This window comes from Bifidobacterium callitrichidarum, from assembly GCF_003129905.1.
Classification (GTDB): Bacteria; Actinomycetota; Actinomycetes; order Actinomycetales; family Bifidobacteriaceae; genus Bifidobacterium; species Bifidobacterium callitrichidarum.
In genome coordinates this window covers 1-115343 of sequence record NZ_QFFM01000009.1, presented here as the reverse complement: position 1 = coordinate 115343, position 115343 = coordinate 1, and the positions used below count along the sequence as shown (strand labels likewise).

74 protein-coding genes, 3 pseudogenes and 1 riboswitch (1 of these 78 running past the window's edge) are annotated in these 115343 nt (G+C 62.8%); of the genes and pseudogenes, 21 read left to right on the top strand and 56 right to left on the bottom strand.

The genetic code is table 11. The features are described from left to right. The 8 genes from DF196_RS05520 to DF196_RS05485 form a co-directional block, all read right to left on the bottom strand. Positions 1–456, bottom strand: the 5' portion of a protein-coding gene (locus DF196_RS05520) for a hypothetical protein (protein ID WP_109056882.1). Its footprint begins 300 nt before the window's first position; the window shows 456 of its 756 coding nt (coding positions 1–456); its start codon is at positions 454–456; the stop codon falls past the left edge of the window. 245 nt (positions 457–701) lie between these two features. Continuing rightward, positions 702–3311: a phenylalanine--tRNA ligase subunit beta gene (gene pheT / locus DF196_RS05515; RefSeq protein WP_109056881.1), complete on the bottom strand. Its 2610-nt coding sequence runs from the start codon at positions 3309–3311 to the stop codon at positions 702–704. 7 nt (positions 3312–3318) lie between these two features. Further along, positions 3319–4386, bottom strand: coding sequence for a phenylalanine--tRNA ligase subunit alpha (gene pheS / locus DF196_RS05510; RefSeq protein WP_109056880.1), 1068 nt, complete (start codon positions 4384–4386; stop codon positions 3319–3321). Between the two features lie 65 nt (positions 4387–4451). Beyond that, positions 4452–5426 carry a TrmH family RNA methyltransferase gene (locus DF196_RS05505; protein WP_109056879.1) on the bottom strand — a complete coding sequence of 325 codons (975 nt, stop codon included), beginning with the start codon at positions 5424–5426 and terminating at the stop codon, positions 4452–4454. A gap of 169 nt (positions 5427–5595) precedes the next feature. Next, positions 5596–6501 carry an energy-coupling factor transporter transmembrane component T family protein gene (locus DF196_RS05500; protein ID WP_109056878.1) on the bottom strand — a complete coding sequence of 302 codons (906 nt, stop codon included), beginning with the start codon at positions 6499–6501 and terminating at the stop codon, positions 5596–5598. Then, entirely contained in the window at positions 6498–8108 is a 1611-nt protein-coding gene (locus DF196_RS05495; protein ID WP_109056877.1) for an ABC transporter ATP-binding protein, read from the bottom strand. The genes DF196_RS05500 and DF196_RS05495 overlap by 4 nt, the downstream gene beginning before the upstream one ends. Then, positions 8108–8707 (bottom strand): ECF transporter S component, encoded by a 600-nt coding sequence (locus DF196_RS05490; protein ID WP_109056876.1) that lies wholly within the window; start codon positions 8705–8707, stop codon positions 8108–8110. Before DF196_RS05490 ends, DF196_RS05495 begins: the two co-directional genes overlap by 1 nt. Positions 8708–9005: 298 nt before the next feature. After that, positions 9006–10388: a dipeptidase gene (locus tag DF196_RS05485; protein ID WP_109056875.1), complete on the bottom strand. Its 1383-nt coding sequence runs from the start codon at positions 10386–10388 to the stop codon at positions 9006–9008. Positions 10389–10481: 93 nt separating this feature from the next. Between DF196_RS05485 and DF196_RS05480 the strand changes: the two genes are divergently transcribed. From DF196_RS05480 to glnA, 4 genes are all read left to right on the top strand, one after another. Further along, entirely contained in the window at positions 10482–11111 is a 630-nt protein-coding gene (locus tag DF196_RS05480; protein ID WP_109056874.1) for a DUF3043 domain-containing protein, read from the top strand. Between the two features lie 141 nt (positions 11112–11252). Continuing rightward, positions 11253–12749: a dihydrolipoyl dehydrogenase family protein gene (locus DF196_RS05475; protein ID WP_109056873.1), complete on the top strand. Its 1497-nt coding sequence runs from the start codon at positions 11253–11255 to the stop codon at positions 12747–12749. Positions 12750–12844: 95 nt separating this feature from the next. Continuing rightward, the gene (locus tag DF196_RS05470) at positions 12845–13627 is read left to right on the top strand and encodes a DUF4191 domain-containing protein (RefSeq protein ID WP_109056872.1); all 783 of its coding nucleotides are present in this window, start codon (positions 12845–12847) and stop codon (positions 13625–13627) included. 339 nt (positions 13628–13966) lie between these two features. Continuing rightward, positions 13967–15403, top strand: coding sequence for a type I glutamate--ammonia ligase (gene glnA, locus DF196_RS05465; RefSeq protein ID WP_109056871.1), 1437 nt, complete (start codon positions 13967–13969; stop codon positions 15401–15403). Between the two features lie 344 nt (positions 15404–15747). Here glnA and DF196_RS05460 read toward each other — a convergent pair whose 3' ends face one another. From DF196_RS05460 to DF196_RS05435, 6 genes are all read right to left on the bottom strand, one after another. Continuing rightward, complete coding sequence (locus DF196_RS05460) at positions 15748–17820, bottom strand: beta-N-acetylhexosaminidase (RefSeq protein WP_241519603.1); 2073 nt, start codon at positions 17818–17820, stop codon at positions 15748–15750. Between the two features lie 39 nt (positions 17821–17859). Continuing rightward, positions 17860–18225 (bottom strand): hypothetical protein, encoded by a 366-nt coding sequence (locus DF196_RS05455; RefSeq protein WP_109056869.1) that lies wholly within the window; start codon positions 18223–18225, stop codon positions 17860–17862. A gap of 96 nt (positions 18226–18321) precedes the next feature. Continuing rightward, a complete protein-coding gene (locus DF196_RS05450; protein WP_109056868.1) occupies positions 18322–19314 on the bottom strand; it encodes a cation diffusion facilitator family transporter in 993 nt (330 codons plus the stop codon). 178 nt (positions 19315–19492) lie between these two features. Next, positions 19493–20602, bottom strand: coding sequence for an Mrp/NBP35 family ATP-binding protein (locus tag DF196_RS05445; protein WP_109056867.1), 1110 nt, complete (start codon positions 20600–20602; stop codon positions 19493–19495). A gap of 103 nt (positions 20603–20705) precedes the next feature. Further along, on the bottom strand, positions 20706–23456 hold the full coding sequence (gene ligA, locus DF196_RS05440; RefSeq protein WP_109056866.1) for an NAD-dependent DNA ligase LigA: 2751 nt from the start codon (positions 23454–23456) through the stop codon (positions 20706–20708). Positions 23457–23571: 115 nt separating this feature from the next. Beyond that, a complete protein-coding gene (locus DF196_RS05435) occupies positions 23572–27129 on the bottom strand; it encodes a tetratricopeptide repeat protein (protein ID WP_109056865.1) in 3558 nt (1185 codons plus the stop codon). A gap of 214 nt (positions 27130–27343) precedes the next feature. Here DF196_RS05435 and DF196_RS05430 point away from each other — a divergent pair, with 214 nt between their 5' ends. Together DF196_RS05430 and DF196_RS05425 are read left to right on the top strand one after the other, a co-directional pair. Beyond that, positions 27344–29626, top strand: a complete 2283-nt coding sequence (locus DF196_RS05430) for a hypothetical protein (protein ID WP_109056889.1) — start codon at positions 27344–27346, stop codon at positions 29624–29626. A gap of 476 nt (positions 29627–30102) precedes the next feature. After that, positions 30103–31803 carry an aryl-sulfate sulfotransferase gene (locus DF196_RS05425; RefSeq protein ID WP_109056888.1) on the top strand — a complete coding sequence of 567 codons (1701 nt, stop codon included), beginning with the start codon at positions 30103–30105 and terminating at the stop codon, positions 31801–31803. 345 nt (positions 31804–32148) lie between these two features. On the opposite strand, the gene DF196_RS05420 is transcribed toward DF196_RS05425, so the two are convergent. From DF196_RS05420 to ppgK, 4 genes and pseudogenes are all read right to left on the bottom strand, one after another. Next, positions 32149–32943, bottom strand: coding sequence for an ATP-binding cassette domain-containing protein (locus DF196_RS05420; protein ID WP_170114987.1), 795 nt, complete (start codon positions 32941–32943; stop codon positions 32149–32151). A 249-nt stretch (positions 32944–33192) separates the two neighbouring features. Next, positions 33193–34128 (bottom strand): annotated as a pseudogene (locus DF196_RS05415) (pyridoxal phosphate-dependent aminotransferase); the annotation flags it as partial. Between the two features lie 83 nt (positions 34129–34211). Then, a pseudogene (locus DF196_RS14185) lies at positions 34212–34497 on the bottom strand (pyridoxal phosphate-dependent aminotransferase); the annotation flags it as partial. 185 nt (positions 34498–34682) lie between these two features. Beyond that, a complete protein-coding gene (gene ppgK, locus DF196_RS05410; RefSeq protein WP_109056863.1) occupies positions 34683–35450 on the bottom strand; it encodes a polyphosphate--glucose phosphotransferase in 768 nt (255 codons plus the stop codon). Positions 35451–35691: 241 nt separating this feature from the next. Between ppgK and DF196_RS05405 the strand changes: the two genes are divergently transcribed. Beyond that, positions 35692–36477 (top strand): nitroreductase family protein, encoded by a 786-nt coding sequence (locus tag DF196_RS05405; RefSeq protein ID WP_109056862.1) that lies wholly within the window; start codon positions 35692–35694, stop codon positions 36475–36477. A gap of 45 nt (positions 36478–36522) precedes the next feature. Here the strand turns inward: DF196_RS05405 and DF196_RS05400 are convergent, their stop codons facing one another. From DF196_RS05400 to DF196_RS05380, 5 genes are all read right to left on the bottom strand, one after another. Further along, entirely contained in the window at positions 36523–37536 is a 1014-nt protein-coding gene (locus DF196_RS05400; protein WP_476537632.1) for a glycosyltransferase, read from the bottom strand. Between the two features lie 90 nt (positions 37537–37626). Further along, positions 37627–38631: an isopeptide-forming domain-containing protein gene (locus DF196_RS13435; protein ID WP_158276275.1), complete on the bottom strand. Its 1005-nt coding sequence runs from the start codon at positions 38629–38631 to the stop codon at positions 37627–37629. Further along, positions 38615–39700 (bottom strand): class C sortase, encoded by a 1086-nt coding sequence (locus DF196_RS05390; protein WP_109056859.1) that lies wholly within the window; start codon positions 39698–39700, stop codon positions 38615–38617. Before DF196_RS05390 ends, DF196_RS13435 begins: the two co-directional genes overlap by 17 nt. Positions 39701–39877: 177 nt before the next feature. Next, positions 39878–41491: a SpaH/EbpB family LPXTG-anchored major pilin gene (locus tag DF196_RS05385; protein WP_109056858.1), complete on the bottom strand. Its 1614-nt coding sequence runs from the start codon at positions 41489–41491 to the stop codon at positions 39878–39880. Positions 41492–41619: 128 nt separating this feature from the next. Further along, positions 41620–49776 (bottom strand): cell surface protein, encoded by an 8157-nt coding sequence (locus DF196_RS05380; RefSeq protein ID WP_421728447.1) that lies wholly within the window; start codon positions 49774–49776, stop codon positions 41620–41622. A 639-nt stretch (positions 49777–50415) separates the two neighbouring features. Continuing rightward, a riboswitch (FMN riboswitch) is annotated at positions 50416–50568 on the top strand. Positions 50569–50574: 6 nt separating this feature from the next. On the opposite strand from DF196_RS05380, the gene DF196_RS05375 reads away from it, so the two are divergent. From DF196_RS05375 to DF196_RS05355, 5 genes are all read left to right on the top strand, one after another. Next, the gene (locus DF196_RS05375) at positions 50575–51246 is read left to right on the top strand and encodes an ECF transporter S component (protein WP_109056856.1); all 672 of its coding nucleotides are present in this window, start codon (positions 50575–50577) and stop codon (positions 51244–51246) included. Between the two features lie 286 nt (positions 51247–51532). Continuing rightward, on the top strand, positions 51533–54001 hold the full coding sequence (locus tag DF196_RS05370; RefSeq protein ID WP_109056855.1) for an energy-coupling factor transporter ATPase: 2469 nt from the start codon (positions 51533–51535) through the stop codon (positions 53999–54001). A gap of 189 nt (positions 54002–54190) precedes the next feature. After that, the gene (locus DF196_RS05365; protein ID WP_109056854.1) at positions 54191–54496 is read left to right on the top strand and encodes a YhbY family RNA-binding protein; all 306 of its coding nucleotides are present in this window, start codon (positions 54191–54193) and stop codon (positions 54494–54496) included. 86 nt (positions 54497–54582) lie between these two features. After that, the gene (locus DF196_RS05360) at positions 54583–55395 is read left to right on the top strand and encodes a TM2 domain-containing protein (protein WP_421728446.1); all 813 of its coding nucleotides are present in this window, start codon (positions 54583–54585) and stop codon (positions 55393–55395) included. Positions 55396–55863: 468 nt separating this feature from the next. Further along, entirely contained in the window at positions 55864–56283 is a 420-nt protein-coding gene (locus DF196_RS05355) for a glycerophosphodiester phosphodiesterase (protein ID WP_109056852.1), read from the top strand. Between the two features lie 224 nt (positions 56284–56507). Here the strand turns inward: DF196_RS05355 and DF196_RS05350 are convergent, their stop codons facing one another. The 6 genes from DF196_RS05350 to fruE form a co-directional block, all read right to left on the bottom strand. Next, positions 56508–57494, bottom strand: a complete 987-nt coding sequence (locus DF196_RS05350) for a D-2-hydroxyacid dehydrogenase (protein WP_170114985.1) — start codon at positions 57492–57494, stop codon at positions 56508–56510. A 93-nt stretch (positions 57495–57587) separates the two neighbouring features. Beyond that, positions 57588–59075 carry an MFS transporter gene (locus DF196_RS05345; RefSeq protein WP_241519600.1) on the bottom strand — a complete coding sequence of 496 codons (1488 nt, stop codon included), beginning with the start codon at positions 59073–59075 and terminating at the stop codon, positions 57588–57590. Between the two features lie 524 nt (positions 59076–59599). After that, a complete protein-coding gene (gene fruG, locus DF196_RS05340) occupies positions 59600–60619 on the bottom strand; it encodes a fructose ABC transporter permease FruG (RefSeq protein WP_109056850.1) in 1020 nt (339 codons plus the stop codon). Then, on the bottom strand, positions 60616–61686 hold the full coding sequence (gene fruF, locus DF196_RS05335) for a fructose ABC transporter permease FruF (protein WP_109056849.1): 1071 nt from the start codon (positions 61684–61686) through the stop codon (positions 60616–60618). Before fruF ends, fruG begins: the two co-directional genes overlap by 4 nt. A gap of 1 nt (position 61687) precedes the next feature. Continuing rightward, complete coding sequence (fruK, locus tag DF196_RS05330) at positions 61688–63229, bottom strand: fructose ABC transporter ATP-binding protein FruK (protein ID WP_109056848.1); 1542 nt, start codon at positions 63227–63229, stop codon at positions 61688–61690. Positions 63230–63379: 150 nt separating this feature from the next. Further along, a complete protein-coding gene (gene fruE / locus DF196_RS05325; protein WP_109056847.1) occupies positions 63380–64369 on the bottom strand; it encodes a fructose ABC transporter ATP-binding protein FruE in 990 nt (329 codons plus the stop codon). Positions 64370–64694: 325 nt separating this feature from the next. Here fruE and DF196_RS05320 point away from each other — a divergent pair, with 325 nt between their 5' ends. Further along, on the top strand, positions 64695–64964 hold the full coding sequence (locus DF196_RS05320; protein WP_109056846.1) for a hypothetical protein: 270 nt from the start codon (positions 64695–64697) through the stop codon (positions 64962–64964). A 385-nt stretch (positions 64965–65349) separates the two neighbouring features. On the opposite strand, the gene DF196_RS05315 is transcribed toward DF196_RS05320, so the two are convergent. The 14 genes and pseudogenes from DF196_RS05315 to DF196_RS05250 form a co-directional block, all read right to left on the bottom strand. Continuing rightward, complete coding sequence (locus DF196_RS05315) at positions 65350–67083, bottom strand: LpqB family beta-propeller domain-containing protein (RefSeq protein ID WP_109056845.1); 1734 nt, start codon at positions 67081–67083, stop codon at positions 65350–65352. A gap of 155 nt (positions 67084–67238) precedes the next feature. Next, positions 67239–68951: pseudogene (mtrB, locus tag DF196_RS05310) on the bottom strand (MtrAB system histidine kinase MtrB); the annotation flags it as partial. Next, positions 68951–69685: an MtrAB system response regulator MtrA gene (gene mtrA / locus DF196_RS05305; protein ID WP_109056844.1), complete on the bottom strand. Its 735-nt coding sequence runs from the start codon at positions 69683–69685 to the stop codon at positions 68951–68953. The pseudogene mtrB and the gene mtrA, both read right to left, overlap by 1 nt. Before the next feature lie 120 nt (positions 69686–69805). Next, entirely contained in the window at positions 69806–71242 is a 1437-nt protein-coding gene (locus tag DF196_RS05300) for a replication-associated recombination protein A (RefSeq protein WP_241519598.1), read from the bottom strand. Between the two features lie 274 nt (positions 71243–71516). Further along, positions 71517–74087, bottom strand: a complete 2571-nt coding sequence (locus DF196_RS05295; RefSeq protein ID WP_109056843.1) for a DEAD/DEAH box helicase — start codon at positions 74085–74087, stop codon at positions 71517–71519. 34 nt (positions 74088–74121) lie between these two features. Next, the gene (locus DF196_RS05290; RefSeq protein ID WP_109056842.1) at positions 74122–75150 is read right to left on the bottom strand and encodes a PPK2 family polyphosphate kinase; all 1029 of its coding nucleotides are present in this window, start codon (positions 75148–75150) and stop codon (positions 74122–74124) included. A 95-nt stretch (positions 75151–75245) separates the two neighbouring features. Continuing rightward, positions 75246–76808, bottom strand: coding sequence for an acid phosphatase (locus DF196_RS05285; RefSeq protein ID WP_170114984.1), 1563 nt, complete (start codon positions 76806–76808; stop codon positions 75246–75248). A 108-nt stretch (positions 76809–76916) separates the two neighbouring features. Beyond that, positions 76917–78161 (bottom strand): amino acid ABC transporter permease, encoded by a 1245-nt coding sequence (locus DF196_RS05280; RefSeq protein WP_109056840.1) that lies wholly within the window; start codon positions 78159–78161, stop codon positions 76917–76919. Between the two features lie 4 nt (positions 78162–78165). Next, positions 78166–78843 (bottom strand): amino acid ABC transporter permease, encoded by a 678-nt coding sequence (locus tag DF196_RS05275; RefSeq protein ID WP_109056839.1) that lies wholly within the window; start codon positions 78841–78843, stop codon positions 78166–78168. After that, complete coding sequence (locus DF196_RS05270) at positions 78843–79682, bottom strand: glutamate ABC transporter substrate-binding protein (RefSeq protein ID WP_109056838.1); 840 nt, start codon at positions 79680–79682, stop codon at positions 78843–78845. Before DF196_RS05270 ends, DF196_RS05275 begins: the two co-directional genes overlap by 1 nt. Before the next feature lie 63 nt (positions 79683–79745). Further along, positions 79746–80597 (bottom strand): amino acid ABC transporter ATP-binding protein, encoded by an 852-nt coding sequence (locus tag DF196_RS05265; protein ID WP_338323318.1) that lies wholly within the window; start codon positions 80595–80597, stop codon positions 79746–79748. 232 nt (positions 80598–80829) lie between these two features. Next, on the bottom strand, positions 80830–81798 hold the full coding sequence (locus DF196_RS05260; RefSeq protein ID WP_109056836.1) for an AraC family transcriptional regulator: 969 nt from the start codon (positions 81796–81798) through the stop codon (positions 80830–80832). A gap of 365 nt (positions 81799–82163) precedes the next feature. After that, positions 82164–82715, bottom strand: a complete 552-nt coding sequence (locus DF196_RS05255) for a YbaK/EbsC family protein (RefSeq protein ID WP_109056835.1) — start codon at positions 82713–82715, stop codon at positions 82164–82166. A gap of 605 nt (positions 82716–83320) precedes the next feature. After that, positions 83321–85072, bottom strand: a complete 1752-nt coding sequence (locus tag DF196_RS05250) for an ATP-binding cassette domain-containing protein (RefSeq protein WP_158276274.1) — start codon at positions 85070–85072, stop codon at positions 83321–83323. A 479-nt stretch (positions 85073–85551) separates the two neighbouring features. Here DF196_RS05250 and DF196_RS13830 point away from each other — a divergent pair, with 479 nt between their 5' ends. The 3 genes from DF196_RS13830 to DF196_RS13820 all read left to right on the top strand — a co-directional run bounded on the left by DF196_RS13830 (position 85552) and on the right by DF196_RS13820 (position 88001). Further along, positions 85552–86073: a hypothetical protein gene (locus tag DF196_RS13830; RefSeq protein WP_241519597.1), complete on the top strand. Its 522-nt coding sequence runs from the start codon at positions 85552–85554 to the stop codon at positions 86071–86073. Positions 86074–86130: 57 nt separating this feature from the next. Continuing rightward, positions 86131–86508: a DUF559 domain-containing protein gene (locus tag DF196_RS13825; protein ID WP_277745382.1), complete on the top strand. Its 378-nt coding sequence runs from the start codon at positions 86131–86133 to the stop codon at positions 86506–86508. Between the two features lie 182 nt (positions 86509–86690). Next, positions 86691–88001: a sensor histidine kinase gene (locus DF196_RS13820; protein ID WP_158276273.1), complete on the top strand. Its 1311-nt coding sequence runs from the start codon at positions 86691–86693 to the stop codon at positions 87999–88001. A 312-nt stretch (positions 88002–88313) separates the two neighbouring features. On the opposite strand, the gene DF196_RS05235 is transcribed toward DF196_RS13820, so the two are convergent. From DF196_RS05235 to hisS, 3 genes are all read right to left on the bottom strand, one after another. Next, the gene (locus DF196_RS05235) at positions 88314–88964 is read right to left on the bottom strand and encodes a response regulator transcription factor (RefSeq protein WP_241519595.1); all 651 of its coding nucleotides are present in this window, start codon (positions 88962–88964) and stop codon (positions 88314–88316) included. 392 nt (positions 88965–89356) lie between these two features. Beyond that, on the bottom strand, positions 89357–91156 hold the full coding sequence (gene aspS / locus DF196_RS05230) for an aspartate--tRNA ligase (protein ID WP_109056832.1): 1800 nt from the start codon (positions 91154–91156) through the stop codon (positions 89357–89359). Between the two features lie 33 nt (positions 91157–91189). Then, complete coding sequence (gene hisS / locus DF196_RS05225; protein WP_109056831.1) at positions 91190–92596, bottom strand: histidine--tRNA ligase; 1407 nt, start codon at positions 92594–92596, stop codon at positions 91190–91192. A gap of 100 nt (positions 92597–92696) precedes the next feature. Here hisS and DF196_RS05220 point away from each other — a divergent pair, with 100 nt between their 5' ends. Continuing rightward, entirely contained in the window at positions 92697–94148 is a 1452-nt protein-coding gene (locus DF196_RS05220; RefSeq protein ID WP_109056830.1) for a DUF349 domain-containing protein, read from the top strand. A gap of 410 nt (positions 94149–94558) precedes the next feature. Here the strand turns inward: DF196_RS05220 and DF196_RS05215 are convergent, their stop codons facing one another. The 4 genes from DF196_RS05215 to DF196_RS05200 all read right to left on the bottom strand — a co-directional run bounded on the left by DF196_RS05215 (position 94559) and on the right by DF196_RS05200 (position 100559). Beyond that, positions 94559–96409 (bottom strand): bifunctional metallophosphatase/5'-nucleotidase, encoded by a 1851-nt coding sequence (locus DF196_RS05215; protein ID WP_109056829.1) that lies wholly within the window; start codon positions 96407–96409, stop codon positions 94559–94561. 126 nt (positions 96410–96535) lie between these two features. After that, on the bottom strand, positions 96536–97291 hold the full coding sequence (locus tag DF196_RS05210) for a creatininase (protein WP_109056828.1): 756 nt from the start codon (positions 97289–97291) through the stop codon (positions 96536–96538). A gap of 141 nt (positions 97292–97432) precedes the next feature. Next, positions 97433–98806: an MFS transporter gene (locus DF196_RS05205; RefSeq protein ID WP_109056827.1), complete on the bottom strand. Its 1374-nt coding sequence runs from the start codon at positions 98804–98806 to the stop codon at positions 97433–97435. 253 nt (positions 98807–99059) lie between these two features. Next, positions 99060–100559, bottom strand: coding sequence for a PucR family transcriptional regulator (locus tag DF196_RS05200; RefSeq protein ID WP_109056826.1), 1500 nt, complete (start codon positions 100557–100559; stop codon positions 99060–99062). Positions 100560–100713: 154 nt separating this feature from the next. On the opposite strand from DF196_RS05200, the gene DF196_RS05195 reads away from it, so the two are divergent. Beyond that, on the top strand, positions 100714–102036 hold the full coding sequence (locus DF196_RS05195; protein WP_109056825.1) for an amidohydrolase family protein: 1323 nt from the start codon (positions 100714–100716) through the stop codon (positions 102034–102036). Positions 102037–102320: 284 nt separating this feature from the next. Continuing rightward, positions 102321–104009, top strand: a complete 1689-nt coding sequence (locus tag DF196_RS05190) for an acetolactate synthase large subunit (RefSeq protein ID WP_241519594.1) — start codon at positions 102321–102323, stop codon at positions 104007–104009. A 334-nt stretch (positions 104010–104343) separates the two neighbouring features. On the opposite strand, the gene DF196_RS05185 is transcribed toward DF196_RS05190, so the two are convergent. Next, the gene (locus tag DF196_RS05185; protein WP_109056823.1) at positions 104344–106962 is read right to left on the bottom strand and encodes an ATP-dependent Clp protease ATP-binding subunit; all 2619 of its coding nucleotides are present in this window, start codon (positions 106960–106962) and stop codon (positions 104344–104346) included. 265 nt (positions 106963–107227) lie between these two features. Here DF196_RS05185 and DF196_RS05180 point away from each other — a divergent pair, with 265 nt between their 5' ends. Further along, positions 107228–108199, top strand: a complete 972-nt coding sequence (locus DF196_RS05180) for a universal stress protein (RefSeq protein WP_109056822.1) — start codon at positions 107228–107230, stop codon at positions 108197–108199. 183 nt (positions 108200–108382) lie between these two features. On the opposite strand, the gene DF196_RS05175 is transcribed toward DF196_RS05180, so the two are convergent. From DF196_RS05175 to DF196_RS05155, 5 genes are all read right to left on the bottom strand, one after another. Continuing rightward, positions 108383–109879, bottom strand: coding sequence for a hypothetical protein (locus DF196_RS05175; RefSeq protein ID WP_146194707.1), 1497 nt, complete (start codon positions 109877–109879; stop codon positions 108383–108385). A gap of 52 nt (positions 109880–109931) precedes the next feature. Continuing rightward, positions 109932–110441: a hypothetical protein gene (locus tag DF196_RS05170; RefSeq protein WP_476537590.1), complete on the bottom strand. Its 510-nt coding sequence runs from the start codon at positions 110439–110441 to the stop codon at positions 109932–109934. 86 nt (positions 110442–110527) lie between these two features. After that, a complete protein-coding gene (locus tag DF196_RS13815; RefSeq protein WP_241519593.1) occupies positions 110528–111232 on the bottom strand; it encodes a TFIIB-type zinc finger domain-containing protein in 705 nt (234 codons plus the stop codon). A gap of 26 nt (positions 111233–111258) precedes the next feature. Continuing rightward, on the bottom strand, positions 111259–113364 hold the full coding sequence (locus tag DF196_RS05160; RefSeq protein WP_158276272.1) for a zinc ribbon domain-containing protein: 2106 nt from the start codon (positions 113362–113364) through the stop codon (positions 111259–111261). Between the two features lie 166 nt (positions 113365–113530). Further along, entirely contained in the window at positions 113531–114721 is a 1191-nt protein-coding gene (locus tag DF196_RS05155; protein WP_109056818.1) for an IS30 family transposase, read from the bottom strand. A 27-nt stretch (positions 114722–114748) separates the two neighbouring features. Between DF196_RS05155 and DF196_RS05150 the strand changes: the two genes are divergently transcribed. Beyond that, positions 114749–115343, top strand: a 595-nt coding sequence (locus tag DF196_RS05150; protein ID WP_146194706.1) for an integrase core domain-containing protein, incomplete at its 3' end; no start/stop codon positions are given.

Here is a 115343-nt window from a genome sequence, read left to right as displayed (position 1 = left end):
GTTCTGGGAGGGGTCGTCGAGATTGATGCCGTTGTAGAAACGGGGCGAACGATGCTGGCCCTGCGGACCGGCCTGGCCGTTGCCGTTCGCGCCCTGCCGGGGGACGGGGTACGGCTGGCCCTGGATGCCGGGGTAGCCGCCCGGATAGTAGCCCGGTCCGGACTGCTGGCCAGACTGCCCCGGCTGCGGACCGGACTGGCCCGACTGCCAGTTCTGCCCGGCCTGACCGTACGGTCCGGCTGCGGGCTGCTGCCAGCCAATCGGTGGCTGCTGGGCTCCGGCGGTGCCGGGAGTACTCGTGCCATCGTTGGCACCGGTCGCGGATTGGCTGGTGGTGGTATCGGGAGCGCCATAGATATACGGATTGTAATTCGGGCCGTACTGGCTCCTCATCGCACCGTATTCGGGCTGTTGGTACTGCCCGTATTCCGGTTGATTGTTCTCCGGCTGGCTCATGGCGCTCCTTGTGAGATATGAATCGGCTCTGTTCTGCCACGATTGGTGGAAACATCCTCGGCTCCCCTTGTCAGGACATTGCCGTAAAGCAAACAGCGGAGCTGTTTGTAGGCAATGTGCGAGACGACAGTCGAGCCAATTGAACACGAACGAAGTTCGTCCTCAATTGCAGGACGAGCTGTCACCGAAGGTGACTGAGGGGTAGTCTCATGGAATCGTGGCAGAACAGAGCCTCCGTGTTGCGGTCAGGCTCGCAGCTGGGCGCCAAGTTCGGCGGCCTTGGCCACGATGGCCTGACGGATGGCGTCGCTGTCCTCGGCGGACAGGGTCTTGTCCGGGGAACGGAACACCACGGCGTAGGCCAGGGACTTCTTGCCCTCGCCCACCTGCTCGCCGGTGAAGACGTCGAACAGTTCGATGGATTCGAGGTTCGCGCCGGCGGCCTCACGAATCGCGGCCTCAAGCTGGGCGGCGGACACCGTGGAGTCCACGGTGAAGGCCAGATCCTGCTTGACGGGCGGGAACGTGGAAATCGGCTTGGCCTGCACAGGCTTGCCGCTCAGGGTGGCGAACAGCGCGGTGAGGTTGAGCTCGAACGCGGCGGAGTGGCACGGGAAGCCTAGAGCCTCGTTGACGCGCGGGTGCAGCTCGCCGACCCAGCCGACGAACGTCTCGCCCACCATCACGCGGGCGGCGCGGCCGGGGTGCCACTGCACGGGCACGTCCTCGGCGGCGGGCTGGTCGAGCTCGATGGGGGCACCGATACGGCCGGCGATGCGGCGAATGGCCTCGACGGCGTCGGACCAGTCGACCGGGCGCTTGCCGCCCAGCCAGCCCTCGTCCTCGGCCAGGCCGGTCAGGATGCCGGCCACATGGTCGGGCTGATCCGGCAGGCCGGCGTCGAGCGCGGCAAGCTGTTCGGCGGTCGGACGCACGCCGCCGGGCAGGGCCGGGATGGCGGGCGCGTTCGGATCCCACAGGTAGACGTGGCCCAGCTCGTAGAGGGACACGTTCTCGATGCCGCGGCGGATGTTGCGCTGCACGGTGGTGGCCAGGGTGGGCAGAATCTCGCGACGCAGGTACGGACGGTCGCCGTACAGCGGGTTGGCGATCTCCACGCTCACCTTCTTGGTGGCGGCGGGATCGTAGTCGAAGGACTTGTAGTCCTCGTCACCCACGAACGGGTAGCTGAGCGCCTCGACCATGCCGTACTCGGCCAGCTCGTCCGCCACGCGGCGGCGACGCAGCTGGTTCGGGGTCAGGCCCACAAGGCCCTCGACCGGGGCCGGCGGCACGCTGACCGGAATCTGGTCGTAGCCCACCAGACGCGCGATCTCCTCGACCAGGTCGCACGGCTCGTTCAGGTCCGGACGCCAGGTCGGCGCGGTCACGGAGAATTCGCCGTTGCCGCCGCCGGCCACGGTGCAGCCGATGTCGGTGAGGATGTCGGAGATGCGGTTGATGTCCACGTCGAGGCCGGCCACGCGGGCCACTTCGGTGGCCTTGAAGTGGATGGTCTTCGGGCGGGGCGTGTTGTTCACGTCGTTCGGGAAGTCGCTGGGCTCACCGTTGCCGTAGCGGGCCAGCAGTTCGGCGGCCATCTCGGTGGCGGCCGGCTGCAGCGCGGTGTCCACGCCGCGCTCGAAGCGGCGGGAGGCCTCGGACGGGATCTTGTGGCGGCGGGCCGAACGGGCGATGGTCACCTGGTCGAAGTGCGCGGCCTCCAGCAGGATGTTCTTGGTCTCGGAGGTCACTTCGCCATACAGGCCACCCATCACGCCGGCCAGGCCGAGGATGCGGGAGCCACGCTCGCCGTTCGGGGAATCGGTGATGAGCAGGTCCTCGGTGCTGAGCTCGTGCTCCTTGCCGTCGAGCGTGGTGAGCTTCTCGCCGGCGTTCGCGCGGCGCACCACGATCGGGCCCTCGATCTTGTCGAGGTCGTAGGCGTGCATGGGTTGGCCCAGGTCGAGCATCACGTAGTTGGTCACGTCCACGGCCAGGGACAGGGAGCGCATGCCGGCGCGGGTCAGGCGGCGGCGCATCCAGTTCGGCGTCTTGGCGGTGGGGTCGAAGTTCTTCACCACGCGGGCGTAGTAACGGTCGCAACCGGGCACGCCGTGGATCGGGTTGTTGTCATCGATCTCGATGTCGATGTCGACCTTGGTGCCGGGCTGGTAGTCGGACGGTTCCGGGGCCTTCTCGTTGAGTGCCACGGCCGGATCAGTGTACGGCTGGCCGGTGGAGTGGTGGTATTCGCGGGCCACGCCACGGTAGGACAGCGTGTAGCCGCGGTCCGGGGTGATGTTGATCTCCAGCAGTGGCTGGTCGAGGTGCAGCAGGTGCATCGCGTCCTGGCCGGGCTTGAGCGCGTCATACTCGGCCTTGGAGAAGCCGTATTCGCGCAGCAGGATGATGCCGTTGTGGTTGTCGCCCAGGCCCAGCTCGCGCTCGGAGGCGCACATGCCGTTGGAGATGTGGCCGTAGGTCTTGCGCGGCTCGATCTTGAAGTCGCCGGGCAGCACGGCGCCGGGCAGGGTCACGACGACCTTCTCGCCGGCCTTCATGTTGGGCGCGCCGCAGATGATGCCACGCGGCACCTTGTTGCCGTTCTCGTCGGTCTCGTTCCATTCGTCGCCGCAGTCGACGTGGCACCAGTTGATGATCTTGCCGTTCTTCTGCGGTTCGGGGGTGGCGTCCACCACGTAGCCCACCACGATCGGGCCGGTCACCTGGGAGGAGTGGATCTCCTCTTCCTCAAGGCCCACCTTGACCAGGTCCTTGGCGAGCTGTTCGTAGGTCAGGCCCTCGGGAACCTCGACGTGGTCCTTGAGCCAATCGATATCGATCATAGGCATGGGTAACTCACTCCCCCATCACAAACTGTTCGGCGAAACGGACGTCGCCTTCGACCAGGTCATGCATATCGTTGATGTCGCTGCGCAGCAGGAGCGTGCGCTCCATGCCCACGCCGAACGCGAAGCCGGTGTAGACCTCCGGGTCGATGCCGGCGGACTTGAGCACGTTCGGGTTGACCATGCCGCAGCCACCCCATTCGAGCCAGCCGGGGCCGCCCTTCTTGTCCGGGAACCACAGGTCGAGCTCGGCGCTCGGCTCCGTGAACGGGAAGTAGCTCGGGCGCAGGCGGGTCTTGGCCTCCGGGCCGAACATGGCCACGGCGAGCTTGTCCAGCACGCCCTTCAGATCGGCCATGGTCAGGTGCTTGTCCACGGCGAGGGCCTCGCACTGGTGGAACACCGGGGTGTGGGTGGCGTCCAGCTCGTCGGTGCGGAACACGCGGCCCGGGCTGGCGATGTACAGCGGCACGCCACGGGTGAGCAGCGCACGGACCTGATCGGAGGAGGTCTGCGTGCGCACGACCATGTTGGAGCCCACGAAGCCGGCGGCGTCCTTGGCCTGGTTGCCCTTGACGTAGAAGGTGTCCTGCATCTGGCGGGCCGGGTGGTCCGGGCCGAAGTTCAGGGAGTCGAAGTTGTACCACTCCGCCTCAACCTCCGGGCCGGAGGAGATCTGCCAGCCCATGGAGATGAAGAAGTCCTCGACGTCCTCCATCAGCTTGGCCAGCGGGTGGCGGGCGCCCAGCGGCTTGCGGTTGATTGGCAGCGTCATGTCCACGGTTTCGGCGGCGAGCGCGGCCTTCTCGGCGGCTTCCTTGAGCTCGGCCTCCTTGGGGCCGTACGCGCGGCCGAAGTCGGCGCGCAGCTTGCCCATGAGCTTGCCGGCTTCCTTCTTCTGGGCCGCGGGCAGGGATCCGATGGCCTTGCTGGCCTGGGTCATCGCCGAATCGGCGCCTGCATACTGTGTCTTGATGGCCTTGAGCTCCTCCAGAGTGGAGGCTCCTTGGATTTTCTCGATGCCCTCGGCGACCGCTGCGGTCACCTGGTCGGCGTCGAACACCAGTTGTTCTGCCACGAGAACCCTTTCGTCCGATGATTTCTCAACGCGGTTTTCTAATGTTTGCAGCGTATTTTCCAAACTCACATTGTTTCAATATGACGCGACATAGCCAGGCTCATCAGCATCACCGCGGCCGAGGTGCCGAGGTTGAGCGATTCGGCCTTGCCGTAGAGCGGGATGGAGACGATACGGTCGCACTTGCGCAGGATCTCGGTCTCCAGTCCGCGTGCCTCGTTGCCGAACAGCACGGCGCGGGAGCCCTGAGATGCGGGCGATTCCACAGCGATCGCGTGGTCCGCCGCATCGGTTCTATCGGTTGTATCATCCACTTCCGTCAGCCCCGCCAGCACCGTGGGCAGGCTTTCCGGCTTGCGGTCGGGGGTGCCGTACACGTCGGCGGCCCAAACGTCCATATGCTGGGCGGCGGCCCATGTGAAGAACTCGTCGGTGCCCATGGTCAGGACCGGCAGGTGGAACAGGGAGCCCGCGGTGGAACGGATCACCTTGGGATTGAGCACGTCCACGCAGTCGTCCACGAACACCACGGCGTCGCATCCGGCAGCGTCGGCCGCGCGGATCACGGTGCCGGCGTTGCCTGGGTCGCGCACCTGCCAGAAGGCGGCGATGTTGAGGGTCTTACCGGAGTCGGCGGAATCGTCGGAATCACCGGACTTGCCGCCGTCGATTTCGAAGTCGGCGACGTCCACGCGCATGGCGCGCGCATTGCCCACGGCCAGGATGCCCTGCGCGTCCGGGCTGATGCGGCGGATCACCTCGCCGGTGCACTGATGCACATAGATGGTGGCGTCCTGTGATTTCTCGACGATTTTGGCAAGCGTGGACGAGACGATGCGCGGATGGTCGAGCGCCTGGCTCACCTCCACATACAGATCCTGCACCACGTCCGGCCGCCAGGTGACGGCCTCACGCACCGACTGCGGTCCCTCGATGAGGAACCGGCCCGACCGCTCGCGCCCCTTGGAGCGCGTCAGGTCCGCGATGCGGCGCACACGGTCGGATTTGGGATTATCAAGAATCTGGGCGTTAATCGGCATACGCCACAGCCTACCCCAACCATAGGTAACGTCGCAGATTCGGGCCACCGTCTTCAGATGCTCAGATGCCGAACCGGTCGGTATATAAAAAAGTGACCGGGCAGTGGAGCCCAGTCACCTGGAAGCCTTATGGCCTTGCGATATACGTTCCGTGCGGCGATACCGCCAATCAGGCGCCACCGGTGAAGGCGAGACGCCAATGGCCTGTGGCGATGGCCACGCCGAGGGAGATCAGCGGCACGGACAGGCAGATGGCATAGAACAGCCAATCGACGGCCTTGAGCCGGGAGATGCGAGCCTGGGAGCGCGGAGCGTCGGAACCGAAACCACGAGCCTCCATGGCCGTAGCAAGCTTGGTGGCCCGGCGGATGGAAAGCACCAGCAGGCCGAACGCCTGGGAGAGGGCGCGAGAGACGGCGTTGCCGTCGCCAAGGCCGCGGGAGCGCTGGGACAGGCCGAGCGCACGCCAATCGTCCTGCAGCAGCGTGAACATACGCATGCCAGCCAGGCCCCCGTAGACGAATCGCGGCGAGAAATGCAGGATCTCCACCAGTCCGTCGGCCAGATCGGTGGGGTCAAGGCCAAGCGCCAGAATCACGCCGGGCACGGCTATGGCCGCGACACGAATCGCAGTGGCCAGAGCCAGCGGGAACGAGCCCTCGCTGATCACGATCCAGCCCACGGACCAGAGAATCCGGCCGGATACCTTGGCATACAGGAATACGGAGATGAAGCTGCCGAGCGCGGCGATCCACACCGGCCATGTGCGCCGGCACACGGTCCATGGAGCCACGCCGCCGATCCACAGCAACACGAATTCAATGCCAAGCGCCGTGGTGGCGGAGACCAAATCAAGGCTGAAGAACATCGGGATGCACAGCAGCAGCGCGCCGATGATGCGGCTCACCGGATTGACCTTCGCCACGAACCATGAGGGTGAAGCCGGCTTCAGCGGATCCTCGCGCGTATCCTGCGCGCTGACGGTCACCACATCGGAGACGGCCGGCTTCACCGCGGCATCGGATGCCGAATCACGCCCGGCACCCGCAATACGAATGCTCACGCTCTCGCTCATGCCTCGCTTCCCTCCTGGAACATCACGCGACGCGCACCCAGCGCATCCACCAGCGCCTCGTCGTGCGTCACCATGATCACGCACGAACCATGATCACGGATAGCAGCGATCAACCGGACCATTTCGGTCCATGTACGGAAGTCCTGGCCGAATGTCGGCTCATCCATAACCAGAATCCTCGGTGCGGCGGCCAGCATGGAAGCCACGGACAGGCGGCGTTTCTCTCCGCCGGACAAGGTGTATGGGTTGGCCTTGGCGAAGCGCGTCAGGTTCATGCGCTCCAGCATGCGATCCGCCGTCCGATACGCCTCGTCCTGGCTCTGTCCCATGGATTTGGGGCCGATGGACACCTCGTCGCGGACGAAATTCGCGGCGAACTGATGCTCGGGCTCCTGGAACACCATACCGATGCGCCCCAGCAGCTCCCGGCTCTTCCAGTGGATCGGCTCACGACGGTTCGGGCTCGGCGCCAGTTCCTCAGCGACCAGTACCTGTCCGTCGATGGGCCGGAGCAGACCGGCCAACGTCAAAGCGAATGTAGATTTGCCGGCACCGTTCGGCCCCATCAACGCCGTTACCTCGCCCGCGTGGAAGTCAAGATCGATGCCGGTGCCCAGCGCGGTGCCACGACCGAAGCTCAGATCACGACAGCTCAGCACGGGATGTCCGGCGGTTTTGGCGGCAACCGTCTTCACGTCATTGCCGAAACCGTCTATATCAGACTGATCACCGGCAGAAGCCGATTCCTTATTACTGTCCACGTTACTGTCCGCAGGCAAGGCCTCCGTATCGTCGGCTTCCACGATGACGCGCGTGCCCGGACGATAATCGGGGATCGCACGCCCCGGCACCCACGCGCCGCCCTCGGCGAGCAAGTCGCCCATCGAGGCGAACACCTCGGCTGGCGTGCCGTCCGCGATAACACCGCCGGATAACGAATCGGCATCCGGACGGCCGAGCACGATCACACGATCGACCAGATCCAGCCACACGTCGATGTGATGCTCGACTACCACCATGGTCTGGCCAGTGGTCTCGATGACCTGTCGAACCGCGTCATGCACTTCCTGCACGCCCGCGGGATCGAGGTTCGCGGTCGGCTCGTCAAGCAGCAGCAGACCCGGCTTCATGGCCAGAACGCCGGCCAATGCCAGGCGCTGACGCTGTCCGCCGGAAAGATGTCGGGTGGAACGGCGCAAATCCAACGCTCCCAACCCCACCAGATCAAGCGATTCACGCACGCGCTCCCAGATTTCGGAGCGCGGCACGTTGAGGTTCTCGCAACCGAAGGCCGCGTCATCGCCCAATCGTTCAAGAATGATCTGCGAGTCCGGGTCCTGGAGCACCAGGCCCACGCGGCCTCGTGCCTCGCGAGCGTCCACGCCGTCGATGGTCAGGGAGCCTTCCTGCTCGCCTTCCTCATCGCCGCCGAGCACGCCGGCGAGACCGGCCATCAGCGTGCTCTTGCCCGCACCGGAGGCACCGAGCAGCAGCACACGTTCGCCTGGCCGGATGGCGAAATCGACGGCACGCAACGCGAAATCTTTGCGCGTCGCGTGCCGCCAGCCCCAGCCGCTGGCCTTGACCGCAGCCGGTTCGACCCTCATCAGACGCGGGCCTCGGCGCGACCGGACTCGAAGCGGTCGAGCACACCCGTGGCGGCAAGGGCACGGGAGAGGAACCAGACCACCACGCCGGCAATCACCAGGCCGGAGATGATGGAGCAGATCAGGTACATGCTCACGCGCATGGCGTTCCAGCTCGGGTTGGTGGCCCAGTAGTAGGCCCAGCAGCCCACGCCGGCAAGCGCGCCGGACAGCAGGGTGGTGCCGATGTTCCACTTCTTGTAGGCGAACACGGCGAACGCGATCTCGGCGCCCAGACCCTGGATGATGCCGATGATCAGGGAGCCGCCCACACCCCACTGGTTGCCCAGGGTGAGCTCTAGGAACGCGGCGAGCGTCTCGGCGAACAGCGCAGCGCCCGGCTTGCGCACGATGATGGCGGCCAGCGGGCCGCCGAACAGCCAAAATCCGTTAAGCAGACCCTCGAAACCGGGGGTCACGCCTTCGAAGATGGCCAGCGGGACGGTGCAGACGATGTCCCAGCCCCAGAAAATGACGCCGGATGCAACGGCGATGATTGCGGCCACGACGATATCGACGACGCGCCACTTGTAGTTGGCTTTGGCAACAGCTTGTGCCATGTGAGTGCCCTCTCTTCTCTCTTCGCGCGGGTCATGACGAGTAACCCCACGCGGATTGGTTCAGGCACGGGTAAATAAGAGCGACAATTCCGTGCACCGGCATTACCCGGTCACGTTCCATCGGTCGAGACTTCCGTCTCCTCTCAGCCGCCCTACGGCAGCTCCCGTGTCAACTCCCCGACTATAAGGCAAGTCGCCGTCAAAGGCAATAGCGACTTTGACGACGGCTTGAAATGCGGAATGTCAGGGACATGCCGATACCCTGCATTCCCCTGGCATTCACCTTCGCTTCCGTTGATTACTTGCCGAGCTTGTCGAGCAGCAGGGCCTCGGTGATGACGTTGTCCTTCAGGCCGGGCAGCGAGATGGACTCGTTGGGGCTGTGCGCGTTGGCCTTCGGGTCCTCCGGGCCGGTGACGAGCACCTGGGCGTCCGGGAAGAGGCGCTGCAGTTCGGGAATGAACGGGATGGAACCGCCCTGGCCCTGGTTGATCGGGGCCACGCCGAACGCCTCCTCCATGGCCTCCAGCGCATCCTTGGTGGCCTCCGCGTTCGGGTCCATGGCCCAGCCCATGCCGTTCTCGCCGGCCTCGACCTCCACTTCGGCGCCGAACGGCGCGGAGTGCTTCAGATAATCCATCAGTGCGGCCTGCGCCTCCTCGGGGCGCTGGCTCGGCGCGGTGCGCAGGGACAGGCGGAATCGCGTCTCCGGGCTGATCACGTTGAACGAGCCTTCGACCGGTTGGGCGTCGAAGCCGATCACCGCGAGCGCGGGCTTGGTCCACAGGCGGGAGGCCAGCGAACCGGTGCCGGCGAGCACGTAGGAGTCGACCACGCCCGCGTCGGCGCGCACGCCGTCCTCGTCCACGTCCTGCTGCAGGCCGCCCACCGGCTCCTCGGAGGCGATGCCCGGTACGGCCAGTTCGCCGTTCTCGTCATACAGGGAGGAGATGAGCATCGCGGCGAGCGTGTTGGAGTCCAGGATCGGGCCGCCGTACTGACCGGAATGCACCGGGTGCTTCAGGCCATGCACGGTGACGTCCACGGTGGTGTTGCCCCTGAGCGAGGTGGTCAGGGAGGGGATGTCCGCCGCCCAGTTGCCCGAATCGGCCACGATGATCACGTCCGCGGCGAACTCGTCCCTGTGGGCGGAGATGAACGGGATGAAGCTCGGCGAGCCCATCTCCTCCTCGCCTTCGATGAACACCTTGATGTTCACCTTGAGATCATCGCCCAGCGCCTTCAACGCACCGGAGTGGATGGCGATGCCGCCGCCGTCGTCCGCCGAACCGCGGCCGTAGAGGCGGCCGTCGATCTCGGTGGCGACGAACGGGTCGGTGTCCCAGGCGGAGGCGTCCGGCACGGGCTGCACGTCATGGTGCGCGTACAGCAGTACGGTCGGTGCGGCCGGGTCCACGATGCGCGAGCCGATGACCTCCCAGGCGCCTGGCGTGCCGTCCTCGTTCGCGGCCTGGACCACCTTGGCGTCCACGCCCACCAGCCTGAGTTCCTCGGCCACGAACTCGGCCGAACGCTTCATATGTTCGGCGGTGATGCCCTTGGCGGAGACCGACTGCAGCGCGATCTTGCGTGAAAGCAGCTCCACGATGCGGTTCCAGTCGGATTCCACGCGCGAACGGATCAGCTCGGCGTCCAGCGTGCCGGCGTTGGGTGCGGCCATATGCCCTCCTCTATATATAACGGCGTCATTGCAGCGGTTGCAGTCCGCAAACACCGCTTGAACAGTGTCTGAACGTCACCGTAACCTCAAAGCATGACATGGAATCCGTTCAAGAAGAAGGAAGAGGCCCAGGCTCCCGTTGAGCAGAGCGCCAAGGCCGTCAAGAAGACCGACCCCAACGGACCGAAGGGCCGCCCGACTCCGAAGATGAAGCAGGCCCAGGCCGCCGGCATCCGCCCGCTGGTCCCCGCCGACCGTAAGGCCAGCGCCAAGGCCGCCAAGGCCCGCATGCGTGAGCGCGAGAACGCCGAGTACGAGGCCATGCAGAAGGGCGACCTCAACCACATGCCCAAGTCCGAGCGTCTGCCGTGGCGCATCTATATCCGTGATTACGTGGATGCCCGCTTCAACATCGGCGAATGGTTCATCCCGGTGGCCTTCGCGATCCTGATCGTTTCGATGGTGGTCACGTCCGTGTATGCGAACGCATGGTCCTCCATCATCATGATGGTGCTCATGTACGGCTATCTGATCGCCGTGATCATCGATGTGTGGCTGATGTGGCGCAAGCTCAAGGCCAAGCTCATCGCCAAGTACGGTGAGGCTTCCGTGGCCAAGGGTTCCCGTTCGTTCTCCTACGCCTGGAGCCGCGCGATCCAGATGCGCCGCTGGCGTCTGCCCAAGCCGCGTTACGACAAGCGCGGTCACTGGCCGGAGGACTAGTCCTAATATTCCGGCTCCCTCAAAGAGGGGAGCCAGATCGGCGTCGGCTGCCGGCATAACGTGTTGTGGCTCCCTATGATGGGAGCCACAACTGTTTTTGAGCGGAAAACGAATGCCGGCACTTCGATGCGAGGAGGATTCATGAGCGGACAGAGCGAACAGTTTGACGTGGCGATCATCGGAGCCGGCCCCGGCGGTTACTCGACGGCCCTGCGCGCCGCCGAACTCGGCATGAAGGTGGCCCTTATCGAACGCGACGCCACCGTGGGCGGCACGTGCCTCAACCGCGGCTGCATCCCCTCCAAGGCGCTCATCACCGCCACCCACACCATCGACACCGTGCACCGTGCGGCCGAGCTCGGCGTCAACGCCTCCGTGGACGGCATCGACTTCGGCACCCTGCGCGACTACCGCCTGCGCATGGTGGATACCATGGTCCGCGGGCTCGCCGGACTGCTCGCCCACCGCGGCATCACCGTGCTGCGCGCCGCCGCATCCTTCAATGCCGACCAGACGGATGCGGACGGACGGCACATCGTCCATCTGCTCTCCTCCCCCGGCCAAACCGAAATCCAGGCTTTCCACAAGGCGGACGTTCCCGAACCGGCCGGTACCTCGCTGGACGTCATCGCGCCGAACGTGGTGCTCGCCACCGGCGCCGAGCCCCGTCCGCTGCCCGGCAACCCGTTCGCCGGCGCGCTCATCGATTCCACGCAGGCCCTCGAACTCAACGAATTCCCGTCCTCGGCCGTCATCATCGGTGCCGGTGCCATCGCTCTCGAATTCGCTTCGATGTGGAACGCGGCCGGCTCGAGCGTGACCCTGCTCATCCGCAAGGACCGCGTGCTTTCCGCCTGGGACCGTCGCTCCGGCATGACCTTGACCCGCGAGCTCAAGCGTCACGGCGTCAACGTCATCACCCGCACCGCCGTTACCCATGTGGACGTGGGCGCGAACCTCGGCGCCACCGTGCACTACACCCGCGAGGGGCAGGACGGCGAGCAGAGCGTCTGGGGCGAAATCGCGCTGGCCGCCATCGGCCGCACCCCGCTCACCGACCCGGCGTGGGGCGTGGACCTTACGGACGGCGGCTACGTGACCACCGATGCGTACGGCCACACCAGCAAGCCCGGGGTCTGGGCCGTGGGCGACGTGACCGTGGGCCATGCGCTGGCCCATCGCGCCTTCGAACAGGGCATCGTCATCGCGGAGACCCTGGCCGGGCTGCACGTCAAGCCGGTGGACGAGGACACCGTACCGCAGATCGTCTTCTCCTCCCCCGAGGCGGCCTCGGTGGGCCTGACCATCGAACAGGCGCAGGCACGCGAGGATCTGGTGGAGGTCAAGGAGACCGTCTACCCGATGATGGCCAACGCACGCATGCTCATGCGTGGCACGGCCGGCTCGCTGACCGTCGTCTCCGGCTGCGACGCCGCCGATCCGGACACCCCGCGCGTGCTCGGCGTGCACATGATCTCCCCCATCGCCTCGGACATCATCGCCGAGGCCGAGCAGCTGGTGGGCAACCGGGTGCCGCTTTCGGATGCGGCCCGACTCATCCATCCCCACCCCACGTTCAGCGAGACGCTCGGCGAGGCGCTGCTCAAGGCGGACGGGCGACCGCTGCACACGCGCTGAGACGCGCATCGTGCACGGCGCAGCGGAAGCACACGGACCAGCGCACCTGATACAGTTGATGCTCAGTGTGTTTCGTTCCAACAAAGGAAGAAGTGATGGCGGAAAAGGACGCTAAGCCCAAGAAGCAGAGCACGATCAAGCAGATCATCCAGATCTACAAGTACACGGCCAAGGAAGACAAGTCCCTGCCGTGGCTTGAGGCCGGTTCGTTCCTGCTGCCCGTGGTGGTGGCCGTGATCATCGGCCTGATTTTCAAGTGGACCTGGCTGACCTGGATCTTCCTGATGATCACCGCCGTGATGCTCGGCATGCTGCTGGCCACCATGATGCTCACCCGCCGCGCCGACGCCGTCGGCTACAAGCAGATCGACGGCAAGCCCGGTGCCGCCATCGGCGTGCTCAGCAACATGAACAAGGCCGGCTTCAACTTCCCGCAGGAACCGGTGTGGATCGACCCGCGCACCAAGGACGCCATCTGGCGCGGCACCTCGCTCAACGGCATCTACCTGATCGGTGAGGGCGAGTACGGCCGCGTGATGAAGGCCATGGACCGTCAGGAGCGCGAGATCAAGGGCGTCACCGCCGGTTCCGCCATCCCGGTCTACCGCATCTGCGTGGGCCACGGTCCCAAGCAGGTGGCCCTGAAGGACGTGCGCAAGGCCGTGACCAAGGCCAAGAGCTACGAGCCCACCAGCCACAAGAACGCGCTGATCGCCAAGATCCACCCGCGTCGTCGCTTCCTGCTGACCAAGGCCGAGGTGGAGACGCTCAACGACCGTCTGCGCACGCTGCAGGCCAAGTCCGGCTACGGCATCCCCAAGGGCATCGACCCGAACCACCGTCAGAAGATCTCCCGTCGCGCGATGCGCGGCCGCTGAGTCTGATCCGCTGACTCTGACGGTCGCCGGCATTGGTCGGCAACGATGATCCTTTCAGTAGGGCCCGGAATCTCACCACGAGGTTCCGGGCCCTACTGTATTTCCTGTGATTCCGGCTTCGTCTCCTTTCCCTGAACGCCCTGATACACCAGCTGTCCACTTTACGGACGCACCGAACAGGTACCGTCTCGAAGCGTCACATTGTGTTTCCCCGGAATACCGGGGTTTCGCGAACCCAGTCAACCGAGCCGAAACATTCTCGTAACCCAAGTTACGACCTTGCGAAACGCGCGATTTTACGATAGAGACCGTTACATTCCATATGAAAGGAGCGGTCCCGTGACCGAACTCAAGACCAAGGAAGACGCCGAGGCCCTTATCAACAAGGAAGGCATCGAGTATGTCTCCGTTCGTTTCACCGATCTGATCGGCGTTCAGCAGCACTTCACTGTGCCGGCTAGCGAGTTCCTGAAGGACGCCTTCACCGACGGCATGCCGTTCGATGGCTCCTCCGTTCAGGGCTTCCAGGCCATCAACGAGTCCGACATGAAGCTGGTGCCGGATGTGGCCACCGCCTTCGTGGATCCGTTCCGCAAGCACAAGACCCTCGACGTGGCCTTCTCCATCGTCGACCCGCTGACCGACGAGCCGTACTCCCGCGATCCTCGTCAGGTCGCTGGCAAAGCCGAGGCCTACCTGAAGTCCACCGGCATCGCCGACACCGCCTCCTTCGCTCCTGAGGCCGAGTTCTTCATCTTCGACAAGGTTCGCTTCGAGAACGGCATGAACCGCTCCTTCTACGAGGTGGACTCCATCGAGGCCCCGTGGAACTCCGGCGTCGACGTTGAGGAAGACGGCACCCCGAACATCGGCTTCAAGAACCGCGTCAAGAAGGGCTACTTCCCGGTTCCGCCGATCGACCACACCCAGGACCTGCGCGACGACATGGTCGCCAACCTGCAGAAGGTCGGCCTGATCCTCGAGCGTTCCCACCACGAGGTGGCCGGTGCCGGTCAGCAGGAGATCAACTACCGCTTCAACACCCTGCAGCACGCTGGCGATGACCTGATGAAGTACAAGTACGTCGTCCACGAGACCGCTGCCTTGGCCGGCAAGTCCGCCACCTTCATGCCGAAGCCGATCGCCGGCGACAACGGCACCGGCATGCACTGCCACCAGTCCCTGTGGAAGGACGGCAAGCCGCTGTTCTACGATGAGAAGGGCTACGCCGGCCTGTCCGACATCGCCCGCTGGTACATCGGCGGCCTGATCAAGCACTCCTCCTCCGTGCTGGCCTTCACCAACCCGTCCCTGAACTCCTACCACCGTCTGGTTCCGGGCTTCGAGGCTCCGGTCAACCTGGTGTACTCCGCTCGTAACCGTTCCGCCGCCATCCGTATCCCGCTGGCCGGCACCTCCCCGGCTGCCAAGCGCATCGAGTTCCGCGCTCCGGATCCGTCCTGCAACCCGTTCCTGGCCTTCTCCGCCCAGCTGATGGCTGGCCTGGACGGCATCCTGAACCACATCGAGCCCCCGGAGCCGGTCGACAAGGATCTCTACGAGCTGCCGCCGGAAGAGCACGCTGGCATCAAGCAGGTGCCGAGCTCCCTGGCCGAGGCCATGGACGCTCTGGAAGAGGATCACGACTTCCTCACCGCCGGCGACGTGTTCACCGATGACCTCATCGAGACCTGGATTGGCCTCAAGCGCGACGAGATCGATCAGGCTCGCCTGACCCCGACCCCGCTCGAGTACGAGCTCTACTACCACATCTGATAGGTCGCTCAGGAAAACGTTGGGATTCCGGCGTTTTCTGACCTGAGGGTAGCTGAAAGGGTGTTCAACCGCATTGCCGGTTGGACACCCTTTCTGCGTTTGCGGTATGGAGCCGCCGCATACTCTCCGTCAATGGCCGGATTGCTCAACAGAGAGCAGCTCCATCGGTCTTTTCAGTACAGAAGAGCTGCCCTACTGTACTGAAAAGACCGGTAAAAAGGCCTTTTGCGGTCTTTTGAGTACAGAAGCAGACTCCTTCTGGATTCGAAAGACCGCTGGAAGCGTGATTTGCGGTCTTTTGAGGTCAGGAGGGATCCACTTCTGGATTCAAAGGACCGCTAACTCTATAACTCGCCGGCTCGTAGGATGTCGGCATGGCTCCAAATCACATGAGCGATGCGGTCCAGTTCAGCGGGGCGGCCGATTTCCAGCCACGACCGGCGATACCGCTCGAACCAGAGTTCCAGCTGCGCAGCGAGCTGGTAGCGGCGTTCGGTCCATGAAGCGGTGTCGGCGCTCCGCTCCGCCATCGTCAGCAGTTCCACGCCCAAATCGTTGAGCAAACGTTGGCCTTCAACCATGACCTGAATCAGCACGGAGGTCCTATCGCCGTTCAACGCCGCACGAATGGCGCGCTCACCTTCATCGAGCCTCCGATTGCAGGCATCGCGCTTCAGAATCATGTCCCGGTTCGCAATCAGCAGACGGCGACGGGCATCGGCACACCCCTGCACACGGTCGAAGGCCAGTACTCCCCTGTCATACATCCGCTCCACGCGCGCGGCCACCTGGGTATTGAGCGAGCCGTCGCCAGCATCCAGCTCCAGCACCTGCACCGCCAAATCCCAGGTGAATGACGTGGTAGAACCGGCAAGCAAAGCCAGTTCGCCCATCACGCGGCCGGACGGATCGTCATACACCAGTCGGGAGATACGCGCGTTCATCGCCTCGAACCCACTGGCTCCCACGGCTTCCATGGTCCCATCCGTATCGCCGCCACGGTTCTCCCCGGTACCGAGTTCTCCCGGATTCCACGACTGCTGCGCGCCGTAGCACAGCCCCGGCAGACTCAGCCGCGGATCGTTGACATTCCCGTAATCGCCCCAATCGGTGACGAGCATGCCTTCAGCGCCATACTTGCGCCCGGCTTCGGCCATGTGCGTGATGTTCGCCCACGCGCCCGCGAAATCCGGGAACAGTCGGTTCCATGTGCGCACGGCGGGGCAGACGAACTGTCGACGCCCCTGCTCGGCAAGAGCCCGTACCTTGGATTCGTCGATATCCGGCTCGTACATCCAGTTGAGCATGATGATGTCGCGCGGCAGCAGGGCCATGGTTTCGGGTGATTCGAGGGCGATGTCCGCCCAGAGCATCGGCATGCGGCCGTGCTCGGACAGGGTGCGGCACAGTCCGGTGACGAATCCGGCGTACAGTTCGCTGCGGCTCATGCCCGGCGCATCCTTCGCCGATTGCCCGCGACCGAGGTCGAAGGTCTCATCGCCGCCGATGTTGAAGCAGCGGGAGCGGAACAGCGGGATGTACTGGTCGATGAGTCCCTGCGCGAACCGCAAGGCCCGCGGGTCGGCGGCGTTGAGCGTGTGATGCTCTTGCCGTTCCACGAAGCTGAACGGCCGGTCCGCCTCTTCGGGGAATTCGCCGAGTGCGCGGTAGGAGCGGGTGCGCAGGTTCATGTACATGTGGCCGAACGTGGCGAGCGAGGGCACGAGTTCGATGCCACGAGCCGCGCAGTAGCGGTCCAGCTGCGTGATGTCCTCGGCGGTCAACGGGTCGGTTCCGCGCCATGATTCACTTAAGCCCTTGAACGCGAAGGCGTGCTCCACGTAGAGTTGGAATTGGTTGTATTTGTAGAAGGCAAGCTGGTCTGCGAACCATTGCAGGAAGCGCAGGGTGGGTACGCGGCCGCGCGTGACGTCGAGGCTGTAGGCGCGCGTGGCAAACGTCGGTTTGTCCTGGACATGCAGGCATGGCAACGTATGCGGGGATTGCCGTATGATCTGGCGGAACGTCTGGATGCCATAGCGCAGGCCTGCCTCGCCGCCGGCGGCGATGGCAATAGAGGCCGACACCGGCGCTGCGGGACCGCTGCCTACCCCATTATCCCTGGCCTCGGGTTCGCCGTCACCGTCCATGCCGTCGATATGGTGGATGTCAATCGTGTACTCGTCGTCGGCAAGTCGGCGGTCGGCGGTCAGAACGACCACGTCGGACGATTGCGCTGATGAGCTGCCGCAATCGCACCGGAGCTCGTCGGCGAGCTGCCGAATCGGCACATCCAATGCCCAGTCCGTCGGGAATTGATTCGCGATTCCCGTCTGCGGGCCGAGCCGGACTTCGCCGTCCAGGTACCGTACCGACGACGGATATGGGATGAAATCGAGACGCTTCGTTGCGTTCACGTTTGGTTCCTTTCCGATTGGCTCTGCTTAGCTCTCGCTTCAGAACAGCGGCTCCATGCCTTCGCCGGGCTGGGGTTTGGGGCGGCCCACATGACGCGCATACACCAGCCAGCGGCCGTCGTGGTTCTCCATGCGCGCCTCGAATTTGCCACTTTCGAAACCCCGGCGCTCGCCGTTGCGAATCTTCAGTACCGCCTTGTTCGCCGCGGTGCGATTGACGGACTCCCCCACCTCATACCAGCCGGGATGCGATTTGAGCCATGCCGCGAGCGCCGGACCGTTGCGTTTGACCTGCGGGCGCGAATCCTCCAGCTCCGCGTCGAGCCCCTTCCGGCGGCACTGCTGAAGGAAATGCGCCGCATCCAACGGGTCATCGAACTGGACCCTGATCGTCGTCTTTCCCATAACCATTCATTGTATCGAGTGGACCCGCTGCAATCGGGATGCGACATCGGGAAACCTACGGCCGGGCAGATGAAGACGATCTTGAGATCAGACCGGCTAGGCCGCCTGCTTGTCGCGCCAGATATCAGGCTCCACGTAGATCTCCCACTCATACCAGGGCAGCGTGCGACGGACGTTGGTCTCGATCTTGTCCACGGTCTGCACGTCATAATCACGGTCGAGCTTGGAGGTCTCCACCTTAAGGCACAGCAGCACGGAATCCTCATCCATATGGATAGCCTGCATGTTGATGAGCCGATCCACGCCGGCCGTGCTCTCCACGGCCTTCACCACCAGCGCACGGGTGCTACGGTCAAGGCTTTCGCCCACCAAGAGCGAACCGGACTTGAAGGCGAGCGCCGCCGAACCGCAGACCAGCACGAGGCCTACGAGCATACCGCCGATGGCGTCGTACAGTTCGTCGCCGGTGATGATGGACAGGCCGATGCCCAGTCCTGCGAACGCCAGACCGATCAGGGCCAGCGTATCCTCCATCATCACCGAGGCGAGTTCGGCGGACTTGGTGCGCCGCCAGAAGCCGACCAGCGAATCGTCCTCCACCTGCACGCGCTTCATACGACCGCGCGCCTCATGCACGGAGGTGTGCAGACCGTATCCCTCGAGGCATGCGGAAATACCGACCACCACGAGCGCCGCGACGAGCTCCAGGGAGTTCGCGTCACGGGGCACCGTGCCTTCGACCAGTCCGGCGAGTTTGCCTGCCGCCTGCGAGACGGCGAACACGCCGCCGACGAAGAACAGCAGTGTGGCCACGATGAAGCTTGCGAGGTACTTCACGCGGTGCAGGCCGAATGGATGGTCGCCGCGGGATTTGTGGTCGGAGGCCTTGTCGCCGACCATAAGCACGAGTTCGTTCGCGCAATCCGCCACCGAGTGCACGGATTCGGAGAACATGGATGACGAGCCGGTGAACGCCGCGGCGGCGAACTTGGCGCAGGCGACGCCGACATTGGCTAGCAGCGCGGCCTTGACCGCCGCGCCGGCATTCTTCTGATCAGACACGATTGAGTCCCTTCCTCGGGACGGCATTATAGGAGGTCCGTCGCCTCCGTGTCCGATCCTGTTCACCGGTCACGCGCCGGTCACGCGCTGGTCATACACCGGTCGCTCGCCGGTGCAGCGCCGGCATCACCGCAGGTATACACCGATTATGCGGCGATGCCGAGCTATGCCGGCACTGTCCGACCCAACAATCGCGTATAACTGACTACGCCATCAGCTGCTCGGCGAGCGACCGGAACGTGGCTCCAATGCCGTCGGTACGCAGCGCGCCCTCCGCGTCGAGCACGGCGGGACGTCCGGCTTCGCCGGTCTCGCGCACTTCGGGCACGAGCGGCAACTGGGCCATGAGCGGCACGTCGTAACCCAACGCCTCGGTGAGCTGTTCGGAGACGCGCTGGCCGCCGCCCTCACCGAAGATATGCAAACGTTCGCCCTTGTGCTCGTAGTAGCTCATGTTCTCCACCACGCCGCGCACCTTCATCGGCACCTGCAATGCCACAAGGCCGGAACGTACGGCGATGTCCGAGGCGGAGGGCTGCGGGGTGGTAATCACCACGAGTTCGGCGTTCGGCAGCGCCTGGGCCACGGAGATGGCCATGTCACCCGTACCGGGCGCCAGGTCGAGCAGCAGCACGTCCGGCTGACCCCACCACACGTCGGAGAGGAACTGTTCGAGGGAGCGCTGCAGACGGGGGCCACGCCATAGGATGGCCCGGTCGGCACCGGCGAACATGCCGATGGAGATGAGTTTGACGCCCCACGCGGTCACCGGCATGAGCATGCCGTTGAGGTTCGTGGGCTGGGTGTGCACGCCGAACAGACGCGGCAGGGAGAAGCCGTAGATGTCCGCGTCGATGGCGGCGGTGTCGTAGCCGAGGGCGGCGAACGTGGCCGCGAGGTTCGCGGTGACCGAGGACTTGCCCACGCCGCCTTTGCCGGATGCGATGGCGAAGATGCGGGTTTTGACGCCCGGCTTGTTGAACGGGTTCTGCTTGCGTTCGGCCTTGAGGTCCGCCACGAGGTCGTCGAGCTTGTCGCGGCTCATCGAACTGACTTCGATATGCGGGGTGAGCGCGGCCGCCGGATAGGAGGCCACAGCACCGTTGATCTGGTTGGTGATGGTCTCCGAAAGCGGGCAGCCTTCGACCGTGAGCTCCACATGCACGGTGACGTCGTAGCCGTTGCCGTCGGCGGCCGGCGTCGCGTCGATGGCGGCGATCATGCCCAGATCGGTCACGGATCGGCCGAGTTCAGGGTCGATGACGCGGCTCAGACGGTCATAGATGGCGGCTTCGATCTCACGGGTATCAGTCATGCATCCTCCTTAATTGCCGCGTACCAGACTAGCGTGTGCCGCGCCGGCATGCCAGAGTCCGCCGGCGAATCGGCCCGTGGCGGGAATCACACTAATGGCTCGATCATTCCGCGGCATCCTGCTCGCCGTCAGCGGGCGTGGCTTCCACCTCGCCGGTTTCCAACAGTCGCGCGAACTGGGCTTCGTCGAGCATCGGGATGCCGAGTTCCTCGGCCTTGGCGGCCTTGCTTCCGGCGTTGGCGCCCACCACCACGTAGTCGGTCTTCTTGCTCACCGAGCCCGCGGCCTTGCCGCCGCGTTCGATGATGGCCTCCTTGGCGGAATCGCGCGAATAGCCTTCGAGCGAGCCGGTGACCACGACCGTTTTACCGGCCAGGGTCTGTGGCAACGTGCTCGTCTCGGCCGCGCTCACGCCCACGCCGGCGGCTTGCCAGGCACGCAGCGTCTCGCCGCGCCAGTCGCCGGGCTCGCGTGCCGCGGTGAACCAGTTCACCACCGATTCGGCGATTTCCGGCCCCACGCCGTCGATCTGCGTCAGGTCCTCGACCGTGGCGGAGGCGATGGCGTCCAGCGAGCCGAGCGAGGAGGCGATAAGTCGCGCGGTGGGCGGGCCGAGACGGCGGATGGACAGGGCCACGAGCACGCGCCACAGGTCAGCATGGCGCGCCTTGTCCATCTCGTCGAACATCTTGCGCGTGTTCTCGCCCGGACGCACGATGATCGGCACGTCCGTGACGCCGTTGCGCGTGGACTTATGGTCGATGCGCACGATTTCGGCGTCCGCGGGAATGTCATAGTCGGGATAGTCCGCGGCGGACGGTGCGCCGACGGGCGACACCGTACCGGCCGCCGTTACCGTACCGGCGTTCGCCGTAGCCGCACGTTCGGCCAACTGCTTGGCCGTAAGCTTTTTCGCCGCGACCGGCAGCGTCCAGAACGCGGGCACACGATGCCACAGTCCGGATTCGCCGATCTTCTTGCGGGTCTTCCGTTTGCGTCCGTCCGGCCCCTCGACCTCACGCACCTCGATGATCGAGGCCTCGCGCCAGACGTATACGTTCTTGAGATCGGCGATGGACAGCGCGAACAGTCCGGCCTCACTGGAGAGCACCGGCGTCTGGCGGGCGGGCAGTTCCAGTCCCGGCACCGGTTCGTACGGCTCCGGTTCCTGGCCGGGCTTGACGAGGATCTCCGTAATGTCCGGCGCGTAGGTGGCCGTCGAATCGGGCCGGTTCTCCTCGGGATTGGTCAGTGCGATGGCGGACTGGTCGCCCAGATGCTCGATGTCGAAGGCCTTGCGCGAGGCGAGCGAGATCACACGCTCGGTGAGCTGGGCCGGGCAGCTTTCCACGTTCAGGCAGCGGATGTCCTTGTCGCCTTCCTTGGCGGGGGCGAGCTTGGAACCGCAGGAGGGGCAGCGTTCGGGCATCACGAACTCGCGTAGCTGGTCCTCACGACCCTTGCGGCGTTCCAGCACCGGGCCCACGAGCTCGGGAATCACATCGCCGGCCTTGCGCACCACCACGGTGTCGCCGATGAGTATGCCCTTGCGCTTGACCTCGAAGGCGTTGTGCAGTGTGGTGCGGGCCACGGTGGAGCCGGCCACGTACACGGGCTTCAGGATGGCCACCGGGGTCACGCGGCCGGTGCGGCCCACCTGCACGATGATGTCCTTGAGCTCGGTGTTGACCTCCTCGGGCGGGTACTTGTACGCGATGGCCCAGCGCGGGGCGCGCGAGGTGGCGCCCAGCGTGCGCTGCAGGGTGAGGTCGTCCACCTTGACCACGATGCCGTCGAGCGCGTGTTCGATATCGCCGCGATGCTCGCCGTAGTAGTCGATCATGTCCAGGATCTCCTGGAAGGAGGTCACGGCACGGTTGTGCGGGGAGACGGGCACGCCCCACTTGGTGTACAACTCATAGGCCTCGGACTGGTCGGCCACCACGTCGTGCGTGCCGTGCGGGTGGTCCGGCCCCCAGGTGAGCCGGCCAAGCCCGTGTGCGTAGAAGCTCAGGCGGCGGGTGGCGGTGATGCGTGGATCCTTCTGGCGCAGCGAACCGGCGGCTGCGTTGCGCGGATTGGCGAAGGGGGCACGGCCGGCGTCCTCCTGTTCGGCGTTGAGCGCGCGGAAATCATCCCAGCGCATGAACACCTCGCCGCGGATCTCCACGAAATCGGGGATGTCCTCCTTGGGACCGCCGAGGTTCGCGGGGATGGAGGCGATGGTGCGCACGTTGAGGGTGATGTCCTCGCCGGTGACGCCGTCACCGCGGGTCAGACCCTGTTCGAGCACGCCATTGCGGTAGATGAGGTTCAGGGCCAGGCCGTCGATCTTGACCTCGCAGCTCATCGGCAGGGGCTTACCTTCCGGCCAGTCGAGGTCGCGGATGACCGAGTCGTACCAGTCCTTGAGCTCTTCGATGGAGAAGACGTCGTCGAGGCTCATCATGCGGCTCGGGTGACGCACGGAGGTGAAGTCGTTGGAGAAGGTGCCGCCCACGCGGTGGGTGGGGCTCTGCGGATTGTCCAGTGCGGGGAAGGCGGCTTCGAGCTTTTCGAGGCAGCGCATGCGGGCGTCGTAGGCGGCGTCCGAGCTGACGGGCGAATCGTCGATGTAGTAGGCGATCTGGTCAGCCTCCACCCAGGCGGCCACCTTGGCCCACAGGCGTGCGGCGTTCTCGGAGTCGAGGCCGTTCACGTCGAAACGGTCGAGACGGATGGCGTCGTCATCGGTGGGGGCGAGCGCGGCGATCCATTGCGCCGAGCCGGGCGCGAAGCGGGTCGCGCCTTCGTCCGGGCGGATCTCCGCTTCGCCGCCGTCGTCAAAATCCCATGCCAGCTGTTCAGTGCTCATAGTCGCCTATCCTAGCCGAGCTCGGGAATCGGACCCTACTCCCCTCAGTCGCCTGCGGCGACAGCTCCCCTCAGAGAGGGGCGCCAAGAAAAACGACGCCGCCGGCGGTCAGCTTCTATGCGGACAGAGAGCGCAGGAACTGGGCCTGGATGACGTCGATGCTGTCGCCTTCGCCGTCGTTCATGCGTGCCACGGCCACCGAAAGTGTGCGGGCGGGCACGAACATGCCCTCATCCACGCACACGCGGGCCGCATCGCGCATGATGCCGGCCACTTCGATGTGCGGCCAGACCGGCAGGTCATGGATGGCGAGCACATGCGCCGCGGCCTCCACGCTTTCCGGCACGGCGATGCACTGCGAGTCAGCGCGCGCCACGAGCTCCTGCAGTTCGCCTTCGAGCGAGCCGATGGCACCGGGGGCGATGTGGTCGCTCATGATGTACGCCGCGGCGGCCGTGTCGAACCGGTCGAGCATCCATTCCGCGTAGGCGAAACGGTAGTAGGCGAAGGCGGCGTCGTCCCGGTCGAGGGCCACGCGCAGCGCGTTGAGGCAGGCCGCGCGCGCCGAATCCCAGTCCTCGCTGCGGGCCAGCTGGATGGCGAGCTTGAGGTGCGAGAGCGGGTAGGCGGGGGCGTAGGCCACCATGCGGTTGAGGTGCGGAATCGCGGCCTTCGCGCCCTTGATCTGGCTCAACACGTCCGCCAGTTCCATGTGGGCGTAGAAAAGATTGTCCGGGATGAGCACGGTGCGCTCGTCCGGTGTGGCGAACAGGCGGTTGTACACCACGCGCTCCGCATACGAGTTGAAGTAGCGCGGCACGCCGGGGCCGGCGGCGTAGATCTGGTCCATGTGAGCCACGGCGGCCTCGGCCGTCTCGATGGCCTGCTCGGCCTGGCCGGAGAACAGCAGGTCGCGGGCACGCAGGCGCTCCTTGTCCAGATCGTTGGCGAGCGTGAACGTGAAGTCGGGCGTGTCCTTGCCGTCGATCAGCGCGCTGGTCACCTCGGAGGCCAGGGCGGTCAGTTCGGGATCGCAGATGGAGTCGATGATGCGCATGGCCTGCTGTGCCTTGCCCACGGAATCGAGCGAGGAGTCCTGTGCGAGCGCATGGAATTCGTTGACCCCGTGCTGCAGCAGGTCCACGCGCTGGATGACCAGGCCCGCGCTGTCCTTGGCACCCAGCACGCGCGCGGTGGCGGGGCTGAAGCTGCGGTCGGCGAGTTCGGGCTCCTCCTGCGAACCGGTGGGTGAGAAACGGCTGTCGGACAAATCGAAGTCGGCCGCGACGGGCTTGAGTCCGCCTTCGCCGTCCACGTCCATCACGGCACCGAACATGCGGTAGGTGTCCTCGGGGTTGTCGAGGCCGTCCGTGTCGAGGCGCTTGAGGAAGGCGTCGCGGTTGAAGGTCACGGTGACCATGTTGCGCACGGTGGGGTTGCGGCGCAGCACGCTCATCGGATCGTCACCCGCATCATCCGCGGAGACCGAATCTTCACGCTGATCGGAATCGGAGTCGTCCTCGCCGCCGGCATTGGAACCGTCCGCATGCCCCTCGCCGGATTCACCGCCGATGCTGAAGGCCATTTCGTCGATGTCGACGCCACGCATCAGGTCCTCGAACTGGGAGTCGATGGAGTCGTTGCCGTTCTCCTGGCCGCCCGCGGAACCGGCATCGGGGTCGCTGGTCTGTGCCGAAGCACCCGTATCCGGGGCCGAAGCGCGATCCTCGCCGCCGGATGGCTGGCCGAAGGTCTCCTCGCGACTGATTGGGCGGGTCGGGTCGCCGTGGAAGTCGCCGTCCTTGGGGTCGGCCTTGGAGCCGGCGCGACCCATGTCGCCGCTGCGCAGATGCTCGAACGCGCTCAGCGCCTCGCTCATCATCGCCTCGATGGCGGAGTCCTGTTCGGCGATGGCCTCCTCCAGACCGATGGAATCGATGTGCAGGGAGACCTGACGCACCGAACTGCTGGCGCCGAAGCTCAGCGCCGCCATCATAAGGCCCACGCGCAGGTTGTAGGCGGCGCTCATCGACGCGCGTTCGGCGCCGCTCAACGTGCGCCACGTGCGACGGGCCGTGTCATAGCGACTGTCCGGCATCATGGACGTGCCGGCAGTAGTGAAGCCGATGGCCACCTCGCCGCTGTCCAGGCGGGAGCGGAACTCCACATCGAAACGGTAAGGCAGGCGCAGGCGACGCAGCAGCGAGGACAGGGCCTGACGGTAGACCCATTCGTCCGAAGCGGCACCCGCACCGGGCCGAGCGCCGCTGGTACGGAACGTCTCTCCGGCCGGGGAACCCGGCATACCCGCACCGGCACCCATACCAGTGCCAGCCCCCGTGGCATCCCGCGGATCGGGGAAGTCGCCGCGAATCTGCTCAGCAGCACGCTCGGCGATGCCCACCATGCTCAGCACGGCCCGTCGCTCGTCCGCGCCGTCATACGGGTCAAGGGCCATCAGGGCGGGGTTCTCGATGAGTTTCATGTCGATCTGCGCGGCCTCGGCGCGGGTCACCGTGTCCTCCGTGGGGGTGCGGCCCAGCGAGGCGTTGCGTTCCAGCCATGCGCTCACGGCGGCGAAACGGTTGAGATTGCCCTCGATCTTCAGCGACTTCAGCGCCTGGCCGAATGCCAGCGATTTGTCCCACGTGAAGAAGTAGCCGTTCGAATACGTGGAGGTGTACAGGTGCAGCGGCTCGGCACCATGCACGGGTTCCAGGCCCGGCGTCTGGTCCAGGGCGCCGGCCTCGCGCATGAGATCGGCGAAATGGTCCTCCAGACCGGAGGCGCGCATGCCGTGGGCGCGGGCGGCCAAAGTGTCCCGCACGCAGCGTCGGATCGCCCCGATCGGCGCCTCGCGGTTGAGACGGCGGAAGATGTTGCCCGAACCGAAGCCGATGAGCAGCCCGTTGATCTGCGGAATCATGTACGCGGCGAAGAACGCGATGGTGATGGCGTCCCGGTATTCCAGGTCGTGACGCATGTCGGCGGGCAGGTTGGCGCGCATCTGCTCCAACGTGTAGCGGTTGCCGGCCTTGAGCCAGGAGGCGAGCCAGGTCATGCGGCCGGAGTCGTCGCGGCCCACGATGCCGCCGAACACGGCCTTGACGCCCTCACCCTCGCCATCCGAACGGCCAAGGGTGCGGCCTTCGATGCGGTCCTTGGCGAAGTCCATCGCACGGCCGAAAACGGTCAGCGCCGCACCGCCCACGCCCGAGGCGCCACCGGCGCGGTCGAAACCGTCGCGCGCGGCATCACGCCATCCCAGACGCTCGCCGTCCGGGAAGATCACGTCCTTTTCCTTGCCGAACATGAAGCGCGGCTGCATATCCTGCACGTCCATGTTCGGATCCGTGCCCACAAACACACGGCCGTGCGTATCGGCGAACGCCACTTGGGCGAAGTGGTCTCGGTCAGGGAAGATGCCAAGCGAGAAGCCACGGCCCTGCGTCTGCGGCAGCTGCGCCCAGCCCAGCACCAGTCCCTCCGGCACGTTCTCGAGGCCAGGGAAGGTACGGCGTTTGGTCACCGGGCTCAGCGGCACGGCATGACGGGTGAGTTCGTCGATCACGCCGCCCTTGCGCTCGCTGGCCTCCTGCAGTGCGTCACCGAACGGGTTGACGTTGTTGGCGGCGGGTCTGGTCAGACCGAGGTCGGCGGCAAGCGCGTTCATCGAATCCTTGAGTCCGCCCAGCAGCGAAATACGGCGATGGTCATGACGGCGGGGATTCGATGGTGGTTTTGGCATGGTTCACATTGTCTCTTGTTTACACGACATCATGCCGTTATCATGCCGATAGAATAATGGGGTGCTTTCCGAACATCTCCGACGCAAGTCCCGCCGTATCCTGGCCGCGCTGATCGTGGCGGCGCTCGCCATCGCAGCGATGGAGTGCATCGTCTTCAACCTGCCGTTCTGGCGGACGTTGGGCGCCAGCACGGACACCAACGCGGTGCATAACACGTTGGGTGCGGGCCTCAAGCGCACGGACGACGGCATGCTGACCGTCACCGACCCGACCGCGGCGTATCTGGAACTGACCGCGGACGGCACTTCGCCATACCTGCGCATCGACACGTCGTCCGGAGAGACCATCGAGAAGGCCCATGAGCAGGCCGAGAAGGAATCCAAGGCGAACGGCGACAAACGGGTCGTCAAGCCGCTCAGTTCCATCAACGTGCGCGTGGATGTGACCAGCACCGTCACGGCCGGGGAAACGTCCGCGAACGACACGACGTCGGGTTCCTCCGATGCCGCCAATGCCACGGATTCCGGCACCGACGAATCCGCCGCCGGCTCGCAGTCCTCCCCCACGACCACCACCATCGTGACCACCGGCCGCGCGCAGTCGCTCACCCCAGGCATCGAGCGCAGCCATTACATCAAGGCCCCCGGCAAGGGCACCGTGCGCGTGTGGATTCAGGAGACGCGCGGCTCCATCGTGCCGATTTCCGACGCCCGTGCCAACGTTCGCGTGCCGTTCGCCGTCAGCGGCGTCCGTATCGCGGCGATGGCGCTGCTGCTGTTCATGCTTGCCCTGTGGCGGCCGGGTTCGCGGCTCTGGCGCATCCCGTTCGATCCGGACAGTCCTCGTCAGCGGCTCGCCTTCGCCGGCATCATGGCCGTACCCGTCATAGCCATCGGCGCCTCGATCGCGTGGCAGCTCGCCAACGCCATGCCGCTTGCCTTCCATATCGCCGGCGGATACACCTACGACTTCGATCAGTACGGTCATGTGGCGGATTCGCTGATCGCCGGCCGCCCATGGCTCGACCTGCAGGTGCCGGACCGGCTGGCCGCCACCGCCGACCCGTACGACGTGCCGACCCGCCTGAAGCTGCTGGCGGATGGCGTGAGCCCGATCTACTGGGATTACGTCTACTACCAGGGTCACTGGTACTCGTACTTCGGCGTGCTGCCGGCGGTGCTGCTGTTCGCCCCCTATCGCATCCTCACCGGGCGCACGCTGCCCACGGCCGCCGCCGAGCAGTTCCTGGTGCTGCTGTTCATCATCTTCTTCTCGATGCTGGTGCTGCGCGTCATCCACCGCGTGATGCCCCGCACCTCGCTGGCCGCCGCCTCGCTGACCGTGGCGAGCGCCCTGCTCGGCTCGCAGGCGGGGTACCTCATCTACCGCACGAACTTCTACCAGGTGCCGTTCGCGGCGTCGCTGGCCTTGACTTCGCTGGGACTGTGGTTCTGGGTGGGCGCGGACACCTCGCATCGGCCGGTGCTGTCCATCGACCGTTGGCAGGCGGGCAATGCACGCCCACTGTCCTTGCCCCGGCTCGCGTTCGGCGCGCTGTGCATCGCGGCGAACTTCGGATGCCGCCCCACCTTCACGCTTGCGGCGCTGCTGGCCTTCCCGCTGTTCTGGCCGCAGATCCGCGCGATGGCCGCCGATCTGAAGGACCGGCGCGTGGTCTGGTGGCAGGCGTTGCGCGCACCGGTGGCGGTGATCGTGCCGGCCGTGGCCGTGGTGGTGCCGCTGATGATGTGGAACAAGGTCCGGTTCGGCAGCCCGTTCAATTTCGGCAACGCCTACCAGTTCTCCGTTTCGGATATGACCCGGTACGTGACCCCGTTGCGCGATATGCCGGTGACCATCTGGTATTACCTGTGCCTGCCACTGCGGTTCACGCAGCACTTCCCCTGGCTGGCGCTCTCCCCCGCACCTATGCCGGTCTGGGGATATTACGAGGTGATGGTGGGCGCGCTGTTCACCGCCACGCCGCTCATGGCGTTGGCGCTCGTGCTGCCGTTCCTGCGCCGGCTGGAGATGCACGGCATGCGTCCGTGGCTGATGTCCTGCCTGATGCTGGCCGGCGCGCTCATCGTGTTCGACAGCTACGTAGGCGGCTTGGGTTGGCGGTATTCCGCCGATTTCGGCTATCTGACCGCGCTTGCCTCGATTCCCGGGCTCCTGTGGCTGGTCAATGGGCGCGAACCAAGCAAATCATTGGCCGGCGCGAACGACGCGGCCTCGGGCGACGGCATCGCGCATGTGACGCCGTGGCGTTGGCTGATGCGCTGGACCGTGGTGCTGCTGGTGCTCTTCACACTGGCCGTGGCCGTGCTGAGCTGTTTCGTGCTGGCGAGGGATGATGCGCTCATCGCCAATAATCCGGGCGTCTGGCATCAGATCCAGTCCTGGTTCACGCTGTTGTGACCTTCCGCCCGGCTCTATAGTGGGCTGGTACAAGCGGAGAAATGCGGGCGTGATGTTCTGGCTCCCCTCTCTGAGGACATTGCCGTGAAGCAAACAGCGGAGCTGTTTGTAGGCGATGTGCGAGACGACAGTCGAGCCAACAAACGCGAACGAAGTTCGTCCGTGATTGCGGACGAGCTGGCTGCACAGCGGCCTGAGGGAAGTACCCGGATAGCCTGCCCCGTCCTGCCACCCTTCCACAACCACCCGTTTTCGTCAAACAGTCGGTCAAACCTCAGCGAATTCCCAGTGATTCGGCCGTTTTCCTCAAGGCCTCGGCATAAAGTGGAATTGCACTCATTCACTTATTGTTCACCTTTCGCCGCAACCTGCAAGGAACAACCGTGCCCAATACCGTCATCAAACGCACCGTTTCCGGCCGCCTCGTCAAGGTCGCCGCCGCCATCGCCACGGCCGCCATCGCGCTGGGCCTGTGCATGGTCTCCAACGACAACGTGAGCGCCGCCATCAAGGAGCGTCGCGTCGAGCGCCTCAACGCCCAAATCGAAAGCGTCTACACCACCGACTACCAGCAGATGATGGACGACCAACTCACCAGCGAGCGCGACGCCAAGGAGCGCACGGTCGACAACATCTACACCAAGATCAACCCGTACGGCACCAACACCACGTCCATGTACGTGTACTTCACCACGGACAAGGCCTCCACGGTGAGCTACACGGTCTCCGCGGACGGCTACCCGGACTACACGGCCACCGCCGTCACCAGCGACGAGGCCGCCAGTGCCATCCGCTCCGCCGTGGACTCCTACACGAGCACCACCGGCGACACCATCACCCCGAGCGCCGCCGAGGAGACCGAGGCCGCTTCGGACGTATCCGAGGACAAGCTGGCCTCCACCACCCATGAGTTCCTGGTGCTGGGCTTGATTCCCCAGGTCAAGAACACCATCACGCTGACCATCACGGATACGGACGGCCAGACCACCACGCGCACGATCACCAAGACCGGCCCGAAGCTGCTCGGCGCCGAGGAGACCCGTCTCGAGCAGACCGTCTCCCCGGACGACGACACGCTCACCGCGCTCGGCAACGGCCTGTACGCCATCCTTGGCAACGACTCCAACGAGCAGGACTTCATGTACTACTACGACGCGAACGGCGTGATTCGCGGCGAAGTGCCGGTCCTCTACTACCGTTCCCACCGACTGTTGTTCGATTCCAACGGGCTCATGTGGTTCTCCGCCTCCACCAAGACGTTCGTGGGCATGAACCGACTGGGCAAGCTGGTCAAGATCATCGACCTGGGCGACCGCTTCATCCTCCACCACGACTATGCGCTGGATTCGGACGGCAACATCGTCTCCCTGGCCACCGATCTCAAGCGCGAGGACCATGCCGTGCAGGATCAGGTCATCAAGGTGGACACCTCCACCGGCAAGGTCTCGCTGCTGCTGGACTTCGGCGAGCTGTTCGCCAAGTACAAGGCCTCCACGGACCATTCCGGCATCGACGAATCCGACCCGACCGCCACGAACCGCTGGGATTGGATCCACTTCAACACCATCCAGCTCATGGACGACGGTTCCGCGCTGCTCTCCGCTCGCGAGACCTCCACCATGATCAAGGTGAACGACATCGAAGGCACGCCCACGCTCGACTACATGATCGGTGAGAAGTCCGTGTGGGACGGCATGGACGAGCAGAGCTCCTTCCTGACCAAGGTGGGCGACTTCGGCGACACCGGCGGCCAGCACTCGATCACCGTGCAGTACGACTCCTCGCTGGAGGATGGCCAGTACTACGTCTACATGTTCGACAACAACTTCGGTTACGCCATGACCCGCCCGGACTTCGACTGGACCGTGATCGACGGCATCTCCACCGCGCAGTCCTCCAAGGATGAGAACTCCAACTCGCAGTTCCGCAAGTACCTGGTGGACGAGAACGCCGGCACGTACACCGAAGTGCAGTCGTTCGACGTGCCGTATTCGCCGTATGTCTCTTCCGCCGAGGAGATCAACAGCGATCTGAACCTCGTGGACACCGGCATGCAAGGCGTGTTCGGCGTGTATGACGATTCCGGCAATCTCAAGGCCCAATACAAGATGGGTCTGAGCACCGCGTACATCTACCGCGTCTACCAGTACGGCTTCCGCGGCTTCTACTTCGCGTAAGGCATGCGGAATCGGTCTGCGACCGATGCTGCATCTCCCGCGGTCTTAGGACCGCTCTCCTACTACCCCTCACCCGGCCCATGCCGGGAGCTCCCCTGGCAAGGGGAGCCAAGGTTATGTGTAAATCTTGGCTCCCCTTGTCAGGACATTGCCGTGAAGCAAACAACGGAGTTGTTTGTAGACAATGTGCGAGACGACAGTCGAGCCAATACAACGCGAACGAAGTTCGTCAATAATTGCTGATGAGCTGGCTCGCGAAGCGAGACTGAGGGGTAGTAGAGGAGCGGTCCGGCAGGGACCGCGGGAAGCAAAGCATCGGCCACAGGCCGATTCCATTCGTAAGCGTTACGCCGCGGCCTTCGCTGCCTCGTAACGCTTGCGAATCAGATCCTCATAGAACGCCACCGCATCCGCCGGCTTTCCGTCATACACGACCGTGTGCTCGTCCACCACGAGTACGCGGTCAATCGCATATTCGGGGCGGCAAATCATGTCCGTATCATGCGTGGCGAAGATCACCTGCTCGTTGTAGCTGAACAGCGCCTTGGCCACGTGCATGGTGCCAATCTCGTCCAGTCCCTTGCTGGGCTCGTCCGCCACGATGGCGCTCGGGTTGAAGCTCAACGCGGCGGCGATGGCCAGCAGATGCCGCTTCTCTGAATCCAGTTCGCTGGCCTTGGCACGGGCCACCTGAGCCAGGTCGAAGTGCGCGAACAGGTTGCCGATGCGCGCATGCCGCTCCCCCTCGGCGATCTTGTGCTTCTTCAACGCCTCGGAAACGGCCTCGCTGATGTTCTCCGCACGGTAGAAGCTGTTCGGAATCTCCTCGCGGCGCACCTTGCCCACCAAATCCTCGATGCGTTTGAGGTCGCGCTTGGATGCCGGGTCGAGTCGTTCCTCGCCGCCTGTGATGGTCACGGTGCCGGCGGTGGCCTTGAGCGAACCGTCCAGCAACCCCAGCAGCGTGGACTTGCCGGCGCCGTTGAGGCCGATGACGGCCACGCGCTGTTCGCTGATGGTCAGCGACGTGGGCGCAAGCCCGATATGCCCGTCGTCATAGGTGTGGCCCGCTCCGTCGAGCGTGAAGGTCAATGACGCCGGCCGCGGCAGTTCCTTGGGTTTGAAGAATGAGAATCCCATGCCGCCCATTGTAGTGCCGGCAACCCTTCCGGGCGCATCCCCGCAAGTATCCGTCGGGCACGATTCCACCCACCAGAGATCGTTTGAGTACGGAAAGCAGCCTCTTCTGACATCAAACGATCGCAATATGACCAATTCGCGAACGTTTCATGATAGAAAGTCCGCTCTTCTGTCCTGAAACGTTCGCTGAAAGGCCGATCCGTGATTGTTTGGTGCCAGAAGACGGCTTCTCCTGGCACCAAACGATCGCTAGTAGCCCAGCAGTGCGGCGACCGTGTCGAGAACGGCCCGGATGTTGCGCTCGAACTCCTCAGGTTCGGGCAGGAGTGAGACGGCGAGGTAGCCGTTGGACTCCATGTCGAAGAAGTAGCCGGGCTGGCCGGTCAGACGATGGTCGGCGATGAGCCGCAGCACCAACTCGTTCTCGTCGATGACCGAAGGCACGCGCAGCAGCACGTTCCATCCACCCTCCGCACGCAGCACGCCCACCAAGCCATTGGGGTCGGCGTCCAGCAACTCATGCAATCGGGCGAGGTTGCCACGCACCCGCTCGGCAGTCCGTGCGGTCTGGCGGGGTGCGGCGGCCAACAGGTCGGGAATCATCGTGGCGATGATGTCGCTCATCGGCAGGTAGTCGTCGGCGATGACGTCCAGCCGGCGCTTGGCCTCGGCCACGTCATCGGACGGGCCTGACACTTGAATCCAGCCGACCTTGGCATGCGGGGCGGCGAGCATCTTGGAGAACCCGTCCAATGCGAACGTGAGCACGCCCGGTTCGCCTGCCAGTCTCGCGTTGCCGGGGAACGGTTCGAGGGAATAGTCGTAGAACACCTCGTCGGCGATGAGCGCGATGCCATGTTTCCGGCACAGTCGCACCAATGCCTCTCGTTCGGAAGGCTTGACGTAGGAGCCGGACGGGTTGTTGGGGTTGATGAGCACCAGCGCACGAATCCGCTCCCCCGCCGCACTGTCCAGCAGTTCGGCGATGGAGGCGGTGTCGATGAACCATGAGCCGTCGAACTGGAGCTGGTATTCGACCGTTCCCACGCCTTCGAGTCGTGCGATGGATTCGATGAGCGGGTAGCCGGGCTTGGGCGCCAGTACCGCGTCGCCGGGGTCGCACAGCAGTTTGATAAGCCAGGAGTAGGCCTCGGACGTGGAGCTCAGGAGGTACAGGTCATCAGCCGCGACCGACGATGGTTGCGCTTCCACGGGTGGTTCGGAGGACACGCTTCCTGTGAATTTCAGCGAATCGGTATCATGCGGGTCGATCGATGGCACAGAATCATCGCTCGACTTCGCCGTGCAAATGTCACCTTCTCCGGCGGCATATCCTCCGCTCAGGACCGTAGCCAACGACTCGCGCGCGTGGCGCGGTCCGCGCGGATCGGCGGTGTAGACGCTCGGCACCAACGCCGGGGCCAGGCCATGGCGCGTGGGATTGGAATCGTTGAGCTTGACGAGCGCGATGCCGGCCGCCTTGGCCTGCGCTTCGGCCGCTGCGATGGGGTTCGGGGCGCTGATGTCCACACGGGAGGAGAAATGCACGGTCATAGTCTCCCACCTTAGAACCTGCCATTCCCCGGCGATTCGCACCAGTAGGATCGCACTCGCCCCTTCTAAGGGGAGCCGAGAAGAAGGATTCCATGTCAATCTCGGTCCAACAGAGCCAACAAAAAACTCCCCTCGGCCGAAGCCAAAGGGGAGTCAAAAACGCATTCAGCAGAACCGGAACAACGTCACTGCTGCTTGGTGCTGGCGTAGTAGGCGGCACCCACGATGCCGGCCTGGTTGCGCAGCTTGGCGGGCACGATCGGCGTCTTGATGTCCACGTAAGGCAGGAACTTCTCGCTCACACGGCTCACGCCGCCGCCCACGGTGAACAGGTCAGGGTTGAAGTACTTCTCCATGAGGCCGTAGTACTTGGTCAGACGCTTGGCCCACTTCTTGTAGCCGAGCTCCTCCTGCTCGCGGATGGCGGAGGAGGCGTACTTCTCGGCGTCGAGGTGCTTGGCGCTCAGGATGATGTGGCCCAGCTCGGTGTTCGGAATGAGCTGGCCGTTGTAGATGAGGGCGGTGCCGATGCCGGTGCCGAGCGTGGTGGCGATCACCAGGCCCTCCTGGCCCTTGGCGGCACCATACTGCACCTCGGCGAGGCCCGCGGCGTCGGCGTCGTTGACCACCACGACCGGACGGCCACACGCCTCGGAGAACACCTCGGTGACGTCCACGCCAATCCAGGACTGGTCGAGATTGGCCATGAAGTCGAGCTTCTTGCCAGGCTTAATCGGGGCCGGGAAGGCGATGCCCACCGGAGCGGATTCCGGCACTTCGAAGTGATCGAGCTGCTGCTTGACGATGGCGGCCACGGCCTGCGGCGTGGAGACCTCAGGCGTGAGGATCTTCAGTCGCGGTTCGGCGAAATCGCCCTTGATGAGGTCCACGGGCGCGGCCTTGATGCCGGAACCGCCGATGTCGACGCCAAAAGCCTGTGCAGTTTCAATCATCGTTGACCCTTCCTTTCCCGGAATAATAGGATTCGTTTGGTGTCCCCAGTCTAACGCGGCCAGCACGCGACACCAAAGATTTCGCCCACGTTCTGCAATCGTGTGCATTGACTACGTAGTCAATCGGGCTGTCTGTGATGCGCATTCATCTCGCACCAGAGACGCCAGGAGGCGAGCGAAACGAACCGCATCACGCCGCCAATACGTGGGTCTTCGCGGAATCCGCGCGATAATGGGAGGCATGGCAGAACATACCCAACTCATTGATGCAATCAACATCCGCACCGCTGTGCGCGCCTACGACAACGAGCCAATCGACGACGACACGGCTCGTCAGCTGGAGATGACCCTCCAGCCCATCAACCTGCTTGCCGACCTTGACATCCAGCTGGTGCGCGACCAGCCGAAGGTGTTCGCCGAGGCCAATGCCTCCGGACATCTCACGAACGCCGCGAACTATCTGGCCATCGTGGGCCCGAAGGACGATGACGAGGCCAAGGAACGCGCCGGCTTCTACGCCGAGCGTGTGGTGCTCGCCGCCACGCTGCGCGGACTCGGCACGCTGTGGGTGGCCGGCTCGTGGGACCGCGCCGAAGCCGCCAAGCATTGCCGCGTGACCGGTGCGCAGGAGCTGTATCTGGCCGTGGTGGTCGGCCACCCGAAGGATCATCTGGCGTATCAGTCGAAGTCCTATGACGAGTTGTGCGAGATTCAGCGCGCGCATCGCCCGTCCAAGAGCTACGAGCAGTTCACCGCTCTGATGAGTGACGAGGCCCGCGAGGCCGCGCCGGCATGGTTCAAGGCCGGAGTCGAGGCCGCGATGAAAGCGCCGAGCGCGATGAACCGCCAGCCGGTCACTTTCACGTACAACGCCGCCGACGATACCGCCGCCGCGCACATCGACCCGGCCGCGGGCGATGAGCATTGGGCGCTGAACGATCTCGGCATCGCCAAGCTGCACTTCCAGATCGGCGCCGGCCAGGGCCAGTGGGCATGGGGCGACGGCGGCCTGTTCATCCACAAGTGAGCAGCATTACGGCTCCCCTCCCTGAGGGGAGCCACAAAAATAGGCCTAGTCCAGCGGCGGCATGGGCTTCCACGTGGGATCATGCAGCAGCTTGCGCGAATCCCACCAGCCCTTGGCGATCTTGACCAGACCGGTGCGCAGGTGCTCGCGGTCCACCATCACCAGACGGATGACCTCCTTGACGGCCGTGAGCCAGGTGCCCAGCGCGAACAGCGCCGGACGGAAGTCGCCATACGTCATGAAGTAGCGGGCCATGTAGCCACGGTTGCGCATGATGTGGTAGCGGTTCATATCGGACGTGGAGTTGAGCTGGCGCACGCCGGCGATGTCCCAATTGCCAATCTCGCGCGTGCGGCGCAGGATCACATCCGGCACCACGATCGGGTTGGTGACCTTGCTGGCACGGTAGCCGTACATCGTGTCGTCCCAGTAGATGAAGAAGCGCGGGTCGGGCAGGCCGATCTCCTTAACCACGCGACGGTTGAACAGGCCACCCTCGAAGCACAGCGTGTCCATCACACGGTAGCCGGCCGGCCCGAACGCGGCCGGGGCGATGGGGTTCGGGATGCCCAGCGGCACGATGAAGTCGTACTGCCAGTAGAACGGGCCGCCGTCGTAATCGAAGCGGGAGCCCTGAATCACCTCATGGCGAGGAGTCCACTTGGCGAGCTTGGCGATGGCGTCCGGCAGCACGGCGACGTCGTCGTCCATGACCCAGAACCATGCGGCACCGAGCTCGTACGCCTTCTTGACGCCTGCGGAGAAGCCGCCCGCACCGCCCAGGTTCTCGGTCTGCGGCGCGTAGACCACACGCTCCTCGTTGCCGGACTGGTCGGCCACGGTGGTACCCCACTGGCCGGTCACCTTGCCGGCGAACTCGGCCACCATGCCTGCGGTTTCGTCGGAGTGCTCGTTGTCCACGATGATGATGCGCCACGGTGCCTGTTCGAGCGCCAGAATCGAATCGAACAGCACGCTCAGCAACTGCTGGCGCTTGTAGGTGGTGACGATCAGGGCGAGTTTCTCGATGGTCTTGTTGCGGTTCTTCACTTCAGCCATGGTCTCCATTGTTGCACTTGACCGGCACAAACCAAACCCGCCCGCTCCGGGCAATCAGCCGGAACGGACGGGTCTGTTTCTATCGTTCTTTTATTCGGTAGGCGACGCTGGGGTCGTCGGCTCCTGGTTTACACCCCTGCTCCGGTCGCGACGCACGTCGTGGATGATCACGGCGGCCACGGTGCAGGCGATGGCTACGAACGCGACCGCGCTGATGGCGGCACCGGTGTCGGCGGGGATTTCGGAGCCGCCGGGTGTGGTGCCGGGATTCGGAGTAGGTGTGGGGTTCGGGTTCGGCTCGGGATTGTCGGGGTTCGGATTGTCCGGATTATCCGGATTCGGATTATCGGGATTGTCCGGATTGGGGTTCGGATTCGGTTCGGGTGTATCGTCGCCGCTGAACTTGGGTTCCGCGGTGACGTTGAACTCCCCCGTGCCGTCGTCCGCGATGCCCGGCACCGCGACGAGGAACGGATCGCAGGTGTACGCCTTGTTGGCGCTGGCGACAGCCGTACGCGCGGCGAGATACAGTCCCGCCGGCAAATTAATGAACTTCAGTTGGCCGGCGGCGTCGGTCTTGCCGGAATGCTCGTACAAATCGTGCTTGCCGGCGTATTCGGCGAGGTCCTTGGCTGCCGTGTTGTATTCGGAGGCGCTGAGGCTCCCCCAGTCGCGATCAAAGTCGGCGAAGGCCTTCAACGTGTGGTACGCGGTCGGCTTGCCGGTCTTGTCGAGATCGGCCGAGGCCACGCGCACAATGGAGTACGTGTCACCAGCCAGCGGAACGGGATTGTTCGTGTCACGGTTCCAGATGGCGCTGATGGTCAATGTGCCGGTGCGCGCATCCGTCGCGTAGGCACGCGATGTCATGGTAAAGGATGATGCGACGAGTCCCGCAAGCGTCAGGGCCACGGTGAGTATGACGACGAACAACGCGGAGAACGGTTTCGGTGATCGCGAAGACACCCAGCCCGTCCGGGGTGCGCCCGCATAGGTCATCTGATAGTCCGACGACGACATCGAACGATATGCCGGCTGTCGCCGTAATGCCGAACACGGCATGGTGTGACGTTCGGTGTTACGCATGTCTGCCATGTCTGGCCGGTCCTTTCCGTGTCGTGGTGCCGTAATCGTCGTTGTTGTGGTTTGTGATGTGTGGCTCGATTGGTGACGGTGGAGGCGCCGCTTCCTGCGACGCACCGTCGAGTAGGCCCGCAAGGTGTTCCGTGGCGGAGGGTGCGGTGGCGTTGTCTTCACCGTTGGCGTCACCACTCGCGGAATCAGCGGGACCGATTACGCGGGCGACGATTTCATCCACGCCTTCCGCGTGACGGCGCTTCTCGTCGTGCCAACGCCAGATGCGCCAGCCGGCCAGCAGGACAATCAAGCCAAGCGACGGCAGCACATACTGCAGCGGGATATCCACGTGGAAGGTGGGCTCGGCGTCCTTCTCCTGCTCGGGCGTGTAGGGGATGCGATGCGCGCGCACGAGCAGTCGATGCGTGTTGACCGCGTACGGCGTGCAGGTGATGAGCGTTACCAGGTCCTTGCCGGGCTCGATGGCCAGCTCCTTGGTATTGGTCGGGAGCACCACGGTGATCTTGTCGACCTGGTAGGCGTAGGTGTCCTTCAAAATCTTGATGTAGAACCTGTCGCCCTTCTTCATGAGGTTCAGGTCCGTGAACAGCTTGGCCGTGGGCAGTCCGCGGTGACCGGAGAGCGCCGCGTGCGTGGATTCGCCGCCCACCGGCAGCGATGTCTGTTCGAGATGTCCGATGCCCACCTGCAGCACCTTCTCGCTGGTGCCGTGGTAAATGGGCATGGTCTCCTTGAGGCGCGGAATGGTGATGTATCCCATCATGCCGTCGCCGTTCAGGTTCAGCAGCTTGTTGTACGCTTCGTCCGTGGATTCCGTATTGACGGCACCGGTCAGCGCATCCGTGGAGCCGGAGTTTGCGGCGGCAAGCTGACGATTCCATTCATGGGCAGCTTCAGTAAGCTTAGCCGCCTCCTCGTCGCTGAGGGCTTCGACTTCGGAATCGTAGCCTTTGACCACATAGGAGGCGTTGCGCATAATCAGGAAATTGCTGATTGTCGGATAAAACAGCACCAGCAAGCCGGCCAGAATCACCAGGACCGGCATGAACTTACGCAGCCGCTTCATCCGACCTCCTTGCGTGTTTTCCGAAAAGATAAATAATGTGCGCGTCACGTAATCCCTCGACGCGCAAGAGGGCGACGGAGTCGGAAGCACGGCTCAAGTCAAGAACTTTGGCCGAACTTCCGACTCATTTCAGGTGACAATCATCCGCTCCCCTAGTTTCGGAAAGCATGCACCATCTCAGGCACGCTTGCCGGACTTGCGGTTCGACTTCACGTACCAGACCGTGCCGAGCGCCATGATCAGCACACCGAACGCGGTGAACGCAGCGGTACCGATGCTACCGGTACCCGGCAGGAGGCCGCCCTTCTTGTTGATGATGGTAACGACCGGAACCGTGGCACCCGTAGCCACAGATGCCTTATTAACGGTCCAAGACTTCAAAGTTCCATCATTGTTGTAATCAGCAGCGATAACAATCTCAATCGAATCCTTGAGATTGTTATAGCCGGTCGGAGCCTTGGTCTCCTTCAGGTAGTACGTGCCTTCCTTCAGACCTTCAAAACGAAGCTTACCGTTAGCGTCGGTCTTGACCTCAGCGTCCTGGGCTGCGGTTTCACCGGTCTTGGCCGGACGGAACGAGACAGACTGATCCGCAGCCGTCATCTTGACCAGATTAATCTTCTTGCCCTCAGCATCCTGTAGCTCAAACTGAGCGTTTTCCAGCTTCTCGCCATTTTCCTTCTCGGCGACCTTGTTCACATCGAAGCCAAAGTCGTAGGTGTGAGTCTTGTCCGGCTTGGAAGACTGCGGATTGCTCGGGTCGTTGCCGTAGTCAATCTGAGCCTCGTTGTCGTTGTCCCCGGCAACGACCGCGTTCTCGTTAAGGGTGGCTGAGTACTTGACAGTGATGGTTTCACCGGCATCGTTCGCGTGAAGATTCTTGAAGTCCTTCATCGTGATGGTAATCACGGTCTTGCCTTCATTAGCACCAGTTCCAGGGGCATAGGTAGCGGTGTAATCAGTGCCCTTAGTCAGTACCGTGTTGCCGATCATCACGGTCGGGTTGAAGACCTGCTGGTCGCCTTCCGCATCGGTGTTCAGTGTAAGGCCCTTGGAGAGCTTATCGGTGAACTGGAACAGGTAATTGTCAGAGGCTCCAGACATGTCCGGAACGATGGAGGTAAGGGTAAAGTCGACCTTGTCGCCGATCTGGGCGCTGTTGTGGTTCGACTGGTTGCCGTCCTTGTCGGTCACGGTCTTGTCCACAGTCGGAGTGGAGCCCTTGAGCGTCTGGTTAATCGGCGTGTTATTGGTCACGTTGACGAGCATGCCCTTCTCATTGAGCGTGTTAGAGACCAAGTAATAGCCGTAGGCCAGGTTCTCGAAAGTGGCGCTGTAGTTGCCGGAAGCATCAATGTCATTACCGACAGTCTTGGTATCGGTTGCCGTAGCATTATCCTTCGCCCAAGCACGAGCAAGCTCAGCGAACTTGGTAATCGTCGGGGTGGAAGTACCACTCAGACCGGCAATCAGATCGTACGCCTTCTGATTCACGTTATACTCGGTCACATCGCTCAGACCAAGCTCCGTGGAGTTCTTGAAGAAATCCGTCCAAGAAGCATTCACCGTGTAACCACCGGTCGTGCTATCGGCCACCGTGGTGGAATCGTAATCGAGCATCTTGTAGATGCTTACGCTCTTGCCAGCAAAATCACTGTCCGTGCTGTTCACGGTCAGCTTGCCGTCCGCCGCATCAGCAGCATTGGCGGTCGTGGCACCGAGTCCGGCAAAGCCGAAGAGGGTGGCCGCAGCGAGGACGCCCGCTGCGAGTTTCTTGGTCAGTGAGTTCATCACTGTGTTCCTTTCCTTCTTTGGGACTTTCCGTCCGATATCGGGCGAAAAGGGTGGGCATTGTCATGGCCCGACACCAATGAGGGTGCCGGGCAAATCTTGGTTATCGGGATATCGGCTATCCACCGTCAGGCGAGATGCCGGCCTCGGGATCGCACGCGCGAACGCCGTCCATCGGCCACGGTCCATGCGGCGCCGAGTCCGAGTACGAGCACTGCGGCGAGTACGATTGGCGCGATGCCGTTGCCGCCGGTACCGGGCAGGACAATTCTGCTGTTGGTCACGGTGGCCACGACTTCCTTGTTGTCGTACGCATAGGAGACTCGGTATCCAGCCTTGGCGGGATCCTTATCACCATCGCCCTTGCCGAAATCGACGCCGGTTTCCTCGACCGTGTACGTGTAGTAACGGGTCGTGTCCCCATCCTTGAACGCAACCGGCAGGCCCGTAATCTTCGTACGCCAGGTATCGCTCCACAGCGAACCGTCCGCCGAGGTCATGGTCACGATGAACGGATTGTCCTTGTCCTTGGCCTCGCAGTTCTCGTTCTTGCACTCGATGGTCTTCGGCGTAACGACCGTGCCGTCGTCCTCCGTATAGGTGGCGGTCACCTTGATGGTGATCGACTTGGGCCGTTGCAGCGCCGGGATATCATCCCAGACCTTCTGCAAGGTCATATCGACGACCTGGCAGCCTTCCTCACCGCACGGGTCCTGACCATCGTCAGGTTCGGGAGTGAGGCCACCGTTGTTGCCGTTGGTCGGAGTGTCGAGCATGAGCACCGCCTGCGCGGCGGACACATACACGCCGAGTGCCGCAGCCTTGTTCACAGCGTCGTCACCGGTGTCGTTCTTGCCGCCGGTGTTGTTCGCCATCTTCGCGTCCTTGTAGTCGGAGAATTCCTTGATAACGGCCTTCTCCGAAGCGCGGTGGGCGACGTCGTATCGGTTCAATCGAAGTCGGAGAGCACCGGTCACATCAATCGGATTGCCCTGCTCATCGGTGACGTCATCCATGTGCGAGCCGTACGTGAACTGCTTGTTGTCCTTCGTCAGCGCATAGGACCAGGTTGATGGCACGTTGCGGTAGATGTGGTACGTGTTGCCGTTGCCCTCGATCTTCTGCACGCTGTTGAATTCGTACACGCTCTTGAGCTCGGTCTTGCCGCTGAACGGGCCGACCAGACCGCTGGTGCCGCGAATGGTGTCGGCATAGGTCATGTCGTCGTGTTCGAGCAGACCTTCATGGTTGAGACCCACGAAACCGCCCGCGATACCAGTGCTCAGGCCTTCAACACCATCAGTGGTCTGCGTGGCTCCGCCGCCGAACACGTCGTAACCGTCCGCGATACCCTGCACCGAGGAATACGTGGCCTTGGTCCGGTTGGCCTTGATGAGTTCGACACTCAATTCGGAGCGCAGCTGATTCTCGTCAACGCCATTTTCAGTGCACGGTAGCTTGATGGTCGAGTCACCGATGGTGATGATCGCCACGTCAGTCTGCTGGCCGTTGGTATCGCTCTTCTTGGAAAGAGACACACCGATCTTCAGACCGAACAGGTTGACGTACAGCAGATCGCCGTCCGCGAGAATCTTGATATTGAGCAGCTTCGTCACACCGTCGGGCAGCCACTTGCCTAGATCGATGACGCCCAGCTTCTCCAGATTCGGTACGTACAGCAGCTTGACCAGCGCGTTCACCACCTTGAGGATGATGTCCACCAGCACGGAGCTGACCTTGGTCTCGACCAGATAGGCCATGGTCGTCTCGCCAACGAACCCACCGGCAAGTTCACCGCTGGACACCTTCTTGAGACCTGTCACCTTGGAACGGGAGACACGCGCCAAGTCGGCATATCCGGTGAAGCCACCGGCCACTTCTCGCCCGTTCGCCGCCTCGGTACCAGCCTGGTAATCGCCGCCCGAATGGGACGCCGCAACAGTGAAACCGTCCGCGATGCCCGCCACCGACGAATCATCCACATGAGAGCCCCAGATGTCGAGCACACCGGCGGTCGCGCCAAGCAGCTGGCTGACCTGTGCGTTATCGACGTCCACGGTACCGGCCTTGCCCAGATGGCCCACGAAGCCACCGGCATAGTTCACACCGCTGACGCTGTTGAGCCCGTTCACGGTGCCGTAGTCGACGGTTCCATTGATCAGGCCGCCGGCGAAGCCACCAGCCGCACCCGTGTACCGCTTCGAATCGAGGATGCCCTGCGTACTCGAATCATGCGCACGAACCTGGAAGCCGTCAGCCACACCATTGACCTGAGCATGGTGGATGAACGTGCGGAATGCCTCCAGAGCGCTGATGTTGCCCGCCTTGACGAGACCGAGCAACAGCTTGGTGCTCTGATCGCCGTCGGTACCGCCCGCCACCGATGCGACGGCGGTGGTGTCGGCCTGTCCGACGAAACCGCCCGCATACTGGCCACCGTCAACACCACGCAGACCATCCACAATCAGCGTGTTCGCCGTATCGGTGCCGCCGTTCTTCTCGGTACCGGCGATGACGGCCTTCATGATGCCGGCGAAGCCGCCTGCCGCACGCGCGTACCTGACATCGGAAGTCTTGCTGTCCGTATCCGTTGAATCGGTCGAATCAGCTGAGCCCTCGGCGTCAGACACATCAGACGCATCAGCGGCATCGTCATCGGATTCGGCCACATCATTCGTTTCACCCGAAGCAGTATCCGTCACCGTATACTTGCCTTCCACGGTGAAGCCCCATGCCTCGGCCGAACCATTGTCCTTGACGGAAGAGACGGTAGCGCCGCGCACCGTCGAGACGGTTGCCTGCACCACCTGCGCAAGATCCTGCGGCGTCTTGATCAGGGCGTCCAGCAGTGACTGCAGGATGCCTTCGGAAGCGTTCGTGTTCACGTCCGCCACACCGGCGGCCGTAATCATTCCAGCATATCCGCCGATGGCGTTCGCGCCCTTCACGCGGCGCAGGTTCAGCGCATTGCATCCGCTCGCTGTGTATCCCGCATGCGTGGCACCAATCGACCAGCGATCGTCGGACTGCTCTGCATCGGAGAAGGTCTTGTCACCCCAGATCTGCGCACCACCGGCATAGCCGACGTAGCCGCCTGCATATCCGGTTTCATGCGTCAGGTCGGTACCGGTGGCGGTAACCGTCATACCACGGCGGTAGCCAGTGACGGACGAGCTCTTCACCACCGGAACGAATACGTTGAGCACGCTTGCGAGCTTGCCAAGGTTCGCCTTGATGAGTCCCAGCACATCGATGCCGCCGAGTTCGGCCGCGCCACCGGACTGCATGGTTCCAGCGAAGCCGCCGGCAGCCTTCATCGCGCGCACTTGGCGCGTATCCTGCGCCTGACCGTTCGCAATCACGCCGGAGCGCATCAGACCCACATAGCCACCGGCGTTGCCGCCTTCGGAAGCGTTTGCGGTCTGCGAATAATCGGTGCGGCCGGCAACGACATTCGTACCGAATGCATAGTTGTCGATGGCATCCGCCAAATCATTTTCGCTGGAGATGCTGTTACCGTTCTTGACGATCTCCGCAAACTCCTTGCCGTATGCACCGTTAACGCCCACGGCCTTGATCCATGCCTGCCACGTAGTCGCGTCGAGGTTGCGCAGAGGACCGGTCACCTGCGTGTTCTCTTCGGTCGGATAGGAGACCTGCAGAGCGCCGAGCAGGTTGTCGACCTTGATAAGGCCATACAGGAGCTTCAGACCACCCGTATCCGCAGTGGATGCGGCCTGCATGAAACCGGTGAAACCGCCAGCGAACTCGGCACCATACACGGAACGGATACGCGCGGCGAACGCAGTGCGTTGTTCACCGTTGTAATGGTTATTGTCGTCGTTCTCACTCTTCCAAGACGCATTGTTCTTACCCCAGATGTGACCGCCTTCGTTGTGGCCCACGTAGCCGCCGGCCATGCCGCGCATAGCGTTGCCGTCAGATGCGGCCTGTGCACGCACCGCGCCGCCGCAGGGCACGGCGTCGGTGGACGAGTTGCGGATCGTCGGCACGAAGTCCTGGAGGAGGGAAGCGAAGGTGCCGCTCGTATCCACCAGTCCGTTAAGTACGCTGGTGTTCGAACCGAGTACGCTTGCCGCATCGCCGGGTTCGATGCCACCCGCATAGCCGCCTGCGGTGATTTGTCCGATGATATACGCGAAGTTATGCGCGTTCGCATCCTGGACATGTCCGCCGGTGATGCGCCCGGCGAAACCGCCGGCGTCACCAATCGGATTGTCGGCGCTACCGAGCGTGGGCGTGCCTTCGCCCAGCGACTCGTTCTCGGCGTCGGTGCTGCTGGCCCGCACGGCGTAACCGGACACGTCACCAATCACGTCCGAATGTTCAACGGTGGAAACCACCACATTGAGCACGCTCAGCACGTTACCAAGGTTGACTCCCCCGCCCAGCAGGGAGAGACCTTCGCCCACGGAAGCCGCGGAGCCGATGTCCATACGACCGACCCAGCCGCCTGCATAGCGTTTCGCGTCAACCGCGTACTTGCTCTGTGTGTCATCGAAGTACGAGGAGCCGTCCGTGCCTTCCAACGCCTTCGGCTCGGTCACCTTGGTGTACCGCAGCTTGTTTACGCTCGAATACGCGACCTGCATGCCGGAGCCATAACCGATGTAGCCGCCGGCGGAACCGGACAGGCTGTCATCCTTGTCCAAACGCAGTGCCGTCACGCGCAGACCATCTTTGCCGGACTTGACGCCTGCATAGGAGATGTACGGCACATATCCCTGCACCAGATCCACCAGATCGGCAATCTTGACCGTGCCAAGCTTGCCAAGCAGGCTGATGCCGCCCTTGCCCGCGGAGGCTAGCGCGCCGGAGACTACCTTGCCGCCGAAACCGCCGGCGTATGCGCCGCCGGTGACGTGGTCGAGATTGTTGACCGTCACATTGCCATCCACGGTCACGCGATTCTTTACCGCTTCCAGCGTCTCATCCTTCTCCAGCTCCTTGGTGGAGAACTGGTTGACCTTGCCGCTCTGGAAGTTGCCGGCGAAACCGCCAGCCACGTCGCCTTTCACATAGCCGCCATTCACATAGGTGACGGTCGTGTCCTTATAGTCGGGAATCAGATATGGCACCGCGCCGAGCAGGTTGTCCACGGACAGCAGGCCGCCGTCGATCATCTCCTTGAGCGCGCTTGAGTCCTCGGCTCCGTTGGATGCCGCCTCCATCAGGCCGCCCGTAGTCGAGTAGCCCACAAAACCTCCGGCAAGGCCATCGGCCTCGCTGGTATCCGCGGTGACGGACTTGAGGTTCGTGACGTGGCTTTCGCGGGTCTTGGTGCTGTTGGCCTGACCATAGAAACCGCCAGCCGCGTAGTCGTTTTCCTCGTTGTTGTCGTTATGCCCGCTTGCGGTCACGGTCAGACCGTCCGCAATGCCACTGACATTGGAGCGAAGCACCTCCACCGAAGAGTATTCCGCCACGGAAAGCAGACCGGAGAGCTTGATAAGGCCGAGCAGGTTCAGACCGGATGCACCCACCGTGTCGGCTGGGCCGGAGAAACCGATGAAACCGCCGGACTCGCCCTTGGCTGCGACGCTGCTCAGATTCGAAATCGTCACATCCGTCAGATCGCCGCCCGAGGCGCAACCAATCGCACCACCTGCGTAATAGCCACCCGCTTCGACCGACCAGCCAGTTTTAGGACTATCGAAAGTCACATTTTCCACGGTGAAGGCGGCGAACTGGTCGAATTTCTTCAGCGTCGACAGGCTGCCGATTTTGGCTACGCTATTGAGCAGGCCCACAACCTGGGTGGGTTGCAGGTTGCCGGCGATGCCACCAGCGTAGGAGCCTGTCGCCTTGACGGACTTAAGACCGCCGACCAAGGTGGAACGCTGCTCAGGGAATTCACGCGCATTGTTGTATTTCCAGAACGAAAGGTTCTCCAGATGCGCCTGTGAAGAATCACCGATCACAGTGCCGGAGCCATCACCGACAATGCCACCGGCGTAGTCGCCATTCGAGGTGACCGTGATGTCGCCGTTCATTTGCGCGCCGAGGATGATGGATGGGTTCACACCTGCGATGGTGAGCAGTGCACCGGCTCCATCCGGATTGGCTTCGAGCAGTTTGGTGAGGATGGAGGTCAGCTGCTTGATAAGCGACGTGTCCGCCGACTTCTCATCGGAATCAGTACCGGCCTCCAATCCCCAGCCGGCCGAGGCACGTCCGGTGAAACCACCGGCATGGGATACCGTGGCGGTCACGGCGAGCACGCCCTTTACGGTGTCGTTGACAGCGTAGGCGTTGGCCAGACGGCCGGCGAAACCACCTGCGTAATTCTGAGCGGTGAGTGAGACCTCACCGTCAGAGGTCAGCGTCGAGTTCTCGATGAGGCTCTGCGGGCGGAGTGCGGAAAGAATCGTGATGCCCAGCGAGTTGAGCAGACCTCCGACTTCGCCGTTGCGGCTCACACCGGCGAAGCCACCCGCGTATTTGCGAGCCGTCACGGTGAAGCCATTCTGCGTCTTCACTGACGAATTCTCGATGATGGAACCAATCTGCGCACCGACGAAGCCGCCGGCGTAATCCGAATCGGCGTTGCCGAGCGTGGTGTCCTGCTTGAAGTTCACCACATGTGAATCGGAAATCACCGGATTGTAGTAGCCGACCGGCACGAGGGCGTTCAGGCCGAGCGTGCTGCCCAGCAGCCAGTCAACGAGATCGCCCAGGCCCAGGAAGGGAATCACATTGAGAATCTTTGTAAGTGCCTCAATCAGCGCACCCAGCGATTCTGAGGCAATATCGTACTTGGTCGCGCCTTCCACGTAGCCGGCGAAGCCACCGGTCATGCCTTTCACGTTCGAGACCGTGGCATCTTCGACCACGCAGCCGGTCACCTTCGCATCACCGTAGATACGGCCGGCGAAAGCACCCGTCGCGAAGTTCGACGGATTGTTCTTGTGCACGGTCAGGAGATCATTCAGGCCGAGGTCCTTCGGCAGCAGTAGACTCACCAATTTCAGCAGGGCGGACACCAATGTCTCATCTACATGCGCGACCGTCGCATTGTTGGCTACGTTCACGTCACTGAGCTTCAGGTTTGCGACGACGACCGTACCCGTGCTCTGCACACCGCCTGCGTTGTTTCCGCTGTTCGTGATGCTGGACGTGCTGGTAATCGAAGCGAAGAAGCCGATGCCCTGCTGCTTGTCCACATCAAGGTTGCCGGCGGGCTGATTCACCTTGACATGGGAAATCGTCGGCTTCGCCGTGCCATCCTGCACGCTTTCGCCGTCTTCACCAAACACATCCCACAAAGTCGACGCCGTCTCACCTTCCGCGCTCACCGCACCAAGCATGACGCCCGAGAACATGAGCGGGGACCACTTGGCGGAGCTCAGATCGATATCACGGAAGATGATGTAGTTCGCGGTGGCGGTGTACTTCAGACCCGTGTTGATGTCCTTGGTACTGGTGACATCCACACGATTGCCGTCCGCGTCTTTGAAGAAGTATTTCGTACGCTCGTAGGTGATTGCGCCCGTTTGATGGACCGAATCATGATCAGGGAAATCGCTGCCACGCAAGGTAGCTCCGGTGTCCAGATCCGCATCTCCCTTGTACGCTAAGCTTTCCGAACCCTTATCTTTCCACAGGCCATCCGCCAGACATGCCGCGGACGCGCTACATGACTGGGTGATTGAGTACACAGGGCCGGCAAGCACGCTCTTTTTCGTGCCGATTGCGCGCAGCTGCTGCTCGTTGCCGATGAGGATGTAGGTCTTGCCGTTGATGGTCTTGGTGACCTGGCCGATGAAGTCACGGCCGCCGAGGGCGGTGCTCACGGCGTGGGTCTGCGTATCGCCGTCGCTGGAGTCGGCAGCGTTGTTGGAATCGGAGGAATCCGTGGTCGAGTCGTCGGAGGAATCGACGGCGTCGCCCTGGCCGGCATTAGTGCCGTTATTGCCGGCGCTGTCGTTGGAAATCGCATCATCCGCACCGGCATTGCCGGCGTCGGTCACACCGGTCGAATCTCCGTCGCCGCCAGTCTGCTCGCCGTTCGAGGCAAACGTGTCATCCTGCTGCTGTCCCAGAATCGTATTGGTCGAAAACGCCGGCTCCGAATCGTCGGAGAACGAGTCAATCGGAGTGACGTTGTTCCGTGCGGTATCGGTGCGCAACGACTCCGCCGCGGAGACGATGGTGCTGTCGGTGACCACCTTGCCATTGGAGATCACCGTCACACCGGAATCGGAGACTACGGTGGTATTGCCGTTGTTCCGCGCATAGGCGCTGGGCACCGCGCAGGTGAGCATCAGCGAGGCGGAAACAGTTCCTGCAATAATCTTGCAAACGATGGCATCCGGTTGCTGCACTACGTGGAGAAAACGGTCCATGGCCTGCCGGGCTTCCTGGATCACACGCATCCTTCACCTCTCGTTATCGCGGAGTCGCCTCTATGCAAAACAGCCCCGATTATTACCCCCCCCCCGCGACAGAAATTAACCTCGTTAACATAGACGGCGTGTCGATATTTGTCCTATTATTTGTCAACACCATACGTTACCCAGGACGCCGGCATTCATCGTAAAAATGCCCTCATATCAGTATTTTCAAGGCATCTCGGCATCTTATGGGAACGCATTCACCCCTCAGAAAACACCGCTAGACAAATGCAGATAATTTGCCCACCACTCCCCCGATATTCGCCATCCATCATCAATACGACGGGGGTATGGCGTCGCTCCTTCGCATAGACCTTCACCGGCTTCCGATTCCAAGAATCACTTCCCGGCCGATCACCGACTCCCGCTTGCCCCTCATTTCAGTCTGTTGCCGCAGTCAGACCCGCGAGCAGTCACAAGCCGCCCACCCGCCGTGCGCCAACCGCGAAATCCACCTTCATCCGTGAAACGCAACTTGCACAGGTCCTACGGATGGCGTATGAATATGCCTGTCAGTTTCAGGGAAGGTGCAATTCCTTACTGGCGGTAACCCGCACCCCGGGATTCATAACGGGGCAAGTGGGAAGCCCGCGACCCGCGAAAGCGGCTGATCCGGTGAGATTCCGGAGCCAACGGTTACAGTCCGGATGGAAGAAACGAGGGCTCAATATGAGCGTATCTTCGCGTATCCGCATGCAATTTGTCCGTTCCATCGCGCCTGCCGCGGAAGGTGCCGCAGGTTCCGGCTCGACCGGAACGACCGCCGGTAGCACTGCCACCGGCAAGCTTGGTTCGCACAACACCGGCGTGGCCGACTCCGGCCGCTGGTCCACCCGACGCATCGCCATGTACGCGCTGTTCGTGGCGCTGGCGATGGTGACAAGTTTCATCGAGTTCCCGATCACGCCCGTGACCTGGCTCAAGTACGACCCGTCCGGCATCGTCTGTCTGATCGCCGGCTTCGCATACGGCCCGTCCGCCGCGGTGATCGTCTCCGTGCTCGGTTTCGTGCCGCACGTGTTCGCCGATCCGTGGGGCACCCTGATGGCAGTGCTCGTGGCGCTGTGCCTGTCCGTGCCGGCCTCGTTCATCTACCACAAGGCCCGTACCCGCAAGGGCGCCGCACTCGGCATTCTGGCCGGTGCCGTGCTGGCCATCGTGGCCGCGATCGTGGGCAATCTCATCGTCACGCCGATCTATGCGCACATGACGGTCTCCGCCGTGGCCGCGATGATCGTGCCGATCCTGCTGCCGTTCAACATCGCCAAGATGGCGATTCACGCCGTGGTGACGTTCCTCATCTACAAGCCGATCTCCAACCTGCTCGCCAAGCAGCAGTGATTGCGCTCGTGTGGTGCAACCGGACTTAAGCTGTTCCGGCTCATCTCGCTGCAGGAAGCCGTCAGCAGAAGAGCAATAGACATGGCGACGCCACCTGGCTCCTCTCTCTGAGGGGAGCTGTCGAACGCAGTGAGACTGAGGGGAGCACCTTTTGTGTAGGACTCCCCTCAGTCAGCTTCGCTGACAGCTCCCCTCAGAGAGGGGAGCCAAAGCATCCGCTCTCACCTGCTTACTTTCACTTCTACAACCCGTTACCCCACAACACATTCCCTTGGATTGCCGATACATGACCGATTCCCACTCCCCCGCCATCGCCGCCGACCTGTGCCATATTCGCTTCAGCTATGACCACGGCTCGACCTGGGCGCTGGATGACGTTTCACTGACCATCCACGCCGGCGAGCGCGTGTGCCTGGTGGGACCGAACGGCTCCGGCAAGTCCACGTTGGCCCGGCTCATTGCGGGACTCACCGCCCCGGATGCGGGCGAGGTGACGTTGCTCGGTCATCGCGTCTTCACGGATGACGGTCCGAACGCCGCCGAATACCGTGCAGCCCGCCGCGGCATCGGCGTGGTGTTCCAGAATCCCGAGGACCAGCTCGTCACCACGGTACTTGAGGATGACGTGGCCTTCGGCCCGGAAAACCTCGGTCTTGACCGCGAAACCATCGGCAAACGTATTCAGCAAAGCCTTGATGCCGTGGATCTGGCAAACGTTCGCCGAGCCGACCCCACACGCATGAGCGGCGGCCAGCAGCAGCGCGCCGCCATCGCCGGCATGCTGGCCATGAACCCGTCCATGCTGGTGCTGGACGAACCCACCGCCATGCTGGACGAGACCGCCCGAGCCGAGGTGATGCGTGTGCTGGACGCCTTGCAGAAACGTGGCACCACCATCGTGCACGTGACCCATCACGCGGACGAGACACTGCATGCGGACCGCGTAATCCACATGCAGTCCGCCCGCATCATCGAGGACGCACCGGGCAATGCCATCGCGCAATGCCCAGAAACCGCGGAATCATCGGCCGTATCCGACCCGCATCACGGTAATCATCCGGCTGCCTCGCTGCCGCTGCTTAGCGACCTGTCCAACCCGTCCACGTCTGCGACAGACGCCGCTACCCCGCCCGCCATCCGCGTCTCTCACCTCACCTACCGGTACGCAGGTGCCGAGCAATCGGTGATCAACGACCTGTCCTTCTCCATCCAGCGAGGCAAGACCGTGGCGCTGATGGGTTCCAATGGCTCCGGCAAATCCACGCTGGTCCGACTGCTGTGCGCACTCGCCAAGCCGGATTCCGGCCGTATCGAGGTGGCCGGCATTCCCGTGGCACGTCCTAAGCCCGCCAATCGCAAGCAGCTTGCGGAACTGCGCCGTCATGTGGGTTACGTGATGCAGCATCCTGAGCATCAGCTGTTCGCGGAGACGGTGGCCGAGGACGTGGCGTACGGCCCGCGCAATCAAGGACTGAGTGAGACGGAAGTCGGCGAGCGCGTGCGCGAGGCACTGAGCCTGCTGCACATCGAGCATCTGGCCGACCGCTCCCCCTTCGATTTGTCCGGCGGCCAGCAGCGGCTTACGGCCATCGCGGGCGTGGTGGCATGCCGCCCGGATGTGCTGGTGATGGACGAGCCCACGGCGAGCCTCGACGTGCATGCCAAGGCTCGCATTCACGAGCTGTTGCAAACGTTACGGAATCGTGGCGTCACGATGCTCATCAGCCCCCACGACCGTGCGGAGGCCGAAACCCTGTCCGATCGCGTGGTGCGTATGCCGTCCGCCGCCGAAACCAGCCAACCGGATGGGACCCGGAGCGATTCCATGCCGATGGACGTCACCCCAGTAACCCCAGTAGATATCCCGCGCCCCGCCTTGGGCGATTCTCCGGCGGACCGCAGTACCGGCGGACGTGGGCCGGCCCCCTCAGGCACCGCAGCGTCGGCGAGCACCAGGAAACAGCCCACGTCCGCGCCAGCCGTCGATTCCGTCCGGGACCGCCGCTCCCCGATTCACCGGCTGGATCCGCGCGTGAAGATGGTGGGATTCCTAGCCGCGATGTTCACGATGTTCGCCGTGAACACGCCCGCACAGCTGGCACTTGGCGCGACGCTCACGCTGGCGGTGATGCTGGCCGCCCGACTCAATCCGGTTCGCGTGCTTGCGACCATCCACCCCATTCTGGCATTGCTCGCGCTGATGAGCCTATGCAATCTGGTGGTGGTGCGCACTGGTACGCCGCTGCTCGCATGGGGACCGCTGAGCATCACCGATGACGGCGTGATGATTGCGGTGCTGTACACCTGCCGTTTCGCGTTGGTCATCATCATGGGCGCGATGTTCCTGATGACCACCACACCCACCGCCATGACGGACGCCTTCGAAGCGTTGCTGCGTCCGTTCTCCCGGTTCGGCCTGCACACGCAGGAAATCGCGCTGGTGATGAGTCTGGCACTGCGGTTCATCCCCACACTGACCGGAGAGACACGCGCCATCATCGATGCGCAGGCGGCCCGCGGCGGTTCCATCGAGACCGGTTCGCTCGGCCAGCGCGTCAAGGCGATGAGCGCCATCATCGTGCCGGTGTTCGCCGGGACGCTGCGTCATGCGGACAATCTGTCGCTGGCGTTGGACGCCCGCTGCTATGAGGAGGGTATCTCCCGCACGCATTGGCGTGTCTTCGCCCCGGCCGCGCGCGATGCGGTGTTCGCCGTGGCGGTGATCGCATATATCGCCGCGATTGTGGTGCTGTAGGAGTCTCGTTCCAGAAAGCAATCCCGGCTCTCATTACAAGACAGGGGGCGGCAGTGCCGGCAAGTGATTCCGTGATTTGCGGCATAGCCCGCAAATCCGATGCCGAGAAACAGCTCATCCTGATAACCCGGTCCGCATGACGCGCCCGGCGGGTATGCTGTTGGGGTTATCGAAACGTAAGGAATTCCCATGGCATTGACCAAAAAGCAAATCAAGCAGCTGCGCGCGCTGGCCAACTCCCTAAAGCCCCTGTTCTACGTGGGCAAGAACGACCTGACCGAGGCGGCCATCAAGCAGGCCGACGAAACCATCGAGAAGCACGAGCTCATCAAGTGCGCCGTGCAGGACGGCTCCGGCCTGACCGCCAAGGAAGCGGCCGAGCAGCTGGCCGAGCAGCTGAACGCCGAAGTGGTGCAGTCGATCGGCAACCGCTTCGTGATCTACCGCCGCTCCCAGCGCAAGGATGTGGAGCACATCAAGCTCGTGCGCGAGTAGACAGTCCTTCAGGCTTCCCAAACCGGGAAGCCTTTTTGTTTCCGGCGCGGCCCGCACGGTTCCGCTCTTTGGCAAAACGTGAGAAGATGGTGAACAGCAACGGCCCGACGCCGTTCGACCAGAGAAGGGACCCAACGATGAGCGACAACCAGCAACCGTACATTCCGGCCAGTCCGGAAAACCAGCCTCAGCCCGATGCTTCGCAGAATGCGGCATACGGCACCCCGACCAGTCAGTCGCAGACCGGATACGCCGCCCCGCAACAGCCAATCTACGGTCAGACCGGCAGCGAGTACACTCCGCAAGCCAGCGCCTACAGCCAGCCGGGAGCTTACGGACAGCCCTCCGGCGAGTACGCCCCGCAGACCAACGCGGCCAATGCCTACGGCCAGCCGGCTTACGGACAGCAGCCTCCGCAGGGCTACGGTCAGTCGACCGCACCGAACGGCTACCAGCAGCCCGCGCCCGACGCACAGGGCTACGGCCAAAACCCGAATCCCTACGCGCAGCCCCAGTACACCCAACAGACACCCGGCGCCTATGGACAGCAGCCACAGTACGCGCAACCGCAATATGCCCAGCCCGCCAACCCGTACACCCAGCCGCAGCCTCCGTATGGCGCGCCGCAGTATCCCGCCGCCGGTTACTCCACCAAGTCCAAGATGGCGGCCGGTCTGCTCGGCATCTTCCTTGGCTCCCTGGGCGTGCACAACTTCTATCTGGGCTACACGGGCAAGGCCGTGGCGCAGCTGCTGCTCACGCTGGTCGGCTGGATTCTGCTCGGTCTGGGCCCGATTGCGGCCGCCATCTGGGGTCTGGTCGAAGGTATTCTCATCATCTCCAGCCAGTATGGTTCGCCGTGGCACAAGGACGCCAACGGTCAGGAACTCACGGACTAGCCGCTAATCTGTAGCGATGATTGCCCGCAGGGGTCGGTACACGACCATCGACGGGCATCCCCCGCACGAACGGCTTCCGCTGGATTATGCCCGGCCATCAAAGAGACCACTCGCACGCAATGCGACACGCCGGTCATGGACTCACTGTGATGTCCATGACCGTTTTTGTTGTCCGATTCACCGCAAAATCGCACATTCCAAATGTTCGTTTTATATCCCAAATGAACAGACGTAGACACACCGGGACAGAACCTTCCAACACCGTTACTGTTGGGTTAATACTTCATAAATCGGCTTTATTCCAATATTTTCCGTGTTACGCTTAGGAACCAGCACAAGCCAATGTGCGCAATGCCTCCCCTTGAACGGCAGGCACATGGTGTGCGTTTGACCTTTTAAACGAACATCATCGGAATATCATATCCGCGGGCGACCCACCCAAGGTCGTCATCCATGAAAGGAATAACCATGGCGGAAGAAAAAGTCATCGTCGTCGATCCTGATATGTTCGGCAAGACCCCTGAGGACAAGACGGCCAAGGCCAACTCCGTGGCCAAGAGCTTCGGCATCAGCGATGAGGCCCTGCAGGAAGTGGAGTACTTCAAGCAGCAGCTGACCAACCACAACGCATGGGACCTGCCGTTTATGGGTTACGTGAACGACGATGGTTACGGCTACGCCTACGTGCCGGACGCCGCCATCACCACGACTCCGTACTGGGATGCCCACAAGGCCTTCCTAGCCCTGCCGGAGGACGTGCAGACCGCGTTCGCCATTCGTATGCTGTTCACTCACCGCCCGGTCGATCGTTACGGTGCCGCCATGTTCCTGCACTACCAGCGCGGTTTCAAGGTGGACTTCGAAGGCACCGGCGCCAACAAGTGGTGAGATGCTGGTAAATCGATAAGTGACCGACTCAGCCATTGCTGCAGCCGGCTCAATCACGGAGCGTGAAGGTGCGCGACAACGGCGTCGCGCATCCTTTCCCCCTTGGCTCTGGTAAGCCAAGATTGACGCCGCAGGGTAGAATCGGCGAGCTTCGAGCGCACCTTAACACGCCGCGCACCCCAAACCTCTCAAAAATCAGGCACACCTCAATCCAATTCAGCGCTTCACCGGCCGACCAGGTTGATGAGCTCCTGATGCTTGGCGTAGCGCGACACATTGGCCAGCGCGATGCGGATGATCTGCTCGGAGGTCTCCTTTAGGTGGTTGCCGCCGGCCACATGCGGCGTGATCAGGCAACGCGGCTCATCCCACAGCGGGCTTTCGGCCGGCAACGGCTCCGGCTCGGTCACATCCAGACCGGCGCCACGCAGCTGCCCCGCAGCCAATGCCGCGTCCAGAGCTTCGGCGTCAATGGCGTCTCCCCTGCCGGCATTGAGCACGATGGCCGTGGGCTTGAGCTTAGCCAGTCGTGCGGCGTCCAGCAGATGATGCGTTTGCGGGGAGCGCGGCACGGCCAACACTATGACGTCGGCGAGCGGCAGCAGCGCGTCCAGACGGTCGAACCCGTACATTTTCTCGATACCCTTGGCCGGGGTATCCGCGTGACGGCGCACGCCGAATGTGCGCATGCCCACGGCCTGTGCCAGCACACCGAAGTGCGAGCCGATGTCACCGGCTCCGATGATCAGCGCGATGCCGCCTTCCGGGCTCAGCACCGAGCCCTCATCCTGCCAGCGATGGTCGCGCTGGTTGGATGCGTACCGGTTGAGGTTCTTCATCAGGGACCACATCATGGAGAACAGGTGCTCGGACACACTGCGACCGTATGCACCGCTGGCGTTGGTCACCATGGTGCCGCGCGGCAGCACGCCGGGGCGCACGTAGGCGTCCACGCCGGCGCTGAAGGTCTGCAACCATTCGATGCGCGTGTACTTCGCGGCCTCGGCGGCCGGGAAATTACCAATGACGGCGGTGGCCTGTGCCTTAAGCTCCTCGGGAACGACTGCATGCCACACCATGTCGCCGCGCTGGGACTCATCGCCCACGAATTCCTGTGGCACCCCGCGTGCGGCCTTGGTGAAGGCCTGTCGTTCGGTCTCGTTGAGCGGCAGACAGTTGACGATCAGCTTATGCGTGTTCTCGATTCCCATGGTTCACCAACCTAGGAGGCAGGGCGGATATTGGAACCTGTCGTCCGCTCACCGCCCGCCTGTAACGCGCCTAAGTCCTACCTACCCCGCCAATCAGCGCGAGGAACGACGCGCGCGGATGTGGAACGCGGTGGCCAGGCAGCCCCAGCCAATCAGGCAGATCACGATCATCGTGGCGAACGTCCATGCGCCGCCCACGGCGGTGGCGTGCGCGAATCGCGGCGTGCCCTCCTCGCCAGCGCCGGCCTGTGCCACGGCGAGAATCGTGGAGAACAGCGCAGTGCCGGCCGCACCGCCGAACTGCAGGCCGGTGTTGAAGATGGCGTTGCCGTCCGGGCGGAACTGATGGGGCACTTCCGAAAGGCCGCTGGTCATCACGTTGGCGTTGCCGATGGCGTAGAAGAAGCCGAAGACGAAGTAGAAGCCGGCCAGCATGGCAGGCGTCAGATGCATGGAGAAGACCAGCATCAGGACCGGCCCCAGGATGGCGATACCGAGCGGGATGAGAATCGGCTTGACCGCGCCGAACTTGTCGTAGAACCAACCGCCCACGGGCGCGCACACGGCGCCCACCAGGGCACCGGGCAGCACCAGCGAGCCGGCAACGAACGCGCTGGCACCGAGCGAAAGCTGGGCCACGTTGGTGATCACGTAGCCGTATCCGATGGCCACGAGCGGCAGCAGCGTGTAGGCCAGCGCGTGCAACAGCACGGCCGGATCGCGCAGGATGCCTAGGCGCAGCAACGGCGAGAACGCACGCTTGGAGCTCACGGCGAAGAGCAGCAGCGCGCCGAGGCCGATGATCAGGCTCACGACGGCCACGATGCCGGACTTCATGGCCGCTCCCCCGCTCACGGCCGCGCTGACGGCCACACCGCCCTGGTTGAGGGCGAGCACCAGACCGACCAGCGCGATGATGATGGAGCCCAGTTGAATCGGGTCAAGATAGGCGGCTTCGGTGGGCGTGCGCTGTTCGATGCAGGCGCAGCCGATGACCGCGGCGATGAGCATGAGCGGGACCGCGATGACGAAGATGGCACGCCACGGCAGCACGCTGGTCACCGCGCCGCCCACAGTGGGGCCGATGGCCGGGGCCACGGTGATCACCAGCGATCCCACGCCCATGAGTCGTCCGATCTTGGAGCGCGGCGACTGTTCGAGGATGATGTTGATCATCAACGGCGTGGCGATGCCGGAGCCGACGCCCTGGATGATGCGGGCCACGATCATGAGCGGGAAGGCCGATGCGAAGATCATGATGAGCGAGCCGACGAGTCCAAGCGCTACGGCCGCGAGGAAGATGGCCTTCAGACGGAAGCGGCGCTTGAGGAACGAGCTGATGGGCATGGTGGCGGCCACGGACAGCAGGTAGATAGTGGTGATCCACTGCACGGTGGCGGTGTCCACGTGGAATTCACGCATGAGGGCCGGGAACAGCACGGTCATCACGGTTTCCGTGAGGATGCCAATGAAGGCCAGCGAGCCCACGGCCACGATGGCACCGATGAGTCGGGCCGGAATCCTTTCGGAATCCGCGGATCCAAGTCCCGCGTTCATGTGTTTCGTCTCTGCTTCAGGCATGATGCTCCCCATACGTTCGGTGTCAACAAGCGGAATGTCAGGTTTACCAACCGGCATGATGGTACTACGCGCTCGAATGGCCGATCGTTTTCAGCAACTTTCGACATATGCTTCCGGCCTACTGGCGCGCTGTTCAAAATAGCCACTTCGCAGTCTAGGTCATCGACGGGATGCCCGCATACGGAGGCCGGCGTGTCCCAAGCCGCGCCGCGCAACGTACTGTACAGCACGCCCAGCCCGCATGCCCGCATACCCGTGATAAACACCGAAAACACTTCGGGGCGCGACCCGGAAATCCAGGCCGCGCCCCGAAGTGCGATGAAAGGAAGAAAAGGAGAGAGAAAGGAAATCGTGGCGTGCAACCCGTGGCGTACCGTTTCGTTCCGCGGCCGGTCTCGGCAGTGAAGACCGGCCGCGTACGGAACCGGAAGGCTGCTCGCCTATTCAGTTATGCATATTCAGTTATCGATATTCAATTATTTTTCAGTTGTTCTTCAGTTATGCCGGTTTTCGGTTATGGTCGGCTATTTTTTCTCTCCGACCGCCATCACGGCGCGCTGCAGCACCACGAAGACGAGGATCATGAGGCCGATCACGATGGTGGTCCATTCGGCCGGCACGCCAAGGTCGGTGGTCAGCGGGTCGAGGATGGAGCGGACCAGTGCGCCGAGCACAGAGCCGAGCACGTAGCCGAAGCCACCGGTGATGATCGTGCCGCCGATGACCACGGAGGCCACAGCGTCGAGCTCCCAGCCCACACCCACGGTGTTCTTGGCGGAACCGATGTTCGCGGTGTACACGATGGAGGCCAGGGCGGCCAGCGTGGCAGAGGTCAGGTAGATGATGTACTGCGTGCGCTTGACCGGCAGACCCATGAGCTCAGCGGAGGAGCGGGAACCGCCGATGGCGTAGATGGTGCGGCCGGTACGGGTGTGGTGCAGCAGGATGTAGCCGAACACCACCACGAGCAGGGCGATGATCACGCCGACGTTGATGGTCAGATCGTGGGAGATCTTCGGGCGATCGATGATCTTGATCTCGGCGGAGATGATGTTGAAGTTGTTTCCGTCGGGGAAGGTCAGGGAATCGGTGGAGATGATGGAGGCGAGACCACGGGCCAGGAACATCGTCGACAGCGTGGCGATGAACGGCTGCATGTTGAACTCCTCGATCAGCGTGCCGGCCAGCAGGCCGAACACGGCGCCGATGAGCAGCATGATGATCATGACCAGGACGGAGGGAACTCCAGCGTTGGCGAGCTTGAGGCCGACCACTGCGGTGATGGCCACGATGGCGCCCACGGACAGATCGATGCCGCCGGTCAGAATCGGCAGGGTCATGGCCACTGCCAGGATGATCAGGTAGGCGTGGTCAATGAACAGGGAGGAGACGAAACCGAGGCGCAGGTAGGTGCCGAACATCGCCTGGCCCATGATGATCATGAGGATGAAGATCACCACGGCCGCGAGGGTCGGAATCATCTGGCGATCGATCTTGAAGCCCTTCTTGGGAGCCTTCACTTTGTTTGCCGTAGCTGTTGTCATGCTGCCACCGCCTTAGCTTGAGCCTTGAGCGCGCGCTTACGCTTCATTTCCGCGCCCAGGTTATGAATCTTCGGAGCCTGCATCACGCAGATCACGATCACCACGATGGCGAAGAAGGCCGGGGTGGCCTCGGCGTTGATGCCCAGGGTGATGATGGTCTTGCGGATCATGGCGATAATCACGGCGCCGACAGCGGAGCCGGCGAGAGAGAACTTGCCGCCGAGCAGCGAGGTTCCACCGATAACGACTGCCAGGATGGCGTACATCTCGAGGTCCTGACCGGTCTTGACCACGTCCACGCGCATCACGGATGCGGTGGCGAACAGGCCGGCGATGGCCGCGAGGAAGCCGGAGATGGCGTACACGAGGAAGAGGATCTTCCTCGGCTTGATGCCGGTCATGCGGGAGGCTTCCTGGTTGATGCCCACGGCCTCGATCATCATGCCCATGGCGGTCTTGCGGCACAGCAGGCCGACGAGGATCACGATGACCAGGGCGATCACGAAGTTGGCCGGAATGCCGAGGATGAAGCCATTGGCGAGCCACTTGAGCGGTTCGTTGCCGGCCACGGCGGAGGCGTCCGTGTTCTGGCCGGAGGTGATCACCTTGGCCATACCACGGCCGGCGAGCATCATGATCAGGGTGGTGATGAACGGCTGGAGGCCGAGCAGGGAGACCAGCGCACCGTTGATGCAGCCGATGGCGAGACCGACGGCGAGGGCGATGAGGATGGAGACCCACACATTGGTGCCATGGGACAGGGTCTGCATGGCGGCGGCGCCGGCCACGGCCATCACGGAACCGACCGAAAGGTCGATGCCTGCGGTGGAGATGACCAGGGTCATGCCGGTGGCGATCATCAGGTAGCGGGCGGATTCCTGCAGCATGGTGATCAGCGGGCCGGCCAGGCCGCCGGTGTTGTCGTTCCAGCTCAGAGCGAGGAAGTCATGCTGGAAGATGGTGCAGACGATGACCAGGAGGATGAACGCGAGCACCGACCAGGTCAGGTTGTTGCTCAGCAGCTTCTTGACGAGGGCGTTGCCCTCTTCCTTTGCCTTTTCAGCCATCTCATGCCTCCTTTCCGGTGTTCACGTTGGTGTTGGCGATGGTTTCGACGATGGTCGCCTGGGAGACGGTGTCGTCGTTTTCGATTTCTGCAATCTTGTGGCGATCCTTGAGGACCTCGATGTCGTCGGACAGGCGGACCACCTCTTCCAGCTCGGAGGAGATGAAGACCACGCCCATGCCCTTGGCGGCCAGGTCGAGCACGACCTGCTGGATTTCGGCCTTGGCGCCGATATCGATACCACGGGTCGGCTCGTCGAGGATCAGGAGCTCGGGGTGCGTGGCCAGCCAGCGGCCGATCAGCACCTTCTGCTGGTTACCACCGGAGAGGTTCTTGATCGGGCGGTCCGGATCGGCCGGGCGAACGTTGAGTTCCTTCATGTACTTGTCGACGATGGCGTCCGCTTCCTTCTTCGGAATCGGCTTGAACATGCCGCGGGTCGCCTGCAGGGCGATGAGCATGTTCTGGCGGACGGTCAGGTCGCCGATGATGCCCTCATCGCGGCGGTTCTCGGTGGAGTAGGCGATCTTGTTCTTCAGGGCGGTGTACGGATCGGAGATGTTGACCTGCTTGCCGTTGAGCTCGTAAGTGCCCGAATCCGGCTTGTCGGCGCCGAACAGGAGGCGGCCGAGCTCGGTACGGCCGGAGCCCAGCAGGCCTGCGAAGCCGACGACCTCGCCGGAGTAGATGTCGAGGTCGACCGGGTTGATGGTGCCCTTCTTGCCCAGGCCCTTGACGTCCACGATCGGCTTCTCGCCGGACTTGATCTCGCGGCGGGCCTTCTTGGCGCCGATCTGGGACAGCTCGGCGGCGGACTTGCCGATCATCATGCCGATGAGCTCGTCACGCGGGGTGTCCTTGGTCATGACCTCCTTGATGAACTTGCCGTTACGCAGAATGGTCAGGCGGTCGGTGATCTCGTAGATCTGATCGAGGAAGTGGGAGACGAAGAGGATGGCCACGCCCGAGTCACGGACCTTGCGCATGATCTTGAACAGATCCTGCACCTCGTTCGCGTCCAGGGAGGAGGTAGGCTCATCGAGGATGAGCACCTTCGCGTTGATGACCATGGCGCGGGCGATGGCCACGAGCTGCTGCATGGCGATGGAGATGGAGCTCAGCGGGGTGTGCGGGTCGATGGCCTCGAGGCCCATCTGGGCCAGGTAGGTCTTGGCGGCCTCGTGGGTCTTCTTCCAGTCGATGCCGAACGGGCCGCGCTTTTCGTGGCCCAGCATCACGTTCTCGCCGACGGAGAGGTTGGTGCACAGGTTCACTTCCTGGTACACGGTGGCGATGCCGGCGTTCTGAGCGTCCAGGGTGCCGTTGAACTGCTGCGGCTTGCCATCCACCAGGATGGTGCCGGCGTTGATCTTGTACACACCGGTCAGAGCCTTGATCATGGTGGACTTACCGGCGCCGTTCTCACCCATGAGGGCGTGGACTTCGCCCGGGTAGAGGGTCAGATCGACACCGTCCAAAGCCTTGACGCCCGGGAATTCAATCGTGATGCCCTTCATCACGACGATAGGGGTTTTGTCTGTCATGTCTTTGCCTTATCGAGAAGGGGTTTGTTATCGTTTTGTGATATTTGAGCCAGACATGAATGATGGTGTGGAGGAAGCGATTCCTCTCACACCATCACTGCTTGTTTGGTTCAGTTATCGATTGTGCTGCTGATGGCCTTCAGTGGCGGATCAGTAGGCGCGGGAGCCGTTGTCCAGGGCTTCCTTGGCGCTGGCGGCGTCGAAGGTCTTGGACTCGATCTGGATGTCCTTCTCGACGGTCTTGCCATCGAGGTAGTCCTTGACGGCCTGAGCGGTCTCCTTGCCGAAGATCGGGTTGTACTCGATCACGAAGGAGAGGTCGCCGTCAACCAGGGCCTGCAGGGCGTTCTTCGTACCATCGATGGTGATGATCTTGACCTTGCCCTTGAGGCCGGCAGCGTCAACAGCCTGCGCGGCGCCGAGGCCCATCTCGTCGTTCTGGGCGAAGATGAACTGCGGGTTCTCAGACTTGTACTTGTCCAGCAGGCCGGCGGTCACGGTCTTGGCCTCATCAGTGGACCAGTTGGCGGACTGAGACTCGAGAACCTTGATGTTGGAGGCGACCTTGTCGGACCAGCCGGTGCCACGATCCTTCACCACGGACAGGCCGGCGGGGCCTTCCAGGATGAAGCCGTTGGCGCCGTCCGGGAAGCTCTTGTTCACGAACTCGGCGGCCTGCTGGCCAGCCCACTCGTTGGACGGGCCGATGTGGGAGACGATGGCCTTCTTGGCCTCGGAGTCCTTGACCTCGACGTTACGATCCACGGTGAAGACCGGGATCTCGGCCTCGGCGGCCTTCTTCAGGGAGTCATCCCAACCGGAATCCTCGGTGGAGGACAGGATGATGGCGTCCACTTCGTCGTTGACGAACTTGTTGAATGCCTGAATCTGCTTCTGCTGATCGTTGTTCTGGGTCGGCGAGTACTGCAGGTCGAAGCCGGCGTCCTTGAACGCGGCCTTGATGTCGTCCTCGTTGGCGGTACGGAAGCCGCCCTCAGGACCGACGGCCACGAAGCCGACGACCTTCTTACCGGAATCACTGGAACCACCGTCACCGGAATTGCTAGAACCGCAGGCGGCGACGCTCACAAGCGCGGCGGCGGAAGCAACGAGGGCAATGGCCTTCTTCCAATTCTTCATGAATACTCCTCCTCGAGCAGTTTTCCTCTGAGTGATCGTTCACTCACATTGATGGAAGCTTCTTTGATGTTTTCCATCGACAATCTCTAGTATGGTGTGAACGCTCCCAATGTTCAATAGTGAGCGATAACAGTTTGGTAACAGCTCTATAACGGTTTGATAACAGTAGTGCGAAACCGCAGGAATCCGCCGTTTTGCGGCGTTCAAGCGGGACATAATAGTGTGTGGTTGCGCGGTGGCATCTGCCGTCCGGGCACCGGGCGACGAAGTTGCCGCGTAGAGATAACAAAGCACCGAACAACGGTTCATGTAAGAAAGGTGAGCTATGGATACCGTGTTTCTCATCATCAAGCAGGTGGAGGGCGTCAAGCACCTGGCCGGCGTGGCCGCCACAATCGGCGATGCGGCCAAGCTGCTGGCCAAGTGGGAGCCCGAGTGCCCGGACAACTTCAACTTCCTGGGCACCAAGGAGGAATATGGCGTGACCCGCCACCTGTTCAACATCCCGTTCAACATGGAATACCTCATCTACGAGGTCCCGCTGAACTCCGAAGTGCCTGCCGAGCTCTTCAAGAAGGAATACGGCGGCATCTGATCCGGTCTTCCGTTCCGTTCGCCGTTTTCGGGGCCTGTGCTTGGCGGTTCTCTTTCGGACCGCTGGGCACAGGCCCTTTCGCGTATCTGCGGGCCGGTGCGCAATCGGGCGGTTTAGTCGGGAATCCACCCCTGGCCGATATCGCCTCCAGCCAGTCCCAGAACACGGATCGCACCCTTCCCGAGGTCGTTCGAGTACAGAAAAGCCCGTTTCTGGATTCAAATGACCGCGAAATGCCTTCCCGGAGGTCCTTTGAGTATAGGAATGAGTCCCTTCTGTACTGAAACGACCGCCAAACAGGCGATTTGCGGTCTTTTGAGTACAGGAGATAGCCATTTCTGTACTCAAAGGACCGCGAATCCCTATCCCAACGACCGCCTCCCGCCTACTGCGCGCCGAGGGCGGTGACTTGGCTGTCGGCTATGGACCAGGAGCCGTCGAGGGAGCCGGAGACGGAGCGGACCGTGCCTTGCGTGTCGAGCACGGCGAGGCGGCGGTACAGGCTAATCTGGCCGGAGGCCATGGCGGCCACGGTCACGTCGGGCAGGCGCTGCACCTGCGAGGGGCCGGGCACCACCTGACGGTATGCCTCCTGACGGTTGTCATCGTCCTGGGGAAGCGTGGCATACACCAGGTTGAGATCGTTGTAGAACGTGAGCATGCCGACGTTGCGGGTGAGACTCACCGTGGTGACGCCTTTGCCCAGACCATCCACCGTGTTGCTCGAATCGCGGGACACGCCAGTCATCTCCACACCGTTGAATCCATCGCCCACCACGGCCAACGCAAGACGCGCGCCTTCAGGCGAAACGGCGACCGCCGTAATGCGGTCCGTGTTTCCGAGCCAGTCGGGTTGCAGCTTGGTCTCCTTGCGATCATGGGAGACGTACAACGTGCGCCCGTCTTCATCGACCGCCCAGATCTCGCCGCCCAGTCCGGCCGTGATGGCCTTCATCGGCTCGCCATCGAACATGGCGCCGCAGACCGAGCCATCCGATTCAAGGCATTCCACCACACCGTCCGCGCGCAGCACCGCGCCGCCGGAGGAGGAGAACACGAATCCCTTGGCGTCGTCGTAGCCCGGCACGTCGCCCATGCGCAGCGGGCTGGAGCTGGCCAGCGAGACCACATGGCCTCCGGTCAACGTGTATACGCCCACATTGGGCTGGTCGGCGCCGAGTTTCACGTCGGAATCGGCGTCGGAGTAATCCACGCCATCACCGGTGACCTTCAGCGTGTATCCGGTGTTGCCGTCCCCCAGAGTCAAGCGGATGCGGTGCACGAGCAGCGCGCGTTCCTCACTGGTGAGCATGGTGACGCCGCTGGTGAGCTCCACCGTGACCGCGCTGTCCTTCAGGGGCACCGAGTCCACAGCCAATGAGATGGCGCCGAGTTCGGCCTCATGCACCGTGCCGGACAGCCAGCCGGGTACATCGCCCAGCACCTCATTGACCGCCTGCGTGCGCCAGTTGCGCCAGCTGAGCCATCTGACGTCCGGGACGAGCTGTTTACCGGATTTGGCCACCTGGTACACGGAGACCTGACGGAACACCTGTTCGAAGTCCGCGCTGGAGATCACCACGCCGTCTTCCAGCGAGGAGATGCGCCACTGGCCCTTCGTTTTGATGAGCGTGTAGGAGATCGTGCGGGTTTTGCTGCTGTCCGCGGGCCGGTAGATGCCATGCGAGTCGAGCAGGCCGACCGCCTGCAGACGGACCTCCACGATCAGCGAGCTTTCCGCCCCTTGCGGCGCGCTCATCGTGTTGGCGCGGCGGCGGAATTCCGGGGTGCCGCCATACACCACGGCCGCGGAGTCGCCGTTCCAGCTGGCCGAGGCGGCGGAGGTCAGGAATTCGCGGGCCACACGGTAACCGTCGGACTGCACGCCGGCGGGCATGGCGTCGTAGAAGCCCTTGACGATGGTTTCCGGCTGGGCGTCCTCGGACGGCCCTTCCGGGTTGGTGTACACGCGGCGGGTCTGTTGCTCGGCGGGTGCCAACGTTTGCACCGCGCCTTTGGTGGGCAGGCCGAGCGGGCCGGTGGAGCACGCGGTCAGGGTGAACCCGCAGGCCACGGCCATCAGCGCCGACGCCAATCTGGTGGCGATGTGTCGCGTCATCGCGCCCCTCCCGTCTTCAGGTCATCGCCGTGGCTCTGTCCGGCTCCGGCATCCGTTTCCGTCGTCGCATCGGACCGTAAACCGGCATTACCGACACCACCAACACCACTGGCGTCGTCGGCTGTACCGTTCGTATCCCCTACGGTATCCACCGAACCGTTCCGCGGATCACGCCGGACCTCCCTCGATTCGACGTCACCGGCAGCGCGGCTCTGCGCCACGCCGAACCCGCCGACCACGCGCAGCACGTCCGGTTGCGCGGACGCGAAATCGACCGGCATGTCGGCATCCGCGACGCGCCCGGTACTGGGGTCGCGCGGCAGCATCACCAGGAACCAGGTGCCCTCCCCCAGCTCGGAACGCACCCGGATGGTGCCCTGGTGCAGCAGCGCATCGGTCATCGCGATGGACAGGCCCAGGCCCGTACCTCCGGTAACGCGCGAACGCGAGGGATCGCCTCGCCAGAACCGGTCGAACACATGCGAAACCTTGTCCTTCTCGATACCCACGCCGTAGTCGCGCACGCTGATGACCACGGCCTTGCGGTTGGCGGCGATGCGCACCTCCACAGGCCGGTCCTCGGCGAAGTCCACGGCGTTGGCCAGAAGATTGCGCACAATGCGAATCACACGCCGCGAGTCGATGCGGGCCAGCACCTGCACGTTCGGCAGATAGACGTGCAACGGCACCTGCTTGGCCTGCGCGATGCCGGTCACCTGTTCCACGGCCGTCTCGATCGGCTCGCGCACGTCGGTATCCACCAGGTCGAGCGCAGCATAACCGGCGTCGTACCGGGAGATTTCGAGCAGGTCGGCGAGCAGGTCCTGGAACCGATTGATCTGGCCGGACAGCAGTTCCACCGTACGGCGGGCGGACGGGTCGAACTCGTCCTTCTTCATCTCCAGCAGGTCGGAGGCCATGCGCATGGTGGTCACCGGGGTGCGCAGCTCGTGGCTCACGTCCGAGACGAAGCGTTTCTGGGAGACGCTGGCCTCCTCCAGTTCGTCAATCTTCTGGTTAAGCGAATCGGCCATGGCGTTGAACGACCGCTGCAGCACGCCGATCTCGTCCTTACGGTTCACGTCCACGCGCGTGTCCAGATCACCGGAGGCCAGCGTTTCGGCGGCAGAGGCCACGTATTCGATGGGCCGCACGATGCCGCGAATCACCATCCACATCACCACGCCCACCGCGATGGCCAGCAGCGCGCAGATGGCGAGCAGGTTGAGCTGGATCTGCATGAGCGACTGTTCCTGAAGCGTGTACGAATAGATGGCGAAGAACTCCAGGTTGCCGGCCACGCCGAATTCCAGCGTGGTGCCCAGGGCCGCGCCGGGTGTGCCTGAGCCGGGCAGGCCGGGCGTGCCCGATTCGATGGGTAGGTTCACCGGCTGGTAGAAGATGTTGTCGTCCACGTCGGAGGCCACGGCGGAGCGTAGGTCGTCCGAAATCAGCGATTCGTAGCTGGGTTCGGTGGAGACGGGGATGATGGAGCGCGGCGAGGAGGTGTCCCGGCTCCACAGATAGACTCCCACCAGGTTCGAGGAGCCGTCCGATTGGAGCGTGGAGGCCAGGTCGTTGACGAGCTGTTGGATCTGCACGGTGGCGGAGACGTCCGCCGCGTCCAGGCCGGTCTGCGCCTGTTGGACCATGTTCGAATAGTCCGCGCGCGATTGCGAGGTGATCTGCGTGAGCAGCGAGGCGCGCACCGAGACCATGGAGACCATCGAGAACACGACGGCCACGGCCAGCGTGAGGATCACGGTGAGCGCCACCGTACGGGCCTGCAGGGAGCGCCGGACCTCGGCGCGACCGTGGCGCAGCAGCCGTTTGAAACTGAAGCTGCGGCGCAGTTTCGGCACGTTCATCAGCTCTCGGGGGTCACGAACTTGTATCCGATGCCACGCACGGTCTGGATGATCTGCGGGTTCTCCGGGTCGTCCTCCACCTTAGCGCGCAGACGCTGCACGTGAACGTTGACCAGGCGCGTGTCTCCGGAGTTCTCATAGCCCCACACGTTCTTGAGCAAGGTGGAACGGCTGATGGCCTCTCCCGCGGCGGCCGCGAGTACGAACAGCAGCTCGAACTCCATCGGCGTGAGGTTGAGATCCTTGCCGTCCTTGGTGGCGGTGTGCTCCAGACGGTCGATGACGATGCTGCCGCGTTCCACGTGGTTCACGGGTTCGGCGGGCGTGCCGTTCGCCCCCGCACCGCCCGCGGCACCGGAACCCTCAGCGGCCGGGCGCGCGATGCGGAACCGGGCGCGGATGCGGGCCAGCAGTTCGGCCACCTTGAAGGGCTTGGGCACATAGTCGTCCGCGCCGGCCTCGAGACCGGCCACCACGTCCAGCGTGTCCGATTTGGCGGTGAGCATGATGATCGGCACGTTGGAGGTCTGACGGATGCGGCGGGCCACCTCGGTGCCGTCGAGTCCGGGGAGCATTACGTCCAGCAGAATAAGGTCGGGCTGGACGGTGGGGAACATCTCCACGGCCCGCAACCCGTCCGTGCAGGTCACGGTCTGGAAACCCTCGTTTTCCAACACCAGAGACAGCATCTCGCCGATGGCCTGATCGTCGTCCACAATGAAAATGGTCGCCATTGCCCGCCTTTCATCGAATGTCCGTCCGCCCGCTTGCACCACCTGCGCGCGAAAACCGCTTTCCCTCAATCACGGAACGTTGTGAGCGTTCTCACCCACGTTCTTTACCACTTCGTTATATTACTCCCCCTCCCGCTTCGGCCGGGTTCTTGTTCGGTCTTCCGGCTGGGCTCCCGGTTGCGTTCCCCGCCGGCTTTCGCTGTGCAGGATGGGTCGGATGCGGGATAGCCGTTGGCTTACCTCATGCTCGTAGCCGCGGTCGTTGGGATGGTAGTACTCGGTGCCGCGCAGCACCTCCGGCATGTATTCCTGCGGAGCCACGGCACCGGGCCAGTCATGGGCGTACTTGTACCCCTCGTGATTGCCCCACTGCTTCATGAGCTTGGTGGGCGCGTTCCTCAAATACAGCGGCACCGCGCCGATCTTGCCGCCGTCCACGTCCGCGAGCGCGGCGTTGATGGCGTTGTAGCTGGCGTTCGACTTGGGGGCCGTCGCCACGGCGATAGTGGCCTCCGCCAGGATGATGCGTGCCTCGGGCATGCCGATCATGGCTACGGCCTGCGCGGCGGCCACCGTGACCTGCAGGATCTGCGGGGCGGCGAGCCCCACCTCCTCGGCGGCGGCAATCATGATGCGCCGGGCGATGAACCGCGGATCCTCGCCGGCTTTGAGCATGCGGGCCAGGTAGTGGATGGCGGCGTCCGGGTCGGAGCCGCGCATCGATTTGATGAACGCGGAAATTACGTCGTAATGGTCGTCACCGTCTTTGTCGTAACGCACGGTGGCGGTGTCCATGACTTTGGCGACGACTTCCGGGGTAATGATGGGCCGGCGTGCGCCTTTTTTGCGGGCTTCGTCGCCGGTGACGGCGCCGGCCGCCGCCTCCAGGATGGTCAGGGATTTGCGCGCATCTCCCCCGGCCATGCGCACGATGTCCGCCACGGCCTCGTCCGTGGCCTTGACCTCGCCTTTGAGCCCGCGTTCGCTGGTCAGGGCACGTTCGACGAGTTCGGTGAGCTCATCCGGCTCCAATGATTCGAGCTTGACCACCACCGAACGGGAGAGCAGCGGTTTGATGACCGAGAAGCTCGGGTTCTCGGTGGTGGCGCCGATGAAGGTCACATCCCGGTTCTCCACGGCGGGCAGGAGGGCGTCCTGCTGCGATTTGGAGAAGCGGTGCACCTCGTCGATGAACAGCACGGTCTCCTGCCCGGAGGCCACGAGCCGTTCGTGGGCGCGGTTCAGTACGTCGCGCACGTCCTTGACACCGGAGGTCACGGCGGACAGCTCCTCGAACACGCGGCCCGACTGACCGGCCACGATGGTGGCGAGCGTGGTTTTACCCACGCCGGGAGGGCCGAAGAGGATCACCGAGCTTGGGGCTGTCAGGCTCCCCCGACTGGCCGGGTTGGCGAGCCGGCGCAGCGGACTGCCTTCGCCGAGGACGTGTTTCTGGCCGATCACCTCGTCCAGCGTGCGCGGCCGCATGCGCACGGCGAGCGGCCGGGTCATGCTCTCCGGCGCGTCCGTGGCCCCAAACAGATCGTTCTCAGTCATGGTATTCACTGTACCGCATGAGTCGAACATCCGTTCGAGAGAGGGATCGGCCTGCGGCCGATGCAGTGCTTTCCGCAGGCTGCGCTCGCTCCGCTTCTCTCCCCCACCCGCTTCGCGGGAGCCCCCTCGTCAGAGGGGGCCAAGAAACTACACGTATAAGACTTCGGCTCCCTCTGACGAGGGAGCTGGACGCCGCAGGCGGACTGAGGGAGAGAAGCGGAGCAGGCATAGCCTGCGGAAAGCCCAGCATCGGCCGCGGGCCGATTCCGCTACCTCAATTCCCCACCTTGTAGTCATAGAACACCACTTCGCCGCTTTCCTGCGTGGCGTCCAAATCCACCACACCTTCGATGGCCCAGTCGTGGTCGCCGTCGGAGTCGTCGATGATCTGGCGCACCTTCCACGTGTGTTCGTCGCGTTCGTGGGAGTCGTCCAGCATGAACAGCTTGGGCGAGCGGGCGGCTGCATCGATGCCCACGTATTCATGCTCGTCGTAGTAATCGTCGAGCGCGTCCTCCCATTCGTGCACGCCGTAGCCCCAGTCCTTGTCGAGCGCGCCGAGCGCGTCGGGGTCGTCCAGGTCCATGAGCTGCACGCGGCGGAACAGGGCGTTCCTGACCAGCACGGTGAGGCCTCGGCGGTCCTCGACCACCTCGTCGCGGCGGCCGGGCGCGGCGAGCGAGGCAGCTGCCTCGGATGCGTCGGACGAATCGGCGCCGGCGTTCTCCCACTCGTCCACCAGCGAGGAATCGATGGAGCGCACAAGCACTCGCAGCCAGGCGATGATGTCCTTGAGCTGTTCGTCGCGCTTCTCGGGCGGCACGGTGCGGGCCAGCGTGCGGTAGGCGTCCGAAAGGTAGCGCAGCAACGTGCCTTCGGAGCGGGCGATGTTGTACCGGGCGATGTACCCGGTGAAGTCGGAGGCGGTCTCCACCATGTCGCGCACCACGGATTTGGGGCTCAGGAAGTAGTCGTTGGCCCACGGCACGTCATGGCGGTACTGGTCGAACGCGGCTTCGAGCATGTCCTCCAGGGGCTTCGGATAGGTGATCTCCTGAAGCTTGTCCATGCGTTCGTCGTAGTCAAGACCATCCGCCTTCATGTCCGCGAGCGCCTTGTCGCGGGCGGCGCGTTCCTGGGCGCGCAGCACCTGCTTGGGGTCCTCCAGCGTGGCCTCGGCCATGGAGATCACGTCGAGCGCGTACGTGGGCGATTCGGGGTCGAGCAGTTCAAGCGCAGCCAGCAGGAACGGGCTGAGCGGCTGGTCGAGGGCGAAGTCGTCCGGCATGTCAAGCGTCATGTAGTAGTTCTTGCCGCCGTCGGCGCGATCCTCGGTCTCGATGACCTCCGTGTCGAACAGGGTCTGGAAAATCTCGTCGGCGCGCTGGTGCAGGTGCTCCTTCTGGTCGGGGGTCTGGGCGGAGTCGTCGATGAGATCGTCGATGCGGCGTCGGGCGTCGCCGCCCTGCTCCACTTCGTTGAGCACCATCGAATGCGTGATCTTGAGGTGCGGGACCAGGGTCTCCGGATCGGCGTCGATGAGCTTGTCGAACGTGTTCTCGTTCCATGTCACGAAGCCCTCGGGGGCCTTCTTGCGCTTGACCTTCTTGAGTTTCTTCGGGTCTCCCCCGGCCTTGGCAATGGCCTTCTGGTTCTCGATCTCGTATTCGGGGGCCTCGGCGATCACCAGACCCTCGGTGTCGAAGCCCATACGGCCCGCACGACCGGCGATCTGGTGGAACTCACGGGCCCTCAGACGCCGCATCTTGGTGCCGTCGAACTTGGTCAGGGCGGTCAGAACCACCGAATGGATCGGCACGTTGATGCCCACGCCGAGCGTGTCCGTGCCGCAGATCACCGGCAGCAGGCCCTGCTGGGCGAGCTGTTCGACCAGACGGCGGTAACGCGGCAGCATGCCGGCGTGGTGGATGCCGACTCCCGTGCGCAGCAGTCGTTGCAGGATCTTGCCGAACGCGGTGGTGAACTTCACACCCTTGATGGCCTCGGCGATGGCCGTGCGCTGCTCCTTGCTCGACACACCGGTGGAGGCGAGCGCCTGCGCGGTCTCCAGGGCGGCGTCCTGCGAGAAGTGGACCACGTAGATGGGTGTCTCGCCGTTGCGGAAGGCGAGTTCCACGGTCTTCTCCAGCGGGTCGAGCGTGTATTCGTAGCTCAGCGGCACCGGGCGGGGCGCGTCGGCGATCACATCCACGTCCGGGGTGTCGTTGAGGTCGGCGAGCTTGTCCGCGATGGCGTCCACGTTGCCGAGCGTGGCGCTCATGAGGAGGAACTGGGTCTGAGGGAGGGTCAGCAGCGGCACCTGCCATGCCCAGCCGCGTTCCGGGTCGCCGTAGTAGTGGAATTCGTCCATGGCCACGAGGCCCACGTCCGCGTGGACGCCCTCGCGCAACGCCTGGTTGGCGAGGATCTCGGCGGTGCAGCAGATGATGGGCGCGTCCGCGTTGATGTGGCTGTCACCGGTGATCATGCCCACGTTGTCGCGGCCGAACACCTCCACGAGGTCGAAGAACTTCTCGGAGACGAGCGCCTTGATGGGGGCCGTGTAGTAGGAGCGACGGCCGGTGCACAGGGCGGCGAAGTGCATGCCAAGGGCCACCAGCGATTTGCCGGAACCGGTGGGCGTGTTGAGGATCACGTGGTCGCCGGCGAGGATATCCATGATGGCCTCCTCCTGGTGGGGCCAGGGTTCGATGCCCTTGACATCCGCCACCCAGCCGAAGAAGCGTTCGTAGATGTCGTCGGCCGTGAGGTTGCGTTCGCGTTCGTCGCCGTCCCATTCGGGGGCGAGACGCCCCAGGGAGCCATAATCCTTCTCGTCAGTCATAATCCCCTAGCTTACTAGCGGACCCTGCGCATCCCTACGCGCCGGCGAGACGGCGACGGGCCTCGGCGGGGTCCACGTTCGTCTCCAGCGGCGGCCAGGTCATGTTCATGTTCTTCAGGGTGGTGCGCAGCAGTTCGGAGACCACGGCACGGGAATACCAGCGGTTGTCGGCCGGGACCAGGTACCACGGGGCGGCGGCCGTGCTGGTCTTCTCGAACACCTCCTGCCAGGCGTTCATATAGTCGTCCCAGCGTTCGCGCGCATCCAGGTCGGAGACGTCGAACTTCCAGTATTTGGTGGGGTCCTCGAGACGGCTCAGGAAGTGCCGTTTCTGCTCCTCCCGACTCACCACGAGGAAGATCTTGATGATGGCGCAACCGGAGACAGCCAGATCACGCTCGAAAGCGTTGACGAGGTCATACCGTCCGCGCCACACGTCCTCGGGATACGTGCCGTATACGTGCGGCATGACGATGTCCTCGTAATGCGAACGGTCGAACACCGCGATCCAGCCGGGGTCGGGCAGCTCGCGCTCCACGCGCCACAGGAACCCGTGCTCCAGTTCCTCGGCGGTGGGTTTGCCGAAACCGTGGTAGTGGATGCCCATCGGGTCACCCTGCCGGAATACGTGCCGTACGATGCCGCCCTTGCCGGAGGCATCCATGCCCTGCAGCACGATGAGCAGCCGGCGCGGTGATCCCTTGACGCCGTTGGCGTACATGAGCCGCTGATACCGGGCGATTCCGGAGGAACTCAGGTCGATGAACCGCTCGCCGTCGAACTTGTCGCCGTCGAATCCGGGGGTGGACCCGCCATCCACATCGCTCACGTTCACGCCGTGATGGAACATGAGCCGTTGCGCCGGCGGCAGCGACCATACGTCGCTCAGCAGTTCGCTCGACTTCGCCGCGTTGGCGAGCCGTTCGGCCACCGTTTCGCTTTCCTCGATCATGCCGATGCGGTCCTCGGCGAGCTTCAGCGCGCGGTCGATGCGTTTGCCTTGCTTGCCGCCCGACTTTCCGGATTTGCCGTCACGCTGCGTTTTCTTGTCTTCCTTGACCATGCCATCGATTGTACGTCCCGTTACGGGGCATGTCCCGCCGCGCTGGGCCGCCCCACCGCATCAGTCCGCACGGCAGCAACGGCACGGCGCTCGATTCACCGGGCTCCGTGGCGGCGCACGGTGGTAAGGGCGAGGCCGATGCCTGCGGCCGCCACGGTGGCGATGACGGCGGCGATCAGTGCGGATCGCTGCGCCGTATGCAGAGTAGCAAGGTCCGGTCCGGCCGAGGCAGCGGAATGTTCGCCGGCGAGCGCGTCAGAGGCCGGGTGCGCTCCCCTGTTAGCGTATTGCGCATTGACCACTTCCGGACCGGCAAGCGTCACCTGGTCCGCGGTCTCCACCTTGACCACGTCGCCCTGCTCGTTCAGGGTCACGCGGGCGCACAGGGCCTTGGCCCAGTTGATGCGCTGCCAGCCGTCGCTTGATTTCCACAACGGATAGCCGGAATCGAGCGCGGTGGCTTTGAGGATGGCGTTGCGCTGGTCGGCGTGCAGCTGCGGGTAGGCGATGCGCAGCACGTCCGCCGCGCCCTTCGGTGCCGTGAAGTCCGCGCCGGCCTGGGATGTAACCTGTGGGAAGGTGTACGTCATGCGGGCCGTGTACACGCGCACGGCCGATCCCTGGTCCTTGACCGGTTCGGTGGCTACGGGGTCGAGGAAGTCGTTGGTGTAGCCGCCCGTGCCGTTGGCCTTGAGGTTCGCGATGCATTCGGCAAGCGTGGAGCCGTGGCCGTCGGCCGCGCAGCGTTCGGTCAGGTAGTCGCGCAGCTGCCGGGCGGCGGGGATGATGGACGTGGCGTATTCGTTATGCCAGTACTGGCCGTTCTGGGCCGAGGCGCCGATGCGCCCGCCCATGATGTCGAGTGGATAGTGCACGCCGAGCACGATGCGGTTGTTGCCGGCTTCGGAGGTGCGGGCCATGATCTGCGGCGCGAGTTCGGGCAGGAGTCCCGCCAGTGCGATGCCCCACGAGTAGGCGCCCGTGGTGTGGCCAGAGGGGTAGGAGCTGTTCTTCTGGAGCGTGGAGTAGCCGGGGATGTGTTCCAGCCAGGAGGGCGACTGCTTGATGTCGAGCGTGGAGGGCAGGCCGGCGAGGTCGTTGGTGCCGCCGAGTGTGCTTTGCGAGCGATCCAGGTAAGGGCGCGGGTGCATGGCGGCGCGCTTCGACTGGAAGGTGGAGGCCACGTTGAACTTGAACAGGTCGGAGATGAGGTTAAGCCGCCCCTGCTTGAACCCATCCTTCATGTACTGGCCGAGCACCGGGCCGAGCGCGTCCGGCATGGTCTCTTCACCCAGTAGGTCGGAGTCGACAAGGGCGCGCTTGCGCTGGCTGTTGAGTCCGTCCTTGTCAAGATTTTCGGCGCCCAGGTGGTTGATTTTGACGGCCAGGTCCTCGTCGAGCTTCATGGTTTTGGCGTCGAGCACCTTGCCGCCGTGCGTGGCGTCCTTGGGGGCCTGCCAGTAGTCCTTCTCGTAGTCGGAGAGGAGCGCCACCCAATCGGGGTTCGGCAGGTTCGTGGTTTTGCCGGACGCCGCGACGGCAGGTTCCGCGGCCTGCGCCTCAACTGGGACCACAGCCGCCGCAAGTCCCAGCGGCATCAGCAGGGCCACGGCGAGCACGCATACGAAAATGGAGGATAGGTTACGGAACAGCTTCATGTGTTCCAACCTATCCTCCGTACAGGTACGTAGCCCGCGCACGAACCGAACACTCGGTGAACTCTTCGTGCCGGCCTAGCATGCGGCTAGCGCATCGCCGTCAGACCGTCAGATCTTGGAATGACCTCCGAGATTCGTATGACCCTTGCCGATGTCGTTGCCGTGCTTGAACGTGCGCTCGACCTTCGGCATCGGATCGGTGTGACCGGCATGGCCGCCGTGATCCTCTTCGGTGCCGTTGAGCTTGGCACCCTTGGGCTTGCGCTTCTGCTCGGACTTGCGGAATGCCGGGAATTCGCCGGTTTCCGGGTCGATCTGCGAGTCAGGCTGCGTGGGATCGTAGCCCTGCTCGTACTTGGTCTTGCGCCAGTTGCGGATGGAGGCGTTGGTGCCGCGGTGATGCACGTGGTACTGGCGCGGCGCGCCGCCGAACGGCAGCTCCTCGACTTCCTTGGCCACGGCAATCTGGTTCACGTTGGAGGCGTCGCCGGCGGCGATCGGCGCGACGGGCTCGGGCTCGGCGGGCGCGGCCGTACGCTGCTGCATGCGCTCCGGCAGCCATTCGGCCAAGCGCGAGAGCAGCCAGCAGGCGATGAAGTAGATCACCGCGGCCATGACCAGCGTCTGCAGGATGTTGAAGTACATCGAACCAAGTCGGCGGGATTCCTGCAGCAGGTCGGTGTACATGATGATCGAACCGAGGGCGGTGTCCTTGAGGACCACTACCAGCTGGGTCACGGCGGCCGGCAGCATGGCGTAGACGGCCTGCGGCACCTCAATCTCCATCAGGGACTGCGATTCGGTCAGGCCCAGGGCGAGCGAGGCCTCGCGCTGGCCGTTGGGCAGGTTGCCCACGCCGGAGCGCACGAGCTCGGCCACCACGGAGCCGTTGTAGAGCACGAGGGCGAGCACCACGGCCCAGTAGGAGGGGCTGGGCAGGCCCGCGAACGCGAACCAACGCCAGAAGAAGATCATGAGCAGCAGCACGGGCACGGCTCGGCAGAACTCGACGATGATGGCGGACACGCCGCGCACCAGCGGGTTCGGCAGCAGTCGTCCCACGCCGAAGACCAGACCGAACGCCACGGCGCCAATCACGGCCACGATGGTGGCTTTGACGGTCATCCACAGGCCGGGCAGGTAGAAGTCGGTCCACGCCTCGCGTTCCACGGCGGGCTTCCACAGCTCCCAGCTGAGCTGGTTCTCGCCGTCCGGCGGGTTATGCAGCCGCATGAGGATGAGGACGAGGACCACGGCGAAGATCAGGCCCGCGATCCAGTTGAGGATGCGGATGGTGCGCCGGCCCTTGGGACCGGGCGCGTCGAAGAGCACGGAATTCGAAGTATCGGCCATGACGTCACCTCCTCACGGCGAGCTTGTTGGACAGGTACGTGGTGAGCATGCCGATCGGGATGATCAGAATCACGTAGCCGAACGCGAAGATCAGGAAGATCTGGATGATCACGTCGGGACGGAATTCGATCATCTCGCTCATCAGCGATGACGTCTCGGTGGAGACGGACGCCGCGGCGGCCACGGTGGAGTTCTTGAGCAACGCGATCAGCGTGTTGCCGAGCGGGGCCACCGAGCCGCGGAAGGCCTGCGGCAGGATGATCTCGGTCGCGGACTGCATGAAGCCCAGGCCCAGCGCACGTGCGGCCTCGGCCTGGCCGAGCGGCACGGTGTTGATGCCGCTTCGCAGCGACTCACACACGAACGCCGCGGTGTACAGGCTCAGGCCTGTCACGGCGAGCCAGAAGAAGTTCGTGGCGAAGGTGTCGGAGAAGGTGAGCTTGAGCTGCGCGTAGGCGCCCAGCACCATGAACACCATGATGATGGTCAGCGGCAGGTTCTTGAACAGCTCCACGTAGGCGCCGGCCACCGCACGCAGCGAGGAGATCGGCGAGATGCGCATGACCACGAGGATCACGCCGAGAATCAGCGAGAACAGCGCGCTCCACAGGGTCAGCTCGATGTTGACCAGGAAGGCGCCCAGCACGTCGTACTGGCTGAAGAGTTCCATGAATCCGTTCATCAGGCGTCCTCCCCCTCGTCCGGCGTGGGCGGGTTGTAGCGCACGTCGGGCGTGTAGTCGGTGCCTTCGGTGTTGTCGGCCACGGCCTTCTTCCAGGAACCGTCCTGGATCATGTCCGTGATGGCGTTGTTGATCTTGACGGCAAGCTTGGTGTCGCCCTTCTTGATGCCCACACCGTAGTATTCCTGCGTGAACGGCTTGCCCACCACGCGCAGCTTGCCGCGCGAGGCGGAGGCCAGGCCCGCCAGGATGATGTCGTCGGTGGTCACGGCGTCCACGATGCCGGAGAACAGGGCGGTCGCGCATTCGGCGTAGCCGGGCTGTTCCATGAGCTGCACCTCGGAGGCGAACTTCTCCTTGACGGTGGCGGCGGAGGTCGAACCGGTCACGGAGCACAGGCGCTTGCCGTTGAGGTCCTCGGGGCCGTTGATGGACTGGTCGTCCTTGCGCACGAGCAGGTCCTGGCCGGCCACGAAGTACGGTCCGGCGAAGGAGACGGCCTTCTTGCGCTCGTCGGTGATGGAGTAGGTGGCGAGGATCATGTCCACGTCGCCGTTCTGGAGCATGGCCTCACGCTGCTTGGACGGGGCCTCCTTCCAGATGATCTCGTCCTCGGAGTAGCCGAGCTTCTTGGCGATGTACTTGGCCACGTCCACGTCGAAGCCCACGTAGGTACCGGACTTCTTGAAGCCAAGGCCCGGCTGGTCGAATTTGATGCCGATGCGGATCTTACCCGCCTCGTCCTGGCCGCATGCCGCAAGCGACATGGTGCAGGCCACGGCGGCCAGCGCGGCGACCACCCGCACTGCCGTCCGTTTCATGGTGTTGGTGAAAGTCATAGTTGTACTTCTGCTTCCCTTGCTTCCTCTGTGTCGTCGCAGGGTCCAGTGGGTCCAGTGGTTTCAGTGGGTGAGGATCTTCGAGAGGAAGTCCTTGGCGCGATCGGTCTGTGGGTGTTCGAAGAACTCGTCCGGCGTGTTCTCCTCAAGGATCCGGCCATCGGCCATGAACACGATGCGGTCGGCGGCCTTGCGCGCGAAGCCCATCTCGTGGGTCACGCAGATCATGGTCATGCCCTCGTGCGCGAGCTCGACCATCACGTCCAGCACCTCGTTGACCATCTCGGGGTCGAGGGCGGAGGTGGGCTCATCGAACAGCATCACCTTGGGTCGCATGGCGAGCGCGCGGGCGATGGCCACGCGCTGCTGCTGGCCGCCGGAAAGCTGGGAGGGCATCTTGTTGGCTTGGGACGCCACGCCGACACGGTCGAGCAGGTCCATGGCGAGACGTTCGGCTTCCTTCTTGTCCATGTGACGCACCTTGATGGGGGCGAGCGTCACGTTCTCAAGAATGGTCTTGTTGGCGAAGAGGTTGAAGGACTGGAACACCATGCCCACCTCGGCACGCAGGCTGGCCAGTTCCTTGCCCTCCTGGGGCAGGGGCTTGCCGTCGATGCGGATGTCGCCGGAGTCGATGGTCTCCAGACGGTTGATGGTGCGGCACATCGTGGATTTGCCGGAGCCGGAGGGGCCCACGACCACGAGCACTTCGCCCTTGGTGACGCGCAGGTTGATGTCCTTCAGGACGTGCAGGTCGCCGAAATGCTTCTCGACGTGGGTGAGTTCCACCAGCGCGCGGTTCGGGTCTTCTGCGCCGGGAACGAGCGGGGCCAGTTTCGCCTTGGCCGAGGCGTCTTCAGTTGCTTGTGTTGCAGTCGTGCGCGAACGCACTGCTTCCTTGTTCGTTTCAGACATGCTGGGGAGGATAACACAGCTCTGTTTCCGATGTGTTCACCGTATGTCCACATGTTGGTCCGCGGATTCGGCGGAACATGCGGGATACTGCGCGTTTCGCCGCGCTTTGGCCTGTCCGCCGATATGTTCGCCGATATGTTCGCCAGCGCCGACATCGGCATGTCTGCTGGTTGTCTGCCGTCTGTTCGCCGGAAATCCGCCGGCATGTTCAGGTACCGCTCAGGGCACCGTCTCAGACACCACCACGATGGGCGCGACGGTATTCGGACGGTGCCATACCAGTCTCCTGGCGGAACCGGCGATTGAAGTTCGACCGGTTATCGTACCCGCATTGGGCGGGAATGTCCGCCAACGCAACGTTGTCCGTCACCAACAGCTGACAGGCCAGGGAGACGCGCATGCGTCGCACGAAGTCGGAGAACGTGCGGCCGCTGATCCTGCTGAACAGTCGGGAGAACGACGTCGGACTCATGCCGACGTATCTGGCGGTGACCTCCAGCGTGAGCGTGCCGTCGGTCAGGTGCAGGGCCACGAAATCGAGCGCCCGGTTGATACGTTCGTCGCCGTCGGGTGCACCCGTCTCCGTTTCCGGCTCATAGTCGTGCAACAGCAGAGAATGCCATTCCGATTCGGGCGCGGCGGCGAACGTTTGCATCAATTCCATGAAATCGGTGAACTGGCGCAGCCCGGCATGCCTTCCCATGGCCTCCAGCCAGCGGGCCGCCTCTGCCGCCGCTTCGCCGGTCAGGCTAATCACGCGCATGGACCGCTTCATCAGCGTGACGATGGCGCGGGCGTCAGGAATCGCGGAGACCAGTCGTTCGAGTACTTCGGGGCGTACCTGGCAGTACACGTCCCGGTCGGGGAACTCGCGTGCGGTGTTGAGATTGGAGAGCCACATATGCGGCACGTTGCTGCCGATCATCGTCACCTGGCCTGCCGAGAACGGCACCATCGCGTCGCCGACAAGCATGGTGCCGGGCCCCTCGCGGATGAGATGGAACTCGATGTCCTCATGATGATGCCAACGTATGCTGGGATCCGGGTAGCCATGCTGGTTCCAATGGATCACGGAATCGGCGGGCGGCACCACGAGCTCGATTTCGCCGGAGTCGCGGCGGCCGCGGAAGGCGTCCGAATCGGGAAGCACGCCATAATACCGGCTTGGCACGCCGGCAAGTCGTTGGCTGTCACGTGGCATGCTCGTTCCTCCTGTTAGCGCCGGAGATACCAATCATCACCGATTATCATAGGCTCTGTTAAACCAAGATTGACATGCCCCTTATTCTTGGCTCCCCTTGTCAGGACATTGCCGTGAAGCAAATAGCGGAGCTGTTTGTAGGCAATGTGCGAGACGACAGTCGAGCCAACAGAACACGAACGAAGTTCGTCCATGATTGCAGGACGAGCTGGCGGCGAAGCCGACTGAGGGATAGTCCGGTGGGATCCATGTCAATCTTGGTCTAACAGAGCCTTATCATACGGTCCACGCGCCCGCTTGCCCCTCGGCGGCCACACCCTACCTGCCCGAACCGCACATGACAGCGGGACGGGCGATGAAGTCATTCAGGCGCGCGGCTTGCCAAGGGCGGAGACAAAATGCACTCCGGGAATATCGGCGAAGATGGAGCCGTCCACCACCAGTTTCGACGGACGGATGCCGGAGCCCAGGTACAGCTTCGGAATCGAGAGGATGTGCTGGTCCACGAGCAGCGGCCAACCATCCGGCAATCCGATCGGGGACATGCCGCCAGACTCCATGCCGGTGGCCTCCACCGCCGCGTCAATTGGCGCGAAACTCACCTTGGATACTTCAAGCGTGTGCTTGACCACGCCGTTCAGGTCGGCGCGCGTGTCCGCGGTGACGAACGCAGCGGCGAATTCGGGCGGCGCCTTGCGGGTCTTGTGCGTATGGACCACCACTACGTTGCCGGTGATCTCGAACGGAATGCCGTACTTCGGGCACCACAGGTCAGTATCCGACTCCTCATCCGTGTTGATGGTCACGCCCAGAATCTTCGACTCCGGCACGCCGGCCGCCACCAGTGCGTTGAGCTTGTCGAACACCGGCTTGGCCAGCAAATCCCCGTCATGCCAGTCCAGAATCTCCAACGTCATTGCATCCCCCTGTTGTGTTGTGCTTGCGTTTGCGCGTGTCACGGCGTGCGGCAGCATCCCCTCGCGGATTCCCCTTGCATTGCCGCCGGGGCGGCTGCGGGATGGCGCTGCCGATTCCCGAGTCATCCCAGTTGCCGGGAATCCTGCCTGTGCAGCAATATAACGGCAGGGCGATCGGGCAACACCGTGTCTCTTATACGTATTGCTTATGGCGTTTTATTTAGGCTCTGCTAAGCCAAGATTGACATGCCCCTTATTCTTGGCTCCCTTTGTCAGGGGAGCTGGCGGCAAAGCCGACTGAGGGGTAGCCCGGTGGAATCCATGTCAATCTTGGTTTTAACAGAGCCTTTATTTACGGGTCTAGGAGCACAACAGCGCGGTATTGCTCCGTATGTCCTGTGACGCGCCGCATGCACCGCTCCACGGCAAGTCCCGTGCCCTGCCGCTCACCACCATTCCGGTTCCCATGGTGTAGGGAATTTCCCATGGTGTAGGGATGCGTTTTTGCAAAACCGCGGAAACAAGCCATTTCTCATCCCTACACCATGCGATTTTCCCTACACCATGTGCCATTCCCTACACCATGAGCCAGCTGTCGGCCCCGATTACCGTCCGAAACCCGCGAGCTTCAGGAACCACTCGTCATGGGACACGACGATTAACGCACCCGGATACTCGGCCAGCAGGCGCGCCAACGCCTTCTTGGAGGTCAGATCGAGGTGATTGGTCGGCTCATCCAGCACCATGAGCTGCGGTCTTGCCGGTATCGCCAAGCACAACAGCAGTTTGCGCAGTTCCCCGGGCGATGGACGCCCTGAAGCCAGCAGCCGGTCAGAATCCGCGTCAAGCCGCGCATACGCACTCATCACCTGCGCCCGTGCCCCGGCGGGCATCGCGAGCAGCCGGCGCATGGCGGCATCACGATCCTCATCCGTGGTGTTCTGCGCGATAGCCAAGCATGGCACGTCCGCGGCGCACGCAAGCATCACTGCTATCAGTGACGACTTGCCCGTTCCATTCGGCCCGGTCACGGCCACATGGTCACGTGGCCCGATTGAAATCGTCGGAATCATAAGTCCCACCGCCGCTCCACAATCCCTAGGCGGCGATAGGCGGATACGGTCGCCGGAGCGAACCGCCCGGCACAGTGAATCCGCCGATTCGTCATCACCGTTTGGCCCGGATGCGGATGCTTCCCCATTGCCGGCAACATCATGGGTCATGCCCATCTCGCTCAGCAGCGGTTCCGAATCGCATGGCAACCCCGACATATCAGCCATCCCCGCATTGCTTGATGAGACCGACGCGACCGACACGTCCCTATTCCTCCGATGCACGGCGGTTTGCCGCCCAATCGCCTCACCGAATTGAATTACGCCCGATTCAAGCCGGATAAGCTCACAGCAATGCGCCGGCTCGATGTCCATCCAAAGCGTGCCCTCGTATCGCTTGGCTGGCAGCGACATTTCCTCCGCCTTATGCCTCGCGGCGGCAAGACGCCCGTCAAGTTGGCTGTAGGCGCGAGTCACACCGCGGTCAAGACCGGTCATTTTCGCCAATTGCCGGCGATTGCGGGCGTCATGATCGCGTCTGTCGATGCGTTCGCCATGTCGTTTCTGTGCCTCTACCTGCTGTACCTTGGCAAACCGCTGCGCTTTCACGGCCGCCAATCGGGCTGCTTCCCGTCGCACCGCATCCGCACGCGCCGCGTCCGTGCCGTTCCGCAGCTCCATCTGTTGGGAAGCCTCGGAATACCCGCCGCGGAACGTGGCCACCACCGTCCTGTTGCGTGAGCCCACATGACGTCGCTCAAATATGGCGCAGCGCGTGCACACCGCGTCGATCAGCCCCACATCGTGCGAGACCGCGACGCCTATGCCCCTGTACCGACGCATTGCCGTGATGATATGCTCGCGCGTCATGGCATCGACATGATTCGTCGGCTCGTCAAGAATGAGTACATCAGGGTGCAACGCCAACGCGCAGGCGATCTGCAATCGTTTCCGTTGCCCGCCGGAAAGCCGCGCATACCGGTATGGCCAGTCGTCCTCCACACCCAAATCATCACGTATGGCGATCGCCTCGGGCGACCAGTCGGCGTCGAAATCCTCAAGGTTTTCCGGCTCGACGGCCGCGTCCTGCGGGCAGTATCCGATGATCATCCCACGCGGATCCGGCGTGACGGTTCCGGCATCGGGCCGCATCCGGCCGCGCGCGATCGCCATCAGTGTGGACTTGCCGATGCCGTTGTCGCCCAGTACGGAGGTCCAGCCAATGGGAAACGTCACGTCAACCCGTTCGAACAACGGCTCGGGAGCATCGGGATAGGTGAAAGTGATGCCATTCATCGTAAGCATTGCCGGTTGCATACATCACGTCTTTCTTCAGACTTCGTTACGCCGCCCTCGGCATGAGATCATTCTTCTTACTGAGCGCCGGGAATCAGCCGAATCACGTACGGATCGGTTGCGAAGCAACGAAGCGTCATGGCATGCCGACTGGAATCGGTAACAGCACGATGACGGTATGGAACCTATGATGACTGCGATGGCGGTCTCGGAAAGAAACGTTCATCGCCCGGATGACACGCGGCGGCACGCTTCAGCGCGTGGGTTCCGCTGCAATACCGTCATCCTTCACAGACGCAACGCCGATCGATTCCTTTCGCCGGTCTTCTTGGCATATGGGAAGACCTCCAACAATGCCCGTCCAGCATACCTCCGCATACTGACCTGCCGACAGTCAGTACTGCATTGAAACACGTTGAAAACCTTGAGTTATCCACATTGCTCGTTTTCATGCCGGTGGCACCCGCGAATCGGATATCATGCCCGGCATGAATACGTATAACTATCAAAGCATGCCGGTCAACGGCGAAATTCAGAATTATGTGCAACGAGAACTCACCGCCCAGGCCACAGCGAAAGCGGCGGAATGCCGGTCTCTGCTTGCTCGTATGCGCACGGAACGATCCATCTGTTTCTCGCTTCATACAGCTCTGGAACTCTATGCCATCGAGCGGCCCCGCCAATGCACGCTGTCAGTCAGTGATTTCTACGTCACCATTCGGGATGGTACGCAACGTTCCACGGTGAAAAACGTCTCGTATCGAACATGGAATCAACCGTTCCTCACGTACACTTTTCCCAACGGACTTGTGTGCATGCATCCTCTTGACCTGTGGATTCAATACGCGCGGTACCTGAATCTTGATGAAATGGTGATACTCGGCGAAGCGATCATACGACGTTTCAGATATTCCATCGACCATTTCCGTAACCGACTCGAGAACTTCACCCATACCGTTGGACGCACACGCTGCGAGCAGGCGCTGTCACTTATTCAAACATCCGATTAGGTACAGGAAACACGCGCCCGTCTTACCTTGCTGCGTTTCGGGCTTCCCGCTCCGCAAATGCATTATGGCATCGAGGACACAAACCGCGCCACTCGATACATCGTTGACATGGCATACCCCGATGCGCATGTGGCTATCGAGTATGACGGCGATCATCATCGCCGTTTCCGTAATCAATACATACGTGATCAGCGTAAACGACGCAATCTCAGGGCTATGGGATGGACGGTCGTCGAAGTGTTTGCCGATGACTTGTGGAACGACGCGAATCAACGTGATTTTGCACAACATGTAGCAAACGCATTGAACGTACCGCTGACTGGTCTGCCGCAACGTCAATTCCGGGCGCTGGCCAATCCGCGGCTTGCCATTAATGCACGCAAGGGCGAATATCAGCGCAGGCAAAAGGCAGTGCAAACCAGGAAGGCTGAATAAACACGGGCCCATGCTGTAGGGAATAGTCCATGCTGTAGGGAAAATCGCATGGTGTAGGGATGAAAAACGGCTTGTTTCCGCGGTTTTATAAAAACACATCCCTACACCATGGGAAAATCCCTGCATCATGGACTACACGTGCTTGGCCCATCCCCATCCAATCACGGTGTAACAATGAAGGCATGATTACGCACGGAAAAGGCGAGACCGGACGAGGGGCCATATTCGTACGGACAACCCTGAATCGCAGGCACCTCGCCTTGTGCTGCACGCTTATCGCATGCTGTGTGGTTGCGGAAACGCTGTTGCGCTGGCAAAGCGGGCACGTCCTGTCCTATCTGCTCATCCCCTGTTCGGCGCTGGTGTCGCTGGTGTTGCTGCCGGTCATGCCGGAGTCTGGCGCATGGCTTGCGGTCACGTTGTACTGTGTGGGACTGGTCTCGCCGTTTCCGATGTCGTATTCGTATTCGCTGGCGATGGTGCTGGCGGTGGCCATCATCTGGCGTGACGGTCGTGCGATGGCGACGCTTGCGGCCGTGCTTGGCGTTTCGGCCCTGCTCATCGATCAAAAGGTGCTGTTCGGGCTCGGTCCTTCCGATTCGGTGGTTGTTTCGTTCGCCTACTGCATGTTCGCCGTGGTGATCGGCGTGGTCTCCCGTTGGCAGGCGGATCGGGCCCGCCAGAACGAACAGAAACGTCGCCAGGCCGAACGCGACGCCATCGCCCGCGCCCTGCACGACCGGATTTCCAACGATTTGGCGTATGCCATCATGCGTATCGACCGCGATATCGAACAATCGAAGTCGGTGTACCGCGATTCGATGCCCAACGCCGATGTTGCCGAGCGGGAAAGTCTTCGTACAGGCATGACCTATCGGGATCGAAGCGTGGCCGCGACCAAAGAACGACCTTCGCCCATGAACCCGAATGAGCTCCATGAGCTGCGCGGCATCATCGAAACGGCGCTTGCCGATACGCATCAGGTCATCAACGCGCTTGACCAGGCTTCCGAGGCCGTGGCCGATGCGTCGGACGTTCGTGCACACGTCGCGGATTACGACGCTTTCTCCCGTGCATCCACTGTGCCGCAGACCGATGTCACCGGCGCCATCATCGACTGCATTGACTCGCAGGAGGAACGTTTACGGGCGCTGGGATTCGACGGCCAGACGACGATGTCGGACGCCTTTCCTCAGCTGTCGGCATCTCGCGCCGAACTGCTGGCCGGACTGCTTGGCGAAATATATGCGAACATCGCCAAACACGGCGACCCGGCACAAGGCTATGTGGTGTCCATCGCCGGCGATGGCGGCGATATCGTCGTCACGGCCGTCGATACGCCATTGCCGGACCGCGAAACAGGCGGCGACGGTTCGGGATTGGGACTGGGCACCGGACTGGACCGGTACCGCAATATGGGCGTTGACATCAGTGTCAAGGGCGATTCGACTGATCAATGGTCTATGACCGCGCGCTTCCCCGTGGAAGCCTGATCAGCTGTCATATGTGCGGAAGACCCTGGACAGTCGATTCCTGACCGGAACGGGAAGCCTGATTGCCGTCATTCGCGCGGAAGGACTATTGAGACCAAGGTTGGCATGAGCATGAAGCCAGTCGATTGCCCCGACCGGCTTTGCCGGATATAACTCGGACAGCCTAGACAACCCGTTATGAATGGTATTGCTCAACCAAGATTGTCATGGCCCCATTCTTGGACTCCCCTGTCAAGGAAACTGCCGGCATAGTCGGCTGAGGAATAGCTACATCAGTTTCATGTCAATCTTGGCTTAGCGGCACCTTATGAATCACGCCTGTTGCGCAAGAAATGCACGAATCGCCTCGGAACGAGTGGCCACGCCGAGCTTCGTCTTCGCGTGCTTCATCACCACGAAGACGGTGGAGGCTTTGATGCCGAGCTTGGCCGCGATCTCTTCGGTGCTGAAATTCGCCGCATACAACCGCAGCACTTCCTGCTCACGGTTCGACAGATCGGCATTCGACTGTTCGGCCGAAACCAGTTTCATGCGCGCAGCCGCGGCGGTCATGAATCCCTCGCCGATTGTGGCACCCTGTGCGATTGTGCTGATGGCCGAGACCAGTTCGCGCGGCGTCACGCTTTTGGCGATGAGCCCCTGCGCGCCGGCATCGATGGCGAGCTGCTGGTAATGGCCCAACGAGTACGAGGTGATGCCCAACACGGCAGGGCGTTCCTGCGCCTCGCGGATGCGGCGGCACACGTCCGGTCCGGGGATATCGGTCAACGACATATCCAGCAGCAATACGTCAGGCACCGATTGCCCGCCCTCATACAGGCAATGATGTAATGCCTGGGCTCCGGATTCCACCGCCCAGAGCACGTTCGCGCCGGCCATCGCACGGCCGACCGTCTGCGCCAACATGGTCAGCGCGAACCGGTCGTTGTCCACTATTCCAATCGTCGTCACGGTTTCCATCATGCTGCGCCCGCATGCCGACTGCAAATCAGGCTTCGCCGGAGAGATAAGTCCCCATGGTGCAGGGAAATTCCCATGATGTAGGGATGTACTTTTGCAAAACCGCAGAAACAAGCCATTTTACGTTACTACATCATGTAGCTTTCCCTACACCATGAGATATTCCCTACACCATGAGAATCATTACGCGCCACGGATGAAGCCCCAGGCAATCATGCCAGCGCATTCAACATGACAATGGGCCCCGCACAGCCGAAACCGTGCGAGGCCCATCATTCATGTACCGTATTTAGTTTTCGTAGAAAACTCAGTGATGCGTGCGTCCACTAGGCGTACCGAAGGAAGGCGTACGAAGGTACGTCGACCGAGGAGCAACGACGAGGACGCTCCATCACTTAGTTTTCGTCTTCGTCCGGGTCGTAGTCGACGCCGGTCTCGGCGCGCTGCTCGTCGGTGATCGGAGCCGGGGCGCCGGTCAGCGGGTCACGACCGCCACCGGCCTTCGGGAAGGCGATGACGTCGCGGATGGTGTCGGCACCGGCGAGGATGGACACGGTACGATCCCAGCCGAGGGCGATACCCGCGTGCGGCGGAGCGCCGTACTTGAAGGCCTCGAGCAGGAAGCCGAACTTCTCCTGGGCCTCCTCCGGGGAGATGCCCAGCACGTTGAGAACGCGATCCTGGATGTCGTCGCGGTGGATACGGACGGAACCGCCGCCCATCTCCTCACCGTTGCAGACGATGTCGTAGGAGTCGGACATGGCGTGCTCCGGATCCTGGTCGAACTTGTCGATCCAGTCCTTGGACGGCATGGTGAAGGGGTGGTGCATGGAGGTCCACTTGGAGTGGCCGACCGCCACATCGTCGTCGTCCGGGTCGTCGGTGGGCTTGAACAGCGGGAAGTCCACAACCCAGGTGAAGGCGAACTTCTTCGGGTCCAGGAGGCCCTCACGGCGGGCGAGCTCCACACGCACGGCACCCAGCAGCAGCTGGGAGGACTCGCGGGAACCGGCGGCGAAGAACACGGCGTCGCCCGGCTCGGCGCCCACGGCCTCGCGCAGGCCGTTGCGCTCCTCATCGGACAGGTTCTTGGCCACGGGGCCCTTGAGCTCGCCGTCCTCAGCGAAGACCACGTAGGCGAGGCCCTTGGCGCCGCGCTGCTTGGCCCACTCCTGCCAGGCGTCGAACTGGCGACGAGGCGTGGCGGCACCGCCCTTGAAGACCACGGCACCCACGTACGGGGCCTGGAACACGCGGAACGGCGTGTTCTTGAAGTATTCGGTGAGCTCGACGAGCGGGTTGCCGAAGCGCAGATCCGGCTTGTCGGAGCCGTACTTATCCATGGCCTCCTGCCAGGTGATGCGCGGCAGCGGCAGCTGGACCTCGTAACCAGCGGTCTTCCAGATGGCGGCGATGACCTTCTCGGCCATGGCCATCACGTCCTCCTGGTCCACGAAGCTCATCTCCATATCGAGCTGGGTGAACTCGGGCTGACGGTCAGCGCGGAAGTCCTCGTCACGGTAGCAGCGGGCGAGCTGGTAGTAGCGCTCAACGCCGGAGACCATGAGCAGCTGCTTCAGGAGCTGCGGGGACTGCGGCAGGGCGTACCAGGAGCCTGGCACCAGACGGGCCGGCACCAGGAAGTCACGGGCGCCTTCCGGCGTGGACTTGATGAACGTCGGGGTTTCCACCTCGGTGAAGTCCATCTCCTCCAGCGCGTGGCGGGCGGCCTTGGCCATGTCGGAGCGCAGCTTGAGGTTGTGCTGCATGGACGGGCGGCGCAGGTCGAGGTAACGGTACTTGAGACGCACGTCCTCGCCGGGCAGCTTGTTCTCGGACTCGTTCTCCAGAGCGGTGGACACCTGGAACGGCAGGGCGTCGGACTTGGCGAGAATCTCGATGGTCTCGGCCACGACCTCGATCTTACCGGTGGCCAGGTGGGTGTTCTCGTTGCCGTCCGGACGCAGGCGCACCTCGCCGGTGACCTGGATGACGAACTCGGAGCGCAGCGGGCGGGCCATGTCCTCGTCGTAGATGACGACCTGCACCAGACCGGTGTTGTCGCGCAGATCGATGAAGGCCACGCCACCGTGGTCGCGGCGGCGGTCGACCCAACCGGCGAGGGTGACCTTCTGGCCGACCAGGGCCTCGGTCACGTCAGTGGCATGATGTGTTCTGTAAGCCGTCTGGCTCATTGTCTTGTTTCTCCTCGATTTGACTCGAATACGTCAGATTTCGACGGTTTGCTGGGCAACCACAGTATCCGGCTCCCACGACGTGCAATCGGCGGGCACCTGCTCGCCGGTGACGATGTTCTTGACCTCGTCACCGGCCGATTCGGCGCCTTCCGCACCTTCACCGTCCGCGGCGGAGGCCGGGAACCATACATAAGGAATGCCGAGCTTGTCCGCGTACTTGATCTGCTTGCCGAGCTTGGCGGCGGTGGGCGCCACGTCGGTGGCGATGCCGCGGGCGCGCAGCTGGGCGGCGATGCGGTTGGCGGCCGGACGGTCGTCCTCATTCCACACGGCCACGAGCACGGCGGCAGGCGAGACGCGGCTGGCGTGCGCGCCGGCGGTGTGCAGCATGTAGGAGACCAGTCGGCTCAGGCCGATGGACAGGCCCACGCCCGGATACTTGCGGTTGCCTTGGGAGGCGAGGTTGTCGTAGCGGCCACCGGAGCAGATGGAGCCGAGCGATGCCGCGCCGTCGAGGAAGGTCTCGTAGACGGAACCGGTGTAGTAGTCGAGTCCACGGGCGATCTTGAGGTCGGCGATTACGGAGCCGGGGCGGATAGCGGCGGCCTCGTCCACGATCATGGCGAGGGTGTCCAGACCCTGACGGGCCAGCGTGTAGGCCTCGGAGTCCTTGGCGATGCCATGTGCGGCGCACAAATCGTCGAACTTGGCGGCCAGCTCCGCACCGTCGGCGGCGGTCAGACCGGCCAGCTCGAGGCAGGCGTGGGCCTGGTCCTCGGTGGCGCCGCAGGATTCGACCAGCAGCTTGGCCACCTCGTCGGCACCGATCTTGTCCAGCTTGTCGATCTCGCGCAGCACGCCCTCGATGTCCGTCAGACCCAGTCCACGGTAGAAGCCCTCGGACAGCTTGCGGTTGTTGGCGTGCACGGTGGCCTTGGGCAGACCGAACGCACGCAGCTCCTCCAGCGCGGAGACCATGACCAGCGGCAGCTCCACCTCGTAGTGGTCGGGCAGGTCGCCGGCGCCGATCACGTCGATGTCCGCCTGGACGAACTCGCGGAAGCGGCCCTCCTGCGGACGCTCGCCACGCCAGACCTTCTGGATCTGCCAACGCTTGAACGGGAAGGCGAGGTCTCCCGAATGCTCCACCACATACCGGCTCAGCGGCACGGTCAGATCGAAGTGGAGGCCCAGTCGGTCCTCGATCGGCGTGTCCGATTCGTGACCGACCTCCTGCAGACGGCTCAGCAGGTAGATCTCCTTGCTGGTCTCGCCCTTTTTCAGCAGGGAAGCGCCGGTTTCCACCGCTCGCGTCTCAATGCCGATGAAGCCGTTAAGCTCGAAAACCTTACGAAGCGTGTCGATGACACGCTGCTCCACAACACGTTCGGAGGGGAGCCACTCCGGAAATCCTGATATTGATGCACCTTTAGCCACGAAATCAATATAATAAGTGAGGGCTGCGTCAAAGCCTCCCGTTCATCCGGGATGCGAGGCGACCCACCCACTTGATCTACCGCTTGTTAAGGAGCTGGCCATGGCCGACGAAACTGTCACCGAAACCGAACACACCATCGCACCCGAGGAGCAGGCAGCGACGCCTGCAGCACCCGCGGCGACCCCGGCAAAGCCGACCCCGGTTTCCGTGCCGAAGCCGCATGCACCCTCCCCCGCCGCATTCGCCAAGAAGACCCCGGCCGCCAAGCGCCACAACGCCGGCCCGGCCGCCGCCACCGTCGCCTACTCCGAAGAGGATGTCAAGGCCGCCGAGTCCTTCGGCCGCGTGGACGACAACGGCACCGTCTTCGTCAAGGAAGGCGAGGCCGAGCGCGAGGTCGGCCAGTTCCCGGACGTCTCCAAGGAGGAGGCTCTGGCGCTGTACGCCCGTCGTTTCCTGGATCTCAAGGCCAAGCTCGACCTGCTGGCCGGCCGCCTGACCTCCCCGAACGTCAAGGCCCGCGAGATTGATGATTCCCTGAAGCTGCTGGGCGAGGAGACCGCCGAGCCGGCCGTCGTGGGCGACATTGCCGCACTCAAGGCCCAGTACGAGGCGCTGAAGGCCGCCGGCGAGGCCAAGAAGGCCGAGATCGCCGAGGCCCGCAAGGCCGCCGTGGCCAAGGCCGTGGCCGAGCGCACCGCGATCGTCGAGAAGGCCGAGGCACTGGCCGCTTCCCTGGGCGACAACACCAACTGGCGTTCCACCGCGGACAAGTTCCGCAACCTCTTCGAGGAGTGGCAGAACCACCAGCGCACCACCGTGCGCATCGACAAGCCGGAGGCCGAGGCCCTGTGGAAGCGCTTCTCCGCCGCCCGCACCACCTTCAACCAGGCCCGCCGCAAGTGGGCCCAGGCGCGCGACAACGAGCGCAACCACGCCAAGGAGGTCAAGGAGGCGATCATCGCCGAGGCCAACGAGCTCAAGGACTCCACCGCCTGGGGCGAGACCTCCCGCAAGTTCAACGATCTGATGGATCGCTGGAAGAAGGCCGGTCGCGCCGGCCGCAACGAGGACGACGAGCTGTGGGCCAAGTTCCGTGAGGCCGCCGATACCTTCTTCAACGCCCGTCAGGCCGATCGTGACCAGATCAACGCCGACGAGAAGGAGAACCTGGCCAAGAAGGAGGAGCTGCTGGTCAAGGCCGAGGCCCTGGTGCCGGTCAAGACCGAGGCCGAGGCCAAGAAGGCCCGTCAGGAGCTCGGCAAGATCCAGGACGAGTGGGATCAGATCGGCTACGTGCCGCGTGACGACATGCGCCGCATCGAGAACCGTCTCGACGCCGTGGACAAGCAGATCAAGGCCGTCGAGGACGCCGCCTGGAAGCAGACCGACCCGGAGACCGACGCCCGTCGTTCCAGCTTCGAGGAGCAGCTCAACGCCCAGCTCACCGAGCTCAACGAGAAGATCGCCGCCGAGTCCGATCCGAAGAAGAAGGCCAAGCTCGAGGCCGAGAAGGCCACCAAGGAGCAGTGGCTGAACGCCATCAAGTAAGCGTTCCGCTTCTTGTAAATGCCCGTCAGGATTTCCTGGCGGGCATTATTTATGGCTCTGTTAAACCACGATTGGCATGAATCCCACTGGACTACCCCTCAGTCGGCTTTGCCGACAGCTCGTCCTGCGATCAACGACGAACTCCGTTCGCGTTCTGCTGGCTTGGCTGTCGCCTCGCACATCGCATGTAGACGGCCCTACCGTTTGCTTCACGGCAATGTCCTGACAAGGGGAGCCGAGAATGGGGACCATGTCAATCGTGGTTTAACAGAGCCTTATTTATCATCTCTCTGGCTCCCCTCCCTGAGGGGAGCTGGCAGCGAAGCTGACTGAGGGGAGCCTTTTGATGAGCGATTCCCCGCGGTCTCACTGCGTTCGAAGCCCCCAGCGAGGAGGAACAAGAACCAATCTCACGCCTCCGTACCGGTTTCCGGCACATGCGGCGCGAGCACGGGATGCCGCGCAAGGTATTCGGCCAACGGCTGACGGTAGGACATGTCGAGCTCGCCGTAGTTGGTGCCGGCACGGAAGGCCGTGTAATCGTCACCTCCCTGCAGCAGATAGGAATTGGACGCGATGATCACCAGATCGTCATCGGCGACTGGCTTGCCGTCGATGGTGAGATCCACGATACGCACCGGAGCCTTCTTGTAGTTCTCCTCCGCTTCGGCCGCCGCCTTGCCGCGTTGCTGTCCCCGCAACGAATCGCCGTCACGGTCATTGGCATCATTCGAATCACCCTTGACGGCCTTCGCCTTGGCATCCTCCGCTGCACACGGGTCGTCCACTCCCCCGCAGGTCACATACCGGTACGCCACGTTCGAGGAGATGCCTATCCAACGCCTCTTGACTCCGCCATCCGCCCCGCGTCGGAACTGCTGGGCAAGCACGGCCTTGACATCCCGGCCGCGCAGCGTCTCATGCGCCGCCTTGAACTGCAACGCCAACAGGCTGTCCACCTCACGTACGGTCACACGGCCGTCCCCGTCCATGTCGAGCCGGGCGGTCCTGATGCTGCCATCATTCGCAAAACCGGCGACAGGCAATCGCAGGCCGGCGTAGACGTGCCGCATCACCGACTCACGGTTGGCGTCGGCCACGAGCATGCCCACCGAGCCTTCATGGCCCGGCGAGGTGCGCTTGTCGAAATTGGCACCATGGGCCAGGGTGCCGATCACCTTGACGCCCACCTTGGCCGCATACGCGCCGGCCGACGCATACACCTGCTGCGAACGGGTGATCGCCGTGGCATCCTGTCCACCGGCGCTCATCCACGCCGCCTGACGAACCGGCCGCGCGTTCATGCCCTCCACGTTGAGCACGCCGGGCACCGCCGTATGCTGCACGCCGTTGCCCAGGTCCACATCAGCCACACGCACCGAGGCATGAGGTCCATGGCCCTTGATGATGAGGTCCTGCACGGCCACGTCACGCCCGAAACTGCCCGCTTCGACGATCGGCGCGCCGCCCGCGGTCACGTCGCGCTTGACGGCGTGCGAATGTCCCGCGTACACCACGTCCACATCGCGCCCGATATCGCGGGCCGCGGAGGCGTCGGCGTGCAGCAGCGCCACCACGGCGTCCGCCTTGCCCGAACGCTTGAGCTCGCCGGCCACACGGTTGATGGCGTCCACGTCATGTTCGGCCAGGTCGGCGTCGCGCGTGATCTGCGGCGTGGCCACCGAGCCGAGCGCGTCGGTGAGCGCGCCCACGAACCCCACCCGCTTGCCGTTGACCGTGCGAATCACGTAGTCCTTGACCCGGCTCAGTTTGCCGTCCGGACGTTTGTTGGCCGCCGAAATGTTGGCGCACAGCCAGTCGATGCCGTTGGCGGGCGCGGCGATGCGGTCGTTGAAATCCGCCACGGAGCGGTCGAATTCGTGGTTGCCGACCGCGGAGATCGTCAATCCCCAGGTCCTGGCCATCGCCAAGGTGGGTTTGTCCTGCTGGACCGCGGATTCGTATGGGGAGCCACCCACCAGGTCGCCGGCCGAGACGGCCACCAGGTTGCCTGGATTATGGCTGTCCGCCAAGGTGAAGGCGGCGGCCACGTCGGCCCCGCGTTCGATATGGCCATGGAAATCGGTGATGTCGGCGATGGTCACCGTGCGCGTGCCGCTGGCCGGATCCTCGCCGTCAAAGGGAACGGCTCCCGAGGCACCGATTGCGTTGGGTGCCACGAGAGCCGCAAGAATAGTCGATACGATGATGGTGAGGACGACCCCCGACCGCCTGCCGGACCACATGCGCCGGCGATTCATACCCTTGCTCACACTTGGCAATGTAGGAGCGGCGATTGAACGGATTCCCGTGCCGGGGCGACGCTAAGACGACACTCAGGTGAACTCTTTCCTCAACCTACGTATCGCACGCACATCACGCACGTATCACGCGAATTCGGTCTCGCAGATGCGGGCCACCTCATCCACGCAGGCATCGGCGATGAGCTTGCCGCGTGCGGCGCTGGAGCCGGCCGGGTTGGCAAGTCCGCCGTGGGCGGGCACGTCGCCCTGACGGACCGGGTAGCGCACGTAGGACTTGGCCTCGGCACCGGCTTCCTCGACCGCACGGTCCATGTGAACCAGTTCCGGAGCGTAGTGCAGCATCAGCGAGGTCTCGGTCACGGCCGCATGCTCCAGGGCCCAACCGGGGAACACAAGGCCGTCGAAGACCTCATCCACCACGGATTGCGGCAGCGGATCCCACCAGTTGGTCTCCACGATGGTGGCCACTCCCCCAGTCTCGCGGGTGATGAGGTCGATGGCCTCCACGATGAACGCCTCGTTCTCGAAATGCGCGTTCATCACCACGATCTTGGTGAACCCGTCCGCGATGAGTTCGGACAGCACATCGTGCATCTGGTTGATGACGGTCACGCCGTTCATGTCGATGGTGCCGGGGAACAGCGGGCCGCCGCCGGAGAGCGGCTTGGACTTGTAGCCGTAGCTCAGGGTGGGCAGCACGGTGCCGTCAATCTTTTCCGCCAGGTCCTCGGAGATGCGGGTGGCAAGCACCGCATCGGTGCCGATGGGCAGGTGCTGCCCGTGCTGTTCGGTGGAACCGATGGGCACGATGACGGGACGGTTCTTCGCCTCCTTGAATTCCAGCCAGGTCATATGGTCCATACGGCGGTTGCTGCCCATTTGTGTACTCCTTTGGATTGCGGCGTGTGGTTATGTGATTGATTGGGAAAAATAGTCGGATTGCGTTAACGCAAATGACAGGCTCCCCCTCGCCGAGGAAGGGGAGCCGATCAGCGGGATGGGGGATGCGAGGCGCACCGATCAGATGTGGCTCAGGTCCTTGTCCGTGTTCTCGTGGGAGAGGATCATGGCCACCAGGGCGATCGCGGCCACACCCACCATGTACCAGGCGGGGGCGATGGACGAGCCGGTCAGGGCGATCAGGCCGGTGGCGATGAAGGAGGCGGTGCCGCCGAAGATCGCGTTGGCCAGGTTGAAGCTGAAGGCGAATCCGGTGAAGCGCACGGAGGTGGGGAACGTCTCGGTCAGGTAGCTGGACAGTGTGCCGTCGTTCGCGGTGAGCGTGGCGCACATGGCGAGCTCTACGATCAGCACCGGCCAGAACTGGGAGGTGTTGAGGATCAGGAAGGCGGGAACGGTGAGCACGATGAATGCCACGCAGGCACCGATGAGCACCTTCTTGCGGCCGAACATGTCGGAGATGTGGCCCATGCCGAACACCATGAACACATAGGCGACCAGGCAGATCGTCGTGATGGTGCCGGACTGGGTGGCGTCCATGCCCACGGTGTCGGACAAATAGGTGGGCAGGTAGGTGAGCACGGTGTAGAAGCCGACCGCGTTGAGCACGCAGGCGCCGAAGCTGATGGCGAGCGCCTTGAAGTGTCCGCGGAAGAGCTCCTTGAGCGGGGCGAACATGCCGCCGTCGGCCACGGCCTTGTCCTCGAGGTTCCTGTCGGTCTTGGCCTCCAGGGCGTCGTTCATGTGCTGGTAGACCGGGGAGTCGGCGAGCTTGGTGCGGATGTAGAGCACGATGAGGCCGAGCGGGCCGGCGAGCAGGAACGGCACGCGCCATGCCCAATCCACCATCGCCATCTGACCGAGGTTCGCGGTCATCATCGTGGCGATCGTGGATCCGGCCAGCAGGCCGATGGCGGTGGACGCCGGGATCAGGGAGCAGTAGATGCCGCGCTTCTTGGTGGGGGCGTACTCGCCGAGGAAGGTGGCGGCACCGGCATATTCGCCGGAGGCGGAGAAGCCCTGCACCATGCGCAGCAGCAGGAGCAGGATCGGCGCGCCCACGCCGATCACCGAGTAGGACGGCAGGCAGCCGATGAGGAAGCTCGCGCCGGACATGAACAGGATGGAATGCGCCAGCGCGGCCTTGCGCCCCTTCTTATCGCCGTAGCTGCCCCAGAACAGGGCGCCGATCGGGCGCAGGATGAAGGACAGCGCGAAGATGCCGAAGGTCTGCAGCATGGCCACCGTGTGGTTGCCGGTCGGGAAGAAGACCAGGGCGATCGTGGTGGCGAAGTAGGAATAGGAGGCGTAATCGAACCATTCGATGAAGTTGCCGAGGAAGGAGGAGACGGCCACCTTCCCGACCATGGCCTGTTCTTCGGTTTCCGGTGTGGAGTTCATCAGTCGTGCGGAGGTAATGGTTGCCGAGCTCATGATGTCACCGCCCTTTCAAGTGGAATGTGGTTGGCGTAATCGCCGAACAGTCTTGTGAAGCTCTAGGTGATGCTGTGTCTTGGTGTTCGTGATGTTCAAGCCGTCGCCGCGAAGCGGTTCCGATGTCTCGCATCGGATTGGCCTCGTCCGCTGCGTTGACCATGACTATGCCGCACAAGATTTGCCGGAACATGAACCGCGGATTACGTCACCCGTGACCATGCTGGACAGTCTGTCAGCCATGCCCGGTCCGTCATCCCCGATGCTCGGATTGCCATGCCTTGGCCAGTTTCGCGGCGAACAGCAGGGTGGACCAATCCCGACGATCGTTGTGGTCGACGCCGATCATCTGGGTCACTTTGTCCAGTCGGTTGTACAGGGTCTGCCGTCCGATGCCCAATTGCTCGCAGGCTCCGGTCTTGTTGTCGAGGTTGTCAAAGCAGGCGCACAGCGTGTCCAGCAGCATGGGCTGCGACGCCACCTCCACGCCGATGGTCTGCACGACGAGCGTTCGTATGGCGCGGTCCATATCCTCGGTGGCCACGAAACGGCTGATTGCGGCGGACATGGTGCCCGTCACCTGCCCGTATTGCGGTTCGCGGCTCATCACATCGTTGAGGCCGGCGAAGCCGTCCACCAAGGTGACGGTGTCCATGGCCACCTTGCCGTGCACCACATAGATGCCGTCGCCGCCAAGACTGTCCAGTTCCCTGAAGCACCGAGCGTCGAACGCGGCCACGCCGCCGGTGGAGTCCTCGGCGGACATCCAACCGGTCATCATGTCCCCGGAAAGCATGCAGGCCACCTCATAGCCGGGTTCCTCGCAGAATCGCTCGATCATGTCGGAGACGGAGTCGAGGCCCTCCACCAGCGAGCGGAAGCGCAGGGCGAACGGCATGTAGATGGATGATCCAGCGAAGCCCAGGGCGGTGAGCATGGCGTGGGCGTCCTTGGCCTCGGAGAGCGAGGCGTGGATGCCGTCCGCGGGGCCCAGTGCCAGATGCCGAATCATGCCGATGCGGGCGCCGCCGTCGATGTACAGCGCGGCGACCGGTGAGACGATGGTGGCCAGCGTCCGCCGTTTGTCCTCGTCCAGCAGCATCGCGCGCTGGGATATCTCCAGGGCACCCACCGGCCGCGATTGCCCGGACAACGCCACCACCGCGGTCGGTTCCCCCGCACGGAAGGGACCGCCCGCCTCGGCGGCGAGCAATCCGTCCGCGTCGAATACGGCCACGGACTGACCGAACAGCTCCGCCACGGTCATGGCTACGGCCTCGATGCCGTCCGCATGGGATAAACCTTCACGCAACGAGGTGGACATAGTGTCCACCTCCAGTTGGAAGCGCATCTGCTCACGGACGATGGCCGTATTGACCTCCTGGCACAGGTCCACGAACGGCACGCGCGCCTTGAGCCCGATCAGCGTGAGCCGCTGCTCGCGGGCGGCCGACAGCAGTGCGGCCGGCATCTGCCGCACGCCTTCGACCAGTTCCACCACCAACGCCGCGACATTCGCCGAGACCAGGCTTCGCACGTATTCGTCAAGGGTTCCGGACCATCCGGCACCACGCAGGGCGTTGCCCTCGATAATGAGCATTTCGCCGCCGGACAGGAAATTCGCCACATCCTCGCGTTCGTTGGTGAACACCCACCGAACCGGTCGGTCGAGGCCCTTCCCCTCGACCTCGACCACGGGCTGCGCCAAGCGGAACCGCTCTTCGGCCAGTGCGTCGCGAATCGAAACCACCATACAATCTGTCCATTCTCCGGTAATACACCGGTTGCATCGGATACACGTCATCGCAAAGCGTGGTGCCGAGAATAACCGCAGTTGGTTACGCAAGCCCTTGACGTACGTAACCAGTCGGCAATACATCTGGACAAACTGACCCAAGGAGCCTTCGATGACCACCACACTGTTCACCAACGCACACATCGCCACCGGCAATCCGGGCAGCACCGCGGCGGACACCGCACCTTTGCAGGACATCCTGGTCGAGGACGGCGTATTCACCGCCATCGGACCGAATCTCACCGCAAAACTCGCGGCCCAGGGCAAGGACCTGAACGGGGCGGAGGTCGTGAACCTGGGCGGCAAGCTCGTTTGCCCGCCGTTCTGCGACACGCACCTGCATCTTGATTACGTGTTCACCGCCCGCAAGCCCGGTGCCGTGAACGAGACGGGAACGCTGTTCGAGGGCATCCAGCGTTGGAGCGAGACCAAGTCCGATCTGACGGTGGAGGAGGTCAAGGAGCGCGCGAAGATCGGCATCAAGAAGGAGATGCTGCATGGCGTGCAGTTCATCCGTTCGCATGCGGACGTCACGGACCCGAACCTCACCTCCCTGAAAGCGCTGCTGGAACTCAAGGAGGAGCTGAAGGACACGGTCACCATCCAGATCGTGAGCTTCCCTCAGGAGGGCATGTACTCATACGAGGGCCCACACGGCGAATCCGGCGCCGACCTGGTCGAGGAAGGCCTGAAGATGGGCGCGGACTGCGTGGGCGGCATCCCCCACTTCGAGCAGTGCCGCGAGTTCGGCGAGCGTTCGATGCACACGGTGGTGGAGCTGGCCTCCAAGTACGGCAGGCTCATCGACGTGCACTGCGACGAGACCGACGACCCGAACTCGCGGTACGTGGAGCTGCTCTCCGCCCTGGCGTACAAGACGGGCATCGGCCCGAAGGTCACGGCCAGCCACACCTGCTCGCTGGGTTCGGCGGACAACGCCTACTTCTTCCACCTGACCAAGCTGCTCAAGGCCGCGCACATCAACTTCGCGTGTGCTCCCACCGAGAACCTGTATCTGCAGGGCCGTCAGGATACGTTCCCCAAGCGCCGCGGCATCACCCGTGTCAAGGAGCTCACCGAGGCGGGCGTGAACGTCTCACTCGGTCAGGATTCCATGCAGGATCCGTGGTATCCGGTGGGCAACGGCAACATGATGCTGATTCTCGACTACGTCCTGCATCTGGCGCAGATGATGAGCTTCGAGGAGATCGACGACGCGCTGAAGTTCCTCACCGTCAACGGCGCCACCACGTTGGGGCTGCGTGACTCGTACGGTCTGGAAGCGGGTAAGCCGGCCAATTTCATCGTGCTGGACGCCTCCAGCGTGTTCGACGCCGTCTACGAGCGCTGTTCCGTGCTGCGTTCCGTGCGTGGCGGCCGCACCCTGTTCACCCGTCACGAGTCGGTGGACACCCCGCTGGATCTGCTGCGGTAGAGGCGGGCCATCGGGCCATCCCATCGGTCGGCGGCATCGACGCATCCACGATCCGCCGGCCGAGCACCCTGAAAACCGAGACGGCAGACTGTATGTTCGCGTCTGGACGAAGCGCCCGCGAACATACAGTCTTTCCACGGGCCAAAGGAGACTGTATGTTCGCACCTCCATCGTTCAGACGCGAACATACAGTCTTTTGCCGTCCCGAGCCGCGGTCCGCGCCGTCCGCGTTACAACATGCCTCATCGGGGCATCGCACATCCCGCCTGTTACACTTCCCTACCGTGAATGCAGCGATTGAGAACACCAACCATATCCGTACCGTGGCCGATCTGTTCGTGGAATGCTTGGTCAACGAGGGCGTCGAGACCATGTACGGCATTCCGGGCGAGGAAAACATCCCGCTCATGGAGGCCATCGAGCGCGACGGCCGCATCCGGTTCATCCTGACCCGTCACGAGCAGGGCGCCGGCTTCATGGCCGCCACCCAGGGCCACCTGACCGGCAAGCCCGGCGTGTGCCTGGCCACGCTCGGCCCGGGCGCGCTGAACCTCACCTTGCCGGTGGCTCAGGCGAACGCCAGCACCACGCCGCTGGTGGCGATCTGCGCGCAAGGCAACGTGTCCCGCCTGTACAAGGAATCGCACCAGATCATCGATCTGGTCAGCGTGTTCCGCCCGCTCACCCAGTGGACCTCGATGATCATGGAGCCGGCAAGCGTGCCGGAGATGGTGCGCAAGGCCTTCTCCATCTCCCAGCGCAACCGTCCGGGCGCCACCTGCCTGATCCTGCCGGAGGACGTGGCCGAAATGCCGGCTCCCGCGGACGCGCATCCGCTGCCGCTGCCCAATCCGATGAGCTTCGCGCCCACCGAGGACACCATCGCCCGCGCCGTGAGCATCATCCGCGGCGCCAAGCACCCGATCATCCTTGCCGGCAACGGCGTGGCGCGCGGCCATGCCGAGAACCGCCTGCTGGCGCTGGCCGAACAGCTCAACGTGCCGGTGGCCACCACGTTCGAAGGCAAAGGCGTGATTTCGGACCGCATCCCGCTGGCCCTCGGTGTGGTGGGCTTCATGCGTCACGACTACGAGAACTTCGCGTTTGACGAGGCGGACCTCATCATTGCGGTGGGCTTCTCCATCCAGCAGTTCGATCCGAAGAAGATCAACCCGAACGACGACAAGACCATCATCCACATCAACACGTTCATCGAGGACACGGACGCGCATTACTCCACGGCCCTGAACATCATGGGCAACATCGATGCCACGCTCAGCGCGCTCATCGCCCAGCTCAAGGCCGAGCGCGTGACGTTTGGCGTCTCGCACCCGAAGATCCACGAGCTGCTGCAGACCGAATACGAGTCGTACGCGAACGACGATTCGTTCCCGATGAAGCCGCAGCGCATCGTGGCGGACACGCGCCGCGCGATGGAGACGGACACGGACATCGCCTTGGTGGATACGGGCGCCCTGAAGATGTGGATGGCCCGCCTCTACCCCACCTACTATTCGAACACCTGCGTGATCGACAATTCCCTGTCCACCATGGCCTGGACGCTGCCGGGTGCGGTGGCTGCCTCGTTGGAGAACCCGGGTCGCCCGGTGCTCGCGGTCATGGGCGACGGTTCGTTCATGATGAACGTGCAGGAGATCGAGACCGCCGTGCGCGTGGGCGCCCGTATGGTGATCCTGGTGTGGGTGGATGAGGCGTACGGCCTGATCAAGTGGAAGATGGACCTGCACGACGGCAGCCACGAGTACGTGGACTTCAACAACCCGGACGTGGTGGAGCTCGGCATGAGCTTCGGAGCCAAGGGCCATCTCATCGAATCCGCCGACCAGCTCTACCCCACCCTGCGCGCCGCCCTACGCTCGGGCTCCGGCATCGACATCATCGCCTGCCCGGTCGATTACTCCGAAAACATGAAGCTCATCGAAAAACTCGGTGAGGTGGACTTCAGCGGCTGATCGATTCCTTTGGCTCCCCTCGCTGAGGGGAACTGTCAGCGAAGTTGACTGAGGGGAGCATCAGGCTGATACCGGACATGACTTTCCTCGGTCGCTCTATGGCGTGATGGCTCCACTCAGGAAGGGAGCCGAAACACAAGGCTTTGTTAAACCAAGATTGACATGAATGCCATTGGACTACCCCTCAGTCGGCTTCGCCGACAGCTCCCCTGACAAGGGGAGCCAAGAATAAAGGACATGTCAATCTTGGTTTAACAAAGCCAAAACACAACGAAGAGGGCTTCGATTCCACACGGAATCGAAGCCCTCTCGTTATATCGACTGTCAGCGGACCTTACTCGGCCGACTGCTCGCCGGCTGCGCCGGTATCAGCCGCCCCGGAGTCGCCAGCGGTCGATGCATCGACTAGCTCGGGCTTTCCACCTTCACCAGCGTCAGCACCATCAACGCCGGCACCGTCGGCGGACTTGGCGTCCTCGAACGTCTCACCCTTGAAGGTGAACTCGCCCAGGATGCCTTCGCCCTCGGCGTCCACCACCACGCGCTGGCCGTCGGCAAGGTCGCCCATCAGGATCTTCTCCGAGATGGCGTCCTCGATGTCGCGCTGGATCACGCGGCGCAGCGGACGGGCGCCGAGCAGCGGGTCGAAGCCCTTCTGCGCGAGCAGGTCCTTGGCGGCGTCGGTGAGTTCGAGCGACATGTGACGGTCGAACAGGCGGTCGTTGAGCTGCTTGACGTCCAGATCCACGATCTGGCGCACCTGCGGCTCGGTGAGCTGCTTGAAGACGATGATATCGTCCAGACGGTTCAGGAACTCAGGGCGGAACTGCTGCTTGAGTTCGGCGCTCACCTGCTCCTTCATGCGCTGGTAGCTCGACTCGGTGTTGGAACCGAGGTTGAAGCCGGTGTTCGCCATCTTCGCGATGTCGCGCGTGCCCAGGTTGGTGGTCAGGATGATGATGGTGTTCTTGAAGTCCACCTTACGGCCCTGGCCATCGGTCAGATGACCGTCATCCAGCACCTGCAGCAGCGTGTTGAAGATGTCCGGGTGGGCCTTCTCAATCTCGTCGAACAGCACCACGGAGAACGGCTTGCGGCGCACCTTCTCGGTGAGCTCGCCGCCCTCCTCGTAGCCCACGTATCCCGGGGGCGCACCGAACAGACGCGAGGCGGCGTACTTCTCGGAGAACTCGGACATATCCACGCGGATGAGCGCGTCCTCGTCGTCGAACAGGAATTCGGCGAGCGTCTTGGCCAGTTCGGTCTTGCCCACGCCGGTGGGGCCGGCGAAGATGAACGAACCTGCGGGACGCTTCGGATCCTTGAGGCCCACGCGCGTACGGCGGATGGAGCGGGACAGCGCGGAGACCGCCTCGTCCTGGCCGATGATGCGCTTGTGCAGCTCGGCCTCCATGTTGAGCAGCTTCTTGGACTCGGCCTGGGTGAGCTTGAACACCGGGATGCCGGTGGTGGAGCTGATCACCTCGGCGATCACGTCCTCGTCCACGACCATCTTGACGTCGGATTCACCCTCGCGCCAGGAACTTTCCTTGGCCTTGCGGTCGGCCTCCAGCTTCTCCTGGCTGTCGCGCAGGGTGGCGGCCTTCTCGAAGTCCTGGGCCTTGATGGCCTCGTCCTTGTCGGCGGCCACCTTGGCGATCTTCTCGTCCAGCTCCTTGAGCTCGGGCGGGGCGGTCAGACGCTTGATGCGCAGACGTGCGCCGGCCTCGTCGATCAGGTCGATGGCCTTGTCCGGCAGGTGACGGTCCTGGATGTACCGTGCCGACAGCTCGGCGGCGGACTGCAGGGCACCATCCGTGATGGTCACGTGATGGTGGTTCTCGTAACGGGAACGCAGACCCTTCAGGATCTCGATGGTCTCGGCAATGGTCGGCTCGTGCACCTGAATCGGCTGGAAGCGGCGTTCGAGGGCCGCGTCCTTCTCGATATACTTGCGGTACTCGTCCGTGGTGGTGGCACCGATGGTCTGAAGCTCGCCGCGGGCCAGCATCGGCTTCAACATATCGGAGGCGCCCAGCGCGCCGTCGGCCGAGCCGGCGCCCACGATGGTGTGGATCTCGTCGATGAACAGCACGATGTCGCCGCGGGTCTTGATCTCCTTGAGGACCTTCTTCAGGCGCTCCTCGAAGTCGCCACGGTAACGCGAACCGGCCACCATGGAACCGAGGTCGAGCGAGTAGACCTGCTTGCCCTTCAGGGTTTCCGGCACGTCGCCGGCGTTGATCTTCTGGGCCAGGCCCTCCACCACGGCGGTCTTGCCCACGCCGGGCTCGCCGATCAGTACCGGGTTGTTCTTGGTGCGACGGGAGAGCACGACCATCACGCGCTCGATCTCGTTGGTACGGCCGATGACCGGGTCGAGCTTGCCTTCGGCGGCCTCCTGCGTGAGGTTGCGGCCGAACTGGTCCAAAATGGCGGAACCGGACTTGTTCTGCTTGTCCGCCACGCCGCCGGCGTTGGCCAAGTCGCCCTTGCCGTCGGCGGAACCGGTACCGGAATTACCGCGGATCATATCGATGGTGGCGCTGCGCAGCTCGCCCAGGTCAACGTCCATCTTGATGAGCACCTGGGTGCCCACGCCCTCACCCTCGCGAATCAGGCCCAGCAGAATGTGCTCGGTGCCGATGTAGCTATGGCCGAGCTGCAACGCTTCACGCAGCGAGAACTCCAGCACCTGCTTGGCGTGCGGAGTAAAGGGGATGTGCCCGTTCGGAGCCGCGTTGCCCTTGCCGATCATTTCCTCGACCTGCTTGCGGGTGGCATCCAGCGTCACGCCCTTCGAGGCGAGCGCCTTCGCGGCCACGCCCTCACCCTCGCGGATCAGGCCGAGCAGCAGGTGTTCGGTGCCGATGTAGTTGTGCTGCAGGGATCTTGCCTCTTCCTGCGCCAACACGATCACGCGCCGTGCACGGTCGGTAAACCGTTCGAACATGCTTGTCCTTCCTCAATTGACATTCCGTTTTACTCTACCGATTCACGGTGACGTTTATTCGCCTGATTCCATGAATTGCGCTCAGAGAGGGAAAGTCGACGCCGAGTCCGCCCTGCGCCAGCCAAAATCGATCTCCTCTTGTTCCTTTCGCCGTGAATACGAGCAAAAAGAACCGCAATATCACTGATATCAATGCCGGGCCAAGTGCGCATATCACGTTATGCTGGAATCAGACGTCACCCTAGTGCACCCAAAGGAGGTTGTGATGAGTGAAATCAACGTCAAAGCCGACATCGTGGTCGGTGTGGACGGTTCCGAAGAGTCCTTCGCCGCTTTGAAATGGGCTTTGGAGGAGGCTTCGCTGACCGGCCAGTGCGTAAATGCCGTATTCGGCTGGACTCATTCGTGGGATATGGGTTCTGAACCGGACAGCGATGAGGCGTGGGCCAAGGTTCGCAAGGAGATCGCCGGCGAACTGCGTGATTGGGTGGAGAAGGCCGCGCGGGGCATCGATTTCGACCCGGCTCGGCTCAAACTGACTTCGGTGAAGGCTTCGGGCACGTCTGCGCTGTTGCAGATCGGCCATGATGCGCAGCAGATCGTGGTGGGCCGTCGTTCACTTGGGCGCGTGGCTCGTTGGTTTCTGGGCTCACTGTCCGCATCGTTGGCCGAAGAGGCCGAGGTGCCGGTCACGGTGGTGCGCATCACCGGAGGCGAGGAGGAATCGGTGACCGATGCCATCGCCAACGCGCTGACGCCTGGGGATAAGCCGGTGCATTATATTGAGCCGGGTTCGTCTGCGCCGACTGAGGTTTCCGGCCGGCCGGTGGTGGTTGGTGTCGATGGTTCGCGCGGATCGGAGGGAGCTTTCAAGTTTGCGCTTGAAGAGGCGCGTTTGCACAAGGTGCCGTTGGATGTGCTGTTCTGCTGGCAGTTGAAGGATTTAGGGGTTATTCCGGGTTATGAGAACGCGGTGGCTCCGGTGAAGGTGGGTCAGCTGCGTGCCGAGGAAATACTGGAGGAGATGATGGAGCGTATTGAGGTGCCGCAGGATGTGCGGATCACTACGCACGCCTTCCACATTCCGGCTTCCAAGGGATTGATCGCCGCCTCGCGCTACGCCTCGCATTTGGTGGTAGGCTCACGCGGTCTTTCTGGTTTGGACGCGCACTTCTTGGGCTCGGTTTCCCGCCAAATCGTCAATTTCGCCGAGTGCACGGTGACAGTGGTGCACTGATTATCCATTCGTCCATTATGGATGAGTCAATTTGCCCATTATGGATGAGTCAATTTGCCCATTATGGATTACTCAGCGAGCAATATTACGGAAAAATCCATCCGTTTCCCGAATTTAGTTCACTAGCCATCCCCCAGTGAACTATATTCGGGAAACAACCCTCCTCCGCCCGAATAAAGTTCACTAGCACTTCCCCAGTGAACTATATTCGGGAAAGGAGTTGCATCCCAACATGTCATAGATGACATCGTCCTGCAGATAAAACACCCTCTGATCAGACGGCTCATTGGCCGCCGCTACAGTGCCACCCATCAGTGGAATCAGCAAAAACGGCCTTGACGTATCCGGAGGAACGAAATTGTCGGAGCACCGACCAGAGCAGCCATATTGACGAAGATCGTCCACAGCTACCCCTTTGCGGAAATACCAGACGACACTTCGATAAGAGAGCATTTCGTAATTCGGCGCATTATCACAATCCGAACCGGAACCTTGCACACACTTTGCTTCATCCTCCGGCCCCATCAGCGTCAAACCGACATTGTGCTGGTGAAGATTATCAACATTCCTGTCCCTCACCACGCTCAAGGTAGAGACACCACTGCCGCTCTGCAACCAATCGTCCTTATTCGTCATGCCTATACGTTCGATTTTGCCATCGGTGCCGATCCCCCAACACACGTCATCCACACGGCAATATTTGCCGGAAATAGCACGATACGAGCCATCCGCCCCGGCTTTGACGATATCATCCAACGTGTATTCGTCGCGCGATTTCAATGATTTCCTGATCGCATCGATTTTGTGGGGAAGAGCGGCGACCCACGCACGCTGGTCGGCACTCACGGATTGCAATTGTCGGGCGGATGCGTTCTCAGGGCAGCTGAACGACTGATTTCTTATGGCGTCACGGGCTGCGGTGCTCTTGCGGAAATCATGTACGCTGAGTCTATCAAGACCGTTATCCGGCAAAGCATTCTTCCGCGCTTCGGCAAAACGCTGGTATTCGGCACTGCAATCGGCCACCGCCTGACTCTGGTTGCGCATTGCTCGCGGGTTCGCCCACAAGGTATTGACAAGGCATAATGCGACGACCACCGTACCGGCGATCATGACGGCGGTAATCGAGCCGAACCGGGATTGGCGCTCGCCTCCACGTTCGCGACCATCATCATATTGCACGACGGCAATCACCACCGACAAAACGACACCCACCATGCAGACGCCCCATCCGGCCATACGTATACGCTGAAAATAATCAATAGGCAGTACGCCTAACAGCAGAACGCCCAGTTGCGCGCCCAATGCCGCCACCACAAGCCCGATTACGGCGAATAATGCGATAATCAGCGCGCGATGCGACGACCGAGCTGACGATTGAAGCGGTGCCTGACTCGGATTCCACGGCTCCCCCGGTTCCCAACCCGCATCGGACGACTCCAGTTGCAAAGCCCACGTCGCATCCACCATAGTCTCATCAGCATCCACCGACGGCTGCGGCAATGCCGTCGCTTGAACGAGCCCCTCGATATCCCGTCGCTGTTTCACAACGTCAAGAGACTTTCCGCAGTGAGGGCAATACTCACAATCCTCGGCTGCTATATGGAATCCGCAAAATGGGCAGAACATCAATAGACCTTTCATGGCATTCGCCGTGCGTGCAGTATCGTTTATTTTCAATGAGCCATTTTCAATGAGCCAGGCGGGTGCGCTGAAGCATGGAGAGTTCGATTCAGCGCTCCAGAATGACGATCGATGTGTCATCGTCAAACGACCATGTGGCGGTGATGCCATTCCATTTATCGGTTTGCGTGCCGTCAATCGCACGGGTATGAATGATTTTCGTCTGTATGGAAGTGGGCATGTTCAGTTCGTCGTACAGGCAGTCGGCAATGGCGTAGTTGTATGAATTCGCGGTAATGGTCAGGGTTTTGCCGTTGTCGCCGAGGTTGAGCATACTGTATTCGCCCTCGACTTCGCTATCCCAAACGTCCGAGTCAAACTTGGGTCTGCACGCATCGATCGCGCTTTGGAACGACTGGTATCGCATGGAAGCGAAACCGATAGCGATCGACACCACTATCGCGACTGCCACGGCGGCGAGCGCTATGATCGCGTTCCGCGACGTGTGCGATTGGGCGGAAGACGCTGCCGCGGTGACTGTCGCAGGTTGCGGCACCACATGGGGCTGCACACCAGGCATTGCGCCCGCAGACTGCTGTGGCGCATGTTCGGCAATCAACTTGGTTCCGCACTGGGGGCAGAATCGTTGCCCCGGAGCCGATTGCGCACCGCATTTATAGCAATACATCACACGCTCCCTCGAGACTAGGCATCCTTGTCACTGACCAACAGCAGAATGCCGCTGATCAGGTTCAGGAAAAGCAATGTGCACACGGCGAACGTGGTGGTGTTCGGCTTTTCGCCAGTTGAGATTTTCCAACCGTACAAGGTCATTGGAATCATCCACGCCAGGCAGATCAGGAAGAGCGATCCGGCTGATACTTGCAATAGTGACGCCAAGCCGATCAGACCGCAGATGGAGCAGTAGACGATGTCCAGAATGGCCGCAATCAATCGCAGTGTGTTGTCTCGACTGGTTTTTATATATCCCTTCGGTGTAAAAGCCGGCGTCGGCTGAGACTGCACATAAATGTATTGCGGTTGAGGCTGCGCGTATTGCGGCGCTGCTTGGAACTGCGGCTGAGGCTGCGGTTGTGTGCTGGGAACCGGCACCGATTGAACAGTCACCGGTTGCGGCTGCACATTCGGCTGAACCGGCATCGGCTGGGCAGCTGCTGACGGTACGGCTCGCGCAGTCGATTGCGCAGGAATCAATTTCGCCCCGCATTTGAGGCAATATATCTGGCCTTCGATGGCGGTTTTCGCACCACATTGGCCGCAAAAAGGAGGCACGGACCCGCTCTGCGTCTTCGATGCCGCTGGAACCTCTTCAGGTAATTGCGCGCCGCATTTCGCGCAGAATCGTTGCCCTTCAATTGAAGTCACAGCTCCACACTGATTGCAAATCATACGTCTCATCCCTTCATCGCCGACGATTACCGCTTGTAGAACACGGAGCTATCGGAGACTTTGTCTTTGCCGTAACCGTCGTAATTGGGGTCCTGTCCGAAGACTCCATCTTCAAGTTCTCGAAAAGCATTCACCGAACCTACGATGAGATACGGCTTTGAAGAATCAGGAAGATTGGAGGAGTCAATGTTTATGTTTCCCCCCAACATCGAATCGGCGCTTTCGGTACCATGCCCTGCGACCGCCATCAGATCCATGCCTGCCGGAGCATAATACAGATGCTGTTCAGTGCAGTCCGAATTCATTGCCGAGCCGCACATCTCATTGCTCCGCCCCGCTTTCAGATAGATTGATTCAATAAACGCCGGCATTGCCATTACAGACTGGTAATTAAAATCCAACTCCAGCTCGCCCGCATCGAACAGTGGATTGCTGCCGCCACCCGCATATTTCAGGGTGCCATACTGATAATCCGTTTGATAATCCGTTGGCCTGTGAAGAATCCGCAGGCATGCGCCGTCTGACTTGCGACAATAGGTTCCGTCCAAGGCATTACTTCCACTCGTCGGATTGCCCATGTTCAAACTCTCCCACAGCTGTTTGAACTTCGAATACAAGTCCAGCTGCTTTTGCGTGTCGCTCTGCTGCGCTTGAACGGTTGTATTGACTTTCGCCAGCACATCGGTCAGTTGTTTCGTCTGCTGCTGATATTGCACCGCGGTCTTGTGCAACTGATCGGTTGATTCGGCGGAACATGATTCCTTATCCACGTCATCAACCAGCTTGCGCAGTGCGGAGACATCCGCGTTATTCGCATCCGACTGCACCTTGCCCAGCGCATCGTCGGCATTCTTGCGAACCTTGACCAATCGCTGATACTGATCGGAACAGTATGATGCAGCAGTGTTCCGCTCGTCGAATTCGCGTTGACGCATCGGAGCCGCCCAGGCAAGGGTTGTGACACTGATGGCCATTGCCGCGACCGACGCGATCAGCGACGCGATGGGTGCTGCCAAGTAAAACTTGCGCGGACGGTGCGATGGAGCTTTGGCTGATGATTTGGCTGGCGCTTCAGCAACGTCGGATGCTGCGTGCACATCACCGGATTGGGCGGCCGTCTGAGTATCGGATGATTCCACACTCGTGCCGTCACCGGTATTGGCTTGAGCGTTATCGGCGGCCGTGGGACTTTCGAAAGTCGTCGCAGCGGCCTCATGAGGGGCATCGTCTTGCATGGTATCGACGTCAGCGTGCATGGTGTTGGAGTCAGCGTGCTGTTCACCTGGCATCGTTATGCGGACGATTTGCCCGGCAATCTTGTCCAACGGCACCGATAACGGTTCCGCATGATCGAAGGCGTGCCTCCTGCCGGCGAACCCACGACTCCGGTCGGCTTCCACCATTGCGTTGCCGAAATTTAGCGCGGAATCCGAACCATCGAGTACGCGAATCACATAATCCTTATTGCACAACGACTCCGGAAGACGCATCGTAATAGGCGCAATAGCTTGCTGTATCCGCTTCTTCTTATCCTGGGCAGAAGTCTCCCCCGGCTGAGCGGCGAACACAGCGCGCGAACTTGAGCGAAGCATGAACAACGACACCAGAGAGGCGATAAACAATACTGCAGATGCAGCCGACAATCCCCACGCCAATTGCCACATATAGGAAAGCCTGTAGTTCAGGATCGCAAACAACGAAACGCCAGCGGCAACGGCGCACACGACGGCGCAAACGAGAATCGCCCGAGCAATGGCGCGCATATGACCAAGTTTCGTACGAAAAGCATTGGCATGGCCAATGATGGCTTCGGCATCCTCAATCCCCTGATAGGCATCGCGAAGAATATTGAACGCCTTACCTGCTTGTTCGTCGTCGAGACCAATCAGATTCATAGCCTCAATCTTCGGCACCGCACGAGGCTTTGGTTGGACGAACTCGGACGGCACGGCAGACGGTGCTGATGCCGGTGTTTTGCCGCGTATTTGCCGATTGGGTTGCTCATCAGTCGCATTATCACCACTGAGGAATTCCTGCAACGAAATGCCGCACTTGCCGCAGAACGACGAATTCGCCGGCAGTTTCGTGCCGCACTTGGGACAAAACATTGTGGATTGATCGTCCTCGTTCATCACAGCACACCCCTTTCTCGCAACATTGCGAAACACAGGAAGGGCGGGCATCCGTTCTTCCCTCTGGCTCTGACGTTACCCCCCCCCGCTGGCTATTGTCAACGGGGCGGATTCTAGTGATGGTTGCAACACCTGTGTTGCTGTTTGATTTGGTGGTGTGATCGTATCATGCGGCGTTAATCAGGTCGAGGATGGCCTCGGAGGGTTTCCGGAACCCGAGCGTCTTGCGCGGCCGGTCGTTCATCTCCTCCGCGACCGCGTCCAGGTACGCCTGTGAATACCCGCCCAGGTCGGTGCCCTTCGGGAAGTACTGCCTGAGCAGCCCGTTGGTGTTCTCGTTCGTGCCGCGCTGCCACGGGGAGTGCGGGTCGCAGAAGTACACGTCCATGTCCAGGGCGGTCGAGATGCGCTTGTGGAGCGCGAGCTCGGAGCCCTGGTCCCACGTCAGCGAGTTGCGCAGGTGCTTCGGGAGACGGCCCATCTGGTCGATGACGGCCTGCTGGACGTGTTCCGCGTCGTGACCGTCCGGAAGGTGCAGGAGGATCAGGAACCGGGTGGAGCGCTCCACGAGCGTGCCGATCGCGCTGCGGTTGTTCGCGCCCATGATCAGGTCGCCCTCCCAATGGCCGGGCACGGCGCGGTCCTCCACCTCGGGCGGCCGTTCCGAGATCATGACCATCGGCTCCCGGAACCTCGGACGGCGTTCGTTGCCGTCGTTCCTCGCGCGTCGGGCGGTCCGGCCGGAGCGAAGCGCCCTGGAGACCTCCCTCCTGAGCTCTCCTTTGGCCTGGACGTAGATGGCCTGGTAGATCGTCTCCGTGCAAACGTGCATGTCCCCATTATCGGGGAAGTCCCGTCTGAGCATGCCGCCGATCTGCTCGGGGCTCCAATGCGCCCTCAACCCGTCGCGGATGTAGTCGAGCAGCCCCGGCACCGCGTGCGCCTTCGCGGTCTTCGGCCGTCTGAGCCGGTCCGCGCTCATCTGCTGCGCCCGGTACGGCTCGTACGCTCCGGTGGCCGGGTTCGTGTTCCGGGCGATCCCGCGGATCGAGTCGCCGGCGAGCCTCCGGTCGGCGATGCTCATGCGCTCGTCCTGGCTCAGATACCTGGGATGAATCTTCTTCGGCCTGTCCATGGCGGAACGATACCAGTCGACCGAGGCTTTCTCGTTCCTGCCCGTGGCGCGGGTCCTGCCGTTCCTCCACACCTTGCCCGTGCGTTTGGACACGCCGACCGCCTTCGCGGCCTGCGTGAAGTTCAAACCCGAGTCGAGGTATTCGACGTAGCGTTCCCGCCTCGCCTTGCACATAAGACCCCGACTCGCGTACTCCACGCCCTCGAAAACCCACCTGCCCATACATGACTCCCGCCACCCGGCCAAGCGTTGCAACGATCACTAGAACCCGCCCAGTCGGACTTCACCCACTGGCCGATCGGCGATGGCGCGGACGCGCTGATCGTCTCCTGGCTCGACGACCACTCGAGGTTCCTCCTGTACTCGCGCGCGTTCCCGACGGTCACGATGGAGACGATCGAATCATCGTTCCGCGAGGCATGCTCCCGGTACGGGATCCCCGCGTCCACGCTCACCGACAACGGGACCGTGTACACGACCCGGCTTTTGTCGGCCGATCCGGGCTCGTTCGAACGCCTGCTCGCCCTGATGGGCGTACGGCAGAAGAACGGCAAGCCGTATCACCCCCAGACGCAGGGCAAGATCGAACGATGGCACCGCACGTTGAAGCAATGGCTCATGGCCCGGCCCCTCGCACGCGACCTCGACGCGCTCAACCAGCAGCTCGACGAGTTCCGCCGCGAATACAACGAGGAACGCCCCCACCGCGCCCTGAACCGTCGCACGCCCAAGGAAGCGTACGAGGCGAAGGGCAAGGCCGGCCCCGCCCCCGAGATCGCCGCCCGCGAACAGGCCAGACGCGACGAGGAAGCACGAACCGCGGGCGAACGGGATGCCATCGAAA

Bases quoted from the DNA above. Each gene is read 5' to 3' on its own strand.
- pheT (WP_109056881.1), bottom strand. From the start codon at position 3,311: ATGCCTATGATCGATATCGATTGGCTCAAGGACCACGTCGAGGTTCCC.
- DF196_RS05505 (WP_109056879.1), bottom strand. From the start codon at position 5,426: ATGCCGATTAACGCCCAGATTCTTGATAATCCCAAATCCGACCGTGTG.
- DF196_RS05500 (WP_109056878.1), bottom strand. From the start codon at position 6,501: ATGAGCGAGAGCGTGAGCATTCGTATTGCGGGTGCCGGGCGTGATTCG.
- DF196_RS05495 (WP_109056877.1), bottom strand. From the start codon at position 8,108: ATGAGGGTCGAACCGGCTGCGGTCAAGGCCAGCGGCTGGGGCTGGCGG.
- DF196_RS05490 (WP_109056876.1), bottom strand. From the start codon at position 8,707: ATGGCACAAGCTGTTGCCAAAGCCAACTACAAGTGGCGCGTCGTCGAT.
- DF196_RS05485 (WP_109056875.1), bottom strand. From the start codon at position 10,388: ATGGCCGCACCCAACGCCGGCACGCTGGACGCCGAGCTGATCCGTTCG.
- DF196_RS05480 (WP_109056874.1), top strand. From the start codon at position 10,482: ATGACATGGAATCCGTTCAAGAAGAAGGAAGAGGCCCAGGCTCCCGTT.
- DF196_RS05475 (WP_109056873.1), top strand. From the start codon at position 11,253: ATGAGCGGACAGAGCGAACAGTTTGACGTGGCGATCATCGGAGCCGGC.
- DF196_RS05470 (WP_109056872.1), top strand. From the start codon at position 12,845: ATGGCGGAAAAGGACGCTAAGCCCAAGAAGCAGAGCACGATCAAGCAG.
- DF196_RS05455 (WP_109056869.1), bottom strand. From the start codon at position 18,225: ATGGGAAAGACGACGATCAGGGTCCAGTTCGATGACCCGTTGGATGCG.
- DF196_RS05450 (WP_109056868.1), bottom strand. From the start codon at position 19,314: ATGCCGTCCCGAGGAAGGGACTCAATCGTGTCTGATCAGAAGAATGCC.
- DF196_RS05445 (WP_109056867.1), bottom strand. From the start codon at position 20,602: ATGACTGATACCCGTGAGATCGAAGCCGCCATCTATGACCGTCTGAGC.
- ligA (WP_109056866.1), bottom strand. From the start codon at position 23,456: ATGAGCACTGAACAGCTGGCATGGGATTTTGACGACGGCGGCGAAGCG.
- DF196_RS05435 (WP_109056865.1), bottom strand. From the start codon at position 27,129: ATGAACGCGCTTGCCGCCGACCTCGGTCTGACCAGACCCGCCGCCAAC.
- DF196_RS05430 (WP_109056889.1), top strand. From the start codon at position 27,344: ATGGAGTGCATCGTCTTCAACCTGCCGTTCTGGCGGACGTTGGGCGCC.
- DF196_RS05425 (WP_109056888.1), top strand. From the start codon at position 30,103: ATGGTCTCCAACGACAACGTGAGCGCCGCCATCAAGGAGCGTCGCGTC.
- DF196_RS05420 (WP_170114987.1), bottom strand. From the start codon at position 32,943: ATGGGATTCTCATTCTTCAAACCCAAGGAACTGCCGCGGCCGGCGTCA.
- ppgK (WP_109056863.1), bottom strand. From the start codon at position 35,450: ATGATTGAAACTGCACAGGCTTTTGGCGTCGACATCGGCGGTTCCGGC.
- DF196_RS05405 (WP_109056862.1), top strand. From the start codon at position 35,692: ATGGCAGAACATACCCAACTCATTGATGCAATCAACATCCGCACCGCT.
- DF196_RS05400 (WP_476537632.1), bottom strand. From the start codon at position 37,536: ATGGCTGAAGTGAAGAACCGCAACAAGACCATCGAGAAACTCGCCCTG.
- DF196_RS13435 (WP_158276275.1), bottom strand. From the start codon at position 38,631: ATGGCAGACATGCGTAACACCGAACGTCACACCATGCCGTGTTCGGCA.
- DF196_RS05390 (WP_109056859.1), bottom strand. From the start codon at position 39,700: ATGAAGCGGCTGCGTAAGTTCATGCCGGTCCTGGTGATTCTGGCCGGC.
- DF196_RS05385 (WP_109056858.1), bottom strand. From the start codon at position 41,491: ATGAACTCACTGACCAAGAAACTCGCAGCGGGCGTCCTCGCTGCGGCC.
- DF196_RS05380 (WP_421728447.1), bottom strand. From the start codon at position 49,776: ATGCTCACCTGCGCGGTGCCCAGCGCCTATGCGCGGAACAACGGCAAT.
- DF196_RS05375 (WP_109056856.1), top strand. From the start codon at position 50,575: ATGAGCGTATCTTCGCGTATCCGCATGCAATTTGTCCGTTCCATCGCG.
- DF196_RS05370 (WP_109056855.1), top strand. From the start codon at position 51,533: ATGACCGATTCCCACTCCCCCGCCATCGCCGCCGACCTGTGCCATATT.
- DF196_RS05365 (WP_109056854.1), top strand. From the start codon at position 54,191: ATGGCATTGACCAAAAAGCAAATCAAGCAGCTGCGCGCGCTGGCCAAC.
- DF196_RS05360 (WP_421728446.1), top strand. From the start codon at position 54,583: ATGGTGAACAGCAACGGCCCGACGCCGTTCGACCAGAGAAGGGACCCA.
- DF196_RS05355 (WP_109056852.1), top strand. From the start codon at position 55,864: ATGGCGGAAGAAAAAGTCATCGTCGTCGATCCTGATATGTTCGGCAAG.
- DF196_RS05350 (WP_170114985.1), bottom strand. From the start codon at position 57,494: ATGGGAATCGAGAACACGCATAAGCTGATCGTCAACTGTCTGCCGCTC.
- DF196_RS05345 (WP_241519600.1), bottom strand. From the start codon at position 59,075: ATGCCTGAAGCAGAGACGAAACACATGAACGCGGGACTTGGATCCGCG.
- fruG (WP_109056850.1), bottom strand. From the start codon at position 60,619: ATGACAACAGCTACGGCAAACAAAGTGAAGGCTCCCAAGAAGGGCTTC.
- fruF (WP_109056849.1), bottom strand. From the start codon at position 61,686: ATGGCTGAAAAGGCAAAGGAAGAGGGCAACGCCCTCGTCAAGAAGCTG.
- fruK (WP_109056848.1), bottom strand. From the start codon at position 63,229: ATGACAGACAAAACCCCTATCGTCGTGATGAAGGGCATCACGATTGAA.
- fruE (WP_109056847.1), bottom strand. From the start codon at position 64,369: ATGAAGAATTGGAAGAAGGCCATTGCCCTCGTTGCTTCCGCCGCCGCG.
- DF196_RS05320 (WP_109056846.1), top strand. From the start codon at position 64,695: ATGGATACCGTGTTTCTCATCATCAAGCAGGTGGAGGGCGTCAAGCAC.
- DF196_RS05315 (WP_109056845.1), bottom strand. From the start codon at position 67,083: ATGACGCGACACATCGCCACCAGATTGGCGTCGGCGCTGATGGCCGTG.
- mtrA (WP_109056844.1), bottom strand. From the start codon at position 69,685: ATGGCGACCATTTTCATTGTGGACGACGATCAGGCCATCGGCGAGATG.
- DF196_RS05300 (WP_241519598.1), bottom strand. From the start codon at position 71,242: ATGACTGAGAACGATCTGTTTGGGGCCACGGACGCGCCGGAGAGCATG.
- DF196_RS05295 (WP_109056843.1), bottom strand. From the start codon at position 74,087: ATGACTGACGAGAAGGATTATGGCTCCCTGGGGCGTCTCGCCCCCGAA.
- DF196_RS05290 (WP_109056842.1), bottom strand. From the start codon at position 75,150: ATGGTCAAGGAAGACAAGAAAACGCAGCGTGACGGCAAATCCGGAAAG.
- DF196_RS05285 (WP_170114984.1), bottom strand. From the start codon at position 76,808: ATGAAGCTGTTCCGTAACCTATCCTCCATTTTCGTATGCGTGCTCGCC.
- DF196_RS05280 (WP_109056840.1), bottom strand. From the start codon at position 78,161: ATGGCCGATACTTCGAATTCCGTGCTCTTCGACGCGCCCGGTCCCAAG.
- DF196_RS05275 (WP_109056839.1), bottom strand. From the start codon at position 78,843: ATGAACGGATTCATGGAACTCTTCAGCCAGTACGACGTGCTGGGCGCC.
- DF196_RS05270 (WP_109056838.1), bottom strand. From the start codon at position 79,682: ATGACTTTCACCAACACCATGAAACGGACGGCAGTGCGGGTGGTCGCC.
- DF196_RS05265 (WP_338323318.1), bottom strand. From the start codon at position 80,597: ATGTCTGAAACGAACAAGGAAGCAGTGCGTTCGCGCACGACTGCAACA.
- DF196_RS05260 (WP_109056836.1), bottom strand. From the start codon at position 81,798: ATGCCACGTGACAGCCAACGACTTGCCGGCGTGCCAAGCCGGTATTAT.
- DF196_RS05255 (WP_109056835.1), bottom strand. From the start codon at position 82,715: ATGACGTTGGAGATTCTGGACTGGCATGACGGGGATTTGCTGGCCAAG.
- DF196_RS05250 (WP_158276274.1), bottom strand. From the start codon at position 85,072: ATGCTTACGATGAATGGCATCACTTTCACCTATCCCGATGCTCCCGAG.
- DF196_RS13830 (WP_241519597.1), top strand. From the start codon at position 85,552: ATGAATACGTATAACTATCAAAGCATGCCGGTCAACGGCGAAATTCAG.
- DF196_RS13825 (WP_277745382.1), top strand. From the start codon at position 86,131: ATGCATTATGGCATCGAGGACACAAACCGCGCCACTCGATACATCGTT.
- DF196_RS13820 (WP_158276273.1), top strand. From the start codon at position 86,691: ATGATTACGCACGGAAAAGGCGAGACCGGACGAGGGGCCATATTCGTA.
- DF196_RS05235 (WP_241519595.1), bottom strand. From the start codon at position 88,964: ATGATGGAAACCGTGACGACGATTGGAATAGTGGACAACGACCGGTTC.
- aspS (WP_109056832.1), bottom strand. From the start codon at position 91,156: ATGAGCCAGACGGCTTACAGAACACATCATGCCACTGACGTGACCGAG.
- DF196_RS05220 (WP_109056830.1), top strand. From the start codon at position 92,697: ATGGCCGACGAAACTGTCACCGAAACCGAACACACCATCGCACCCGAG.
- DF196_RS05215 (WP_109056829.1), bottom strand. From the start codon at position 96,409: ATGAATCGCCGGCGCATGTGGTCCGGCAGGCGGTCGGGGGTCGTCCTC.
- DF196_RS05210 (WP_109056828.1), bottom strand. From the start codon at position 97,291: ATGGGCAGCAACCGCCGTATGGACCATATGACCTGGCTGGAATTCAAG.
- DF196_RS05205 (WP_109056827.1), bottom strand. From the start codon at position 98,806: ATGAGCTCGGCAACCATTACCTCCGCACGACTGATGAACTCCACACCG.
- DF196_RS05200 (WP_109056826.1), bottom strand. From the start codon at position 100,559: ATGGTGGTTTCGATTCGCGACGCACTGGCCGAAGAGCGGTTCCGCTTG.
- DF196_RS05195 (WP_109056825.1), top strand. From the start codon at position 100,714: ATGACCACCACACTGTTCACCAACGCACACATCGCCACCGGCAATCCG.
- DF196_RS05185 (WP_109056823.1), bottom strand. From the start codon at position 106,962: ATGTTCGAACGGTTTACCGACCGTGCACGGCGCGTGATCGTGTTGGCG.
- DF196_RS05180 (WP_109056822.1), top strand. From the start codon at position 107,228: ATGAGTGAAATCAACGTCAAAGCCGACATCGTGGTCGGTGTGGACGGT.
- DF196_RS13815 (WP_241519593.1), bottom strand. From the start codon at position 111,232: ATGATTTGCAATCAGTGTGGAGCTGTGACTTCAATTGAAGGGCAACGA.
- DF196_RS05160 (WP_158276272.1), bottom strand. From the start codon at position 113,364: ATGAACGAGGACGATCAATCCACAATGTTTTGTCCCAAGTGCGGCACG.
- DF196_RS05155 (WP_109056818.1), bottom strand. From the start codon at position 114,721: ATGGGCAGGTGGGTTTTCGAGGGCGTGGAGTACGCGAGTCGGGGTCTT.